At 70.5% G+C, this 110,573-nt stretch carries 112 protein-coding genes, 1 other RNA gene and 2 pseudogenes (2 of these 115 only partly in view); 57 read left to right on the top strand and 58 right to left on the bottom strand.

The features are described from left to right. Positions 1-796, bottom strand: the 5' portion of a protein-coding gene (locus tag C4T42_RS12090; RefSeq protein WP_091978509.1) for an efflux RND transporter periplasmic adaptor subunit. The gene continues 290 nt to the left of window position 1, outside the view; 796 of the gene's 1,086 nt are visible here — the first part of the coding sequence; the start codon lies at positions 794-796; its stop codon lies off the left edge, out of view. Positions 797-985: 189 nt separating this feature from the next. On the opposite strand from C4T42_RS12090, the gene C4T42_RS12085 reads away from it, so the two are divergent. Continuing rightward, positions 986-1,396 carry a group III truncated hemoglobin gene (locus C4T42_RS12085; RefSeq protein ID WP_103985139.1) on the top strand — a complete coding sequence of 137 codons (411 nt, stop codon included), beginning with the start codon at positions 986-988 and terminating at the stop codon, positions 1,394-1,396. 87 nt (positions 1,397-1,483) lie between these two features. Here the strand turns inward: C4T42_RS12085 and C4T42_RS12080 are convergent, their stop codons facing one another. After that, on the bottom strand, positions 1,484-2,707 hold the full coding sequence (locus C4T42_RS12080; protein ID WP_103985138.1) for an MFS transporter: 1,224 nt from the start codon (positions 2,705-2,707) through the stop codon (positions 1,484-1,486). 263 nt (positions 2,708-2,970) lie between these two features. Between C4T42_RS12080 and C4T42_RS12075 the strand changes: the two genes are divergently transcribed. Then, a complete protein-coding gene (locus C4T42_RS12075) occupies positions 2,971-3,633 on the top strand; it encodes a ribonuclease H (RefSeq protein WP_020094902.1) in 663 nt (220 codons plus the stop codon). Between the two features lie 63 nt (positions 3,634-3,696). On the opposite strand, the gene C4T42_RS12070 is transcribed toward C4T42_RS12075, so the two are convergent. After that, positions 3,697-3,990, bottom strand: a complete 294-nt coding sequence (locus C4T42_RS12070; RefSeq protein WP_026605213.1) for a hypothetical protein — start codon at positions 3,988-3,990, stop codon at positions 3,697-3,699. Positions 3,991-4,197: 207 nt separating this feature from the next. On the opposite strand from C4T42_RS12070, the gene C4T42_RS12065 reads away from it, so the two are divergent. Beyond that, positions 4,198-4,734: a DUF2059 domain-containing protein gene (locus C4T42_RS12065; protein ID WP_026605212.1), complete on the top strand. Its 537-nt coding sequence runs from the start codon at positions 4,198-4,200 to the stop codon at positions 4,732-4,734. 629 nt (positions 4,735-5,363) lie between these two features. Here C4T42_RS12065 and C4T42_RS12060 read toward each other — a convergent pair. Next, on the bottom strand, positions 5,364-6,557 hold the full coding sequence (locus C4T42_RS12060; RefSeq protein WP_042672201.1) for an alpha-hydroxy acid oxidase: 1,194 nt from the start codon (positions 6,555-6,557) through the stop codon (positions 5,364-5,366). 510 nt (positions 6,558-7,067) lie between these two features. On the opposite strand from C4T42_RS12060, the gene C4T42_RS12055 reads away from it, so the two are divergent. The 4 genes from C4T42_RS12055 to C4T42_RS12040 all read left to right on the top strand — a co-directional run bounded on the left by C4T42_RS12055 (position 7,068) and on the right by C4T42_RS12040 (position 11,772). Next, the gene (locus tag C4T42_RS12055; RefSeq protein ID WP_103985137.1) at positions 7,068-8,237 is read left to right on the top strand and encodes an ABC transporter substrate-binding protein; all 1,170 of its coding nucleotides are present in this window, start codon (positions 7,068-7,070) and stop codon (positions 8,235-8,237) included. A gap of 63 nt (positions 8,238-8,300) precedes the next feature. Next, a complete protein-coding gene (locus C4T42_RS12050; protein WP_012329745.1) occupies positions 8,301-9,176 on the top strand; it encodes a branched-chain amino acid ABC transporter permease in 876 nt (291 codons plus the stop codon). Continuing rightward, entirely contained in the window at positions 9,173-11,008 is a 1,836-nt protein-coding gene (locus tag C4T42_RS12045) for a branched-chain amino acid ABC transporter ATP-binding protein/permease (RefSeq protein ID WP_020094896.1), read from the top strand. The genes C4T42_RS12050 and C4T42_RS12045 overlap by 4 nt, the downstream gene beginning before the upstream one ends. 8 nt (positions 11,009-11,016) lie before the next feature. Further along, positions 11,017-11,772, top strand: coding sequence for an ABC transporter ATP-binding protein (locus C4T42_RS12040; protein ID WP_020094895.1), 756 nt, complete (start codon positions 11,017-11,019; stop codon positions 11,770-11,772). A gap of 221 nt (positions 11,773-11,993) precedes the next feature. Here the strand turns inward: C4T42_RS12040 and msrA are convergent, their stop codons facing one another. Continuing rightward, the gene (gene msrA, locus C4T42_RS12035) at positions 11,994-12,512 is read right to left on the bottom strand and encodes a peptide-methionine (S)-S-oxide reductase MsrA (RefSeq protein ID WP_026605211.1); all 519 of its coding nucleotides are present in this window, start codon (positions 12,510-12,512) and stop codon (positions 11,994-11,996) included. 162 nt (positions 12,513-12,674) lie between these two features. Beyond that, positions 12,675-12,830, bottom strand: a complete 156-nt coding sequence (locus C4T42_RS31935) for a hypothetical protein (RefSeq protein ID WP_020094893.1) — start codon at positions 12,828-12,830, stop codon at positions 12,675-12,677. 137 nt (positions 12,831-12,967) lie between these two features. On the opposite strand from C4T42_RS31935, the gene ssrA reads away from it, so the two are divergent. Further along, positions 12,968-13,346: a transfer-messenger RNA gene (gene ssrA, locus C4T42_RS12030) on the top strand. Between the two features lie 84 nt (positions 13,347-13,430). Continuing rightward, the gene (locus tag C4T42_RS12025) at positions 13,431-13,724 is read left to right on the top strand and encodes a hypothetical protein (RefSeq protein ID WP_020094892.1); all 294 of its coding nucleotides are present in this window, start codon (positions 13,431-13,433) and stop codon (positions 13,722-13,724) included. A gap of 299 nt (positions 13,725-14,023) precedes the next feature. On the opposite strand, the gene C4T42_RS12020 is transcribed toward C4T42_RS12025, so the two are convergent. Continuing rightward, positions 14,024-14,254, bottom strand: a complete 231-nt coding sequence (locus C4T42_RS12020; protein ID WP_020094891.1) for a hypothetical protein — start codon at positions 14,252-14,254, stop codon at positions 14,024-14,026. Positions 14,255-14,634: 380 nt separating this feature from the next. Between C4T42_RS12020 and C4T42_RS12015 the strand changes: the two genes are divergently transcribed. The 9 genes from C4T42_RS12015 (at position 14,635) to C4T42_RS11980 (ending at position 19,908) form a co-directional block, all read left to right on the top strand. Further along, positions 14,635-15,468, top strand: coding sequence for a cobalamin B12-binding domain-containing protein (locus tag C4T42_RS12015; protein WP_026605210.1), 834 nt, complete (start codon positions 14,635-14,637; stop codon positions 15,466-15,468). 104 nt (positions 15,469-15,572) lie between these two features. Next, positions 15,573-15,794, top strand: a complete 222-nt coding sequence (locus C4T42_RS12010) for a hypothetical protein (RefSeq protein WP_020094889.1) — start codon at positions 15,573-15,575, stop codon at positions 15,792-15,794. 154 nt (positions 15,795-15,948) lie between these two features. Then, positions 15,949-16,638, top strand: a complete 690-nt coding sequence (locus tag C4T42_RS12005) for a hypothetical protein (RefSeq protein WP_103985136.1) — start codon at positions 15,949-15,951, stop codon at positions 16,636-16,638. 229 nt (positions 16,639-16,867) lie between these two features. Further along, entirely contained in the window at positions 16,868-17,287 is a 420-nt protein-coding gene (locus C4T42_RS12000) for a CopG family transcriptional regulator (protein WP_020094887.1), read from the top strand. Positions 17,288-17,359: 72 nt separating this feature from the next. Continuing rightward, a complete protein-coding gene (locus tag C4T42_RS11995; RefSeq protein WP_103985135.1) occupies positions 17,360-18,616 on the top strand; it encodes a PHB depolymerase family esterase in 1,257 nt (418 codons plus the stop codon). Positions 18,617-18,894: 278 nt separating this feature from the next. Next, positions 18,895-19,173, top strand: a complete 279-nt coding sequence (locus C4T42_RS11990) for a hypothetical protein (RefSeq protein ID WP_091681675.1) — start codon at positions 18,895-18,897, stop codon at positions 19,171-19,173. 43 nt (positions 19,174-19,216) lie between these two features. Then, a complete protein-coding gene (locus C4T42_RS32730) occupies positions 19,217-19,348 on the top strand; it encodes a hypothetical protein (protein WP_267965807.1) in 132 nt (43 codons plus the stop codon). 66 nt (positions 19,349-19,414) lie between these two features. Beyond that, the gene (locus C4T42_RS11985) at positions 19,415-19,624 is read left to right on the top strand and encodes a hypothetical protein (RefSeq protein ID WP_020094884.1); all 210 of its coding nucleotides are present in this window, start codon (positions 19,415-19,417) and stop codon (positions 19,622-19,624) included. Positions 19,625-19,635: 11 nt separating this feature from the next. Further along, positions 19,636-19,908: a hypothetical protein gene (locus C4T42_RS11980; protein ID WP_146073997.1), complete on the top strand. Its 273-nt coding sequence runs from the start codon at positions 19,636-19,638 to the stop codon at positions 19,906-19,908. A 73-nt stretch (positions 19,909-19,981) separates the two neighbouring features. Here the strand turns inward: C4T42_RS11980 and C4T42_RS11975 are convergent, their stop codons facing one another. From C4T42_RS11975 to C4T42_RS11945, 7 genes are all read right to left on the bottom strand, one after another. After that, positions 19,982-20,350: a hypothetical protein gene (locus C4T42_RS11975; protein WP_020094882.1), complete on the bottom strand. Its 369-nt coding sequence runs from the start codon at positions 20,348-20,350 to the stop codon at positions 19,982-19,984. 203 nt (positions 20,351-20,553) lie between these two features. Then, positions 20,554-20,898 carry a hypothetical protein gene (locus C4T42_RS11970; protein WP_103985133.1) on the bottom strand — a complete coding sequence of 115 codons (345 nt, stop codon included), beginning with the start codon at positions 20,896-20,898 and terminating at the stop codon, positions 20,554-20,556. Between the two features lie 430 nt (positions 20,899-21,328). After that, the gene (locus tag C4T42_RS11965) at positions 21,329-21,547 is read right to left on the bottom strand and encodes a hypothetical protein (RefSeq protein ID WP_020094880.1); all 219 of its coding nucleotides are present in this window, start codon (positions 21,545-21,547) and stop codon (positions 21,329-21,331) included. A gap of 196 nt (positions 21,548-21,743) precedes the next feature. Beyond that, on the bottom strand, positions 21,744-22,019 hold the full coding sequence (locus tag C4T42_RS11960) for a hypothetical protein (protein ID WP_020094879.1): 276 nt from the start codon (positions 22,017-22,019) through the stop codon (positions 21,744-21,746). A gap of 120 nt (positions 22,020-22,139) precedes the next feature. After that, the gene (locus C4T42_RS11955) at positions 22,140-22,334 is read right to left on the bottom strand and encodes a hypothetical protein (RefSeq protein ID WP_020094878.1); all 195 of its coding nucleotides are present in this window, start codon (positions 22,332-22,334) and stop codon (positions 22,140-22,142) included. Between the two features lie 43 nt (positions 22,335-22,377). Further along, the gene (locus C4T42_RS11950; RefSeq protein ID WP_020094877.1) at positions 22,378-22,731 is read right to left on the bottom strand and encodes a DUF6481 family protein; all 354 of its coding nucleotides are present in this window, start codon (positions 22,729-22,731) and stop codon (positions 22,378-22,380) included. 117 nt (positions 22,732-22,848) lie between these two features. After that, positions 22,849-23,058, bottom strand: coding sequence for a cold-shock protein (locus C4T42_RS11945; RefSeq protein ID WP_012329763.1), 210 nt, complete (start codon positions 23,056-23,058; stop codon positions 22,849-22,851). 77 nt (positions 23,059-23,135) lie between these two features. Between C4T42_RS11945 and C4T42_RS31485 the strand changes: the two genes are divergently transcribed. Then, the gene (locus C4T42_RS31485) at positions 23,136-23,465 is read left to right on the top strand and encodes a hypothetical protein (protein ID WP_146073996.1); all 330 of its coding nucleotides are present in this window, start codon (positions 23,136-23,138) and stop codon (positions 23,463-23,465) included. Positions 23,466-23,608: 143 nt separating this feature from the next. After that, on the top strand, positions 23,609-24,244 hold the full coding sequence (locus tag C4T42_RS11940; RefSeq protein WP_103985132.1) for a class I SAM-dependent methyltransferase: 636 nt from the start codon (positions 23,609-23,611) through the stop codon (positions 24,242-24,244). Between the two features lie 41 nt (positions 24,245-24,285). On the opposite strand, the gene C4T42_RS11935 is transcribed toward C4T42_RS11940, so the two are convergent. Continuing rightward, positions 24,286-25,725 carry a carotenoid oxygenase family protein gene (locus C4T42_RS11935; protein ID WP_103985131.1) on the bottom strand — a complete coding sequence of 480 codons (1,440 nt, stop codon included), beginning with the start codon at positions 25,723-25,725 and terminating at the stop codon, positions 24,286-24,288. Between the two features lie 410 nt (positions 25,726-26,135). On the opposite strand from C4T42_RS11935, the gene C4T42_RS31480 reads away from it, so the two are divergent. Beyond that, a complete protein-coding gene (locus tag C4T42_RS31480; protein ID WP_128083351.1) occupies positions 26,136-26,339 on the top strand; it encodes a hypothetical protein in 204 nt (67 codons plus the stop codon). Positions 26,340-26,698: 359 nt separating this feature from the next. On the opposite strand, the gene chrA is transcribed toward C4T42_RS31480, so the two are convergent. Further along, positions 26,699-27,874: a chromate efflux transporter gene (gene chrA, locus C4T42_RS11930; RefSeq protein ID WP_020094873.1), complete on the bottom strand. Its 1,176-nt coding sequence runs from the start codon at positions 27,872-27,874 to the stop codon at positions 26,699-26,701. A 792-nt stretch (positions 27,875-28,666) separates the two neighbouring features. On the opposite strand from chrA, the gene C4T42_RS11920 reads away from it, so the two are divergent. From C4T42_RS11920 to C4T42_RS11885, 8 genes are all read left to right on the top strand, one after another. Beyond that, positions 28,667-29,116 carry a hypothetical protein gene (locus C4T42_RS11920; protein WP_020094872.1) on the top strand — a complete coding sequence of 150 codons (450 nt, stop codon included), beginning with the start codon at positions 28,667-28,669 and terminating at the stop codon, positions 29,114-29,116. A gap of 86 nt (positions 29,117-29,202) precedes the next feature. Then, entirely contained in the window at positions 29,203-30,930 is a 1,728-nt protein-coding gene (locus C4T42_RS11915) for an efflux RND transporter periplasmic adaptor subunit (RefSeq protein ID WP_103985130.1), read from the top strand. An 11-nt stretch (positions 30,931-30,941) separates the two neighbouring features. Next, positions 30,942-34,091: an efflux RND transporter permease subunit gene (locus C4T42_RS11910; protein WP_103985129.1), complete on the top strand. Its 3,150-nt coding sequence runs from the start codon at positions 30,942-30,944 to the stop codon at positions 34,089-34,091. 60 nt (positions 34,092-34,151) lie between these two features. Then, positions 34,152-34,517, top strand: coding sequence for a hypothetical protein (locus C4T42_RS11905; RefSeq protein ID WP_020094869.1), 366 nt, complete (start codon positions 34,152-34,154; stop codon positions 34,515-34,517). Between the two features lie 22 nt (positions 34,518-34,539). Next, positions 34,540-34,932, top strand: a complete 393-nt coding sequence (locus C4T42_RS11900; RefSeq protein ID WP_020094868.1) for a DUF305 domain-containing protein — start codon at positions 34,540-34,542, stop codon at positions 34,930-34,932. 237 nt (positions 34,933-35,169) lie between these two features. Continuing rightward, positions 35,170-35,727: a MarR family transcriptional regulator gene (locus C4T42_RS11895; RefSeq protein ID WP_026605207.1), complete on the top strand. Its 558-nt coding sequence runs from the start codon at positions 35,170-35,172 to the stop codon at positions 35,725-35,727. Between the two features lie 56 nt (positions 35,728-35,783). Continuing rightward, on the top strand, positions 35,784-36,503 hold the full coding sequence (locus C4T42_RS11890) for a DUF4166 domain-containing protein (RefSeq protein ID WP_083916192.1): 720 nt from the start codon (positions 35,784-35,786) through the stop codon (positions 36,501-36,503). Then, the gene (locus tag C4T42_RS11885; protein ID WP_020094865.1) at positions 36,500-38,326 is read left to right on the top strand and encodes an SDR family oxidoreductase; all 1,827 of its coding nucleotides are present in this window, start codon (positions 36,500-36,502) and stop codon (positions 38,324-38,326) included. The genes C4T42_RS11890 and C4T42_RS11885 overlap by 4 nt, the downstream gene beginning before the upstream one ends. On the opposite strand, the gene C4T42_RS11880 is transcribed toward C4T42_RS11885, so the two are convergent. From C4T42_RS11880 to C4T42_RS11850, 6 genes are all read right to left on the bottom strand, one after another. Beyond that, entirely contained in the window at positions 38,311-39,543 is a 1,233-nt protein-coding gene (locus tag C4T42_RS11880) for a DUF3095 domain-containing protein (RefSeq protein WP_020094864.1), read from the bottom strand. The two genes, C4T42_RS11885 and C4T42_RS11880, sit on opposite strands and share 16 nt — an antisense overlap. Positions 39,544-39,896: 353 nt before the next feature. Continuing rightward, positions 39,897-40,241, bottom strand: coding sequence for a hypothetical protein (locus C4T42_RS11875; RefSeq protein ID WP_020094863.1), 345 nt, complete (start codon positions 40,239-40,241; stop codon positions 39,897-39,899). Positions 40,242-40,460: 219 nt separating this feature from the next. Then, a complete protein-coding gene (locus C4T42_RS11870) occupies positions 40,461-41,357 on the bottom strand; it encodes a class I SAM-dependent methyltransferase (protein ID WP_043712993.1) in 897 nt (298 codons plus the stop codon). 333 nt (positions 41,358-41,690) lie between these two features. Continuing rightward, on the bottom strand, positions 41,691-43,307 hold the full coding sequence (locus C4T42_RS11865) for a GMC family oxidoreductase N-terminal domain-containing protein (protein ID WP_020094861.1): 1,617 nt from the start codon (positions 43,305-43,307) through the stop codon (positions 41,691-41,693). Between the two features lie 511 nt (positions 43,308-43,818). Beyond that, entirely contained in the window at positions 43,819-44,085 is a 267-nt protein-coding gene (locus C4T42_RS11860; protein ID WP_042672249.1) for a hypothetical protein, read from the bottom strand. A gap of 796 nt (positions 44,086-44,881) precedes the next feature. After that, on the bottom strand, positions 44,882-45,265 hold the full coding sequence (locus C4T42_RS11850; RefSeq protein WP_042672250.1) for a hypothetical protein: 384 nt from the start codon (positions 45,263-45,265) through the stop codon (positions 44,882-44,884). Positions 45,266-45,638: 373 nt separating this feature from the next. On the opposite strand from C4T42_RS11850, the gene C4T42_RS11845 reads away from it, so the two are divergent. Next, complete coding sequence (locus C4T42_RS11845) at positions 45,639-46,034, top strand: TIGR02300 family protein (RefSeq protein WP_020094856.1); 396 nt, start codon at positions 45,639-45,641, stop codon at positions 46,032-46,034. 52 nt (positions 46,035-46,086) lie between these two features. On the opposite strand, the gene C4T42_RS11840 is transcribed toward C4T42_RS11845, so the two are convergent. From C4T42_RS11840 to C4T42_RS11830, 3 genes are all read right to left on the bottom strand, one after another. Next, positions 46,087-46,362 (bottom strand): hypothetical protein, encoded by a 276-nt coding sequence (locus C4T42_RS11840; protein ID WP_103985128.1) that lies wholly within the window; start codon positions 46,360-46,362, stop codon positions 46,087-46,089. Positions 46,363-46,449: 87 nt separating this feature from the next. Beyond that, positions 46,450-46,710 (bottom strand): hypothetical protein, encoded by a 261-nt coding sequence (locus C4T42_RS11835; protein WP_020094854.1) that lies wholly within the window; start codon positions 46,708-46,710, stop codon positions 46,450-46,452. 190 nt (positions 46,711-46,900) lie between these two features. Next, positions 46,901-47,581 carry a hypothetical protein gene (locus C4T42_RS11830; protein ID WP_026605205.1) on the bottom strand — a complete coding sequence of 227 codons (681 nt, stop codon included), beginning with the start codon at positions 47,579-47,581 and terminating at the stop codon, positions 46,901-46,903. A gap of 146 nt (positions 47,582-47,727) precedes the next feature. On the opposite strand from C4T42_RS11830, the gene C4T42_RS11825 reads away from it, so the two are divergent. Further along, entirely contained in the window at positions 47,728-47,979 is a 252-nt protein-coding gene (locus C4T42_RS11825; RefSeq protein WP_020094852.1) for a hypothetical protein, read from the top strand. A gap of 37 nt (positions 47,980-48,016) precedes the next feature. Here the strand turns inward: C4T42_RS11825 and C4T42_RS11820 are convergent, their stop codons facing one another. The 5 genes from C4T42_RS11820 to C4T42_RS11800 all read right to left on the bottom strand — a co-directional run bounded on the left by C4T42_RS11820 (position 48,017) and on the right by C4T42_RS11800 (position 51,673). Next, the gene (locus C4T42_RS11820) at positions 48,017-48,226 is read right to left on the bottom strand and encodes a cold-shock protein (RefSeq protein WP_020094851.1); all 210 of its coding nucleotides are present in this window, start codon (positions 48,224-48,226) and stop codon (positions 48,017-48,019) included. 207 nt (positions 48,227-48,433) lie between these two features. Further along, positions 48,434-49,099 carry a 5-formyltetrahydrofolate cyclo-ligase gene (locus C4T42_RS11815; protein ID WP_103985127.1) on the bottom strand — a complete coding sequence of 222 codons (666 nt, stop codon included), beginning with the start codon at positions 49,097-49,099 and terminating at the stop codon, positions 48,434-48,436. A gap of 353 nt (positions 49,100-49,452) precedes the next feature. Next, complete coding sequence (locus C4T42_RS11810) at positions 49,453-50,298, bottom strand: substrate-binding domain-containing protein (protein WP_020094849.1); 846 nt, start codon at positions 50,296-50,298, stop codon at positions 49,453-49,455. After that, on the bottom strand, positions 50,271-50,981 hold the full coding sequence (locus C4T42_RS11805; RefSeq protein ID WP_020094848.1) for an ATP-binding cassette domain-containing protein: 711 nt from the start codon (positions 50,979-50,981) through the stop codon (positions 50,271-50,273). Before C4T42_RS11805 ends, C4T42_RS11810 begins: the two co-directional genes overlap by 28 nt. After that, positions 50,978-51,673: an ABC transporter permease gene (locus C4T42_RS11800; RefSeq protein WP_020094847.1), complete on the bottom strand. Its 696-nt coding sequence runs from the start codon at positions 51,671-51,673 to the stop codon at positions 50,978-50,980. The genes C4T42_RS11805 and C4T42_RS11800 overlap by 4 nt, the downstream gene beginning before the upstream one ends. 224 nt (positions 51,674-51,897) lie before the next feature. On the opposite strand from C4T42_RS11800, the gene C4T42_RS11795 reads away from it, so the two are divergent. The 3 genes from C4T42_RS11795 (at position 51,898) to C4T42_RS11785 (ending at position 55,459) form a co-directional block, all read left to right on the top strand. After that, the gene (locus C4T42_RS11795) at positions 51,898-52,989 is read left to right on the top strand and encodes a molybdopterin-binding protein (protein WP_020094845.1); all 1,092 of its coding nucleotides are present in this window, start codon (positions 51,898-51,900) and stop codon (positions 52,987-52,989) included. Further along, complete coding sequence (locus C4T42_RS11790; RefSeq protein WP_020094844.1) at positions 52,986-54,965, top strand: molybdopterin biosynthesis protein; 1,980 nt, start codon at positions 52,986-52,988, stop codon at positions 54,963-54,965. The genes C4T42_RS11795 and C4T42_RS11790 overlap by 4 nt, the downstream gene beginning before the upstream one ends. Positions 54,966-55,129: 164 nt before the next feature. Continuing rightward, on the top strand, positions 55,130-55,459 hold the full coding sequence (locus C4T42_RS11785; RefSeq protein ID WP_020094843.1) for a winged helix-turn-helix domain-containing protein: 330 nt from the start codon (positions 55,130-55,132) through the stop codon (positions 55,457-55,459). Between the two features lie 267 nt (positions 55,460-55,726). On the opposite strand, the gene fdhF is transcribed toward C4T42_RS11785, so the two are convergent. From fdhF to C4T42_RS11770, 3 genes are all read right to left on the bottom strand, one after another. Then, entirely contained in the window at positions 55,727-58,696 is a 2,970-nt protein-coding gene (gene fdhF / locus C4T42_RS11780; protein WP_103985126.1) for a formate dehydrogenase subunit alpha, read from the bottom strand. A 55-nt stretch (positions 58,697-58,751) separates the two neighbouring features. After that, on the bottom strand, positions 58,752-60,470 hold the full coding sequence (locus tag C4T42_RS11775) for an NAD(P)H-dependent oxidoreductase subunit E (protein WP_020094841.1): 1,719 nt from the start codon (positions 60,468-60,470) through the stop codon (positions 58,752-58,754). Between the two features lie 62 nt (positions 60,471-60,532). Further along, a complete protein-coding gene (locus tag C4T42_RS11770; protein WP_020094840.1) occupies positions 60,533-60,847 on the bottom strand; it encodes a hypothetical protein in 315 nt (104 codons plus the stop codon). A gap of 250 nt (positions 60,848-61,097) precedes the next feature. Between C4T42_RS11770 and mobB the strand changes: the two genes are divergently transcribed. The 3 genes from mobB (at position 61,098) to C4T42_RS11755 (ending at position 63,369) form a co-directional block, all read left to right on the top strand. Beyond that, on the top strand, positions 61,098-61,616 hold the full coding sequence (mobB, locus tag C4T42_RS11765; RefSeq protein WP_042675035.1) for a molybdopterin-guanine dinucleotide biosynthesis protein B: 519 nt from the start codon (positions 61,098-61,100) through the stop codon (positions 61,614-61,616). Between the two features lie 4 nt (positions 61,617-61,620). Beyond that, positions 61,621-62,877 (top strand): gephyrin-like molybdotransferase Glp, encoded by a 1,257-nt coding sequence (glp, locus tag C4T42_RS11760; protein WP_020094838.1) that lies wholly within the window; start codon positions 61,621-61,623, stop codon positions 62,875-62,877. Between the two features lie 138 nt (positions 62,878-63,015). Then, complete coding sequence (locus tag C4T42_RS11755; protein ID WP_020094837.1) at positions 63,016-63,369, top strand: avidin/streptavidin family protein; 354 nt, start codon at positions 63,016-63,018, stop codon at positions 63,367-63,369. Positions 63,370-63,462: 93 nt separating this feature from the next. Here the strand turns inward: C4T42_RS11755 and C4T42_RS11750 are convergent, their stop codons facing one another. The 8 genes from C4T42_RS11750 to C4T42_RS11715 all read right to left on the bottom strand — a co-directional run bounded on the left by C4T42_RS11750 (position 63,463) and on the right by C4T42_RS11715 (position 75,559). Further along, on the bottom strand, positions 63,463-64,674 hold the full coding sequence (locus tag C4T42_RS11750) for an acyl-CoA dehydrogenase family protein (RefSeq protein WP_020094836.1): 1,212 nt from the start codon (positions 64,672-64,674) through the stop codon (positions 63,463-63,465). Between the two features lie 282 nt (positions 64,675-64,956). Then, positions 64,957-67,110, bottom strand: coding sequence for a PAS domain-containing protein (locus tag C4T42_RS11745; protein WP_103985125.1), 2,154 nt, complete (start codon positions 67,108-67,110; stop codon positions 64,957-64,959). Positions 67,111-67,267: 157 nt separating this feature from the next. Then, positions 67,268-68,962, bottom strand: a complete 1,695-nt coding sequence (locus C4T42_RS11740; protein ID WP_020094835.1) for an AMP-binding protein — start codon at positions 68,960-68,962, stop codon at positions 67,268-67,270. 64 nt (positions 68,963-69,026) lie between these two features. Then, positions 69,027-69,941 (bottom strand): hydroxymethylglutaryl-CoA lyase, encoded by a 915-nt coding sequence (locus tag C4T42_RS11735; protein WP_020094834.1) that lies wholly within the window; start codon positions 69,939-69,941, stop codon positions 69,027-69,029. After that, on the bottom strand, positions 69,938-71,956 hold the full coding sequence (locus C4T42_RS11730) for an acetyl/propionyl/methylcrotonyl-CoA carboxylase subunit alpha (protein ID WP_042675034.1): 2,019 nt from the start codon (positions 71,954-71,956) through the stop codon (positions 69,938-69,940). Before C4T42_RS11730 ends, C4T42_RS11735 begins: the two co-directional genes overlap by 4 nt. 10 nt (positions 71,957-71,966) lie before the next feature. Continuing rightward, positions 71,967-72,755 (bottom strand): enoyl-CoA hydratase-related protein, encoded by a 789-nt coding sequence (locus C4T42_RS11725; protein WP_020094832.1) that lies wholly within the window; start codon positions 72,753-72,755, stop codon positions 71,967-71,969. Between the two features lie 10 nt (positions 72,756-72,765). Then, positions 72,766-74,373 carry a carboxyl transferase domain-containing protein gene (locus C4T42_RS11720; protein ID WP_103985124.1) on the bottom strand — a complete coding sequence of 536 codons (1,608 nt, stop codon included), beginning with the start codon at positions 74,371-74,373 and terminating at the stop codon, positions 72,766-72,768. Between the two features lie 16 nt (positions 74,374-74,389). Further along, positions 74,390-75,559, bottom strand: a complete 1,170-nt coding sequence (locus C4T42_RS11715; RefSeq protein ID WP_020094830.1) for an isovaleryl-CoA dehydrogenase — start codon at positions 75,557-75,559, stop codon at positions 74,390-74,392. A 172-nt stretch (positions 75,560-75,731) separates the two neighbouring features. Here C4T42_RS11715 and C4T42_RS11710 point away from each other — a divergent pair, with 172 nt between their 5' ends. Beyond that, entirely contained in the window at positions 75,732-76,334 is a 603-nt protein-coding gene (locus C4T42_RS11710) for a TetR/AcrR family transcriptional regulator (protein WP_020094829.1), read from the top strand. Between the two features lie 30 nt (positions 76,335-76,364). Here C4T42_RS11710 and C4T42_RS11705 read toward each other — a convergent pair whose 3' ends face one another. Then, positions 76,365-76,562, bottom strand: a complete 198-nt coding sequence (locus C4T42_RS11705; protein WP_020094828.1) for a hypothetical protein — start codon at positions 76,560-76,562, stop codon at positions 76,365-76,367. Positions 76,563-76,832: 270 nt separating this feature from the next. On the opposite strand from C4T42_RS11705, the gene C4T42_RS11700 reads away from it, so the two are divergent. Further along, entirely contained in the window at positions 76,833-77,051 is a 219-nt protein-coding gene (locus C4T42_RS11700; RefSeq protein WP_020094827.1) for a hypothetical protein, read from the top strand. A gap of 635 nt (positions 77,052-77,686) precedes the next feature. After that, positions 77,687-78,055, top strand: coding sequence for a response regulator (locus C4T42_RS11695; RefSeq protein WP_020094826.1), 369 nt, complete (start codon positions 77,687-77,689; stop codon positions 78,053-78,055). A 119-nt stretch (positions 78,056-78,174) separates the two neighbouring features. On the opposite strand, the gene C4T42_RS11690 is transcribed toward C4T42_RS11695, so the two are convergent. Both C4T42_RS11690 and C4T42_RS11685 read right to left on the bottom strand, forming a co-directional pair. Further along, complete coding sequence (locus C4T42_RS11690) at positions 78,175-78,381, bottom strand: hypothetical protein (RefSeq protein WP_020094825.1); 207 nt, start codon at positions 78,379-78,381, stop codon at positions 78,175-78,177. 158 nt (positions 78,382-78,539) lie between these two features. Continuing rightward, complete coding sequence (locus tag C4T42_RS11685) at positions 78,540-79,091, bottom strand: PAS domain-containing protein (RefSeq protein ID WP_234083295.1); 552 nt, start codon at positions 79,089-79,091, stop codon at positions 78,540-78,542. Positions 79,092-79,561: 470 nt separating this feature from the next. Between C4T42_RS11685 and C4T42_RS11680 the strand changes: the two genes are divergently transcribed. Together C4T42_RS11680 and C4T42_RS11675 are read left to right on the top strand one after the other, a co-directional pair. After that, on the top strand, positions 79,562-81,436 hold the full coding sequence (locus C4T42_RS11680) for a hypothetical protein (RefSeq protein ID WP_020094823.1): 1,875 nt from the start codon (positions 79,562-79,564) through the stop codon (positions 81,434-81,436). A gap of 18 nt (positions 81,437-81,454) precedes the next feature. Next, positions 81,455-82,414, top strand: a complete 960-nt coding sequence (locus C4T42_RS11675) for a UDP-glucuronic acid decarboxylase family protein (RefSeq protein ID WP_020094822.1) — start codon at positions 81,455-81,457, stop codon at positions 82,412-82,414. Positions 82,415-82,522: 108 nt separating this feature from the next. On the opposite strand, the gene C4T42_RS11670 is transcribed toward C4T42_RS11675, so the two are convergent. Further along, positions 82,523-82,879 carry a helix-turn-helix domain-containing protein gene (locus C4T42_RS11670; protein WP_020094821.1) on the bottom strand — a complete coding sequence of 119 codons (357 nt, stop codon included), beginning with the start codon at positions 82,877-82,879 and terminating at the stop codon, positions 82,523-82,525. 106 nt (positions 82,880-82,985) lie between these two features. On the opposite strand from C4T42_RS11670, the gene C4T42_RS11665 reads away from it, so the two are divergent. Next, complete coding sequence (locus C4T42_RS11665) at positions 82,986-83,732, top strand: glucose 1-dehydrogenase (RefSeq protein ID WP_020094820.1); 747 nt, start codon at positions 82,986-82,988, stop codon at positions 83,730-83,732. 173 nt (positions 83,733-83,905) lie between these two features. After that, positions 83,906-84,415, top strand: coding sequence for a lipocalin-like domain-containing protein (locus C4T42_RS11660; protein WP_042675022.1), 510 nt, complete (start codon positions 83,906-83,908; stop codon positions 84,413-84,415). Positions 84,416-84,560: 145 nt separating this feature from the next. On the opposite strand, the gene C4T42_RS11655 is transcribed toward C4T42_RS11660, so the two are convergent. Continuing rightward, positions 84,561-85,301, bottom strand: a complete 741-nt coding sequence (locus C4T42_RS11655) for an SDR family oxidoreductase (protein WP_103985123.1) — start codon at positions 85,299-85,301, stop codon at positions 84,561-84,563. A gap of 195 nt (positions 85,302-85,496) precedes the next feature. Here C4T42_RS11655 and C4T42_RS11650 point away from each other — a divergent pair, with 195 nt between their 5' ends. Next, a complete protein-coding gene (locus tag C4T42_RS11650; protein WP_042675020.1) occupies positions 85,497-86,072 on the top strand; it encodes a TetR/AcrR family transcriptional regulator in 576 nt (191 codons plus the stop codon). A 49-nt stretch (positions 86,073-86,121) separates the two neighbouring features. Here C4T42_RS11650 and C4T42_RS32405 read toward each other — a convergent pair. Next, positions 86,122-86,655, bottom strand: a pseudogene (locus C4T42_RS32405) (transposase). An 8-nt stretch (positions 86,656-86,663) separates the two neighbouring features. Beyond that, positions 86,664-87,659: a transposase gene (locus C4T42_RS32400; protein WP_244603199.1), complete on the bottom strand. Its 996-nt coding sequence runs from the start codon at positions 87,657-87,659 to the stop codon at positions 86,664-86,666. An 814-nt stretch (positions 87,660-88,473) separates the two neighbouring features. Here C4T42_RS32400 and C4T42_RS11630 point away from each other — a divergent pair. Then, positions 88,474-88,842: a response regulator gene (locus C4T42_RS11630; RefSeq protein WP_081636517.1), complete on the top strand. Its 369-nt coding sequence runs from the start codon at positions 88,474-88,476 to the stop codon at positions 88,840-88,842. Positions 88,843-88,912: 70 nt separating this feature from the next. On the opposite strand, the gene C4T42_RS31475 is transcribed toward C4T42_RS11630, so the two are convergent. Further along, a complete protein-coding gene (locus C4T42_RS31475; RefSeq protein ID WP_145980162.1) occupies positions 88,913-89,203 on the bottom strand; it encodes a hypothetical protein in 291 nt (96 codons plus the stop codon). 200 nt (positions 89,204-89,403) lie between these two features. Here C4T42_RS31475 and C4T42_RS11625 point away from each other — a divergent pair, with 200 nt between their 5' ends. The 3 genes from C4T42_RS11625 (at position 89,404) to C4T42_RS11615 (ending at position 90,557) form a co-directional block, all read left to right on the top strand. Further along, positions 89,404-89,583, top strand: coding sequence for a hypothetical protein (locus C4T42_RS11625; RefSeq protein WP_020094814.1), 180 nt, complete (start codon positions 89,404-89,406; stop codon positions 89,581-89,583). A 17-nt stretch (positions 89,584-89,600) separates the two neighbouring features. After that, complete coding sequence (locus C4T42_RS11620) at positions 89,601-89,855, top strand: hypothetical protein (RefSeq protein WP_244492092.1); 255 nt, start codon at positions 89,601-89,603, stop codon at positions 89,853-89,855. A gap of 312 nt (positions 89,856-90,167) precedes the next feature. Beyond that, entirely contained in the window at positions 90,168-90,557 is a 390-nt protein-coding gene (locus tag C4T42_RS11615; RefSeq protein ID WP_020094812.1) for a hypothetical protein, read from the top strand. Between the two features lie 49 nt (positions 90,558-90,606). Here C4T42_RS11615 and C4T42_RS11610 read toward each other — a convergent pair. From C4T42_RS11610 to C4T42_RS11590, 3 genes and pseudogenes are all read right to left on the bottom strand, one after another. Continuing rightward, a pseudogene (locus C4T42_RS11610) lies at positions 90,607-91,131 on the bottom strand (DUF3280 domain-containing protein). A gap of 424 nt (positions 91,132-91,555) precedes the next feature. Beyond that, positions 91,556-92,907, bottom strand: a protein-coding gene (locus tag C4T42_RS11600; RefSeq protein WP_244603198.1) for an IS3 family transposase whose coding sequence is annotated in 2 segments (ribosomal slippage) — positions 91,556-92,569 and positions 92,572-92,907 — 1,350 coding nt in all. Because the reading frame shifts where the segments join, the coding sequence is not laid out codon by codon here. Positions 92,908-93,770: 863 nt separating this feature from the next. Continuing rightward, on the bottom strand, positions 93,771-94,280 hold the full coding sequence (locus tag C4T42_RS11590) for a metallophosphoesterase (RefSeq protein ID WP_103985119.1): 510 nt from the start codon (positions 94,278-94,280) through the stop codon (positions 93,771-93,773). A 127-nt stretch (positions 94,281-94,407) separates the two neighbouring features. Between C4T42_RS11590 and C4T42_RS11585 the strand changes: the two genes are divergently transcribed. Continuing rightward, on the top strand, positions 94,408-94,653 hold the full coding sequence (locus tag C4T42_RS11585) for a helix-turn-helix transcriptional regulator (protein ID WP_091683480.1): 246 nt from the start codon (positions 94,408-94,410) through the stop codon (positions 94,651-94,653). Between the two features lie 3,048 nt (positions 94,654-97,701). Here the strand turns inward: C4T42_RS11585 and C4T42_RS11580 are convergent. After that, complete coding sequence (locus C4T42_RS11580; RefSeq protein WP_020094541.1) at positions 97,702-98,115, bottom strand: hypothetical protein; 414 nt, start codon at positions 98,113-98,115, stop codon at positions 97,702-97,704. 963 nt (positions 98,116-99,078) lie between these two features. Here C4T42_RS11580 and C4T42_RS11575 point away from each other — a divergent pair. Both C4T42_RS11575 and C4T42_RS11570 read left to right on the top strand, forming a co-directional pair. Then, on the top strand, positions 99,079-100,923 hold the full coding sequence (locus C4T42_RS11575) for a hypothetical protein (protein ID WP_103985151.1): 1,845 nt from the start codon (positions 99,079-99,081) through the stop codon (positions 100,921-100,923). Positions 100,924-101,027: 104 nt separating this feature from the next. Beyond that, the gene (locus C4T42_RS11570; RefSeq protein ID WP_020094539.1) at positions 101,028-101,267 is read left to right on the top strand and encodes a hypothetical protein; all 240 of its coding nucleotides are present in this window, start codon (positions 101,028-101,030) and stop codon (positions 101,265-101,267) included. A gap of 126 nt (positions 101,268-101,393) precedes the next feature. On the opposite strand, the gene C4T42_RS11565 is transcribed toward C4T42_RS11570, so the two are convergent. Both C4T42_RS11565 and C4T42_RS11560 read right to left on the bottom strand, forming a co-directional pair. Then, on the bottom strand, positions 101,394-101,681 hold the full coding sequence (locus C4T42_RS11565; protein WP_049961956.1) for a hypothetical protein: 288 nt from the start codon (positions 101,679-101,681) through the stop codon (positions 101,394-101,396). Between the two features lie 145 nt (positions 101,682-101,826). Beyond that, positions 101,827-103,524: a methyl-accepting chemotaxis protein gene (locus tag C4T42_RS11560; protein WP_026605157.1), complete on the bottom strand. Its 1,698-nt coding sequence runs from the start codon at positions 103,522-103,524 to the stop codon at positions 101,827-101,829. A gap of 688 nt (positions 103,525-104,212) precedes the next feature. Between C4T42_RS11560 and C4T42_RS11555 the strand changes: the two genes are divergently transcribed. The 3 genes from C4T42_RS11555 to C4T42_RS11545 all read left to right on the top strand — a co-directional run bounded on the left by C4T42_RS11555 (position 104,213) and on the right by C4T42_RS11545 (position 106,989). Then, complete coding sequence (locus C4T42_RS11555) at positions 104,213-105,148, top strand: site-specific integrase (protein WP_103985118.1); 936 nt, start codon at positions 104,213-104,215, stop codon at positions 105,146-105,148. A 289-nt stretch (positions 105,149-105,437) separates the two neighbouring features. After that, positions 105,438-106,403, top strand: coding sequence for an alpha/beta hydrolase (locus tag C4T42_RS11550; RefSeq protein WP_181049160.1), 966 nt, complete (start codon positions 105,438-105,440; stop codon positions 106,401-106,403). A gap of 166 nt (positions 106,404-106,569) precedes the next feature. Then, positions 106,570-106,989: a RidA family protein gene (locus tag C4T42_RS11545; RefSeq protein WP_103985149.1), complete on the top strand. Its 420-nt coding sequence runs from the start codon at positions 106,570-106,572 to the stop codon at positions 106,987-106,989. A 41-nt stretch (positions 106,990-107,030) separates the two neighbouring features. Here C4T42_RS11545 and C4T42_RS11540 read toward each other — a convergent pair whose 3' ends face one another. Next, positions 107,031-107,825, bottom strand: coding sequence for an ABC transporter permease (locus C4T42_RS11540; protein ID WP_020094533.1), 795 nt, complete (start codon positions 107,823-107,825; stop codon positions 107,031-107,033). Between the two features lie 106 nt (positions 107,826-107,931). Then, a complete protein-coding gene (locus C4T42_RS11535; protein WP_026605154.1) occupies positions 107,932-108,519 on the bottom strand; it encodes a DUF308 domain-containing protein in 588 nt (195 codons plus the stop codon). Between the two features lie 165 nt (positions 108,520-108,684). Here C4T42_RS11535 and C4T42_RS11530 point away from each other — a divergent pair, with 165 nt between their 5' ends. After that, a complete protein-coding gene (locus tag C4T42_RS11530) occupies positions 108,685-109,584 on the top strand; it encodes an AraC family transcriptional regulator (protein ID WP_026605153.1) in 900 nt (299 codons plus the stop codon). A gap of 51 nt (positions 109,585-109,635) precedes the next feature. Here the strand turns inward: C4T42_RS11530 and uraH are convergent, their stop codons facing one another. Next, positions 109,636-110,001, bottom strand: coding sequence for a hydroxyisourate hydrolase (gene uraH, locus C4T42_RS11525; protein ID WP_020094530.1), 366 nt, complete (start codon positions 109,999-110,001; stop codon positions 109,636-109,638). Between the two features lie 276 nt (positions 110,002-110,277). Here uraH and C4T42_RS11520 point away from each other — a divergent pair, with 276 nt between their 5' ends. Then, positions 110,278-110,573, top strand: partial view of a urate hydroxylase PuuD gene (locus tag C4T42_RS11520; RefSeq protein ID WP_020094529.1) — the start only. The gene runs 964 nt beyond the window's last position; 296 of the gene's 1,260 nt are visible here — the first part of the coding sequence; its start codon is at positions 110,278-110,280; its stop codon lies off the right edge, out of view.

The raw sequence follows: 110,573 nt of genomic DNA, 5'->3' as shown, positions 1-110,573 counted from the left end.
TCGCCCCGAGGGGCGCGGTCTCGCCCCCGCCCGACAGGATGTAGCGGGCGCGGTATGTGCGGGTCGCCGGATCGGCCGTGGCCGACAATTCCCGGAGCTTGGCCGGGTAGGTCGTCTCGCCCTCGGCGTAGAGGGTGGCCGACGCCGTGCCCTTCGCGCGTTGCCGGCTCCCCTCCGGCAGGAACACCTCCGCCTCGCGCGCGCCGTCGCGGGCGAGCTTCACCACCGTCTGCCCGGCGGCGACGACCTGGCCGGGCTCGGTCGGCACCTCCATCACGACCCCGTCGGCATCGGCCTGGAGCTCGGAATAGCCGGCCTGGTTGGCGATCTGGCTCGCCTGCGCCTCGGCGTTGGCGAACTGGGCGATGGCCGCGTCGGCGGCCGCCTTGTTCTGGTCGTAGGTCTGCTTGGAGGTCCACCCGTCGCCGACGAGCTTGCGGCTGCGCTCCTCGTCGGCCCTGGCCTTGATCATCTGCGCGCGGGCCGCCTCGACCGAGGCGCGGGCCGCGTTGAGCGCCAGGGTGAAGTCGGTCCGGTCGAGCCGCATCAGGGGCTGGCCGAGGCGCACGTGGTCGCCCGGGTCGACGAGGCGCTCGAAGATCTTGCCGCCGACCCGGAAGCCGAGGTTGCTCTCGGTGCGCGCCCGGATCACGCCGGTGTAGCGCGCCACCGCCGCCGAGGCGGGCGCGACCGCGACGGTCTGCACCAGCGGCGGCTCCGGCGTGACGGCGGTCTCGGCCGGCGAGCATGCCGCGAGTGCCAAGCCGGCGAACCCGATCACCCATCGCGCGTCCATCACCGAGCTCCGTCGCAGCCGATCGCCCAAAAGAATTATGACCATCATTTATTCTGGCGCGATACCGCGGTCAATGGCGGCCGCGCCCGGCGTCGGCCGAGGACTGACGCGCGCCGTCCCCTCCGGCTCCGATCCGGAGGCCGTCCGATCCCCCTTGAAGAGAGCGGGGTCTGCCGGCATCTCACGATCATGCCCGATGTCGCGCTCGACGAAGCCAGCCTCGCCCGCTTTCTCGATGCCTTCTACGGGCGCGTGCGCGGCGATGCGCTGCTCGGACCCGTCTTCGCGGCCGCGATCCCCGACCCGGACTGGCCGCGGCACATGGAGACCGTCCGGGCGTTCTGGTCCTCGGTCCTCTTCAAGTCAGGCCGGTACAAGGGCAACCCGTTCGGCAAGCATCTCGCGCTGGGCCGCCTCGAGCCCGAGCACTTCGCGCGGTGGCTCGACCTGTTCGGGGAGACGGCCTCCGCCCATTTCCCGCCCGAACCTGCCGCCCTCCTGATCGAGCGCGCGCACCGCATCGGCGACAGCCTGAAGGCGGGCCTGTTCTTCCGGCCAGACGTGCTGCCCGTGCCCGCGGCGGGATCGGCCGCGCCGTGACCCGCGGAGAAGGCGCACGCGTGAGACGCACGCGGAGCCGCGACCGGCGGGACGGCCCGAGATCCCGGGGGGGCGGGTCCGGAGCCCTCAGAGCGCGGCCGGACTCGTGCGCGCCCGACGGCAGTGAATCAGCCACAGCACGATCGCCACGTTGACGGCGTTCCAGGCCAGCCCGTTGACGAACGCCGCACGGTAGGAGCCGGTGGCGTCGAAGATCGCCCCCGTGAGCCAGCCGCCGAGCGCCATGCCGGCCAGCGTCGCCATCAGCACCGCACCGATCCGCGCCCCGGCCTCCTCGGCCGGGAGGTACTCGCGCACGATGATCGCGTAGGCCGGCACGATGCCGCCCTGGAACAGGCCGAACAGAGCCGAGATCACGTAGAGCGAGGTCAGGTCGTCGAACGCGAGGTAGAGCGCGAGCGCCGCCGCCTGCAGCAGCGCACCGGCCAGCAGCGTCGCGAGACCGCCGATCCGGTCGGCGACGAAGCCCGACGCGACCCGGCTGACGATGCCGAAGCCGAGCATCAGCGACAGCATCTGCGCGCCGCGGGCGACGCCGTACCCGAGATCGCTGCAGTACGCCACGATGTGGACCTGCGGCATCGCCATCGCCACGCAGCACGCGGTGCCGGCCACGACGAGGAGGCCCTGCAGCGCCGCGGGCGACAGCGTCGTCACGGCCTGCGGACCGGCCGCGCACGTCGCCGAAGCCCGCGGCGGCCGGCCCCGCATCGCCAGCGCGAGGGGCAGCATGGCGACGAGGCAGAACAGGCCGATTCCGGCCTGCGTCGCGCGCCAGCCGTACGCGTGGACCGCGCGCTCCACCACCGGCGGCCAGAGCGTGCCCGCGAGGTAATTGCCGGACGCGCACAGCGCGACGGCGAGCCCTCGCCGGCGCGAGAACCAGCGCGACACGTCGGCCATCAGCGGTCCGAAGGCGACCGAGCTGCCGAGCGCCCCGACGAGCACGCCGTGCACGAGGGCGAACTGCCAGAGGTTCGTCGCGAGGGCGCTGAGCCCGTAGCCGAGGGCCAGGCAGACGGTGCCGAGGAGCAGCGGGGGCACGATGCCGATGCGGTCCGCGAGCCGGCCCATCAGGAGGCCGCCGACCGCGAAGCCGACCATCGTGAGGGTATAGGGCAGGGCGGCCGCCGCCCGATCGACCCCGAACTCGGCCTGAACGGCGGGCAGCACGACGACGACCGACCACATGCCGACGCCTCCGACCGTGCCGAGCGCCGTCGCCGCGGCGAGCCGACGCCAAGCGCGGCCCGAATCGGCAATCCCATCCTCAGCCATTCCGGCGCACATCGATCTCCGTCCGTGCGGCGCGTTTCACACGAATGCGCCTTCGTCGCCAGCACCGGGCCCGCCCGTCGGCGCGGGCCTTCGGGACACCGCTCGCTTGCCGACGCGCGCCTCACCCGGCGCTGCCGCGGCGCGCGATCGGTGCTAGAGGTGCCGCCGCGCTCGCCGGCGATGCCGGCTCGGGCCGGGGCGACCATCGGTCGGCCGATGTCGGGCCTCGATGGCGCCCGTCCACCGACTACCCGTACGAGAGGGCTGACGCCACGATGCGAACGATCGTTTATGCCGATGGCGGTTGCGACCCGAACCCCGGGCCGGGGGGGTGGGGCGTCGTCATCGCGGCCCCGGACGGCACGATCGAGCTGTGCGGCGGGGAGCCCGGCACCACGACCAACAACCGGATGGAACTGACGGCCGCGATCAAGGGCCTCGAGCATTTCCCCGCCGGGGCCGCGATCGAGATGCGGTGCGACAGCCAGTACGTCGTCAAGTCGGTGACCGAGTGGATGCGCGGCTGGAAGGCGCGGGGCTGGCGCTCGACGACGGGTGACGTGAAGAACGTCGATCTCATGAAGCGCCTCGACGAACTGAACGCGGCGCGGGACGTGAAGTGGACCTGGGTCCGGGGGCATGCCGGCGACCGCCTCAACGAGCGCGCCGACGCGCTCGTCCACAGGGGGCGTCGCGAAGCGAAGCTCGGCAAGCTCGAGTCGCGGAGCAGCGCCGCGCCCGTACCGGCCCCGACCGCCGCACCGGCGCCGTCGAGCCGGGGCGCCGACCTGCGGATCGACCTCGCGCTCGGCCTCCAGGTCGCTCGGGCCGCGAAGGCGGCGGGTGTCACGCCCGACGCACTCGTCGACGATGCGATCCGCTTTTACCTGGAGATCGGGCCGAGCGAGGTCGCACGCCTGCGATCAGGCCGGGCCTAGCGGGCGAGGCCGCGCGCGGCGACGCCGGGTCGCCGTTCCGCGATCTCCGGGACGGGGCTCGGCCTACTCGCAGACCTCGATCCGCCGAATGTGCTCGTACCCGTACGGGTCGATGTACGCGCGGCGCTCGAAGTGGCAGGCGCCGTACGGGTCGGGCGCGGCGTAGACGGGGCGACCCGGGTAGTACCCGCTGTTGGCGGACGCGATGGCGCTCCCGGCCACGACGCCGCCGAGGATGCCCAGCGCCACGGCGCCGCCGACGCCGATGCCGCGCGCCTGAGCGGCCGGCGGGGTGGCGCAGAGTGCCAGAGCGACCAGCGCGGCCGCACCGCCGGTCCGCAGAAACGTTTGACGCATGGTGTCCTCCCATTCCTCGATGCGGACACCATGAGCCCGCGACCGCCGGATCTCGGTGCTGATCGGCACCCCGAGTTCAGGGCCCGCCGCGCGCGACGCGGTGCCGGGCGATCCGGCGCTGTCATCGATCCTGTTCGGAGCTGTGGTAGCTACCCGGACCGGCCGCGCGGCCTTGTGGACCGCGCGGCGCTCGTGAACGGGACCGCCATGCGCTTCTCTGCCCTCGTCGTCGGTTTGTGCCTGACCTCCTTCCCGATCGGTGCGGCACTGGCACAACCGGCCCCGAAGCCCGCGCCCACGACCGCGCCGGATCCGGCCCTGCTGAAGGTTGCCCGGGAGACCGTCGCGCAGATGCAGGGTGATCGCGCCGCGACGCTCGGCTCGATGGCGGCCCCCATGATCGGCATGATGCAGCAGATCGGGATCAAGGAGCCCGACAGGGCGCAGGTGCTGGTGCAGGAGGTCGTCATGCCGACGCTCACGGCGCACTACGACGAGCTGCTCGACATCCAGGCGCGCGGTTTCGCCACCGTGCTGAACAAGGACGAGTTGCAGGCCATCGCCGCCTTCTACGCGACCCCCGCCGGGAAGCGCCTCGCGGCGGCCCAGCCGCAGCTCGCTCAGATCCAGCTCGCGGGCATGCAGCAATGGATCCAGTCGGTGATGCCCGAGATGCAGGGCAAGCTGACGACGGCCATCCAGGCCCACGGCTGGGCGCCGGGCGGACCGGCGAAGCCGCGTTGAGCCTCCCCGGGCCGCGACGTCTTCCGAGCGGAGCGGCGCCCTGCTTCGAAGGCGTCGATAGGCCGGACACGATGCGGGGCGCTGGGACAGCGTACCCGGACGCTCGGTCAGCGCGGCGGGCCTGAACGGTCAGCCGATGGCCCAGAACAGCGGCAGCGCGCCCGCGAGGAACAGGGCCGAGGAGACGAGCACGGCGAGGCGCTCGCGATGGTGCAGGACGAAGGCGTGCGGGCTGGCGAACATGGCTGGGTCGGATCGGTGGTGAGGGCATCACGCTCGCTCCTGAACCTTGACGGATCGAGGGCGCTTCGCGCTGTCCACAGGTGATGGCCGATCTCTGTCGCTGCCGCGCCACATCCTTTTGGATGTGCTCGGGCGCACCTCCCGGACGGCTCTTCTGGCATATTGAATTCAGCAGGCCGTCTTTCCCCCCTCGGCGGCCCGATCCAGCGGCGCAGCGACCCCACGGGTCGCTGCGCCGTTGTCGTTGTGGCTCGGGCGCGGCGCGAGGCCCCCGGCCCGGTGCCGCGCTGGAACGCCTCGGCCGCGGCGACGCGCGATCCGCGAGGGATTCGGATCGAGAACCGCGACACCGTGAAGGTCCGGATCGGACCGGTGGTCGCCCGCCGTCAGGGCCCGATGCGCCGCACGGGCGGCGCACCCTCCCGGGTCTCCTGCGCTGAGGGCGTCCAGAGGATGGACCGGTCGACGGCGCGGATGTCGCGATGGCCGCACAGGGCCATCGTCATGTCGAGTTCCGTGCGGATGATCTCCAGGGAGCGGGCGACGCCGGCCTGGCCGTAGGCGCCGAGCCCGTAGAGGAAGGCGCGGCCGATGAACACGCCCTTCGCGCCCAGGGCGATGGCCTTCAGCACGTCCTGGCCCGAGCGGATCCCGCCGTCCATCAGCACCTCGACGCGCCGGCCGACCGCGTCCGCGATTCCGGGAAGCGCGGCGATGGACGAGGGCGCGCCGTCGAGCTGCCGCCCGCCATGGTTCGAGACGATGAGCGCGTCGGCCCCGGTCGCGGTCGCCCTCTCGGCATCCTCGACGTCCAGGATGCCCTTCAGGATCAGGGGACCCTGCCACCGGTCGCGGATCCGCCGCACGTCGTCCCAGTCCAGGCGCGGGTCGAACTGGTCCGCCGTCCAGGCCGAGATGGAGCGGGTATCCCGCACGCCGTCCACGTGCCCCACGATGTTGCGGAAGGTCCGGCGCTGCGTGCGCAGCATGGACCAGCACCAGCGGGGCTTGGTCAGGAGATCGAGGACCGTGCCCGGCGTCAGCCGCGGCGGGGCCGACAGGCCGTTGCGGATGTCCTTGTGGCGCTGCCCGAGGATCTGGAGGTCCAGCGTTAGGACCAGAGCCGAGCAGCCCGCCGCCTTCGCGCGGTCGATGAGGCGGTCGTTGAAGCTGCGGTCGCGCATGAAGTAGAGCTGAAACCAGAACGGCTTGCTGACGTTCTCCGCGACGTCCTCGATGCTGCAGATGCTCATCGTCGACAGCGTGAACGGCACCCCCGCCGCCTCCGCCGCCCGTGCCGCCAGGATCTCGCCGTCGGCGTGCTGCATGCCCGTGAGACCCGTCGGCGCCAGGGCGACGGGCATCGCGACGGCCTGACCGGCCATCGTCGTGGCGAGGGTACGGTCGGTCATGTCGACCGCGACGCGCTGGCGGAGCTTGATGCCGGCGAACTCGGCCTCGTTCGCGCGGTAGGTCGACTCCGTCCACGAACCGGAATCGCAGTAATCGTAGAACATCCGCGGCACCCGCCGCTTGGCGACCCGCCGCAGATCCTCGACCGTCGTGATGATGGGCGCCATGGGAGGTTCGGCCTCGCGACTGGATGACGGGGCCGGTCGCGGTTGAGGCGGGCTCGCGCCCGCTCGTACGCCGCGCGCTTCAGGCCGCGATGCCCCGTGCTGGAAGCTCGACGGTGCAACGGTTCGCTGGAAAACGGAAGCGCCTCCTCGCCGAATGCGCCGGTCGCATCAGGCCTCTCCCGCGCGTACACCGATCCTATAGCGCCTGTTGCGCTCGCCCGCGCCGCAGAGGAACGCCGGATCTCTGCCTGATAGTACACATTCCGGATCGCGCCTGTTCGGATCTTCGCGTTCCGAGCGCGCGTCAGGACAGAATGAATGCGGGCGGAGCCTCGTCGTCATCGTCTTCTCCTTCGCCGCACCGCAGCGAAAGCGGTCGAGTGACGATCCGAGAGCTTCTTCTCATCGAAGCTGAGCGTCGAAGGTTTGCAGGATAGACATCGGCGCGCGGAATAGGGACCATCGTCGCCAACGCCGGGCCTGAGCATCGGCGGTGGGACGGATACGCCAATGAGGACGACGCGCCGCGTTTTCTTGACGGGGGCCGCATCCGCATCCGCAGTCGCGGGCGGCCTGGCGCCGGGGGTGATCCGCTCGGCCTGCGCTCAGGGCGCCGGGTCGACCGTCCGGATCGGCATGGTGCTCCCGGTGACGGGGCCCGGCGCGGATGCCGGCCGCTACGCGCTCGCCGGGGCCAAGATCGCCCTGGAGACGGTCAACAAGGCCGGCGGCGTGCTCGGCAAGCCCCTGGAGATCGTCACGGAGGACGATCAGACCACCAATCCCGGCGCGGTCTTCGCCTTCTCGAAACTGGCGTCGCAGGGCGACCTCGTCGGCTTCCTCGGCTCGATCCGCTCGACCCAGAACCACGCGATGGCGCCCGACATCCTGAAGACGGGGAAACCCGTCTGTTTCGGCGGCACCGACCCGGTCCTGACGCAGCTCGGCAATCCCTGGCTGTTCCGCTTCCGCCCCAACGACACCTTCTCGGCCCGGGTGATCGCCGAGCACGGCGTCAACGGGCTGGGCAAGAAGAAGTGGGCGATCATCCACTCCACCGACGCCTTCGGCACCAGCGGCGCCAAGGCGCTGACCGAGAGCCTCGCCAAGGGCGGTGCCACGGTCGCCCTCGACCAGGGCTACACCAACCAGAGCCAGGACTTCACGCCGGTCGTGCTGGCGATCCGTCAGTCGGGCGCCGACGTGATCGGCTCGTACTTCACCTTCGAGAACGACATCGGCATCTTCGCCCGGCAGCTGCGCCAGCTCGGCGTCACCGCGCCCTGGGTCGGCTCGCCCTCGATCACCAACGTCACCGCCCTGAAGCTCGCCGGGCCGTCCCTCTACGGCACCTACGGCGTGGCCGACTACGCCGAGGAGTCGGGCGACGCCGCGCGCGCCTACGGCAAGGCCTACCGGGCCGCGATGAAGATCGCGCCCGACAACCAGTCCTCGTGGACCTTCGACGCGGTCACGGTGCTCGCCAAGGCGATCAACGCGGCGGGCAAGACCGATCCGCAGGCCGTCCGCGAGGCGATCCTGGCGGTGCGCGGCCACGAGGGCGCCGAGGGAACCTACAACTTCGACAAGAACGGCGACGGCCTGCACGGCTACAACGTCGTGCGCAACGACAAGGGCAACATCGTCTTCGACCGGCGGATCGACTTCTACCAAGGGTGAGCCGGCCGACGTGTTCGGGGTGCGTGAACGACATCCGGAGGAGGAGGCGAGAGTGCGGACCGCATGGACCTGATCCTGCAGCTCCTCTTCACCGGGATCGGCATCGGCTCCGTCTACGCCCTGGTGGCGCTCGGCTTCGTGCTGATCTTCCGCGCCACCAACGTGGTGAACTTCGCGCAGGGCGAGTTCTCGATGGTGGCGGCCTTCCTGATGGTGGTCTTCGCCGTCGACCTCCAGTGGCCCTACTGGCTCTCCCTTCTCCTGACCCTCGGCGGGATGGCGCTGCTCGGCGCCCTGTTCAATCTCGGCGTCTACTACCCGCTGCGGCACCGCAGCTACCTGCCGGTGATCATCTCGACCATCGGCGCCTCGATCTTCCTGGCGAACACGACGCTCGCCCTCTACGGGCCGCAGCCGCAGGTGCTCCCGCCCGTCTTCGAGACGCAAGGGTTCCTGCTCGGGCCGGTCTTCCTCGACAGCCAGTACCTGCTGATCATCGCGGTGACGGCGGCCCTGGTGGCGTTCCAGTACTGGTTCTTCGAGCACACTCTGGTCGGCAAGAAGCTTCAGGCGACGTCCCAGGACAAGGAGATGGCCGCCCTCCTGGGCATCCCGGTGGCCGGCATGATCATGCTGACCTTCGTGTACAGCGCGGTGCTCGGCGGCATCGCCGGCATCCTGGTGGCGCCGGTGCTGTTCGTGTCGATCCAGATGGGGGCCACGATCGCCCTCAAGGCCTTCGCGGCGACGATCATCGGCGGCTTCGGCGACGTCACCGGGGCGATCATCGGCGGCCTCGCGCTCGGCATCATCGAGACCTTCGGGGCAGCCTACATCTCGGTCCCCTACAAGGACGCCTTCGCGTTCCTGGTGCTGGTGGTGTTCCTGGTCGTGCGCCCGCAGGGCCTGTTCGGCGAGCGCGTGGCGGAGAAGGCATGAGCGGTCGCCCCTCCATCGTCGCCGGCCCGGCCGCAGCGGCTCCGGCGCGCCCGCCGCGCCGCCTGCCCCTCGGGAGCCTCGCCTACGCGGTCCTGGCCGCCGCCCTGGTGACGCTGGCCGCGACGACGCCGCTCAGCGGCTACGCCCTCAACATCCTGATGCAGGCGGCGACCTACGCCATCGCGGTGATCGGGCTCACCGTGGTGCTCGGCCTGTGCGGGCAGATCAACCTCGCCCAGGCCGCCTTCTTCGGGATCGGTGCCTACGCGGTCGGACTCGGCACGGTCGACGGGGGCCTGAATTTCTGGATCTGCCTGATCACCGGCCTCGGTCTCGCGCTGGTTCTGGGCGCCGCGCTCGGCGCCTCCACGCTGCGGCTCGGCGGCCACTACCTCGCCATGGTGACGATCTCGTTCCAGCAGATCCTGACGCTGGTCCTCACCAACTGGATCCCCGTCACGCACGGGCCCGACGGCGTGCCGAACATCCGCCGCCCGGCCCTGTTCGCGGACGGGCAGAGCTACCTCGCCCTGTGCGTGCTCGTGCTGGCCGTCGTCGGCTGGCTCGTCTGGCACATGCCGCGGACGCGGCTCGGGCGCGCCATGCGGGCGGTGCGCGACAACGAGCTCGCGGCGGGGGTCTCGGGCATCGACATCTACCGCACCAAGGTCGCGGCCTTCGCCCTCGGGGCGCTGCTGGCGGGGCTCGGCGGCGGGCTGTTCGCCGGCAGCTTCACCTATATCAGCCCGGACCAGTTCGCCTTCGCCGAGTCGATCGTCTTCCTGACGATGGCGCTGCTCGGCGGCGTCGGCTCGCCGGTGGGCGCCGTGATCGGCACGGCCCTGTTGATCCTGATCCCGGAATGGCTCCGCTTCCTCAAGGAGATCCCCGGGCTCTACCTCGCGATCTACGGGCTCGCGGTGATCCTGATCGTGGTGTTCATGCCCGACGGGATCTGGGGCTTCCTCGGCGACCAGGTCCGGCGCCTGCGCCGCGCCCGCCCGATCCCGCCGCCCGCCGCCGAACTGATTCTGAGCCAGGGCGAGGCGTCCGCCGCGCCGATGCTGGAGGTGTCGGACCTGTCCAAGCACTTCGGCGGCCTCAAGGCCGTGGACGCGGTGAGCTTCACGGTGGCGCGGGGCGGCATCCACGCGCTGATCGGCCCGAACGGTTCCGGCAAGACCACGACGCTGAACGTCCTGTCCGGCCTCTACAGCCCCACGGGGGGCACCGTGCGGCTGGCGGGGCAGGACGTCACGCGCCTGTCCCCGCACCGGCGGGCGGCGGCCGGGATCGGCCGCACCTTCCAGAACATCCGCCTGTTCCGCTCCATGAGCGCCCTGGAGAACGTCGTCATCGGCGCCGAGCGCCCCAACAACCCGCTCGGCGCGCGCGACCGGGCGGGGCTGGAGGCCCGCGCCCGGGCGGCTCTGGCCTTCGTGGGGCTGGAGGGGCGGGCGCAGGAGCCGATCTCCGGCTTCTCGTACGGCCACCAGCGCCTGATCGAGATCGCGCGGGCGCTGGCCGGCAACCCCGTGCTGCTGCTCCTCGACGAGCCCGCCGCGGGGCTCAATTCCAGCGAGAAGAATGCCCTGACGGTGCTCCTGCGCCGGATGGCCGCCAAGGGCCTGACCATCCTGATCATCGACCACGACATGACGCTGGTGAGCGACGTGGCGAGCCACATCACCGTGCTGAACTTCGGCCGCCGCATCGCCGACGGCGTCACGGCGACCGTGCTGCGCGAGCCGGCGGTGATCCAGGCCTATCTCGGCGAGGACGCCGCCGCCGGTCCGGCGGCGAGCCTCAAGACCGACCTCGCCCCGGCCTGACCCCAGCGATGACGACGCCCGCCACGCCACTCCTCGAGATCCGCGACCTGGTCGTCCGCTACGGCGAGATCGAGGCGGTGCGCGGCCTGTCCTTCTCGGTCGGAGCCGGGGAGGTGGTGACGCTGCTGGGGTCCAACGGCGCCGGCAAGTCGACGACCCTCAAGGCGATCTCCGGGCTGGTGCGGCCCGCCGCCGGCACGATCCTGCTGGAGGGGCGGCCGCTGGAGGGCCTGAAGCCCGAGGCGATCGTGCGGCTCGGCGTCGCCCACGTCCCGGAGGGGCGCCGGGTCTTCCCGGGGCTCACGGTGCGCGAGAACATCATGCTGGGCGCGTCCAACCGCGCCGGCCTCGGCAAGCGGGCGCTGCGCGATGAGGTCGAGGCGATGTTCGACCTCTTCCCGGACATCCGCCGGTTCGGCGACGCCCTGGGCTGGACGCTGTCGGGCGGCCAACTCCAGATGGTGGCCCTCGCGCGCGGCCTGATGGCCAAGCCCCGCATCCTGCTCCTCGACGAGCCCTCGCTCGGCCTGGCCCCCGTGATCGTCCAGGCGGTGTTCGCGATCATCGCCGAGGTGCGCCGCCGCGGGACCACCGTGCTGCTGGTGGAGCAGAACGCCCGGATGGGGCTCTCGGTCGCCGATCGGGGCTACGTGCTGGAGACGGGCCGGCTCGTCCTGCAGGGCGCCCCCGACGCCCTCTGGGCCAACGACGAGATCCGGTCGGCCTATCTCGGCGGACGGACGAGGCCCGAACTCGCGGGCTGACCGCACCGGGCCTGGTCGGCGGCTTCGTCGCTCGCGCGGTGCACGCGACCACCGCCGGACGGAGCGGTGTCCGCGACGCGGCGGTCCGGAAGCGGTCGGACGCGCCTCGGCCCGCGAGCCCGCCAGCGTCACGACCGGCGCGTCTCGGCGGCCGCCGGCGGTACCGTCGCGACCGTGAGGCCCGAGACCGCCGACTGTCCGGCGGCCTCGGCCCGATAAGCCTACGCGCTCTGCGTGGCTGGCGCGCGCGCGGGCAGCACCCAGTTGGGCCTGATGAAGTGGCAGGTATATCCGTCGGGACGCCGTTCCAGGTAGTCCTGATGCTCCGGCTCGGCCTCCCAGAACGGGCCGGCCGGCGCCACTTCGGTCACGACCTTGCCCGGCCACAGGCCGGAAGCGTCGACGTCGGCGATGGTCTCCTCGGCGACGCGGCGCTGGCCCTCGTCGGTGTAGAAGATGGCCGAGCGATAGCTCGGGCCCCTGTCGTTGCCCTGGCGGTTCGGCGTCGTCGGGTCGTGGATCTGAAAGAAGAATTCCAGCATGCGCCGGAAACTCGTCCGCGCCGGGTCGTAGATGATCTCGATGGCCTCGGCATGGGTGCCGTGGTTGCGGTAGGTCGCGTTCGGCACGTCGCCGCCCGTGTAGCCGACGCGGGTCGACACGACGCCCTCCTGGCGCCGGATGAGGTCCTGCATGCCCCAGAAGCAACCACCGGCCAGCACCGCCCTCTCGGTTTCCATCGTCGCTCCTCCTGAGCCGTTCCACTGATCGCGCAGATATAGGGATCCCGAGGCGCTCCGCGCTGCGGCCTCGTAGCTTGCCATGCCTGCGATGCCTGCACGAGCACGCGCGGGGTTCCGAGAAGACGTTCGCTGCCGGGCGAACGTCTCCGAAGCGGCCTGTCAGCTCCGCACGAGCGGCTTGTTGACCTTGAAATTCTTCCGTGCCGGCTCGGCCTTGCGGGGATCCGGCTTGTCGGCGAGGAGTCGCTTCACGCGCTCGTTGAAGTCCTCGGGCGTGACGCCCTGCGCTTTGCCGGTCTTGAGTTCGCGTGCCATGTCGGCCTCCGCTTCGTGGCCCAGAGCACGGGATTGCGCGGAGGGATCGCACGCATATGGGCACGCGGCGGCCGCGGCGCCACCGATGTCCGGCCAGGATCGCTGCGTGCACGCGATGGACCGGCGGGCCGGGATGGGTTACGGTGGCTGCGAGGTTGATGACCGGTTCGTAATAACGCTTCAGGACCCGGGGGCGGTACCCGGCGCCTCCACCAGAAGCATCTTGCCCCGGATACCGCGCGGGGACGAGGGCGAGCGTCCGGCGTTGCGGATCGCGCGCTGCCAGGGTGCTTCTGCTGGGGGTGAAACAGGTTCGACTGGGCGGTAAAGGGATCGCGAGTTCTGCCCTGCCTCGGCAGGGTAAGATGCGGCTTTCGGTAAGGACTCGACCGGCTCGGCGCGGGCAACCCTCGTTCCGGGCACCTGACCAAAACTCTAAATGCCAACGACAACGTCGGCATGGAGATGCGCCTCGCGGCGTAATCTTCCGGGGCGTGGGTACGCCTAGCAACAGAACCCGAGGCTTCGGCCTCGGGACCCGCCTTTATCGTCTGCCCGTTGTTCCGTTCGGGGTCGCGTCCGGGCAGATCGGAGACTTGCTTGAACGAGCCCGAACAGGGCAGCGCGGAGGCCGTCTACATCTCGGCCATGGTCGGCGAGATGATGCGGCGCGTCCTGGAGGACGCTCTCGCCGAACTCGCGAGAACCCGCGGTGCGGCCTTCCTGGAGATCTTCGTGGCGCGCGAGCTGGCTCGCTGCGCCGACCTGTTCCGCGAGCGGCCCGGCGACACGCCGGAGACGACGGACATGTTGCGGGCCTGGTTCGTCATGGAGGGCGGTGAGGCGCTGCGCGCCGTGGTCGATCGCGCCAGCGTCGAGGCGGCGCGCGACTGAGGCACTCCGCGGATGTGCCTGCCGCCGGGCGCGGGCCCTTCCAGGCGGTCCGCGCACGGCGACAATCCCCGGCGAACTGCTCGCCATCTTCCTGGGCTAAGCTCCGTCTCGGGAATGTTGAGACCGCGATCACGGCCGAGGACAAGGAAATCGGGGTGACCGCCGGTGAAACCAGCCGAGCGCGGCAGGCCTTCCGTCATCCCTGATCTTGTACCCGCCGCACCGTCGATCAGCGAGAACCCGATCTGCCTCCGCGGCCACGGAGCGCCCGCGCGCCTCGGCGACGGACAGGCTGCAACCTACACATCTGTTGCCGAGAAGCTGGCGCTCGCGCTCATCACGAGCTTGCCCGCTTCGTCGTAGGCTTGAGCGGTGAACGCGTTCACCTCGGTGCGATAGCCCTCATCGCGCAGGATGTCGGTCAGCAGCCGGCGAAGGGTGTCGCGCAGCGCGTCCCGACCGGAAAGTTGCACGCCTTCGTCGTCCTTGACCGTGATGTGATCGGATGTGACGATGAAATATCGCGGCATCGGGCTCTCCGCCGACTGGACATAGCAGCGCGCATCACGCGGTCACCGGCCGCCGAGCCCACAATCGTCTACGCTCGCACAAACGCGGCGCGCGGGCACTCACCTGGATCAATCGCCGCGGCGCGGAACGACCGGCTCTCTCGGTGAAGAGATCGTTCGCTCCGGAGCGCCCTGTCCGCCGTGCCGGATTGACGGGAACCGTCATCCGAGGCGGCAGTTCTGTGCCGGTACCGACCTGTACAGCCCACACCGGTCGCGGCGCGCGTGTGTTCCGTCAGGCTGTAGCCACAATCATCCGTCCGCGATCGGAATTATAGTTCGCTAATCGAGTTGCCTAGTGCCGATACAAAACATATAGTGCCGCGTCGGCGGGGGAGCCAATGCCTGAAATGGCCGGTATCGGTGTCGCGCGCGCCCGCGTCGACCGACGGACTTGGTCCGTTCACGGAGCGGCCAAACGCAACTCGGCCATCATCCAGGCCGGTCTCGCCCGGATCGTCGAGGACGAGATCCTGCCGCGTCTGGCGCTCGCGCATCGGGCGGATCCGCCGTCGCCCGCGTCGACGACGCGATCACCGACGCCTGAGCGCGTCGCCTCTCTCGCTCAAGCGCTGATGGAGGGCGAACCGCACGCCGAGTGGGTGCGCGCGCTCCTGGAAGAGGGCTTGTCGCTGGATGCCCTGCTGCTCGACCTGTTCGCACCCGCGGCGCGGTATCTGGGCGAGCTCTGGGAAGACGATGCCGCCGACTTCCTCGACGTGGCGCTCGCGCTCGGTCGCCTCCAGAACCTGACCCGCGCCCTGTGTGCGGATCTGGAGGGCGTGGACGTGACGGCGAACGGTCGCCGCGTCCTGCTGATGCCCTGTCCCGGTGAGACCCATCTCTTCAGCCTCGCGCTCGTGGCGAGCTTCTTCCGCGAGGCGGGGTGGGACGTGGTCCTGACCAACGGAGCGGACGAGGACCCCGCCAGCTTGGTCCGCGCCGAACAGTTCGATCTGGTCGGCATCTCGCTGTCCTGCGACATCCTCCTGCCGGTGATGGCGGTGTCCGTGGCGAAACTGCGCGCCGCGTCGTGCAACCCGGACCTGCGCGTCATCGTCGGCGGGCCGCTCTTCGTGCGGGAGCCTGCCAGCGCCCGTGTCGTCGGCGCGGACGCCGTCGCCGCGGACGCGCAATCGGCCGTCCGGATCGCGGAGGCCACCCTCGCGCGATGACGCCGTGCGGCCAGGCGCCGGATTCGGCGACTCGCTGCTGCGCGGATCCCTTCTCATCCGGACGGTGTTAGACGTGTCGCGGTTGAGAGGCAGAGATCCAGAATTTGCACGAGTTCGACGAGCAATTGGCGCGTGAATTCGTCCGCGGCCTCGTACAGTCGGCCGTCGCGCGCGGTCTCGATCCGGCCATTCGGCTCGATCAGTTTCGGGCGTTGCAGCAAGCGGTCGTCGCTCTATCGCGAGACGCTGCCGTGGTTCGAACCAGCGAGCAGATCATCCGGGCGATCGACTGCGCTCTCCAGGAACTGACCGCGGTGAGATCGTAGTCTGATCGGACGGTTTCCGCGGCGACGCGCGGGCCAGGGCCGGTCGCGAGCGACCAGCGATGCCGCGTCCGACGGTCCGTTTCGGCGCCCGTCCCTCGGGCCCGCGGTGACGGTTCGTTGCGGACACCCGGCAAGTGCCCTATCGGCCGCGGTGATGCCCGACCGATCCCTCCGCGCCGTCTGGTCCGACAGCCTCATGGCCGAGGTCGGCGCCCGCCTTCCCCTCTTCGACGACCTGTCCCCGGACACGATCCGGCGTCTGTCGGCCGAGGGCTTCGGGCGCGGCCTGCTGACGGCGTCCCTGCGCGCCCGCCTGCGGAAGGCCGGCTTCCCGGATCTCGGTCATCTGGCCCAGTCTTCACCGGTCGCGATCGCCACGATCAGGAAGTTCGGTCCCATCCGCGTCGAGCGCGTCCGGCACTTCATCCTCGACGTGCTGGCGCGCTGGCTTCCGGGCGCGCGGGAGATGCACACACCCGAGGCCACGCGGGCGCGGCGGCTCGGCCGGCTGCGCGGGCTGCCGGCCGGATGCCTGCCCCTCGCGGCGGATCAGATCGCGGCGCTCCGCTTCGCGGACGCATCCTGTGCGGACATCGCCACGTGTTCGCGTCTCGGGCTCCTCCGGACAGGCGCCGTGACATCCGGTGACGTGGACCACGTCGTCGCCACGCTCACCCGCCTCGCTCGGGCGCCCGATCCGGTTCCTCCGCGTCCCCTGGAGGAGGCCCGGGCGGCACCGTCGTGCGACGCCGCGAGCGCGGCGGCCCGTCGCGCCGCCCTGCTGGCGGAGCAGGATCGCGAATGGGACGAGGCCGCACCGATCGCGCGCCGGCCTCAAACCTGACGACCCGTCCGGATCCGGAATCGATTTCTCGCGGCGAGACCTAGCAGGGCCGCGCCCTGCCACGGTTCGATCCGACGCGGCGCTGTTCCTGTCCTCGAGGCAGTTCCGCGCATCCTCGAAGACGTCGCGATCGGCCCCTCCGATTGGAGTCATCACCGGCAACCCTTGCGCCGCCGTATCTCCACACCATCTACAGACCATCCAACCGGATGGCGTATGGATGGATTTCATGGCCGACAAGGTGCACGATCTGCGACCCAGGCTGCCGGACAGCGAGAAGATCACGCTCAACCTCGGTTTCGTCGACCTCGGCCATATCGACCTGATGGTGCGCGACGGCTTCTACGCCAACCGTGCCGATTTCATCCGCACCGCCGTGCGCAATCAGATCGAGCGCCAGGGCGAGGCCGTCAGGCAATCGGTCAGCCGGAAGCAGCTCAGCCTCGGCCTGTCGCACTACACGAAGCAGGCGCTCGAGGCGGCGCGCGACGCGGGCGCGCCGCTGCACATCCAGGTGCTCGGGCTGGCCAGCATCGCCCTCGACGTAACGCCCGAACTGGCGCGCGCCGCCATCGCCTCGGTCGAGGTGCTCGGCGCCTTCCAGGCCAGTCCCGCGGTCAAGGCGGCGCTCGCCGACCGGACGGCCTGACGGCGCCACCTCTCCCCGCCGACGCGGCCGGACCCCGCCGCGCCCGCTTCCCACTCAGCCAGGACCCGTCCGATGGATCACGCCACGAAGACCGCCTTCACGCGCTTCGCGTTCCCAAAGGTCGACCCGGCCCGTGCCGCCCGCGCCGCGGAGGCGATGGCCAGGCTTCAGGAGCGCCAGGCCGCCGCCTTCAGGCTGTGGTCGGGGGCGGCCCGGAGCGCCGCCGAGACGGGTGCGCCGAGCGCGGACGCGGCCGACATCCTCGACATGGTCGCGCCCTCCGCTCCCGGCGAAGCCTGGGTCGCGCCGGAGACGGCCGGAGAACGTCCGGGCCGCCATCCCCACGCCGGATCCGCGGGCAACATCGCCGGCACCGTGATGCGCACCGTCCAGGAGGCGCTGGCGAAGGCCGGCATCGGTGCGGATCGCGACGGGCGGGACGGCGCGACGCCGGCCGCGCCTCGGCTTCCGGAGGGGGCACGCTTCGAGGCCCGCACCTTCACCGGCGCGGCCGGGACCCGAAACTACAAGGTCTACGTACCGAGCGGCTACACCGGCCAGGCTCTGCCCGTCGTGGTGATGCTGCACGGCTGCACGCAGAACCCGGACGACTTCGCCGCAGGCACGCGGATGAACGCGGTCGCGGAGGCGCGCAGCGTCCTGGTGGTCTATCCGGAGCAGCCGCGCTCGGCCAACATGCAGCGGTGCTGGAACTGGTACGAGCCCGGTGACCAGCAGCGGGAGGGCGGCGAGCCCGCCCTGATCGCCGGCATCGTCCGGCAGGTGATCGCGGAGTTCTCGGCCGATGACAGGCGGGTCTACGCGGCGGGCCTGTCGGCGGGCGGGGCCGCCGCCGCGATCCTGGCGATGACCTACCCCGACCTGTTCGCGGCGATCGGCGTCCATTCCGGTCTGGCCTGCGGCTCCGCGCGGGACGTGCCCTCGGCCTTCGCGGCCATGAAGGGGGACGGCGCGCGCGCGACGGGACAACGCCACGCCGTGCCGCTGATCGTGTTCCACGGCGACCGCGACCGCACGGTGCACGCGGCCAACGGCGATCGCGTGGCCGCGCAGGGGCCGTCGGACCCGGAACTCCGCACAGCGGTGACCCAGGGCCGGACACCGGACGGGGTGGACTACACCCGCACCGTCCGTTCGGACGCGTCCGGCCGCGCCATCGTGGAGCAGTGGGTTCTGCACGGAGCCGGGCACGCGTGGTCGGGCGGCAGCCCGGCCGGCTCGTTCACCGACCCGCGCGGACCGGACGCGAGCCAGGAGATGATCCGCTTCTTCCTGGAGCACGCGCGCGCCGCCGGTGCCAGACCCTGAATGTTGCCGGCCGGTCGGCCGCATCGGCCCGGCCGGATCACGGGACAGACCGCTTCGATCGCAACCGGTCGGCGCGCTCGCGCCCGTCCCGATCATCCAACGGGCGCTGGGCGCAGGTCTCGAGCGGGCCCGCCGCGTCGCGCGCCGGGCGGGACGCCCGTCCGGTCAGGGCTATCTTTGTCGGCCGTGAGAGCGCAGAGTGTTGCCATCACCGGATCGGTTGATCCAGGCTCCGGTGGCTGAGGGTCCATGCCCCCGCCTGCAACGGACAGGCGCGCGTGGCAGACCTCATCACGTTTCCCGCCAAGCCGCGCTCACGACACGCGCGCCGCGCCTATCAGGTCCACCGGCTCGCCCCGACCGGTGGCGTGCTCACGACTTGCGTCATCACGGCGCGCAACGACGGCGACGCCAAGCGGCAGGCAGCGGGTCTGATCGCGGGGCATCATGCCGAACTCTGGGCAAGCGACCGCCTCGTTGCCGTCTTCGGCCTGTTCGAGACCCCCGTCGCGACCGCGATCCGGTTGCTTCCAGACCAGCCGACGCCCGAACGGTGAGGACGACGTCGTCGGGGCTGTCACCGTATCCAGGAGCGAGATCATGGCAGCGGAACAGAAGCGCGGAAATCGCGAAGCCAAGAAGCCGAAGAAGTCTGTGCCCAAGACCAACGCGTCGGCGCCCTCCGTCAAGGGCTCCGTCGCGGCGGCCACGAAACCGCCCCGGAAGGTCTGACCTGATGTTCGCGCGTCACGGCCAAGCCGCTTGGTAGAGCCCGGCCAACCCCGGCCGTGCCCGGTGATGCGAAAGCTGACCAGGTTGGTCGTCCGTATGGCGCAGCGACCCGGCCTCCTCGAGAGCGGGCGGCTGATCGATCAGCTCACGGATCTGGAAACCGAGGGCCTGGCCCGGAATATTTCGTGGCGCTCCATCGAGACGATCAGGGCCACTCGATTGAAGCTGCGCGTCGAGGGCCTGATGCCGACGTCGTCTCTGCCGCTCGCTCCCTGATGGATGTGCGCATGACTGATCGTGAGACGTGCTTGGAGGCTCTGGGAGCGCTCATCGTCCGGGCGGACCCGGCCGATCTCGCGGCCGCCCAAGATATCCTGCTGCGACTCGTCCTGCGTGAAGACGGTGCGGAGCGACGCGCGGCGGCCCTCGACGGGCTCCGTGCCGAACTCGCGTGCGCGACGCGGGCGGGCTCCTGCTCGCGCGAGCAGGAAGCCTTTCACACGGTCCTCCTCGCGATGATCGAGCGGACCCGCGACATGGCCGGTGCCACGACGGCGTGACGCGCCGCCGCTGGCCGAGCGACCGCGGAAGCGCGACCCGGTCCTCCGAGGCACGAATGTCCCGCGCCTCCCGTCAGATGCCGATACTCGCCGCCCCGGCCGCGGCCGCCTGCGGAACGGTGGCGCCGTTCCGCAACGCCATCGCTATGGCGATCGACATGGTGTCGATGGCGAGCGCGCGATCCTGCCCGTAATCGTAGGAGCTGTTTCTCCCGGAACTCAGCCGCGCGTAGTAGGCGTCGGGGAATTCCCGATCGATCCGCGTTCTGAGGAGCTGAGCTGCCGCGGCGTAGTTGGCTTCGAAATCCCGGCCCTTGCTCGCCGATGCCCCCTCGAAGGTCCCGGCTTCCTTTCGCTTGGCGATCGCATCGGACCTGCGCTCCTGCGCGCTGCCAAGAAAAAACTGGATCGTTCTGGAGATCAGCCACCGGACGATGGTCATCGGAATCTCCTGAGCGGGCGGCGAATGCGTGCCCGTGCGGATACATAGCACATCGCGTCGCGCCCTGATCTTAAAAACACGACTTCGGAGACAATTAGGAGCCCCGGCCTACCGCCGCGGTATGCCGGGACGGGGGCCGGACGCCGCGCGCCCACCGAGTCGTCGCGCGTCCCGGCACCCGGCCGTGCCCGCACAGCCGACGGTCACGGCGGAGAAATCTGCGGACCCGGATGCACCAGGGTCGTGTCGTGTTCGGTCGCCTGCCACACGGGCCAGGAGCCCTCGCGCACGAACATGGCGAACGCCTCGATCACGTCCGGCCGGTCGAAGGCGTGCACGCCCTCGACTGCACGCCCGACGATGCAGACCGCATCCGCCATATCGGCCGCGGGCGAGCGGATATCCAGTGAGAACATCACGCCCGATCGATCGGGCCTGAGCGCGTCGGGCAGGACGTCGATCTTGCGCCAGAGGCAGTACCACCGGGCACAGGCCTCCGGGCGTTCGCTGTAGATCCCGCAGCCCGTTCCGGTGTTGTGCCGGCACACGATCCCTGCCGGCTTGTCGAGGGCAGGGATCGCCAGAGCACGGCAGCACACCGTGCAGGAACCGCATGACCGGCCGGGGACGGTACGCTCGGGAACGCGCGGGGCATCCCGGCTCGGGACGCCGCGGGCTCGTGCTTCGCTTGCGATCGGTCTGTCCTCGATTGCCGTCGTGCGGCGGCGATGGTGCTGATCTCGGAGAGGCGAGGGGGCTGCGCAACCGTCGGTCGCTGCACAGCCCGCGGAGCCGCATCGCCCTCATACCGTGCCGGCGGCCGCTGTTCACGTCCCCCGTCCGGGATGCCGCTCCGCGATCGGGCCGGACCGAGAGGGCGGCGGGTGCTGCGCGCCAGGAACGGCGTCTTCCCGGCGCGTGCCGGGCGCTTCGACGACGGGCCGTGCCAAGCGGCGCCCGATCCCGCAGGCGGGTGGCTCAGGCGGCCGGGCGCCGCGCGTGCCGCCACGCCGCGATCGCGCTCCGTCTCGCCTCGAAGGCCGTGCGCAACCGCGTGCCCGGTGCGCCCTGACGCTCCGCGCCGAAGCCGTGGAGCAGGACCGCATCGGGTCCGAAGGCGCGACGCATCTCGGCGCGCCAGAGGCGGTCCGCGACGGCGAGCGTCGTCTCAGTTTCCGCGAAGCGTTCGATGTTCATGGCAGACGTCCTCCGCTCACCGCCGCCTGCCACAACGCGCTGTCCTGCCCGGAGGTCCAACGCTGCCGTGACCCCGGTCGCGGCCGCAGATCGGCTCGGGGGATCGGCGCGGCTGGAAGACCTCGTGGGTTACGAGGGTCGCACTTCGGCTTCTCCGCGCGATCCCGCGGTGTGGCCGGGCCAGGGGGCCGTCGTGTCAGAGCGCCCGCGCGAGGCCCGCTTCCAGATCGAGTGCGCTGGCGGTCTGCTGAGAGAGGCGGACGCCCGTCGGCTCGACCTCCGCATCGGCTTTCACCGCGCGGCGCACGATGGCCAGCGCCTCGTCCTCCGAGGTGGTAATCGCGGCGTAGAACATGACCAATCGGCCCGACAGCTCCGCGTCGTCGGGCCGCGTCACCTTGAGGATGAAGGCCGTCTGATTGGGTTCGATCATCGCCGCATCGGCCGGGTGGATGTCCTTCGTCGTCGTCATGGATCGCAAAGGCCTCGATCTCGGCCCATCCGGACGCCTTCCGCCGGGCCGGTGCACCATGGCGGATGCGCGTCACGGGACGCCGCGTCGTCCCCCGCGGGCCCGTCCGCCCGAGACGGTTCAGGCGGGCGTGAGTTCGCCTTCCCGCACGGCGCGCTCGCCGCTCGCGGACTTGATGCGGTAAGTCGGCTCGCCGGAACGGTCGTCCGGCGTCAGGCGGACCACCTCGAAGAGGCCGTCGACGGTGCTCTTACTGCCAGCGTAGCTGATCCCCAGCTGCCGGACATGCTGGCCGATCTTGAACTTGTGAGACATGGGTCGTCCTCCGGAGTGATGGCGCGCGCGGGCTGGGTTCGGCCTAGCGGCGTGCACGCGCCTTGCGGGCCGCGAATCGCGCGTCGCGTGCCGCCTTCTGTTCGGCGGCGCGGGCAACCTGCTGCTCCGCCTTCTCGGCGGCCAGACGGTCGGACTCGGCCTCGGCGCGGGCCTGCGCGGCCTGGACCTCAGCCTCACGCTCGATCTCGGCGGCCAGACGAACGGCTTCCCGTTCGGTCGCCCGCAGGTCCCGGGCCTGGACGACCGCGCGCCGCGCGGCTTGCCGAGCGAGGACGACCGGATCATCGGCCGCCGGGCGTGCCCGGAACCGGGCCAGTGTGGCCTGCCGCGCTCTGGCCGTCTCCGCGAGACGATCGACGAGGTGATCGGTTTTCAAAGGCTTCACGAACTCTCCGTGGGCGCACCGGACGTCATCCCCCGGTGGCGAGACATGGATGAAGCCGCTCCGCGGTAGGAACGGCTTCGAAGCGCGTCACGAGTGGACGCGTGAGACTCAGGCCGCCTGAAGGCTGCCGGCCGACTGCTTGCCGGTCCTCCGGTCGGTCTCCATCTCGTAGGAGACCTTCTGGCCCTCGTTCAGGCCTTGCATGCCGGCGCGCTCGACGGCCGAGATGTGGACGAACACGTCCTTGCCGCCGTCATCCGGTTGGATGAAGCCGAAGCCCTTGGTGTCGTTGAACCATTTAACGGTGCCGATGGTCATAGGTATTCCATGTCAGTGAAGGCAAATAGATAGGGCGGGCGCATGGATCACACGCGCCCGGTCGCCGGATGTCGAAAATGGGAGAGATGCAGAACGCTCGCCCTGTTGAGGCGATACGGCCGGATACCTGGCCAAAAATCGATTTCATATCTGTACGCCATCGACGTGTCGATGACAAGTACATTGAGAAATTGCGCGTTTCACGCCGATTTGTGCGGCGATTATTTATCCTGAAACTTCGCGTGGCGTTTCCCGTGAACGGCTCGGACGAAGCGGCTTGCCGGTTCCCGTGCGGTCCCGCGTTCGGCCGCCTGATCTCCGGCAGTGTCGACGGCCGGTCGCGCGTGATGAGGGGGGCCGCGCCAGCGGGGCGGACAAGCGGCGGCAACGTCGGCTCCGACTCGTGATGCCGTCCGCGCCACGGCGCGGATGCGGCGACGTGGACACCTGGCCGCGGGGCGTCCCGGCTCTCTCTACACGCGCACGCAATCCACGGTTCGCGCGCAGTCTCTCGGAGCCGGCGCGCCGTCAGATCCGGAAGCGCGCTACGATGACCCAGGATCTGCCGGACTTTCCCTCGGAGGCGTTCGCCAAGCACGACCGCGATCCCGATCCCGCCTTCTACGCGCAACCGCGCTTCGTGACCCATATCGATGCCGCCGCGGTCGCGGCGGTCACCGACCTCTACAGGGCGATCGTGCCGGCGGGCGGCGACGTCCTCGACCTGATGTCGAGCTGGGTCAGCCACCTGCCGGACGAGGTCGCGTATGCCAGCGTCACCGGTCACGGCCTGAACGCCGCCGAACTCGTCGCCAACCCGCGCCTGACCCGGCATTTCGTGCAGGACCTCAACGCCGAGCCGCGCCTGCCGCTCGACACTGCCTGCGTCGACGCCGCGCTGATCTGCGTCTCGGTCCAGTATCTCCAGCGCCCCGTCTCCGTCCTGTCCGAGGTCGCGCGCGTGCTGCGCCCCGGTGCCCCGGCGGTGATCAGCTTCTCGAACCGCTGCTTCCCGACCAAGGCCGTGGCCATCTGGAGTGCCCTCGACGGTGGGGGACATGCCCAGCTCGTCGGCCTGTACCTCCAGCGCGCCGGCTTCGCCCGCGTCGAGCGGCGCGTCCTCAAGCCCGCGGGAGGTCCCGGCGACCCCGTGACGGCGGTGGTCGGCTGGACGGCCGCGGCCTGATCGGTCCGGATGCGGCCGTCACCGGGCCCGCACCCGGTCTCTCAGGCCGGCCCGCGCGCCGGGAACCAGTTGCCGTGGAAGCCCGGGGGGATCCGGTGCCCGAGGCGGATCCGGGCGAGGGGAGGGGCGTCGAACGCCCGCGCGTCGAGGACGGTGAAGTCGGTCACGTCGCCGGCGGTGTCGATCACGAGCCCGACGAGCCAGCCCTCGTCCTCATCGGCCCCGGTCCGCGCCGGCACGAAGACGAACTCCCCCGGGACGTGACCGAGACCGAAGTCGTGCACGTGGCGCGCGCCCGTCTCGAGGTCGTGCTTGTAGAGCTGCGTCGCACCGGCGAGCTGCGTGTTGCCGTCGGCCGGCACGCTGACCGTGTAGACGTAGCGGTGGCGCTGCCCGAGGCGCCACTCATCGATGCGGGGGAATTCCTGCGCCGCCGCGTCGATCACGCGCCGCTCGACCCGACCCGTCGACGGGTCGATGATCCAGCGCTCGAGCCGGCCCGGCGCGTCGAGCCCGCCCCCGGCCGAGGCGAACACCGTCCCGTAGGCGACGACATCGAGGATCACCCGCCCGTCCGCGTCGTCGTAGGCGTTGGCGGTGTGGAACACGAAGCAGGGCTCGACGGCGCACCAGACGATGTCGGCGCCGTCGCCCTGACGCGGGAGGAGGCCGACACGGGCCCCGTGGCCGGGGTTCCAGCGGAACGGGAAGCGGTACCCGGCGAGCAGGGCCCGGAACGAGAACGTGACCGGCAGGTCCAGCACGATCACGAAGCGCGCCGTGATCGCGCAATCGTGGATGCAGGGGCCGTGCGCGACCGCGACCGGCACATCGCGCACGACCCGCCCGCTCGGGGCGAGGACGACGTGGCGCACGCTGTCCCAGACGCGGCCGTCATACGCGACGGCGTGCGTCTCGCCGGTCAGCGGGTCGCGGTGCGGGTGCCCGCTGAAGGAGCCGGCCAGCGTCCCGTCGAACGGGTTGTAGCGCTGAGCCTCCAGGGTGGGCGAGAGTTCGACCGGGAAGCTGCCGGCCTCCACCACCGCGAAGATCCGGTCGCCGATCGCGACGACGTTGGTGTTGACGGTGTCGTTGCCGCCCCGCCGCGGCCCGGGCGCCGCGGGCCGCTCGAGCGCCGCGGCGGCCGTGCGCGAGCCGATCCAGCGGTTGCGATACCACAGCGCCCTGCCGCCCTCGAGCGCGAGACCGTGCACCATGCCGTCGCCGAGGAACCAGTCGTGGCCCCGCGTCGCCGCGCGGACGGGGTTCGCCCCCATCTTGAGATAGAGGCCGTCGAGGCCGGGCGGGATCGTCCCGGTGACCGGCAGGTTCTCCAGCGTCAGCTCCGCGCGCATCGGCGCGTGGACACCGACGACGAAGGGATTCGCCGCCCTGGGCAGCCGCAGCCGGTTGCAGGCCGCCACCAGGCCGACGCCGAACTCGGCGGCCGCGCGGAAGGCCGACTGGACTCGATTCGGCATCGGCAGCGCTTCCAGGATGGGGCGGCGGGCAGGAGCGACATCGACGCGAGGCCGTCCGGATCCTCGCCACCGGAGGCCGCCGCACGCGCTTCACGGCGCAGTATAGCCGAAAGCGGTGAGGCGGCGTGCCGCCGGATGCCGCTGCGACCGGAGGCGGCGCGCGTGACGCATGCGGGTGGTCTCGCGACGGTCCGCCTCCGCGCGGTGATCCAGGGTCGCGGACGTTGCCGGCGCGCCTGTTCCCGACCCGAGGCCGGCTCTCGCGATGTCCGCTCCGCGTCGTTCCGACCTGCCGGCCCGCGGGATCGGGCCGGTGGCCGTGCCTCGCCGCGACCCGCGATGAATCGGCATCGTCCGAGGGGCCGGGCTCGCGGCGCGCTGGATCGAACAGCGGCCGGGTGACGTTCCTCATGGCCTACATCGCCCAGACAGGAGGAACGCTCATGCGAATTCGCTATCTGCTGCCGCTCGTCGGCTTGCTCGCGCTCACGGCCTGCAAGGACGAGAAGAAGGCCGAGACCCCCCCGCCGCCTCCGCCTCCCGCCGGCACGGCGCCGGCGAACCCTGCGCCTCCGGCCACGACGACGAACCCGGCTCCCGCCAACAAGCCGTAGCCGAGGCGCCTCGAAGGTGGCGGGCCCTGTGACGCATTCCAGGCCCACAGGGCCCGCCCGTCGCGGCCGGGGCCGCTGCCGCTGCCGCCGGCGATGCCGCCGGTCTGGGCGCGCAGCCGAAGCGAAGCTCCGCGACGGGGACGGGGCAGTTCCGTTCCGCACCGCGATCCGGCGCAGCGTCAGCACCGCCTGCTCCGCGCTCGTCTTCCGACCGCGCCGCATGTCCGGCTCCCTCGGTCGAAGCCGATCCTCCCGCTCGCACCGGCCAGGACGGGTCCAAGTCGGTCGGGTCCAGGTCGGTCGGGTCCAAGTCGGTCGGGTTCAGGTCGGCCGGGTCGATCGGGTCAGGGCGGCTCCGGTCAGAGCGAGGCGAGGGCGACACCGCCCAGGGCCGTGAGCGCGACGACGATCCACGGCGCCACCCGACCGACCGTCAGCAGCACGAACGCCAGCACGGCCACGGCGAAATCGCGCGGGTTGCCGACCGCGCTGCTCCAGACGGGATCGTAGAGCGCGGAACCGAGGATTCCGACCACCGCCGCGTTGGTCCCGCGCATCGCAGCCTGGGCCAGCGGACGCGTCCGGAACGCGTCCCAGTAGGGCAGCGTGCCGTAGACCAGGAGCACGCCCGGCAGGAAGATCGCGACCAACGCGATGGCCGCGCCGACCACGCCGTGAGGCGACGGCCCCGCGACCGCGCCGAGGTAGGCCGCGAACGTGAACAGCGGGCCGGGCACGGCCTGGGCGGCGCCGTACCCGGCGAGGAAGGTGCCGGGGCCGACCCAGCCCGGCGCGACCACCTCGGCCTGCAGCAGCGGCAGCACCACGTGGCCGCCGCCGAACACCAGGGAGCCGGAGCGGTAGAAGGCGTCGAACAGCGCCAGGCCCTGGGATGGCAGGCCGGCGACGAGCAGATGGGGCACGACGAGGAGCAGGGCGAAGGCGACCAGCGCCGCGGCGCCGGCCCGCCGGGACACTGGGACCGCGAGGTGCCCCGCCTGCGCCTGCGGTGCCGCCCGGCAGAGGACGAGCCCGGCGAGGGCACCGAGGGCGATGGCGCCGAGCTGCCCGACCGAGCCCGCGACGAACACCGTGAGGAACAGGGCCGCGACCGCGATGCCGGCGCGCGGCCGGTCCGGTGCCAGGGAGCGGGCCATTCCCCAGACCGCCTGCGCGACGACCGCCACGGCGACGAGCTTGAGACCGTGGATCACGCCGTCGGCGACCGGACCCGACAGGGCCGCGGCGCCGTAGGCGAAGGCCAGGAGCAGCAGGGCCGAGGGCAGCGTGAACCCCGCCCAGGCGGCGAGCCCGCCCAGGAGGCCGCCGCCGCGGAGCACGCCGAGCGAGAACCCGACCTGGCTGGAGGCGGGCCCGGGCAGGAACTGACACAGCGCCACCAGGTCGGCATAGCCGCGCTCGTCCAGCCATCGGCGCCGGGTGACCAGCTCGTCGCGGAAGTAGCCCAGGTGCGCGATGGGGCCGCCGAACGCGGTCAATCCGAGCTTGAGGAAGGCGCGGAAGACCTCTCCCACGGAACCGGGCGCGCGTGCGGACGCGGACTCGGGCCGCCCGGGCTCAGCGGACGATGAGGCGTCGGTCATGGGCGGCCTGGGTCCGGGCGTGTCGCGAAGGGGCGGGCGTGGCTGGCGTCCAACGACCGGCACCGGGCACCTCGGGGTCGAGCAGCGTCCGGATGCCGTCCGGGAAGAACACCGCCGAGCCTAATACCAAGCTTACCACCCGGCCTACCAGCAGGCGCACCAGGATGACCCAACCGGTTTCCGCGGTTCGCAGGCGGCCGTGCCGGGAGCGCGTCCGTCACGTCCTCGCGAACAGGCGGAGCGGGCCAGGGGCGTTCGCGGGACTGATCCGCTCCGCTCGAGGCCGGCGAGGCCGGGCGTGGGACGACCGGCGCAGGATACCATCCCGGCCGGGCGGGATGGCACCGGACGAGTCTCGGTCTTCGATGGGCGCGAAGCTGGGCAAACCTCGGGCCTTGACCTTCCAACGGTGGGAACCCCCATCTCGTCCGGACGCCGTCGGAAGGAGAGCCGCATGGTCCGATTCGAGGTCGGGAAGACGGGGCGCGGCGGCTGCGCCGGGTCCGTGACCCGCGCCGTGCAAGCCGTCGCGCCCGGCGCCCGGATCGAGGTCGACATAGAGGTCGACCTGGCGACGAAGCGCGCCACCGCGGCCTTCTTGCCCGCCGAGCCCCTGCTCGCGGCGGCCCGAGGTGGCGCCGCAGCGACCGGAATCTCACGTCGGCGTCCACGTCCCGGCCGCGGACATGGTCCCGCCGCCAGAACCGGTGTAATCCCGTACCCATGAGCCCGGACCGGCAGATCCTGCGCCTGATGGCGGCGATGATCCTCGCGATCATCGCCTACGTCGCGCCGTCCGCCGCCCAGGCCCACGAGGGCCATGCCCACCACGGCCACCGCGCGGCCGCGGCGCAGCCGAGGGCGGTCGCCCCGGTCGCCGCGTCCGTACCGGTGACGCCCGCCGCCCGGTCGGCGGCGCCGGCATGGTCCAAGGTCGCCCGCGCCACCGTCGCGGCGGCGCGCGTCGAGCCGACCGAGGACGGGTGCTGTCGTCCGGGCCGCGAGACCCGCTGTTGCGGGACGATGGCCTGCTGCGCCACCGGCGTCCTCGGGGGGCCCCCTGGCCTGTCGCCGGACCTGTTCGGCGCCGTCACGCTGGTCCCGGGCGACGTCGCCGGCCGCACCGGCCGCGGCCCCGAGGCCCTGCCCGAGCCCCCACGAACCCGCGCGTGAGATGAGGCGCGCCCGAGGCGCGCGACGCCCGAGGTGCGCCCGCCCGTGGCCGCGCCCGGCATCCCCATCGCGAGGATACCGTTTCCATGTCGACCCGTCTTGCCGCCGCCCTCGGCGCGGTGGCGCTGCTCGCCGCCGTCCCGGCGGGGCCCGCCCGCGCCCACGAGGGCCACGATCACGGCGCCGCCCCGCCCCCCGTCTCGAAGACCATCGCCCCGCGCGGCGAGGCCTTCTCCGACGCCTTCGAGCTGGTCGCCATCCCGCGCGACGGCGCCTTGACCCTGTTCCTCGACCGCTTCCGGACGAACGAGCCGGTGACCGGCGCGATGATCGAGGTCGAGACCCCCGAGGGCCCGAGGACCGCCAGCGCCACGCCCGGGGGCGGCTACACGTTGCCGGCTCCGTGGCTGTCGAGGGCCGGCCGGCACGACCTCGTCGCGACGGTCACCGCCGGCGATGCGGTCGACGTGCTGCCGGTCACGGTGACCGTGCCGGCCGATGCCGGCGCCGCAATTCCCGCCGAGCCGGCCGCGGCACGGGCGGCGCTCGCGCGCGTCTCGGAGGTCGCCCGCGGCGTCCGCCAGCGCCTCGGCGCCGGGGACCCGATCCTGGTCGGCGCGGTCGCCTTCCTGCTCGGCGTCCTCGTCACCGCCCTCGCGCGGGGCCGCCGCGGCGTCCCGACGGCGGCGCTGATCGCCGTCGGCATCACCCTCGTTCTGGGTACCGCCGCCTTCGCGCACGGCGACGACGACCGCGAAGCCCCCGTGCGGGGGGCCGCGCTGACCGGGACGCGCCCGGCCGCGCCGTCCGCGTCGGACCTCGCGCAGCGCCTGCCCGACGGATCCGTCTTCGTTCCGAAGCCCACCCAGCGCCTGCTCGCCCTGCGCACGACGGTGACCGAGCGGGGCAGCTTCCACCGCTCGGTCGAGCTGCCCGGCCGCATCATCCCGGACCCGAACGCCAGCGGCGTCGTGCAGTCCTCGGTCGGCGGTCGCCTGTCGCCTCCGCCCTCGGGACTGTTCCCGCGCCTCGGCACGCGGGTGCGCAAGGGCGAGATCCTGGCCACGGTCACACCGCCGATCCAGGCGGTCGACGTCTCCGACATGCGCCAGACGCAAGGGGATCTCGACCAGCAGATCTCCATCGTCGAGCGCCGGGTCGACCGCTACAGGCGGCTCGCCCTGACCGGCGCCGTGGCCCAGACCCAGCTCGACGACGCCCTGGCCGAGCTCAAGGGCCTGCAGGACCGACGGACGGCCCTCGACAGGATCAGGCGTGAGCCGGAACCGCTCGTCGCGCCGGTCGACGGCGTCGTCGCGCAGGCCGCGGCGGTGGCCGGTCAGATGGCCACACCCGGGCAGATGGTGTTCCAGGTCGTCGATCCGAGCCGCCTCTGGGTCGAGGCTCTGAGCTTCGACGCCCTCGCGGCGGCGCAGGACGCCACGGCACGGCTCGCCGACGGCCGGACCCTCAAGCTCGCCTACCAGGGTTCGGGCCTCGCCGACCGCAACCAGGCCATCCCGGTGCAGTTCGCCGTCCAGGGCGACGCCTCGGGCCTGCGGGTCGGGCAGTTCGTCACCGTGCTCGCCGGGACCGACACCGAGCAGGCCGGGCTGGCGCTGCCGCGCGCGGCGGTCGTGCGCGCGGGGAACGGGCAGGACGTCGTCTACGAGCACACCACCGCCGAGCGCTTCGAGGCGCGGCCGGTCCGCGTCGAGCCCCTCGACGGCGGCCGGGTGCTGGTGGCGGAGGGGGTCGGGCCCGGCAAGCGGGTCGTGACGCAGGGCGCCGAACTCCTCGACCAGGTCCGCTGAGGAATCCGCCGATGTTCACCGTCCTCGTCGGACAATCGGTCCGCAACCGCCTGCTCGTCCTCGCGCTCGCCGCGGTGCTCGTGCTCTACGGCGCCTTCACCGCCACCAAGCTGCCCGTCGACGTCTTCCCCGACCTCAACAAGCCCACCGTCACCATCATGACGGAGGCCGAGGGCTACGCGCCCCAGGAGGTCGAGCAGCTCGTCACCTACCCCATCGAGACCCGGATGAACGGTCTGCCGGGCGTTACCCGGGTGCGCTCGGTCTCCGGCGTGGGATTGTCCATCACCTACGTCGAGTTCGACTGGGGCACGGACATCTACCGGAACCGGCAGCAGGTCGCGGAGCGCCTCGCCCTGGTGCAGGACCAACTGCCCCGGAGCGTGACCCCGGTCATGGGCCCGATCTCCTCGATCATGGGCCAGATCCTGCTGGTGGCGGTCACGGGCGACACCGCGACCCCCATGCAGGTGCGCGAGGTCGCCGACTTCACGATCCGGCCGCGGCTGCTGACCATCCCGGGCGTCGCGCAGGTCATCCCCATCGGCGGCGAGGTGCGCCAGTTCCGGGTCAGCCCGAACCCGGCCGCCATGCGCGCGCTCGCCGTCACGAACGCGCAGCTCGAGGCGGCGCTCGCCCGGTTCGGCACCAACGCCGGCGGCGGCTTCACCGACCAGAACGCGCGCGAGTACCTGATCCGGAACATCGGCCGGACCATGAGCCTCGACGACCTGCGCAGCCTGGTGGTCGCGACGGTCAACGACGCGCCCGTCCACCTGAGGCAGGTCGCCGAGGTCTCCTTCGCCGCGAAGGTCAAGCGCGGCGACGCCGGCTACATGGCGAGGCCCGCGGTCATCGTCTCGGTCGAGAAGCAGCCGGACGTCGACACGGTGCGGCTCACCCGCAGCATCGAGACCGCCCTGAAGGAGATGGGCCCGACCCTGCCGTCCGGCATCAGGGCCGACCGAGTCCTGTTCCGCCAAGCCGACTTCATCGAGACCTCGATCCGCAACGTCGCGCGCGTCCTCGTCGAGGCCGTGCTGGTGGTGGCGGTGGTGCTGTTGGCCTTCCTGCTGAACGTGCGGACGACGGCCATCTCGCTGCTGGCCATCCCGGTCTCGGTGCTGACGACCGCGGCGGTGTTCCACCTGTTCGGGCTGTCCATCAACACGATGACGCTCGGGGGGCTGGCCATCGCCATCGGCGAGCTCGTCGACGACGCGGTGGTGGACGTGGAGAACATCTACCGACGGCTCGGCGACAACCGGCGGGCGGGCAACCCGAGAGGCGTGCTCCAGGTGGTGGTGGAGGCCTCGAACGAGGTTCGCTCGGGCATCGTCTACGCGACGCTCATCATCATCCTGGTGTTCGTGCCGCTCTTCGCCCTTTCGGGCATCGAGGGTCGCCTCTTCGCCCCGCTGGGCGAGGCCTACATCATCTCCATCCTGGCGAGCCTGCTCACCTCCATCACCCTGACCCCGGTGCTGGCGTCCCTGCTGCTGCCCGGCCTGAAGACGCTGGAGGAGCACGACAGCCGACTCCTGAAGCGGCTCAAACGCGGCAACGCCGCCCTGCTGCGGGTCGCGTTCCGGCACCAGGGCCTGCTCGTCGGCACGGTCGCGGTCGCGGTGGTCGCCGCCGGCGTCGCGGCCTGGACCCTGCCGCGGGCCTTCCTGCCGCCGTTCAACGAGGGCTCGTTCACGGTCAACATGACCTTCAACCCGGGCATCTCGCTCGCCGAGAGCAACCGGGTCGGGCTGATCGCCGAGAAGCTGCTGCTCGACATCCCGGGCGTGAGGACGGTGGGCCGCCGGACCGGGCGGGCCGAACTCGACGAGCACGCCGAGGGCGTCCATGCCTCCGAGATCGAGGTGGCCCTCGACGCGGGTGCCGAGCGCCCGAAGGAGGCGCTGGTCGCCGATATCCGCGGGCGCCTCGCGGCCCTGCCGGTCGCCGTCAACGTCGCCCAGCCGATCTCGCACCGGCTCGACCACATGCTCTCGGGCGTGCGCGCCGAGATCGCGCTCAAGGTGTACGGGGAGGATCTCGACGCCCTGCGGCGGGTCGCGAATGCCCTGCGCGACCGGATGGCGGCGATCCCCGGCCTCGCCGACCTGCAGGTGGAGCGCCAGGTCCGCATCCCGCAGCTCGAGGTCCGCGTCGACTACACGCGGGCGGCCCTCTACGGGGTGCAGCCCGCGGCCGTGGTCGAGCAGATCAGCCGCCTCTCGAACGGGCGCGTGGTCTCGACGGTGGTCGACGGCGTGCGCCGCTTCGACGTGGTGCTGCGCCTGTCCGAGGACCGCCGGACCACCGCGGGCCTGGGCGACCTCCTTCTGGAGACGCCCTCGGGCTGGGTGCCGGCGCGCCAGGTGGCCGACATCCGCGAGACGGACGGGCCGAACCAGATCCTGCGCGAGAACGCCCGGCGCCGCATCGTGGTGCAGGCCAACACCGACGGCGGGCGCGACATGGCCACCGTCGTGGCGGCCATCCGCGAGGCGGTGGCGAAGGAGCCGCTGCCACCGGGCTTCTTCACCAGCCTGGAGGGGACCTTCCAGGCGCAGGAGGAGGCCAGCCGGACCATCGCGGTGCTCTCCGCGGTGTCCTTGGCGCTCGTCTTCGCCATCCTGTTCAGCCGCTACAGGTCGGCGGCGCTCGCCCTGATCATCATGGGCAACGTGCCCCTGGCGCTGATCGGCTCGGTGGTCGCCCTGTGGCTGGCCGGGCAGCCGCTGTCGGTGGCGTCGATGATCGGCTTCATCACGCTGACCGGCATCACGGCGCGCAACGGCATCCTGAAGATCAGCCACTACCTGAACCTGTCGCTGCACGAGGGCGTGCCGTTCGGGCCCGACCTCGTGGTGCGCGGCAGCCTGGAGCGGCTCACCCCGGTGCTGATGACGGCGCTCGCCGCCGGCGTCGCGCTGGTGCCGCTGCTCTACGACCCGGCGAGCCCGGGCAAGGAGATCCTGCACCCGGTGGCGGTGACGATCTTCGGCGGCCTCGTCAGCGCGACGCTGCTCGACACCGTCCTGACCCCCGTCCTGTTCCTGCGCTTCGGCCGCGCGCCCCTGGAGCGGCTGCGCGCCCTCCACGCCGACACGCCGGCCCACCCATCCCCGGACGGCGCGCGCCCGCGCCCGGCCGAGGCCTACTGACCCGCACAACCCGACTGACCCGCACAACCCGACTGACCCGCACAACCCAGGAGAACCGGGATGATCCTACCGAGACTGGCCCTGATCGCCGCCCTCCTCGCCGCGTCCGCCGTCTGCGCCCACGAGACCGCCGGCCAGCACGGTGGCCGTGTGACGGATGCCGGCAGGTTCCACGTCGAGCTCGTCGCCAAGGGCGAGGCCGTCGACGTGTTCCTGTCCGACGAGGGCCAGAAGCCGGTCCCGGCCGCCGGTTTCAAGGGCACCGCCATCCTCGTCGTCGGCGGCAAGCCGACCCGCGTGCCGCTCGAGCCCGCCGACGGCAACCGCATGACCGGCAAGGCCGCGACCGCGCTCGGCGCGAGCCCCAAGGGCGCGGTGCAGCTCACCGGCCCGGACGGCGCGACCGCCAGCGGCAAGTTCAACTGACCCCACCGGGAGAGAACGATCCATGACGCACCTCCGCACCCTTCTCGCCGCCGCCCTGCTGTCGACCGGGCTGGCCGGGGCGGCCCTGGCGCAGGGCATGCACGACCACGGCTCCATGTCCGGCAAGGACATGGGCTCGATGAAGCCGAACCCGAAGGACGACGCCTCGACCAAGGCGTTCAAGGCCGCTGACACGGCGATGATGAAGGACATGGACGTCCCCTATACCGGCGATGCCGACGTCGACTTCCGCAGGCACATGATCCCGCACCACAGGGGCGCGGTCGCCATGGCCAAGGTCGCGCTGACGCACGCCAAGGATCCGGCCACCAAGGCGATGGCGCAGAAGATCATCGACGATCAGGAGAAGGAGATCTCCGACATGGAGGCGTGGCTGAAGCGGCACGGCCAGTAGCCGCCCGCGCCGGGACTGGAGACCGGGGCGGTTCCGGCCCGCCCCGATGGAGGTGCCTCACGCGGCGCCGGAGCGGGGCGAGGCGCCCCCGCGCCTGACGCGGGCGCCGTTCCCGGTCAGGCGCGGGACGGGATGCCCGGTCCCGCCCTGGCGGCGCGACCGGGACCCGGCCGAGCGTCGACAGCCCGCGATCCCGGCCGCTTGACAGCGTGTTCGTTCTGGTCTGTTATTTCTGTCATGACAGAAATAACAGACATACCGAGTCCCCTGCCGGCCGCGGTCGAGCGCTTCGTGCTGCACTGGGGCGATCTGGGCGGCCAGTGGGGCGTCAACCGCTCGGTCGCGCAGATCCACGCGCTCCTCTACCTCTCCGAGCGCCCTCTCGCCGCCGAGGACATCGCCGGCATGCTCGGCATCGCGCGGTCGAACGTCTCGAATTCCCTGCGCGAGCTGCTCGGCTGGAACCTGATCCGCCGCGTGCCCGTGATGGGCGAGCGCCGCGACCACTTCGCCGCCGAGACCGACCTCTGGGAGATGGTCACGCGCATCGCCGCCGGCCGCAAGGAGCGCGAGATCGATCCCGCCATCGCGGCCTTGCGCGCCTGCGTCGCCGAAGCGGACGCGGACCCGGCGCTCGGGGCGGTCGCCAAGCGGCGCCTGCGCGCGATGCTCGACTTCACCGAGTCGATGGAGCGCTGGTACGGCCAGATGCTCAACGTGCCCCGGGGCACGCTGGCCAAGCTCATCCGGCTGGGCGGCCGGATCGTGAAGTTCCTGCCGGCCAAGGCTGAGTGACGATCCGAGGGTCGTCTTCAGGGAGCCGAACCGATCGAGGGGCCCAGGTGACCGCGATGGGACATGTCCGTCGAGCCGATGCGGGGCCGTCCCGCGCGTTCTCCCCCGCCCGGTCGCTCACCGAGCCGGGCGACCTTCTGGACCTGCGCTTCCGGGCCCTGATCCCGGAACGCGCATGGGCGAGCCTGTCGCCGGCCGTGCGCCGCCGCTTCGGGAAGCGGCTCGCGCAGGGAGCGAGCGCGGTCTATGTCGGCCACGTCGTCGCGATGGATGTCAGCCGCTTCGGCTGGCTCGTCGCGCAGGCGACGCGGCTGGTCGGCGGCCCGCTGCCTCTGGAACGCCAGACCGGCCGCGCCGGCGTCGTCACCGTCACCGAGGACCCGGATGGCGGCGGTCAGGTCTGGACGCGGCTGTACGCCCGCGCCTCCGGCTTCCCGCAGGTGATCCACTCGGCCAAGCGCTTCGCCGGTCCCACCGGCCTGGAGGAGCATGTCGGCGCCGGCGTCGGCATGAGCCTCACGGTGGCGGTCGAGGACGGGGCGCTGACGTTTCGCAGCCACCGCTACTTCGTCGCCTGCCTGGGGCGCCGCCTGCACCTGCCGGGCTGGCTCACCCCCGGCGCGCTCACCGTCACCCACGCCGATGCCGGCGGTGACGCGACGCCGGGCGCCTTCCGCTTCATCCTCGACATCGCCCACCCCTGGTTCGGGCGGCTGATCCACCAGGAAGCGGTCTTCCAGGACGCCGAGCCGGCGGGGCAGGGAGAGGCGGCGTGAGCACGATCCTGGTCTTCGGCGGGTACGGCGGCTTCGGGGCTCGCCTGTCGCGGCGGCTCGCGGAGGCCGGTCACGACGTGGTCGTCGCCGGCCGCCGCCTGGCGCGGGCCGAGGCGTTCTGCGCGGCCAATCCTCCGTGCCGTCCCCTTCAGGCCGACCGCAACGGTGCCGTCGCGCCGCTGCTGGAACGCGTCCGTCCCGACCTCGTGATCGATGCGGCCGGCCCCTTCCAGGGCAGCGGCTACGCTCTGCCCCGGGCCTGTATCGCCGCGGCGATCCCGTACCTCGATCTCGCGGACGGCCGGGCGTTCGTGACCGGCATCGGCCAGCTCGACGCCGCCGCACGCGCGGCCGGCGTCGCGATCCTCTCCGGTGCATCGAGCGTCCCCGCCCTGTCCGGTGCCGTCGCCCGGCACTTGGCGCAGGGGATGGAGGCGGTCACCGCCGTGGAGATCGCGATCAGCGCCTCGAACCGCGCGACCGCCGGGACGTCGGTCGCCGCGGCCATCCTGAGCTACGTGGGCCGGCCGATCCGGCTCTGGCGCGGACAGCGCTGGTCGGCGGCTGTTGGCTGGCAGGCGTTGCGGCGCGAGCGCTTCGCCCTGTCCGACGGCGCGTCCCTCGGCCGCCGCTGGCTGGCCCTGGCGGACGTCCCGGACCTCGACCTCCTGCCCGATCGGCTTCCCGGCCGGCCGGCGGTCAGCTTCAGGGCCGGGACCGAACTCGCGGTGCAGACGATCGGCCTCTGGTGCGCGAGCTGGCCGGTGCGCTGGGGCTGGATCCCCTCCCTGCAGGGGCTCGCGCGCGGGCTTCTCCTGGCGCAGCGGCTGACCGCGCGCTGGGGCTCGGATCGGTCCGGCATGGTCGTCCGGATGTTCGGCACCGCCGCAGGGCGCCGCGTCGAACGGCGCTGGACCCTCCTGGCGGCCGACGGTCATGGCCCGGAGATCCCGGTGCTGCCGGCGGCGATCCTGGCCGAGCGGATCCTGGACGGTGCGATCGCGCCCGGGGCGCGCGACGCCGGGACCGCGCTCGACCTGTCCGATTTCGAGCCGAGCTTCGCGCGCCTGTCGATCCGCCACGACGTGCGGGAGTCGGGACAGGCCGATGCGCTCTACGCGCGCGTCCTGGGTCCGCGCTTCGCCGAACTCGCGCCGCGCGTCGCGGCCCTGCACGGCGTGCTGCGCGAGGCGGGGGCGCACGGCCGCGCCGTCGTGCGACGGGGCCGCCACCCTGTCGCGCGCGGCCTCGCGGCGCTCCTCGGATTGCCGGTCGCGGGCGCGCACGATCTCCACGTCGGCTTCAGCGAGACGCGCGGGGTGGAGCGCTGGACGCGCGCGTTCTCCGGTCGCCGGTTCACGAGCGCGTTCTCCGAAGAGCGCGGCTGCGTCGTGGAGCGGTTCGGCCCGCTCCGCTTCAGGTTCGACCTCGCGCCCGAGGGCGGCGGCCTGCGCATGGTGCTGCGCGGCTGGTCCGTTGCGCGGCTGCCCCTGCCGCTGGCGCTCGCACCCCGTACCGCCGCCCGCGAGTGGGAGGAGGCGGGGTTGTTCCGCTTCGACGTCTCGATCGTCCTGCCACGCGTGGGGCTGGTGGTGCATTACCGCGGCTGGCTCGACACGGACGATCGCGCGGGCCGTCGATCCGGCTTCGTCCCGGGCGCAGAGCCGGCCGCGCCGCCTCGGAGCGGACATCCGGCACAGGGCCCATCCCGGCCACCCGGCGGGGATCCCGGGCCGGTAACGGCCCTGCCGATCCCGTCATCGCGCGCCCACGCCCCGTCCCGCAGCGGGCACGGTCCCGAGCCGCGTCACGGGCGGGTCTGAGCCGAGGCACCGCCATCGGCCGCGCGACCCTTCAGATTCGCGGCCGCCGCGGCATAGCCGCCACCGGCACCGTCGATGAAATGCATGTGCCCGCTGCCGGGGACCGGAGGGCTGATGCAGGTCAACTGCGCAGCCGATTGGCGCTGCAGGCCGAAATGGCAGATCCCCTGCGCCTCCGCGCCGGCGAGCTCCGCCTCGAGTCGATCGGCGAAGGCGCGGGTGCAATCCAGCGTCATCCGCAGCGCGTCATCGTACTTGCGGAAATCTGTGTTGCCCACGATCTCGCGCCGCAGAACGGCGGGATCGAACGCGCCGACCCGCGCGCCTGTGCGGTAGATCAGGTATTCCGGTATCGATCGCGCCGCGAGGCGGAACTTGGCCCAGAAGCGGCTCCTGCGAGAGCCCGGCATCGCGCGCAGTTCGAGGTCCAGTCCCGCCCACGGTCCGCGCATCTCCGGTCCCGCGTCCTGCATCGGGCGCGCGACCTCGGCGCTGATCTCGAGCCTCTGCAGGAGCTCCTGCACGAGTTGCCGGAAGGCCGGCGCGTCGCCGCTGTGCTGGGGCACGAGCATGAGCGAGAGCATCAGCTCGTGCCGGGGACGGATCTCCTGCCAGCGGCAGGAGAGGCCGGTCAGGTCGGGCTGGGTGCCGGCCTCGGCCGGTGCGATAGCGTGGTCGCCGGCCTTCATGGCCGCCTCTGCCCAGGGCAGCCCACCTCCGCTGAACATGGCATAGGAAACGTGGGCGCTGGGCGCGTAGCGCGCCACGCGCACGTCGAGCGCGCGATCGCGCACGGCCGAGACCGGCACGAGAGCGGTGCGCAGCTCCAGTTGCAGCGCCTCGCGGACCCAGCTGGCCGTCGCCGCCAGCGCGTCTCTCGCGGCGTCCGCGTTGTCCGGGGCGACGGCGAAACTGGCCCCGTCGCCGCCGAAGACGAAGGGGAATTCGCGCCGGCCGAGTGCGTTGGAGACCGCCGTGATGATGGCTGCGCCGGCCGCATTCACCGCCTTGTAGCGGCCAAGCCCGATCTGCTGCCGAGAACCGACGACATCGGCCACGCCGAGCCACCAATCCGCGGGCAGGGGCCGGTAGAGGCCTGGATCCATGAGGCTGGAGAAGGCGGTGAACCGGGGCAGGCTGTCGTAGAAATCCGGGGCCGCGCGGCGTGTCGCCGGTTCGCGTTCCTGACCTGCACCCATCGATGTCCCCACCGCCATCGCCCTGCTCCTCGGCGCAGCGCCAGGGCGCCGTGACGCGCCCGGATCGCGTCACCGATACCATCCTCGGTGAGACAACCCTCACCACGCCCACGTGCCGCCCTCAAGCGAGGGCGGCACGTGAGGTCCGAATTCGCGGCCGCTACGAGCTGTCGCTCGATCCGCGGCCGATGCGGCTCGGATCACGAGAGTCGGGCGGCATCCCCGGGACGGATGGGGCTGGGGTCGCCGTCACGGATCCCGTCGTCGGAGCGAGGGGTTGCGGGATGGAGTCGGTCAGCCGGCCGCCGCCGCGCGTGCAGCGGCGGCCGATCGCGTGACGGAAACGCGATCCGTCGAAGATGGTCGCTCAGCTAGCCGCACACGCGCTCATGGCCGAAGAAGACAGGATTGTAGATCGCGCGGCAGTCGCCGAAGTTCGGGCCGAGGAAGGAGCTGTTCGCGGGATAGCCCCAGCTGAACCCGCCGAAGCGCCGACGGAATCCACGGTGGTAGAAATGGCGATGGTGACCGAACCCGCCGTGCCTGAAGCCTCCGTGCCCGAACCCGCGATGGCCGAAGCCTCCGTGATGGCCGAAGCCTCCGTGTCCGAAACCGCCACGGCCAAACCCGCGGGCGTCGGCACTGGCGGCACCACCGGCCAATGTCGCGGCCGCGAGACCCGCCACCATCAACATCTTCGTCGAGATCATCTTCATCGTGCGTCTCCCTGTTGGGGTGAAGGCACTCTGCCGCCGACCGATGGCCGGTCGCTGTGATCCCGGTCACAGAAGCCCGGACGCGGGGCTCGACGCGGGATCCCTCGCGGGGGCTCGGGTGCGGGCTTCGACCGAACCTCGACCGGTCGGGACGACCGCGAACTCGGACGCCGCGGCGGGCAGGCGGCCCGCGCCGTTGGCCGCGCGCGTGCGATCGCTCTACGCGCGCTGCCCCATCACGAGCGTGACCGGCTGGCCCGCGAAAGTCTCGACCGCGGTGAAGGCGCGTGCGCGAAGTTCAGCCTCCATGGCCGCGCCTTCCCACAGATGTCCGCCGCTGCGGGCCAGCCGCAGGGCAGCGAGCGCGGCGGCCGTGGGATCCGCCGGCGGAGCGTAGAGTCCGACCACCAGATACCCCCGCGGCTCGAGCGCAGCCGTGAGCCGATCGAGCGCTGCTCGGGCCGCGTCCCGGGAGAGGAAGGGTGCCGGAAGCCACGTCAGCGAGTAGCCTGCCGAATCGTCGAACCGCGTCACATCCTGCAGACGGAGTTCGATACGGCCGTGAAAGGGGCTCGCCGCCACGTTCGCGCGCGCCAAGGCCAGGGCCGGCTCCCAGATGTCCAGGCCGACGACCCGCAGCGAGGGCCAGCGTGCCGCGGCCTCCAGCGCGATGCCGCCCACGCCGGTGCCGACATCCAGGAAGCGCCCGGTGAGTGCGGCCGCGAGCGACGGGCGCTCGGTCGACAAGGCCGCCAGGCGCCGCACGACGCTGCGCGACGCCTGGCCTTGAGCCTGCAACATCGCGGGATCGCGAACCTGCCAGACCGGCGGCCGCTCCGGGTGATCCAGCAGATCCCGCGCCTCCTCGAGCGCGTGGGTGACGGATGCCAGGAGCGCGGACACCTGCTCGGGTTCGAGCTCACCGAGGCCGCCCGGGATGACGGCGGCGACCACATCGCGCAGTCGGCGCGCCACCTCGGGATCGACCGCCCTCGCGCCTTCCCGCGCGCCTTCCTTCGCGTCTTGCCGCAATCGCAGGGCCGCACCGACCGCGGCCAGGCCTCGCGCCGCGTTTCCCATCGCGCGCAGCGTGTGTTCAATCGTGTCGATAGCCATCCGCGACCGCCGAAGTGATGATCGCCACGACGCGTCGTGGCACCCGAACAGGACGGCCCGGCATCCTCGGAAAGAGGCCGGGCAAGGATCCGCGGTGTCTTTCCCGGCCGTGAGCCCGTGGATCTTCCGCCCGGGCGCTCCTCGACAGCGGCTCAGGGGACCTCAGCGCTTCCGGCCGTCACACGCGGCCTGATCGGACCGTCCGCGACGCGCGGTGCGTCGCGATTCCGGGGACGGGCTCGACGCCCGGCTCGGCCGGTGCGATGTCCGCGCGACGGGGCGTCCTGAGCGAGCCCTCCGGTCCGCCGATCGTGCTCGCTGCGGCGACGGGCGTTACAGGCCGTGCGCGCGCTTCAGCATCTCGGCGGCCCGTTCACCGATCACCGCGCACGGCGCCTGGGTGTTGCCGGTGGTCACGCGGGGCAGGATCGAGGCGTCGGCGACCCGCAGGCCGTCGATGCCGTAGACCCGGAGCGCACCGTCCACGACCGCCAGCGCGTCGCGGCCCATCCGGGCGGTGCAGCTCTGGTGCCAGTAGGTGACGGCGGCATCGCGGATGTAGTCCGCCATCGCCGCGCCGGACAGCGGACCCGGCATGGCCTCCGCGCGCACGTACGGGCGGAACGCCGGCGCGTTGCCGAGGGCGCGGCAGAGATCGACGCAGGCCGCGGCCGCCGTCACGTCGGCCGGGTGGGACAGGAAGTTCGCCTCGATGACCGGCGGCGTCGCCATGTCGGCGCTCCGCAGCCGCAGGCGGCCGCGGCTGGCGGGCTGCGCGAGGCCGGCGAACATCGTCCAGCCTTGGGCCGGAACGCCGCGCGCCGCGGTCTGCTCGCTCGGAACCGGAAACTCGACCTGGCAGAACAGCAGGTCCGGCGCCGAGAGGCCGGGCCGGCTCGTCCAGTACAGGGTCGCCTCGCTGCCGCTGTTCCGCGGCGCGATCGGGTCGGCATATTCCCAGGTGCAGCCGAAGGACACGTGGTCCTGAAGGTTCTGTCCGACGCCGGGCAGGTGCTGCGCCGACGGGATGCCGAGCGCCCCGAGCTCGTCCCGGTCGCCGATCCCCGAGAGCATCAGCACCTTGGGTGTGTGGATCGCCCCCATCGACAGGACCGTCTCGGCACGCGCGCCGACCGTCCGGACCGCGCCCGCGTGGACGAACTCGACCCCCGTGGCGCGGCGGCCGTCGAAGGTCACGCGGCGGACGAGCGCGTCCGTGAGGACGGTCAGGTTGGGGCGGTCGAGCCAGGGATGGACGTAGGCGCGGAACAGCGAGACGCGCCGGCCGTCGCGGACCAGCATGTCGGTGATCGCCGCGCCGCCGGGCCCCTCCATCATGCGCCCGTTGGGGTTGTCGAAGGTCGGGATGCCGAGGTCCCGCGCGGCGTCGAGCAGGGCGTGGGCCACGGGGCTGGGATCGGAGGCGGGCTGCACCCAGACCGGACCGCCGCTTCCGCGATGCGCCGGATCGGAGGCGCCGCGCCAGTTCTCGATGCGCCGGTAGATGTCGAGGACGCTCTCGTAGCCCCAGGCCGCGTCGCCGGCCTCGGCGGCGAAGGCGTCCCAGTCGCACCGGTGGCCGCGCGCCCAGACCATCACGTTGACGCTGGAGCCGCCGCCGAGGCCCTTGCCCATCGCCATGGAGAGCGTGCGTCCGTTCAGGTGGGCATTCGGCTCCGCGCGAAAGCCCCAGTCCCGCGCCCCGCCGAGATTGGTCGGCCAGAGGGCGGGATCGAGCACGGCCTCGGCGTCGTCCGAGCCGCCCGCCTCGAGCAGGAGCACCTGCACCTCGGGGTTCTCCGCCAGCCGCCGCGCGACGACCGACCCGGAGGCGCCCGCGCCGCAGACGACGAAGTCGTAGGCCGGTTTCAGGTCGGCGGTCAGCCGGGCCTGGTTCTCCCCCGCCCGCCGCGCGAAATCGGCCCGGTCGAGGGCGTCTGAAGTGCTCATGATCTGGAAGGTCTCACCTGTAGCAGCGGATCGGAATGATCTCGGTCAATCGAGGATCGGGCAGAAAACTCCGACGCTCACGTCTCCGCGCTCCAGCAATCGCCTCGTCGGGATTGCCGGAACATCAGTGGCGCCGCGATCGGGCTGCCGCGCGAAGCGGCGCGCGCCCCGCGTTCGACGCGCGGATCGATAACGCAATGCTTCTGTTACAGGTGGATTTCGGCGCGTGACCGCGCGCGTTACATGGGACACGGTTTCTCGTCCGCGCCACAAGCCGGCGAGCGGGCAGGTCGGATCGGCGGATCGAGCGGCAGGACACGCGAAAGCGGCGAGGCTCGCACCCCGCCGCTCGCGTCAGTCTCGTTGTCCGTTACCGGGTGGCCGCCGGCATCCTGCCGGGTTCACAGGCCCATCAGCACGCCGGCCGAGCCGACGACGGTCATCATGAGGCCGCCCAGGAAGGCGCCGATCATCGCGTAGGAGAAGGCCTTCAGCATCGTGTCCCCCGACCTCAGCAGCGGTTGCCGCCGGCGGTCTGGCCGTACTGCTTGACCGGGAAGTTCTGCTGGTTGGCATTGCCCTCCGCGGCCGAGCTCTGCGGGCAGGTCCAGGGGTCGCGGTCGTAGCGGCCGCCGAACGGGGCGCCGAACGAGCCCGTGGTTTCGACATCGTAGGGCGTGGAGCCAGTCCAGGCAGGACGATCGTAGGCCATGGCGGACGAGATCGGAGCTACGGCGAGCATGAGAGCGGTGACGGTAGCGGCGATACGGGTCTTCATAGGCTAATTCTTGCTCCTTTACGCAGTACAGTCCGAGACTTACGGTCCATTTCATCTTGCGTGACACTGATATGGGGGCGATTGTCTCGGAGCGACGTGCCGCTGCGCACGCGGCGTCCGGGATTAATCGCGCTGGCGGCGCAGCTGTGACCGCGCGTGACCAGGCTGTCTCTGCCGCCGGCGTCGCGGCCGCCCGGCAGACTGCGCTCACGAAGGCCCGCTCATTGAACCAGACGCGCGCTTCAGGTCTTCCCTCCATGCCGAGGCGATCCATCTCCGCCGAGGCATGGAGGAGCTCTATGCGCATTCTCGTTCTCGCCGCGCTCGCAGGTGTCGGCCTCGGCGTCCTGGCTGTCCCCGCCTCGGCCGTTCCCGCGGGCCCCGCGACCGGCCTCTCGTCGCCGTCCGACATGCTCACCGACGTCCGGATGAGGCGCCATCACGTGCGGCGACATTCGATGTCGCGGGTCCAGCGGCGCTATCCGGGTGCGAGCTTCGTCCGGAACAAGACCCCCGGCTCTGCGGGCGGCAGCAGCCGGGGTAACGGCGTTACCGGCAGCTACGCCGCGCCCAGCGGACGGTAGGCCCCCACGCTCGCGCAACGCGGCCCGCCCGGCCGGCCGCGGCGGGCCCCGCGCGCGCCATCGCCGTCACCGGATTCCTGCGCGCGCGCGGGACCGGGGGCGGCAGACGGCGCAGGCGGGATGAACCCCCACGGCCGGCGATCCCGCCGGCTTCCGGTTCGAGCCGGCGCCCTGCGCCCGCGCGGGCGAATGGTGGCGGATGCGTCGGGCTCTCAGCGCGCCAGTCTCGCGGGGAGCACCGTCGGCGCCGGGCTCGACGCGTTCGACGCCGCGAACGACGCGACGAATCCGGCGAGGGAGCGCACATTGTCCGGCTGCCGCGGATCCCGAGCAACCGCGGCTGCCTCGCGTTCCAGTCGAAGGTTACAGGCCTTTGTCGGAAGTCCGATATCCGGCGTGCAGGCGTCGTGGCGGGCGCAGGCTGCGTCGAGGGCGTCGATAGGCGGCAGAGGCGCGTTGTTGCCGGGGCCGCAGTAGTTGCCGTGGATGAGGAACTTCGGCCCGCCGTTGGCGGCCGGCTGTGCCAGGGACGGCGTGGCCCACGCGGCGGCGAGGCAGACGGGGGCGACGAGGCCTATGACGGTGCGAGTCAACATGGTGGAGACCCTCCAGCACCTGCGCCGCACAAGTCCCATCGGCGATGACGGTGCGAGACACGATTAAGCACCACACATCACGGCGCGACGTGCTCCGGAGCACCACCCCTATTTGGATGACGTCCTACCCGCATCGCGGACATCGCGGTCGCTGCGTCACCGCAGCGTCCGCGACATCGCCCGGCATCACGGAGGTCGGGCCCCGCCGCACTTTCCCCCTCTGCCTCCTCTGCCGATCGCGTGTCGGCACCTCTGTCGTGCAGACACGCCTCGCTCGGCGCGAAGAGGCGGGGCATCGGGCTGCTGACTGTGGTAGACATCACCGCATGCTCGCTGGCGATCCAGCGTCTCACGGCCTTCAGGGAGAGTCTCAGTGGCGCGTCCGGACCTCGGCACGAAGCGTATCTGCCCGACGACGGGGAAGAAGTTCTACGATCTCGGCAAGAATCCCGTGATCTCGCCCTACTCGGGCGAGGTCGTGCCGATCGCTGCCGCGACATCGTATTCCAGGGGGAGCGCTCCCGTCGTCGCGCGCAAAGAGGCGCCGAGCGACGAAGAGGACGAGACGGAGGGCCCCGAACTCGTCTCGCTGGACGAGGTCGAGGCCGAGGAGGCCGAGAAGGACACGGACAGCAACGCTGAGGATGACGACGCGCTCGACATCGAGGACGACGGGGAGCAGGTCGACGACGACAACCTCGTCGTCGATGAGGACGATGACGACACCAGCGATCTCGTCGAGGTCAACGACGACGATGACGACCAGTAAACCCGCACGCCGCCGCCGGTCGTCCGGCGGACGGGCGCGGGTGGCCGCAATCTCAGTCGCTGTTTGATCGGGTGGTGGGGCGGCTCATGAGCAGGGCCGCCCGCACCGCCATGCGGCGCGACGGCTCGTCGGACTCGGTGTCGACCACGATCGCGGGCGCGGAGGGGTGGGCCGCGACGGCCGCCGCGAGATCGAGCACGTGGTCCGGACCGATGGCGTGATCCTGGTTGGTCGGTTCTGCCAGGTAGGCGTCGACGGCGGCGCCGACATCCTCGATGGCGATACGCTCGGCGGTCACCAGATCCCAGAGCGTGGCCTCAGCTGACATCCGCGGCGTATCGCACCTCGCGCGAGAGCATGCAACAATGTAACAACGGCTGGCTCGCGGCGCCGGCAGGCCAGCGCGTCCGCGGGATCAGGGCCCGTCGCGCAGGGGACCGATGCAGGCCGCAACCGGGTGGCCGGCCGGCGCGAAGTGATCCAGGAGCCGGTCCCCGGACCACAGCTCGGCCAACAATCCCTCGGCCAGCCTGTCGGCCTGATGCCTGGCCTCCGCGTCGTCGCGGGCTCGGATGAGGACCGTGCCGCGGTCGCTGCCGTCCGCGCCGAACCGGTGCAACCGGTAGGCCGAGCCGGAGCCTCGGCGTTTTCCGGGGAAATCGATGAGGTCGGCCATCGCGGGCTCACGGCTCCGTAGGAGGGGGCACGCGTCCCCCAAGCCGCCGGAACCTGAAGTCTGGCCGATCCGGCGACAGATCGAGTGTAAGAGGGCCGGGACGCGAAGGATAGAGTGCGACGGACGCCCGCTCGCTGCCGAGGCAAGGCCATCAGGGCCGGAACGCGGCCCAATCAACGTTCAGGAAGGGTCAGACCGTCGGGCCGGCGGAGGTCGCGATCCACACCACGTGCCGCGGGCCGCTGCGCCCGTTCGCGTGGGGGCGAACCTCTTCGACGGCGAAACCCGAGCGCTGGAGGCGCGCCTTGAACTTGCGGTCGGGATTGGCCGACCAGACGCCGAGCACGCCGCCCGGCCGCAGCGCCCGCCGCGCCGATTCCAACCCGTGCTTGCCATAGAGGCGATCGTTCTCCGGGCGCACGAACCCTTCCGGTCCGTTGTCGACATCGAGCAGGATCGCGTCCCAGGCGGCCGGGCCGCACCGGATCAGGTGGTCGACATCGGCTTCGCGCAGATCGACGCGGGCGTCGTCGAGGCAGCCGGCGAAGACGCCCGCGAGCGGTCCGCGCGCCCAAGCCGCGACCGTCGGTACCAACTCGGCGACCGTGACTCGCGCCTCGGGCTCAAGGTTGCGCAGGGCCGCGCGCAGGGTGAACCCCATTCCGAGGCCGCCGACGAGCACCCGCGCCGCGCCCCGCCCGCGCACCCGGCCGCAAGCGAGGATCGCCAGCGCCTCCTCGGAGGCCCCGCGGGTGCTGTTCATCAGCTCGATCGTGTCGGCGACGATGGAGAACTCGTGGCCCCGCTGCATCAGGTGCAACGGGCTCCCGCCGGGAACGAGGCCGGTGTCGATGTGCCTCCAAGATGTCACAGGCGTCCCTCTGTGGGCCGGCGCCATGGATATTCCGGCAAACGGGAAGGATGGGTTATGAGACGCGCTCCTGACCGCGCGTCGCGCCTGCAAGACGCAGGGGCCGCGACGGCGTTCGCCTCGTCCGAGAAGCCGGCATATCCCTCATGGCCAAGCGTACCAAGTCTCTGCCGAAGGTGCAGGGGTTCGTGCTGTTCGACGTCACCTACGCCGACGGCAGCCGCGCCTCGAATCGGCGCGTGCCAGCCGAGATCCTGGGCGGCCTCGACGGCGACGAGCCGGCACGCACTCTCATCACCGAGCAGGAAGAGGAGATCGCCCGCAAGTCGGGGAGACCGATGCGGGAGATCGAGAGCCTGACGCGGTCTCCTGCCCCGAGTTCGAAGCCCGATCTGTGACGAGCGGCCCCGATACAGGCCACTCGTCGCGCGGTGCTCAGCCAGCCTTCAGGTTGGCGGCGCTCTCCTTGCCGCTGCGGCGGTCCGCCTCGACGTCATAGGAGATCTTCTGACCCTCGTTGAGGGAGCGAAGGCCCGCACGCTCGACGGCCGAGATGTGAACGAACACGTCCTTGCCGCCATCGTCGGGCTGGATGAAACCGTAGCCCTTGGTCTCGTTGAACCACTTCACGGTGCCTGTAGCCATGGCTGTATCCTGGTCGTCACCGGCTCGCCAACGTGGCGGGCCGTGACGCCTGAACGAGCCGCCGCGGCCGCCTGTTCCAAGGGCCCCCCCGATCAGGAGCCTCGGTTGAGACCCCCGCGCCCTCATCCGCCGACCTCAGGCCGAACGGTCCTGGGCCAGGCCCTGCCGAGCCGGCCAGCGCGGACACCGGCCCGCTCCGCGGCGCGATCAGGGTCGCTCCGTGCGGGGCCAGACGCCGCCTTCCGTCACGATGATGTCCATGGGGACGTCGTGCGCCTGCGGGTGGATCGTCGCGAGCCGCGCGAACTCGAAGCCGACGCCGATGACCCGCGGCTTCGTCGACCTGGACGCGATGGTCCGGTCATAGAAGCCGCCGCCGTATCCCAGGCGGTACCCTGCCTGATCGAAGCCGACGAGCGGCGCGATCAGGACGTCCGGGTCGACAATCTCGCCCTCTGCGGGAACGGGTATGTTCCAGACGCCGCGGATCATGCGCTCGCCCGGCGACCAGACCCGGAACTGGAGCGGGCGCGCCTTCTCGACGACGACCGGAAGCGCCAGTCGCGCCCCGCTTCCGCGCAGCTCCGTCAGGAGGGATCTGGCGTCGAACTCGCCCCTGAAGGGCCAGTAGAGACCGATCGATAGGCCCGATGCCGAAGGTAGAGCGGCTCGGAGACCCTGCTCGATCCGCTCGCTCCGGGCGGCGCGGTCCTGGGCGGAGATGCCGACCCGCCGCGCGATGAGCGCGGCGCGGGTCTCCTTTCGCCATTGCCGCATGCTCGGCCAGTCGGATGCGGCGCTCTCAGGACCGCAGGGTTCGGAAGGCCGAGGCTCCGCCGCCGGGCCGACGAAGTCGGGGCCGAGCTCGTGCATGAAGCAGGGTGGAGAGCTGTACGCGCCGAACGCGGAGTGTTCGGGCGCCGCGGGTTCCGGGGGCGTCTCAGGCCGCTCGGTTGAATGCCCGACCACGATGATCTCCCTCGCGACGGTGGACCCGCACAGTCCTGGGTGACCTCGGCCAAACGCGCGCTCGGCACCTCCGGTTCGGTGAAGCGGATCGCGACGTCCCGCGCCGCCCCGACCCGGCCGACCATCGTCCCTGGCCGGTCTCCGAGCCGCACGATGGCGAATGCCGGCGAGATCCGCCGCCCACCCTCGCGGATGCCCGGGACGGGCAGGCGCGCGCGTCGACGGCGATCCGGCGCTTCGACCCGGGGATCCCGGGTTCAGCGCGTCACGGGCGCGCCGGCGCTCGGGAAGAACAGCTGCTCGCCGCCGACCTTGTAGCCCGCGATCGCCTGCTGCCCCTCCGGTGAGACGAGCCAGTCGATGAAGGCCTGTCCCTGCTTCGCCTTCACGCCGGGGTGCCTGTCGGGATCCACCAGCATCGCGCCGTAGGGGTTGAACAGGCTCCGGTCCCCCTGAACCAGGATGACCAGGTCGGCGCGGTTCTTGAACGCGAGCCAGGTCCCCCGGTCGGCGAGGATGTAGGCGCCGAGGGCCGAGGCCGTGTTGAGCGCGGGGCCCATGCCCTGGCCGACATCCCGGTACCAGGGGCCGCGCACGGCCGCGAGATCGACGCCCGCCTCCTTCCAGCTGCGCAGCTCGGCGCTGTGAGTGCCCGAGCGGTCCCCGCGCGACACGAACGCCACCTTGCTGGCCGCGAGCTTGGCGAAGGCCTCGCGCACGCCCAGGCCGCGCACGCCGGCCGGATCGGAGGCCGGGCCGATCAGCACGAAATCGTTGTACATCACGTCGTACCGCCGCTTCGCGAAGCCCTCGGCGAGGAACTTGTCCTCGGCCGGACGGTCGTGGACCAGGACCACGTCGGCATCGCCGCGGCGCGCCGCGTCGAGCGCCTGTCCCGTGCCCAGGGCGACGACCTTCACGTCGATCCCGGACGCCTCCCGGAAGAGCGGGAGGATGTGCTTGAACAGGCCGGACTGCTCGGTCGAGGTCGTCGAGGCGACGACGATCGACACCGGTTCGGCCTCGGCCGGCGGCAGGAGGGCAGCCGCGCTCAGGAGCGCGGCCAGTCCCAGGGTCAGGAGGCGGCGACGAAAGGCGTCCACGGCAATTCCCCAGCGAGGTAGGCCCGCGCCTCGGACGTCCGGGGCGAGAACAGGATCTGTCGGGCGGGACCATGCTCGACGGCGCGGCCCGAGGCCAGCACGATCACCGCGTCGGCGAGGCGCGCCACCTGCCCGAGATTGTGTGAGACGAGCACGACCGTGGTGCCCGCCCGCGCCATCGCGGACACCAATCCCTCGACGATCTCGGTCGAGGCCGGGTCGAGGTTCGCGGTCGGCTCGTCGAGGAGGAGCAGGTCGGGGCCGACCGCCCAGGCACGGGCCAGCGCCAGCCGCTGCTGCTCGCCGCCGGAGAGCCGCGTCGCGGGATCGCGGGCGCGCTCGGAGAGGCGGACGCGGGCGAGCGCCTCCTCCACCCGCGCGGCCCGCGCAGGACGGGGCAGGTCTCCGAGAGCCAGCGCGACGTTCGCGGCCGCGGTCGCGCGGATCAGCGCCGGCCGCTGGAACACGAAGGCCCGCCGGTGCGGGCCGACCTGCACCGTGCCGCCGTCGGGCCGCAGGAGCCCGTCGACGACCCTCAGGGTGACGCTCTTGCCCGCCCCGTTCGGGCCGATGACGGCCGTGACGCTGCCCGTAGCGACCTCCAGGCAGAGACGGTCGAGCACCGTCCGACCGTCGAGGACCAGGGTCACGTCCTCGAGGCGGATGGCCGGTGTCGCGCTCATCCGTACACCCGCGCGGCGTGCCGGCGGAGCAGGGCCACGGCGACGTTCACCACCAGAACGAGGCCGATCAGCACGAGGCCGAGCGCCAGGGCGAGGCTGAGATCGCCCTTCTGGGTCTCCAGGGAGATCGCCGTCGTCATCGTGCGGGTATACCCGTCGATGTTCCCGCCGACGACGAGGACCGCGCCGATCTCCGAGATCGCCCGGCCGAACGCGGCGAGCGCGGCGGTCACGAGGGAGAAGCGCACGTCGTAGATCATCGCCGCGGCCTGACGCGGTGCGGAGAGCCCGAGGGAGCGCAGCTGCTCCCCGAGATGCACCCGGGCGTCGGCGACGACCTGCTGCGTCAGTGCGGCGACGAGCGGGGTCGCGAGCGTCGCCTGCGCGGCGATCATCGCGGCGGGGGTGAACAGCAGGCCGAGCGGTCCGAGCGGACCGGAGCGGGACAGGACGAGGTAGAGCGCGAGGCCGACGAGCACCGGCGGCAGCCCCATGAAGGCGTTGAGCAGGCCGACCGCGGCGCCGCGTCCGGGGAAGCGGGCGACGGCCAGGAACGCACCCAGGGGTATGCCGAGCACGAGACCGATGCCGACGGCGGTGAGGCTGACACGCAGCGACAGCCACGCGATCGCCAGCACGTCCCGATCCAGGCTGAACAGGCGGGAGAGGATGTCCTGGAGCGTCTGCATCATGCCCCCGGGCCGGTCCTCGGGAATCGGACGAGGCGGATGGCGAGATCAGCCGTCGAGGCCGACCTCGTGACGCAGGTTCGGCGGAATGGACCTGTCATGCCTGTCAGGGGAGCGCGTGCGGATAGGCGGCGAGCATATCGCCCGGGGCGACCATTGTCGTGTCGGCGGGTCGGCCGCCGCGCCGGCCCTTGATCATCGAACCCGGATGGCGCATCGCCGCCACGATGATCCGGAATGCGTCCTCGGCGCTGATCCCGCTTCGGGAGGCGGCGATCCTGCTCAGCGGCGCGGCGGCTCCCGTCGAACCCGCGACCGTCCCGCTCGCAGCGGCGCTCGGACGCGTCGCCGCGCGAGCGGTCGTCGCGCACGCTGCCGTGCCCACGGGCCCGACGGCGATGCGGGACGGCTTCGCGGTCGCGGCCGCCGCGGTGGGCGGCGCGTCGGCCTACGCGCCGATCTTCCCGGCGCGACCGCCACCCTGGGTCGAGGCGGGACAGCCGCTGCCGTCGGGCACCGATGCCGTCCTGCCCCCGGAGGGATTCGCGGACGGCATGGTCGTCGCGGACATCGCCCCGCGGGAGGGCGTGCGCGGAGCGGGGGAGGACGTCGCCGCCAACGCGCGGCTGATCGAGGCCGGCACCCGGATCGAGCCCCTTCACCTGCTCGTCCTGGAGGCGGCCGGCCTGGAGGCGGTCGACGTCCGTCAGCCGCGCTTGCGCGTCGTCACCGCCGGGACGTCCAGCCTCGATACCGTGTCGCCCCTGCTCGGGCGTCTGATCGCGCGGGCGGGCGGGGCGACCGAGGCGGTTCGCGCCCGGGGGGGCGAGGAGATCGCCGAGGCGATCCGCGGCGGCACGGCGGACGCGGTGCTGGTGGTCGGGGGCAGCGGTTTCGGCCGCTCGGACCACAGCGCGGCGGCCCTCGCCCGCGCCGGAGACGTCCGCGCGCACGGCATCGCCCTGCGGCCCGGGGAGACCACCGCGGTCGGCTCCGCGGCCGGCAGGCCGGTCCTCCTGGTGCCCGGGCCTCCCGAGGCGGCGCTCGCCGCGTTCCTGGCCCTCGGCCGTCCGCTCATCGCGCGGCTCGCCGGCGCGCGGGAGCGCTCGCCGCGGCGGCACGTCCTCCTCCGGAAGATCGTCTCGTCGATCGGTCTGTCCGAGGTCGTCTTCGTCCGGAGCGGGTCGGACGGCGTGGAGCCGCTGGGCGGAGCCGGCCTTCCGCTCGGTCGGTTGGTGCAGGCGGACGGCATCGTCGTGGTCGAGCCGGAGAGCGAAGGCTTCCGGGCCGGCGAGGAGGTAGAGGTTTGGGCCCTGTGAGCGCCGACGCGGACCGTGACGGGGCGGCGGATTTCGTCGCGCGCCTCGCCGCGGCCTCGAGCCAGGAGCAGTTTCTCCGGGTGATGAGCCGGGACGACGCGCTCGCGCGGTTCCGGGCGGCGGTCCCGCACGCGCGCCTGCCGTCCGAGACGGTGTCGTTGGACGACGCGCTCGGGCGCGTTCTGGCCCGCGACGTCGCCTCGCCCATGGACGTCCCGCCCTTCGACCGGTCCCTGGTCGACGGTTTCGCCCTGCGCGCGACCGACACGGAAGGCGCCGGGCCGGCGAGCCCGCGGCGTCTCACGCTGAACCGCGAGATCCTCGCCTGCGGCGTCGCGCCGACCGTCGTCGTCCAGCCGGGTACGGCGACGCCGATCGCCACCGGCGGCGTGATCCCCCGCGGCGCCGACGCGGTGGTGATGGTCGAGCACACGGAGTTCGACGCCCGGAGCCTTACCGTCGATGTCCTGACCGCGGTGCGGCCGGCGCAGTTCGTGGGCTATGCCGGGGCCGACATGGCCCGCGGCGAGACGGTGCTGCGCGCGGGAACGCGGATCACCGCCCGCGAGATCGGCATGCTGGCGGCGTGCGGCCTGGCGGCCGTCGACGTCACAGGACGCCCGCGGGTCGCAATCCTGTCCACGGGGGACGAGCTGGTCGCACCGGGCGAGCCCCTGCCCGAGGGCGCGATCTACGATTCGAACGGCGCGATCATCGCGGCCGCGGTGACCGAGAACGGCGGGGAGCCGGTCCGGCTCGGGATCGTGCGCGACGAGGCTTCCGTCCTCGAGGCCGCCCTCCGGTCCGCCCTCCGGGACAGCGACCTCGTCGTGCTCTCGGGCGGCACGTCCAAAGGCGCCGGCGACGTGTCGCACCGGGTGCTGTCCCGCCTCGGCGAGCCGGGAATCCTGTTCCACGGCGTGGCCCTGAAGCCCGGGAAGCCGCTCTGCGTGGCGGTGGCGCAGGGAAAGCCGGTCATCGTCCTGCCGGGGTTCCCCACCTCCGCGATGTTCACCTTCCACGACTTCGTCGTGCCGTACGTGCGGGCGCTCGCCGGGTTGCCGCCGCGCGAGGACGAGACGATCGCGGCGCAAGTGTCCCAGCGGGTGCCCTCCGAACTCGGCCGCACCGAGTTCGTGATGACCTCCCTCGCCCACGGTCGCGAGGGGACGATCGCCCTGCCGCTGCCGAAGGGCTCGGGTTCGGTCACCGCCTTCTCGCAGGCGGACGGCTTCTTCGCGGTTCCGGCCGCGCGCGCCGGCGTCGAGGCGGGGGAGGGCGTCGCCGTGGTCCGCCTGGGCGCCGGCGTGCGGGCGCCGGACCTGACGATCGTCGGCAGCCACTGCATCGGCCTGGACCGGGTGGTCGGCCTGCTCGGCGAGCGAGGGTACCGCGCCCGCACCATCTGGGTCGGGTCGGCCGGCGGCCTCGCCGCCCTGCGGCGCGGCGAGTGCGATGTCGCCGCCATGCACCTCTTCGATCCCGAGACGGGCCGGTACAATGCCCCGTTCCTCACCGAGGGCCTGTCCCTCGCGCCCGGGTGGTGCCGCCTCCAGGGCGTCGTGTTCCGCCGCGGCGACGCCCGGTTCGAAGGGCGCGACGCCGCGGACGCGGTCGCCGCGGCGCTCGCCGACCCCGACGCCGTGATGGTCAACCGCAACGCCGGATCGGGCACGCGCCTGCTCGTGGACGGGCTGCTGAACGGTGCCCGGCCGGCGGGGTTCTGGAACCAGCCGCGCTCGCACAACGCCGTCGCCGCGGCGGTCTCGCAGGGCAGGGCGGACTGGGGCGTGGCCATCGCGAGCGTCGCGGATGCCTACGGGCTGGGCTTCCGCCCGCTGACGGAGGAGGCCTACGACCTCGCGTATCGCGCGGACGCGCGGGAGATGCCGGCGCTCGCGGCCTTCCTGAGCCTGCTGGGCGAGCCCGAGACGGCCGCCGCGCTGCGCGCTCTGGGCTTCACGCCCGCCGCGTGAGCCGCGTGACGTGCGCACCGTTGGCCGGCCTCGACGGAACGGGACGGACGATCCTGTCGCCCGCCGGGATGATCGACGCGACCGTTTCGCGTAGGGACGCCTGCGAGGCGCTGGGGCCTCCGGCGAAGCGGCGGTGTGCGTTGGGCGAGGACACGAGCATCAGTTTGCGGATCGAGCTGGGCTCGGACACCCTGCTGGGACCGGGCAAGGCCGCCCTCTTGAGCGGCATCCGCGACACCGGCTCCATCGCCGCCGCGGGGCGCCGGATGGGCATGAGCTACAAGCGAGCCTGGTACCTCATCGACACGTTGAACAAGGCGTTCCAGGAGCCGCTCGTCTCCGCGAGCAAGGGCGGCCGCCGGGGCGGCGGGGCGGTCCTGACCAGCACGGGCGACGCCATCCTCGACAGCTACCTGCGCATGGAGCGGCTCGCCTCGGAGGCCGTGGCGGGCGAACTCGACCTTCTCGCCTCGCTGATGAAGGCCGATTCGTAGGAGCGAGGCCGCGCAGAGGTGGGCCTCCGTGGGAAGCGGTCTCTCGACGGTCGGGCGTCGGCTTCGGTCTGTGCAGCCCGCTGCGTCATCGCGAGCGCAGCGAAGCGACCCAGGGCCGCGTGATATCTGTCAGCGTCGCGCCGACTGGATTGCTCCGCTCCGCTCGCAAGGACGGCACCGGGCTGATCAATTGGAAACAGGATCAGCCCGATGTCCGCCGCCAGGGTCCGGCGGCACGCCTGGGCGCGCCGCCGGAGATCACGCCGCCTACTCGGCGGCCATGGCCGTGTGGACGGCGGAGGCCCGGGCCGCGCAGAACTTGAACTCCGGGATCTTGCCCATCGGGTCGAGCGCCGGGTTCGTCAGCAGGTTGGCCGCGGCCTCGGCGTAGCAGAACGGCATGAAGATCATGCCGACCGGCACGTCGCGGTCGGAGCGCACCTTCAGGTGGACCGCGCCGCGGCGCGTCTCCAGCTTCATCGTGTCGCCGGGCTCCAGCCCGAGCCGGTAGAGCTCCTTCGGGGCCATGAAGGCGACCGCCTCGGGCTCCAGCGCGTCGAGGACGCCGGCGCGCCGGGTCATCGATCCGGTGTGCCAGTGCTCGAGCACGCGGCCGGTCGACAAGACCATCGGGTAGTCCTCGTCCGGCAGCTCGTCCGGGGGCACCACGGCGGCCGGGACGATCTTCGCGCGCCCGCTCTCGGTGGGGAAGCCGGCGTAGAAGATGATCTCGTTGCCGGGCTGGTCCGGCGCGTCGACCGGGTAGGTCACGGCGCCCTCGCGCTCCAGGCGCTCCCAGGTGATGTTGTTGAACGACGGCATCACCATGGCCATGTCGCGGAAGATGTCGGCCGGGCCGCCGTAGTTCCAGGGCAGGCCGAGGCGCTTCCCCAGTTCCTGGATGATCCACCAATCCTGCCGCGCGTCGCCCGGCGGGGACACCACCGGCTGCGAGATCTGCACGCGACGGTCGGTGTTGGTGAAGGTGCCCGCCTTCTCGGCGAAGGCGGAGGCCGGCAGCACCACGTCGGCGTGGAAGGCGGTCTCCGTCAGGAACAGGTCCTGCACGACGAGGTGGTCGAGCATCGCCAGGGCGTGCCGGGCGTGGTTCAGGTCCGGGTCGGACATCGCGGGGTTCTCGCCCTCGACGAACATGCCCTTGATCTCGCCGGCGTGGATCGCCCGCATGATCTCGACGACGGTGAGGCCCTTCTGCGGGTCGAGCTTCTGACCCCAGAACTCCTCGAACATCTCCCGCACCGCGGCCTTCTCGACCGACTGGTAGTCCGGGTAGACCATCGGGATCAGGCCGGCATCGGACGCGCCCTGGACGTTGTTCTGGCCGCGCAGCGGATGCAGGCCGGTGCCGGGGCGCCCGATCTGCCCCGTGACGAGGGCGAGCGCGATCAGGCAGCGCGAGTTGTCCGTGCCGTGGACGTGCTGGCTGATGCCCATGCCCCAGAAGATGATCGAGGACTTGGCCCGGGCGTAGAGCCGGGCGACCTCGCGCAGGGTCTCCGCGTCGATGCCGCAGACCGAGGCCATCTTCTCCGGCGTGAACTCGACGATCTTCTCCTTGAGCGCCTCGAAGTTCTCGGTGTAGCCGGCGATGTACTGCTCGTCGTAGAGCCGCTCCTCGATGATCACGTTGAGCATCGCGTTGAGCATCGCGACGTCCGAGCCGGGCTTGAACGCGAGGTGCTTGTAGGCGTGCCGCGACAGCACCTGCCGGCGCGGGTCCATGACGATCAGCTTGGCGCCGCGCTGCTTCACGGCGTTCTTGAGGAAGGTCGCCGCCACCGGGTGGTTCACGGTCGGGTTGGCGCCGATCACGATGATGACCTCGGCGTCGAGCGCCGCCGAGAACGGCGCCGACACGGCGCCCGAGTTCAGGCCCTCCATGAGGGCGGCGACCGACGAGGCGTGGCACAGCCGGGTGCAGTGGTCGACGTTGTTCGAGCCGAACCCGAGCCGCACCAGCTTCTGGAAGAGGTAGGCCTCCTCGTTCGAGCCCTTCGCGGAGCCGAAGCCGGCGAGCGCCTTGCGGCCATGGGTGTCGCGGACCGTCCTGAGGCCGCCGGCGGCGCGGTCGAGCGCCTCCTCCCAGGTCGCCTCGCGGAAGTGCGTCCACGGGTTGGCCGGGTCGACCTGGTCGTTGGCGTCCTTCGGGACGTTGTCCAGGCGGATCAGCGGCGCCGTCAGGCGGTGGGGGTGGTGGACGTAGTCGAAGCCGAAGCGGCCCTTCACGCAGAGCCGGTTGTGGTTGGCCGGGCCGTTCACGCCCTCGGCGTAGACGATCCTCTCGTCCTTCACCTTGTAGGAGACCTGGCAGCCGACGCCGCAATAGGGGCACAGCGAGGTCACCTCGCGGTCGGGATAGACCGTCCGGGTGTTGTGCTCGGCGTCGAGGTAGGCGGACGGCATCAGCGCGCCGGTCGGGCAGGCCTGGACGCACTCGCCGCAGGCCACGCAGGTCGATCCGCCCATCGGGTCGTCGAAGTCGAACACCACCTTCGCGTCGGCCGAGCGGTAGGCCATGCCGATCACGTCGTTGACCTGGACCTCGCGGCAGGCGCGGACGCAGAGGTTGCACTGGATGCAGGCGTCGAGATTGACGCTCATGGCCGGGTGGCTGAAGTCGCCGGTCCAGCGCTCGGCCGCGGGGAAGCGGCTCTCGGACACGTCGAGGAAGTCGGCCTGCACCCAGAAGTGCGATGTCGGGTCGTGCGAGGTCGCGCGCTCGGGCTGGTCGGCCACGAGCAGCTCGAGCACCATAGCGCGGGCCTTGGTGGCGCGCTCGGTCGCGGACTTGACCTTCATGCCCACGGCCGGCGTGCGCTTGCACGAGGCGGCCAGCACGCGCTCGCCCTCGATCTCGACCATGCAGGCGCGGCAATTGCCGTCCGGGCGGTAGCCCGGCTCGGGCTTGTGGCAGAGGTGCGGGATGTGGGTGCCGAGGCGCTTGGCGACGGCCCAGATCGTCTCGCCGGGGGCGGCCTCGACCTGCTGGCCGTCGAATTCGAACGCGATGGTCGAGGGGGCGGTCGGCCGCTCCTTGAGATCGTGCAAGCCCGACGGCTCCGGGGCCGCCTGGCCGCCCGCCTTCGCCCCTTCCGAGTAGGAGCCGCCGGCTCCCGGCTTCGGGCCCGGCGCGGGGCCGCCCGCATCCTGCAGCCCGTCGGCCCGGATCTCGGGCTTCTCGGTCTTGTCGCCGCGCTGTTCGGGGGCGTTGCTCATGCGGCCGCTCCTGGCTCGGACATCGGGATAGAATTCGCCGGTACCATCGGTTGCCTCACTCGGCAGCCGCGGCGCGCGGGGCGGGGAACAGGTCCGGGAAGTACTTGATGACGCTGCTGAGCGGGTTCGAGGCGGCCTGGCCGAGGCCGCAGATCGAGGCGTCCCGCATGCACTGGGACAATTCGCCCAGGAGCTCGGTGTCCCAGACGCCCTGCTCCATCAGGATGCGGGCCTTCTGGGTCCCCGAACGGCAGGGGGTGCACTGCCCGCAGCTCTCGTCCTCGAAGAACTTCATCAGGTTCAACGCGGCGCCGCGCACATCGTCCCGGTCGGACAGGATCACGACGGCGGCGGAGCCGATGAAGCAGCCGTACTTCTCCAGCGTCCCGAAATCGAGCGGGATGTCGTTCATCGACGCCGGCAGGATGCCGCCCGACGCGCCGCCCGGCAGGTAGGCCGCGAAGGTGTGGCCCTCCGCCATGCCGCCGCAATACTCGTCGATCAGTTCCTGGATGGTGAGGCCGGACGGGGCGAGCTTCACCCCCGGCTCCTTCACGCGCCCCGAGACCGAGTAGGAGCGCAGGCCGACGCGGTCGTTGCGGCCGTGGCTCTTCCACCAGTCGCCGCCCCGCTCGATCAGGTCGCGGACCCAGAACAGCGTCTCGATGTTGTTGATCAGCGTCGGACGGTTGAACAGGCCGACCTGGAACGGGAACGGCGGCTTGTGCCGCGGCAGCCCGCGCTTGCCTTCGAGGGACTCGATCAGCGAGGATTCCTCGCCGCAGATATAGGCGCCGGCGCCGCGGCGCAGGTCTATGCGCGGGCCGCCCGCGGGGAGCTTCGCGATCTCGCGCGTCAGGATCTCGCGGGAGATGGGATACTCGTCGCGCAGGTAGATGTAGACCTCCGGCGCCTCGACGACGTGGGCGCCGATCAGCATGCCCTCGAGGAAGCGGTGCGGGTCGGTGTTGAGGTAGAGCTGGTCCTTGAAGGTGCCCGGCTCGCCCTCGTCCCCGTTGACCGCCATCAGCCGGGGCCCGGGCTCGCCGCGCACCGAGCGCCACTTGCGCCCCGTCGGGAAGCCCGCGCCGCCGAGGCCGCGCAGGCCGCCGTCGTCGAGCACCTTCAGGACGTCGTCGACCGGAAGGTCCCCGCTGCGGAGCCGGTCGAGGGTCGCGTACCCGCCGGCGGCCCGATAGGCCTCGTAGTCGACGTAGTCCGGGATATGGGCGTGCGTGTCGCCGGCCTCGACCGCGGCCCGCACGGAGGCGAGGTCGGCCTTGTGCAGGAAGTTGTGCCCGACCTCGACGGCGGGCGCGTGGTCGCACAGGCCGACGCAGGGCGCGCGCACGACGCGGACGGCGTCGGAGGCGAGTTCCCGCTGGAGCGTCTCCAGCAGCTCGTCGGCGCCGAACATCGCGCAGGTGATGCTGTCGCAGACCCGGACGGTCAGCCGCGGGATCGAGGCGTCACCCTCCTTCACGACGTCGAAATGCGCGTAGAAGGTCGCGGTCTCGAACACCTCGGCGAAGGCCAGGGCCATCTCGTCGGCGAGCGCCGCCAGGTGCTCGGCGCTGATCTGGCCGTAGGTGTCCTGGATCAGGTGCAGGTGCTCGATGAGCAGGTCGCGCTGGCGCGAGCGGGAGCCGAGAAGCTCCTCGATCTCGACCTTCGCCCGCGGCTCGACCTGGCGCCCCTTGGGGACGCTGCGCGCCTTGTTCCGCCCCCGGCCGGGATGCGAGAAAGTCCTGACTGTCCCCGGTGCCTCACTCATGCGGTATCTGATTTCCAACTGCTGGGACGGGTGGTCGCGGTGTCCTGAGGGCCGGTCGGAGGTTACTGGCCGCCGAAGGCCCGGAGCGGCTGGCCGGCCTCGGACCGCGGCTTCATCGTGGCCGTGCCCGTCGCCTCGTCCAGGGACGTGACCCTGGGTCCGACGACGGAGCGCAGCTCGGTCTCGAACGCGTCGAGGGCGTCGTTCAGGCGGTCCATCAGGGAGCCCGGCGCGTCTCCGGCCGGCGACGCGGCCGCCTGGGCGAGCGCGTCGCGGACCCGGCCGGCGAGCTCCTGCGTGAGCGGCGGCTTCGCGTCGGCGCAGTAGGCGTCCGTCACGATGGCGGCCCAGTCCGCCGCGGAGGATGCGTCGCCCATGCTCAGGCCTGCGCGATCGAGGGACGGTTGAAGTCGTGCATGGCGTGCCCGTTCGGGTCCGTTGGCGTGGCGCTCGCTCGTGGCATACCAAATGGCAGCCGTTATAGCGGAGGTGTTATATCGTTTTTGAAGTCGTTTCAATTTGCGTGACGCCGGGGTCACGCGTCCCGGCGGTGCGGCCGACGCTTGCCCTGAGCCCTCGCGCGGGGCAGTGGGAACGGCACGAGAGGGGCTGTCAGCGGTGTCCGGCATGCGCGTAATCGGACTCGCCGGGTGGAGCGGGGCCGGCAAGACCAGCCTGCTGGTCCGGGCCATCCCCCTGCTCGTCGCCCGCGGGGTGCGGGTGGCGACCATCAAGCACGCCCATCACGACTTCGACACGGACTGGCCTGGGAAGGATTCCTACGAGCACCGCAGGGCGGGCGCGAGCGAGGTTCTGATCTCGTCGGGCCGCCGCTGGGCCCAGGTCCACGAGCTGCGCGACGAGCAGGAGGCGAGCCTCGGCCAGCTCCTGCGGCGGATCAGCCCGTGCGACCTCGTCGTCGTGGAAGGGTACAAGCGGGAGCCAATCCCCAAGATCGAGGTCCATCGCGCCGAGAACGGCCGCCCGCCCCTCCATCCGCTGGACACCACCATCGTGGGCATCGCGAGCGACGTCGCGTTTCCGGCCTCGGGCATTCCCGTCGTAGATCTGAACGACGCGGCGGCGGTGACGGGGCTGATGCTCGACGTGGCCGTTCCCTTCGAAGACGTCCTCGGGAGGCTCTAGCCGGATGGCCCAGCTCAGCGACGACTGCTTCGCGTTCGGCGGTCCTCTGATGACCATCGAGGACGCGCACGCGCTGTTCGGCGAGCGGCTCGCAGCGATCGTCGGCACCGAGGACGTTCCCGTCCCGGACGCCGACGGGCGCGTCCTGGCCGAGGATTGCGTCGCGCCCATCGACGTCCCGCCGTTCCCCAACTCGGCCGTCGACGGTTACGCGGTCCGTTTCGCGGACCTGCGCGCCTCCGATGCGACGATCCTGCCGGTCGGCGCGGTCGTCGCGGCCGGCGCCTCCCCCGAAGGCGTGTCGGTGGCGGGCTCGGCCGCCCGGATCTTCACCGGGGCCCCGATGCCGGCGGGGGCCGACACCGTCTTCATGCAGGAGGACGTCCAGGTCCTGCCCGACGGCCGGGTGTCCCTGCCGCTCGGGCTGAAGCGGGGCGCCAACAGCCGCGACGCCGGCGAGGACGCGGCGAAGGGCTCGACGATCATCGCGGCCGGCCGGCGTCTCCGGCCGCAGGACCTGGCCCTGGCGACCGCGGTCGGCCTGCGCACGCTGAAGGTCCGCCGCACCCTGCGGGTCGGCGTGTTCTCGACGGGCAACGAACTCGTCGAGCCCGGGTCGCCCCTGGGGCCGGGCGCGATCTACGACTCGAACCGCGTCCTGCTGCTCGCTCTTCTCCGGCGGATGGGCGTCGCGGCGCGCGACCTCGGCGTCATCCGCGACGACCCGGCGGCCCTCGCGGCCAGGCTCTCGGCGGCGGCCGCCGAGCACGACGTGATCCTGACTTCGGGCGGCGTGTCGACCGGCGACGAGGATCACGTGAAGACCGCCGTCGAGAGCATCGGGCGCCTCGTGTTCTGGCGGCTGGGGATCAAGCCGGGACGGCCGGTCGCGATGGGCATGATCGACGGCAAGCCGTTCCTGGGCCTGCCGGGCAACCCGGTGGCTGTCTACGTCACCCTGCTGTTCGTGGTGCGGCCGCTCCTCGCCCGGCTCGCCGGCGAGGCCTACGCGCCGTCGCGCGGATTCACCGTCAGGGCGGCCTTTCCCTATCGGAAGCGCGCGGGCCGCAGGGAGTTCGTCCGGGTCAGCCTCGCCCGGGACGCCGACGGCGCCTGGGAGGCCCGGAAGTTCCAGCGCGACGGCGCGGGCATGCTGTCATCGCTCACCGAATCCGACGGCCTCGTGGAGCTGGAGGATGACCGGACCGAGGTCGTGCCGGGCGACGCCGTGCGGTTCCACCCGCACGGGGCCCTCTGGTAGCGGGGCCGCGCTCAGGGCCTCACGAGACGCGGACCGCGCCCCAGCATTGCCGGGCTCGCGCATCCGTTATATCAAATCTGCTATATCGCTTGTGATGGGCCGTGCGAGCGGCCGCTCGATCGGCGGGCTTGAGCAACGATGTTCGATGGTGTCTGGCGGAGCCAAGCCGGCGCGGAACTCCGCCTCCTCCAGATGGGCGAGGCGGTCTCCGGGACCTACACCGCCGCCGATCCCGGCTTCGCGCAGACGCATCGAAGCCGCATCCTCGTCGGCACGGCCGAGGGCGACATCATCGGCTTCGTGACCAGCACGTCGTCGCCCCAGGAGATCACGGCCTGGACCGGGCGCCTCGTCCGGACCGACGAGAAGACGGCCGAGGCGATCCACGCGGTCTTCCACGCCGTCGAACGGTCCTCGCAGCCGAAGGCCGTGGCCGATCACGTCGCGCTCGAGACGACCATCTTCTCGAAGGTCGAGAACGCCTGTTCGTGAAGCCAGGGTCGCGTCCCTCCTCGATGGGGTCCCGAGGAACGGGGGCGACCGTGGCGCGAGGAGCGGTCGGCGCATGCGTGATCGGCGACGGCTCTAGATGAACGGCGCGTCGGCTTCGAGGCCCAGAAGGATGCGGCCGGTCGGCACGAGCAGCCGGTCCTGATAATGCATGTGCTGGCAGGCCGCGTAGACATCGCGGAGCTGGCGCGCGAACGGCAGGTCTTCGAGGACGGCGGAACTGCCGGCCGCCTCGTACATGCTCGTGACCACCTGCTTCCCGACATGGCCCGCGTACCAGCAGGCCCGCCGAAGCTTGGCCTGCCACGCGAGCGTTATCGGACGGCCGTTCTCGGCTTCCCACCAGAATTCGGAGACCGTGTCCCGGGCGAAGGCGCGCGCGGCTTCGAGGCTCGTCTCGGCACGCGCGATCGCGACCTGGACATCCTCGCGAAGTCTCAGGGGCACCTTGCCGCCATGCGGCGTCTTCGTCTGCGCGAGATCGATGAACGCGTCGATCGAGGCCCGGGCGATCCCGAGCGGAACACCGATGGCGGCGATCGCGGCCGCCGATGCCATGGGCAGCATGTAGAGGGGCCTTCTGTCGCGAGGCATCATGAGGCTCGCGCCGTCGATGGTCTGCGCGTTCGGCACCCAGATGTCGGTGCACGCGACGTCGTGACTCCCGCTGGCCCGGAGCCCCCCGGCATTCCAGTTGCCGACGACCTCGACATCCTTCGAGGCGATGAAGACGCCGCGCAGCGACGGCCGCCCGTTCTCGTCGAGCTTCGGCCGCTCGCCCTCGATCTCCACACACATCAATGCGGACACGGAACTGTAGCGGCAGAAGCTCGCCCAGGACCAGCGTCCGTTGATCCGCCAGCCGGATCCATGGCGAACCGCTGTTCCCGTCGGCTGGCCGCTCCCGCTGCCCGCGAACTTCCTGCCGGCAGGGATGAGCGAACGCATCACGTCCGCGTCGATCAGGTCGGCGAAGCGTGACGCGCCCCCGGACGAGATCGCGGCGCACCAGGCGACCGAACCGTCGAGTTCCGCCAGAGCTTCGATCGCCGCCAGGACGCTCAGCGGATGCGCTTCAGGACCGCCCAGGCCCCGCGGAAGCCAGAGCTGCGCGAGACCGGCGTCGATGAGCGCCTCTGCGACCGGCTCCGGCAGGTCCGGGCCGACAGCGAGGGCCGACCGGTGCTCCGCGATGAGGGGCCGAAGCGCCGCGACGGTCGCGAGAAACGCCGCGTCCGGATCTCCGGCTCGCGCGGCAGGGCGGATCGAGGGGGCGACACCGTTCATTCTCAGACCTCATGACTGTCCGAGATGCATAGTAAGTTCGGTGATCGGCCGCTTTCGTGTCTGTCGGAAGAGTTTTTGGTTACGATCGTAACTGGGGCGCCGTCAGACGATATTATCTGCCGGTCGGGACGCGGTAGATCGCGCTGTAACGGTTGTCGTTGAATTTTCTCGCGCTGGATCCGAGATGATGATGCTCGAATGCTTCGGGTGGACGGTCTCGTGATCGCGGAAGCCGCTGACCAACGTTGACGGATCGCGCGCGCATCGCGGCCTTCGCGCAACCTAGGACACCGGCATCTCGATGCGGCAGCGCACGCCGTCGCGGTCCAGCGCGTACTCGACCGTGGCGCCCAGGGCATATGCCAGCGCCTCCTGGATCAACTCGGTCCCGTAGCCGCGGCGGGTGACGCGCGCCGCCTGCGCGGGCAGGCCGCTCTCGATCCAGCACAGGGCCAGTCGGCGGCGCTCGCGCCGGTCGCGCACGATCTCCCAGGTGACGCTGAGATGGCCGGTCCCGGTCTTGAGCCCCCCGTGCTTGACCGCGTTGGTCGTCAGCTCGTGGACGGCGAGGGCGAAGTTCTGCACCTGTCGCGCGGTCAGGTGCACCTCGGGGCCGGCGACGGTCATGCGGTCGGTCGCGCCGTCGACGTAGGCGGCCAGCTCGGCGCGCACCAGCGCGCCCACCTCGACCGAGTCGCTGCCGTACTGGCTGAGCAGGCCCTGCGCGCGGCTGAGCGCCTGCAGCCGCGCCTCGAACGCCTCGACCGAGCTGCCCTGCCGCAGTGTCTTGCCCGCCACGGCGCTGACGACGCCGAGGAGGTTGCGCGTGCGGTGCTGCAGCTCGTTGATCAGCACTTCCTGGCGCGCCAGCAGCCTGTGGTGGTCCGTGACGTCAATGTTCACCCCCGACCACTTGCGGATCGACCCGTCGGGGTTCGTGATCGGCACCGCGCGGACGTTCGACCACCGCCAGGACGCGCTCGGGGCGTGCCACAGGCGATACTCGTGATCGACCGCCGTCCGCGTCGCGACGGCCTGCCGCCACTTCGCTTCCGTGAGCGCCCGGTCGTCCGCGTGGATCGCGTGGATCCAGCCGCGCCCGAGCCACTCGTCCGGGCGCTGCCCGGTGAACGCGCGCCAGCCCGGGCTGTCGACCTCGATGAGGCCCTCGGCCGAGGCCTCCCAGCTGAACTGACCGAACCCCTCGACCAGCCCGCGGAACCGCTCCTCGCTCGCGCGCAGATCGTCCTCCACCCGCTTGCGCGCGGTCACGTCGCTGGCGGCGCCGAACCATTCGCGGATCTCGCCGTCATCGTCGAGCAGCGGCACGGCCCGGGACAGCGCCCAGCCCAGGCTCCCGTCCGCCTGCCGGACGGGGTGCTCCAGCTCGAACATCGTCTTGGATCGGATCGCCCGCTGGATGGCCTCGCGCAGGCGCGGCTGGTCGGCCGGATCGATGTAGGCGCTCAGCCAGTCGTCGTTCGGGGTGACGGTGTCGGCCAGGAAGCCGCGGCCCTCCAGGACCCGCAGCTCGCTCCAGTCCGGGCTCATGCGGTAGATGACGTCCGAGCTGGCCGTGACGAGGGCGCGGAACCGCTCCTCGCTCGCGCGCAGCCGATCCTCGGCGCGCTTGCGCTGGAGGATGTCCTTGAACAGGACCGCCACCTGCCGCCGTTCCGGCGCCCCGATCGGGAAGGCGTAGACCTCGTACCAGCGCCCGAGCGCGTCGGCGCGGTCCTCGAAGCGTTCCGCCTTGCCGGTTCGGACGATCCGGCCGTAGGTCTCGAACCAGTGCGGCTCGAGGTCGGGCGCCAGCGCCCGGACCGTCCGGCCGACCGCGTCGCGGAGCCCGGTCTGCTGCTCGAAGGCCGCGTTCACGGACAGGAAGCGGTAGTCGACCGCCCGCCCGGCCGCGTCGAGCAGGACCTCGATGGTGCAGAAGCCCTCGTCGATGGCGTCGAAGAGGTGGCGGTACCGGGCCTCGCTCGTCCGCAGCTTGGCCTCGGCGCGCAGGCGCTCACCGATCTCGAAGCCGGTCATGTGGACGGCCATGACCTTCCCGTCGGCGTCGCGCACGGGCACGAGGAGCGCGTCGAAGACGTCCTCCGCGGCGCCCTCGCCGCGGGTGTCCAGCGGCTGCCCGGCCACCTGCACGGCCTCGCCCGCGAAAGCGCGCGCGTAGAAGTCCGCGACCGTCGCCCACCCCTCCGGGAACGTGCGCGCGAGCGGCCGGCCGAGACCCTCGGGGTGCCGGGCGCCGTAGAGCCGGGCGGCGGCGTCGTTGTAGATCAGGAGGCGCTCGGGCCCGCAGACGAGGGACGCGACCAGCGGGCTGGCGAGCACCTGCTCGACCATCACCTTGAGGCGCTCCGGCCAGCGGGCGGGCGGCCCCAGCGGCGTCCGCTCCCAGCCGAAGTCGCGGATGCGCGCGGCCATCTCGCCGTCGCCCTGTGGCCATGCCGACACTGATACGCCGCCTCGGTGATGTCGCGCGCCAGCATGTCCGCTCGCGGCGCGCGCAGCAACGTTCAAGCCCGATTGGACGACGAAATCTTCGTTCCGCCGGGCGATGACAGCATTCGCGGGGACCGGCTCAGGCCGTCTCGGATCGCGCGAGGCCCAGCTGCTCCTCCACGCACCGACGCATCACGAATTTCTGGATCTTTCCGGAGACCGTCATCGGGAAGGCGTCGACGAACTGGATGTATTTCGGGATCTTCTGATGCGCGATCTGCCCCGCGCAGAACGCGCGCACTGCCGGCTCCGACAGGGTCTCGCCGTCGCGCAGCCGGATCCAGGCGCACAGCTCCTCCCCGTATTTCGGGTCGGAGACCCCGAAGACCTGGACGTCCTGGATCTGCGGATGCCGGAAGAGGAACTCCTCGATCTCGCGCGGATAGATGTTCTCGCCACCGCGTATGACCATGTCTTTGATCCGGCCGACGATGTTGCAGTACCCCTCCGCGTCCAGCGTCGCGAGGTCGCCGGTGTGCATCCATCCGGCGGCGTCGAGAACCTCCGCGGTCCGCTCCGCGTCCGCCCAGTAGCCGAGCATGACCGAGTAGCCGCGCGTGCACAGCTCGCCGCGCTCGCCCCGCGGGGTCACGCGTCCCTCGGGATCCACGATCTTGACCTCGAGATGCGGGTGGATCCGGCCGACGGTCGTGACGCGCCGCTCCAGCGGGTCGTCGCTCGAGCTCTGGAAGCTCACCGGGCTGGTCTCGGTCATGCCGTACGCGATGGTGACATCCCGCATGTTCATTTCCTCCACGACCCGGCGCATCACCGCGATCGGGCACGGCGCGCCCGCCATGATCCCGGTCCGCAGGGAGCGGAGATCGAAGCGCGCGAACTCGGGATGGTCGAGCTCGGCGATGAACATGGTCGGCACGCCGTAGAGCGCGGTGCAGCGCTCGGCCTGCACGGTCTCCAGTGTCGCGCGCGGATCGAAGCCCTCGCCCGGAAAGACCATGGCGCAGCCGTGGGTCAGGGCCGCGAGATTGCCCATCACCATGCCGAAGCAATGGTAGAGCGGCACCGGGATGCAGATCCGATCCTGGGCGGTCAGCCGCATCGCGCGGCCGACGAAGTGGCCGTTGTTGAGGATGTTGTGGTGGGTCAGCGTGACGCCCTTCGGGGCGCCCGTCGTGCCGCTGGTGAACTGGATGTTGGCCGCGTCGTCGAACTGCATCGCGTCGGCGAGGTCGCGCAGGGCGCCGGTGCCGGCCGCGTCGCCCCGGGCCGCGACCGCGTCGAACGGGACCGTCCCCGGGGCCGGCGGTCCGCCGATCTGGATCACCGTGCGCAGGTGCGGCAGGCGGGCGGCAGACAGCCGGCCCGGCCCGGAGGCGGCGAGTTCGGGGGCCAGGGTGCCGAGCATCCCGAGATAATCGCTGGTCTTGAACGCCGTCGCCGTCACCAGGGCGGTGCAGCCGACATTGTTGAGCGCGAATTCCAGCTCCGACAGCCGGTAGGCCGGGTTGATCGTCACCAGGATCAGCCCCGCACGGGCGGCGGCGAACTGGGTCAGCACCCACTCGGCGCGGTTGAGCGACCAGATCCCGATGCGGTCGCCGGGCCGGAGGCCGAGGGCGAGCAGGCCGGCCGCGAAGGCGTCGGCTTGGTCCCTCAGCTCGCGCCAGGTCCATCGGACGCCCTGGGCGTGCGCGACCAGCGCCAGGTGATCCGGCCACGCCGCGGCGGCGCGATCCAGGGCCTGGCCGATGGTCAGGCCGAGCAGGGGCTCGCCGATCGCCCCGTGGACATAGCTCACCGCCCGGTCGCTCATGTCGTCCTCCCTCGTTCCTCCGAACGCGCGCGCCGCCGCGGCGCTGTCCGAGGCCGCCCGTCGATCAGGGTGTCGGCGGCGGCGCGGCGGCCAGCGCGCGGGCGACCTTCGAGGCCGGCTCCCGGCCGAGCTGGGACGCGATCGACCGCCCGGCCGCGGCGAGGGCATCGAGATCGATCCCGGTCTCGATGCCCATGCCGCGCAGCATGTAAACGACGTCCTCGGTGGCGACGTTGCCGGCGGCCCCCGGCGCGTAGGGGCAGCCCCCGAGGCCCGCCACCGCGGCGTCCACGGCCGACACGCCGAGTTCGAGGCAGGCGAGGATGTTGGCCAGGGCCTGCCCGTAGGTGTCGTGGAAGTGCAGGGCGATCGCCTGCAGCGGCACGTCGGCGGCCACCCGCTCGACCAGCCGCCGGGCCGCGCGCGGCGTCCCGGTCCCGATCGTGTCGCCGAGGGCGATCTCGTGGCAGCCCATCGCGTGGAGGGACGCAGCGACGCGGGCGACCGCCACCGGCGCGACGTCGCCCTCGTAGGGGCAGCCCAGGACGCAGGAGACGTAGCCCCGCACCCGCAGGTCGTTCGCGCGCGCCGCCTCCAGCACCGGGGCGAAGCGGTCGAGGGTCTCGGCGATCGAGCCGTTGACGTTGCGCCGGGAGAAGCTCTCGGAGGCGGCGGCGAACACCGCGATGTCCCGGACGCCGGAGGCGAGGGCCCGCTCCAGGCCCTGCAGGTTCGGGACCAGAACGGAATAGCCGACCTCGGGCCGGGGGCGCAGCCGCGCCAGAACCTCCGCGGTCTCGGCCATCTGCGGCACCCATCGGGGCGACACGAAGCTGCCGGCCTCGATGCGGGTCAGCCCGGCCTCGGCCAGGGCCTCGATCAGCGCCACCCTGGCGGCGATCGGCACCGGCGCGGGCTCGTTCTGGAGCCCGTCGCGCGGCCCGACCTCGATCACCTGCACCCGGGCCGGATAGCTCATGCGGGCCGCTCCTCCGCCGCGAAGGTGACGATCTCGGTGCCCTCCTCGACCATGTCGTCGACGGCGTGGCGGGTCTCGGCGACGGTGCCGGCCTGCGGCGCGCGGAGGGTGATCTCCATCTTCATCGCCTCGATCACCGCGAGCGGCGCGCCCTTCTCAACGGCATCACCGGGCCGCACCCAGAGCTGGGTCAGGCGGCCCGGCACGGGCGCCGTCACCCGGTCGCTGCCGGACGCCTCGGTCCGGGGCGGGGCGAGGGGATCGACGTGGACCAGCGTCGCGTTCCGGCCGCCGACGATCACCGTCAGCTCCGCGCCGCGGCGGACCGTGCGCAGCCGGCGCCAGACGCCGTCCAGCATCAGCCGCTCGCCCTCGGCGTCCTCGGCGAGCGCCGCCAGGACGGTGCCGCCCGGCAGGTCGAGGCGGGCGCTGCCGTCGGGGAGGGGGCATGCCCGCAGGGTGACGGGCGGCGCGTCGCCGTGGCGGAACTGCAGCTCCTGGTAGCCCGCCCCGTTCATCCGCCACGCATCCGGATCGGCCCAGGGCGACCACGGGTCGCCGCTCGCCAGCGCCTGCGCCGCGACGGCCGCGCGCCGGTCGCGCAGGACGGTCAGGGCGGCGGCGGCCCAGAGCGCGGGATCGATTGCACCGGTCGCGAGCGGCGCCAGCAGGTCGTCGGCGTGGCGGGCGATGAAGCCGGTGTCGAGGTCGGCCGAGCGGTAGGCGGGGTGGCCGGCGACGGCGCGCAGGAGATCCAGATTGGTCGTCACGCCGACCACCTCGTAGGCGGCGAGGGCGGTTGCGAGCTGCCGGATCGCGGCCGCACGGTCCTCGCCCCAGACGACCAGCTTGGCGATCATCGGGTCGTAATCCGGGGTGATCCGGTCGCCCTGCACGATGCCGGTCTCGACCCGCACCCGCCCCGGCACCTCCGGCGGCTGGCGCAGGTGGGCGAGGGTGCCGACCGCCGGCAGGAAATCGCGCGCCGGATCCTCGGCGTAGACCCGCGCCTCGATGGCGTGGCCGCGCAGGGCCAGATCCGGGGCGCCGAGCGGCAGCCGCTCGCCCGCGGCCACGCGCAGTTGCCACTCCACCAGGTCGAGGCCGGTGACCATCTCGGTCACCGGGTGCTCGACCTGGAGCCGGGTGTTCATCTCCATGAAGTAGAAGGTCTCGCCCTCGGCGATGAACTCCACCGTGCCGGCGCCGACATAGCCGACCGCCCGCGCCGCCGCGACCGCGGCCTCGCCCATCCGCGCGCGCCGGACCGGATCCATCCCCGGGGCGGGCGCCTCCTCGATCACCTTCTGGTGGCGGCGCTGGATCGAGCAGTCGCGCTCGAACAGCGAGACGGTGTTGCCGTGGCTGTCGGCGAAGACCTGGATCTCGATGTGCCGGGGGCGGGTCAGGTACGCCTCGATCAGCACCCGGTCGTCGCCGAAGGACGCCCGCGCCTCGCGCTGCGCGCCGGCGAGCGCGGCCTCGAACGCCGCGGCGGCCTCGACGACGCGCATGCCCTTGCCGCCGCCGCCGGCCGAGGCCTTGATCAAGACCGGGTAGCCGATCCGGGCGGCCGCCTCCTTCAGCGCTGGGACATCCTGCGCGGCGCCGTGATAGCCCGGCACCAGCGGGACCCCGGCGCGCTCCATCAGCGCCTTGGCCTTGGCCTTGGAGCCCATGGCGCGGATCGCCGCCGGGGGCGGGCCGACGAACACGAGGCCGGCCCCGGCGCAGGCGCCGGCGAAGTCCGCGTTCTCCGACAGGAAGCCGTAGCCCGGATGGATCGCCTCCGCCCCGGCGCGCCGGGCGACGTCGAGGATCCGCTCGGCCACGAGGTAGCTCGCGCGCGCCGGGGCGGGCCCGATCGGCCACGCCTCGTCGGCCATCCGGGTGTGTCGGGCGCCGGCATCCGCCTCCGAATAGACCGCGACCGTGCCGATGCCGAGGCGCCGGGCGGTGGCGATCACCCGGCAGGCGATCTCCCCGCGGTTGGCGATGAGGATCTTGCCGAACATGGCCGCCCCCTCAGTCCCGCCGCCACGGGGCTAAGCGCTTGTCGAGGAAGGCGGCGATGCCCGCCTGCCCCTCGTCCGAGGCCCGGCGCCGGGCGATGCGCCGGCCCGTCTCGCGCCCCAGGTCGGCGTCCACCGGCCCCCCCTCGCACAGGAAGACGAGGTCCTTGGCCTCGGCCTGCGCGCCCGGGGCACCCCGGAGGATGTCGCGCAGCACCTCCGCGCCGGCCGCCTCCAGCCGGTCGTCGGGCACCACCTCGTGCACGAGGCCGATCGCCCGGGCGCGCTCGGCGGAGAAGACCTCCGCGGTCTGGAACAGGCGCCGGGCCCAGCGCGGGCCGATCGCGTTGACCACGTAGGGGCCGATCGTCGCCGGGATCAGGCCGAGCCGCACCTCGCTCAGGCAGAACCGCGCGCTCTCGGCCGCGATGGCGATATCGCAGCAGGCGGCGAGCCCGACGCCGCCGCCGTAGGCCGCCCCGTGCACGAGGGCGAGCGTCGGCTTCGGCAGCCGGTCGAGACTGTGCATCAGCCCCGCGAGCCCGGCGGCGTCGGCGAGGTTGCTGTCGAAGGACTGGCCGGCGATCCGGCGCATCCAGGCGAGGTCGGCGCCCGCCGAGAAGCTCTGGCCCGCGCCCGCCAGGACGACCGCCCGGATCCCGGCAGCGGCGCCCAGCCGGTGCAGGGACGCGGTGAGGGCGGCGATCAGGCCGTCGTCGAAGGCGTTGTGCTGCTCCGGACGGTTGAGCGTCAGGGTGGCGACCCCGCGTTCGTCGACCGTCTCCAGCAAGGTGCCGCTCATCCCGCGCCTCCTACATCCGGAACAGGCCGAAGCGGGTCTCGGGAATCGGCGCGTTGAGGCTCGCCGAGAGACCGAGCGCCAGGACGCGGCGCGTGTCGGCCGGGTCGATCACCCCGTCGTCCCAGAGCCGGGCGCTGGAATAGTAGGGGTGGCCCTGCTCCTCGTACTGCGCCCGGATCGGCGCCTTGAACGCCGCCTCGTCCTCCGCCGACCACGTGCCGCCGCGGCCCTCGACACAGTCGCGCCGGACCGTGGCCAGGACCGAGGCGGCCTGCTCGCCACCCATCACGCCGATCCTCGCGTTCGGCCACATCCAGAGGAAGCGCGGCCCGTAGGCCCGCCCGCACATGCCGTAATTGCCGGCCCCGAAGCTGCCGCCGATCAGGACGGTGAATTTCGGCACCGCCGCGGTCGCGACGGCGGTGACCATCTTGGCCCCGTCCTTGGCGATGCCGCCGGCCTCGTAGCGCCGGCCGACCATGAAGCCGGTGATGTTCTGGAGGAACACCAGGGGCACGCCGCGCTGGGCGCAGAGCTCGACGAAGTGGGCGCCCTTCAGGGCACTCTCCGAGAACAGGATGCCGTTGTTGGCGACGATCCCCACCGGGTAGCCCCAGATATGGGCGAAGCCGCAGACCAGGGTCTGGCCGTAGAGGTGCTTGAACTCGTCGAAGTCGCTGCTGTCCACCAGCCGGGCGATGACCTCGCGCACGTCGTAGGGCGTCCGGCGGTCGGCCGGCACCGCCGCGTAGATCTCCTCGGCGGCGTAGCGCGGCGGCTCGGGCTGCCGCGGCGCGAGCGCGGGGCGCTTCACCGCGTTCAGGTTGGCCACGATGCGGCGGGCGATGCCGAGGGCGTGGGCGTCGGTCTCCGCCATGTGGTCGGTCACGCCCGAGATCCGGGCGTGCACGTCGGAACCGCCGAGCTCCTCGGCGCTGACCACCTCGCCGGTCGCGGCCTTCACCAGCGGCGGCCCGCCGAGGAAGATCGTGCCCTGGCCGCGGACGATGATCGACTCGTCGCACAGCGCCGGCACGTAGGCGCCGCCGGCGGTGCAGGAGCCCATCACCACGGCGATCTGGGCGATGCCCTGCGCCGACATCGTCGCCTGGTTGTAGAAGATGCGGCCGAAATGGTCCCGGCCCGGGAAGACCTCGTCCTGGCTGGGCAGATGCGCGCCGCCGCTGTCGACGAGGTAGAGGCAGGGCAGCCGGTTCTGCTGCGCGATCTCCTGCGCCCGGAGGTGCTTCTGCACCGTCATCGGGAAGTAGGTGCCGCCCTTCACGGTCGCGTCGTTGGCGACGATCACGCACTCGCGCCCCGCGACGCGGCCGATGCCGGTGACGATCCCGGCCGAGGGGACCTCGCCGCCGTAGAGGCCGTGCCCGGCGAGCTGGCCGATTTCCAGGAAGGGCGAGAACGGGTCGATCAGCGCCCGGATCCGGTCCCGGGGCAGGAGCTTGCCGCGGGCGCGATGGCGCTCCCGCGCGGCCTCCCCGCCGCCGAGCCGGACGCGGTCGGCGGTCGCGCGCAGGTCCGCCACCAGGGCGCGCATGGCCTCGGCATTGGCGCGGGCCTCGGGCGCGCGCGGATCCAGAGCGGATTCGATCACCGGCATGGGGCCCGCTCCCCGCTCAGGCCGTCTCGGCGAACAATTCGCGGCCGATCAGCATCCGCCGGATCTCGCTCGTGCCGGCGCCGATCTCGTAGAGCTTGGCGTCGCGCAGCAGGCGGCCGGTCGGATAGTCGTTGATGTAGCCGTTGCCGCCGAGCGCCTGGATCGCGTCGAGGGCTACCGCGGTCGCGCGCTCGGCCGCGAACAGGATCGCGCCCGCGGCGTCCCGGCGCGTCGCCCGCCCGCGGTCGCAGGCCCGCGCCACCGCGTAGACGTAGGCCCGGGCGGCGTTCGTCGCCGTGTACATGTCGGCGATCTTGCCCTGCATGAGCTGGAACTCGCCGATCGGCCGACCGAACTGCCGGCGCTCGTGGAGGTAGGGCAGGACGACGTCGAGGCAGGCGCGCATGATGCCGAGCGGCCCGGCGGCCAGCACGGCGCGCTCGTAGTCGAGGCCCGACATCAGCACGCCGACGCCGCGCCCGACCGCGCCCAGGACGTTCTCCTCCGGTATCTCGCAGTCCTGGAACAGCAGCTCGCAGGTGTTCGAGCCGCGCATGCCGAGCTTGTCGAGCTTCTGCGCGGTGGAGAAGCCGGGAAAATCCTTCTCGACCAGGAACGCCGTGATCCCCCGCGGACCGGCCTCGGGATCCGTCTTGGCGTAGACCACCAGGACGTTGGCGTCGGGACCGTTGGTGATCCACATCTTGGTGCCGTTCAGGACGTAGCGGTCGCCGCGCCTGTCGGCCCGCAGCCGCATGGAGACGACGTCGCTGCCGGAGCCCGGCTCGGACATCGCGAGCGCGCCGACATGCTCGCCCGCGATCAGCTTCGGCAGGTAGCGCCGCTTCTGCGCCTCGGTGCCGTTGCGGCGGATCTGGTTCACGCAGAGGTTGGAATGCGCGCCGTAGGACAGCCCGACCGAGGCCGAGGCCCGGCTGATCTCCTCCATGGCCACGGCGTGCTCGAGGTAGCCCATGCCGGCGCCGCCATAGGTCTCCTCGACGGTGACGCCCAGAACGCCGAGGGCGCCGAGCTTGCGCCAGAGGTCCGCGGGAAACGCGTTGCTGGCATCGATCGCCGCCGCGCGGGGGGCGATCTCGGCGCGCGCGAAGCGCTCCACCTCGGCGCGCAGGGCGTCGGCCGTCTCGCCCAGGCCGAAGTCGAAATCCTGCAGGCCGATGGGCATCGCGCGTCTCCTCGCCTGAGAATCGGGCACTCGCCTCTTTGAAACGAACGTACGTTCGTTAAGCGAGGCTGGCAAGGCGATTTACGAACGGTTGTTCGTTAGCCTATAGCGAGGATCGGCGTGAGCATTCCCCGGTGTCTGTTGCGCTCTGAACTTTCTTCGGAGTGTCTTCGTGGGTCGCACCGCCGGATCGAACGGGCCGCGCACGGCCGCCGCCATCCGCCGGGCCGGGCTTCGGCTCATCTATCGCCACGGCTACGAGGCGATGACCCTGCGCGCCCTGGCCGCCGAGGTCGGGATCCAGGCGGCCTCGCTCTACAACCACATCCGCAGCAAGCAGGATCTGCTGTTCGACATCGTCCGCGACCACATGGAGACGCTGCTGGCGCGGACCGACGCGGCGCTGGCGACGGCGACCGGCACCCCGACGGACCGTCTCCGCGCCTTCGTGGCGCACCATGTCACGTACCATCTCGAGAAGAAGCAGGAAGTCTTCATCGCGAATTTCGAGCTGCGCTCGCTCGACCCGCCGCATTACGCGGCGATCGTCGCCCTGCGCCGGGCCTACGAAGACCGATTGGTCGCGCTGCTCGAGCGGGGATCGGAGGCGGGGGAGCTGGACGTCCGGGATGCGCGGGTCGCCGGCTACGCAATCCTCGGGATGCTCACCAGCGCCTGCACGTGGTACCGGCCCGACGGCCGGATGACCAAGGCGGAGATCGTCGCCCTGCACACCGACATGGCGCTGCGGGGTTGCGTCAGGCGTCAGCCATAGACCCCGTCGCGCCGGGGAACGGCGGTCGCCTCAGATCAGGCCGCCCGGCGGTGCGGCGGTGAGAGTCCTGCCGGCCCGCGTGACGAGCTTGGCGAAGGCCAGCGCCGCCGCCGAGGCCTGGGCTTCCGAGGGGAAGGTGCGGTCCGATGTCAGGACCGGCATCTGCGTCGTATCGAGGAGGACCCAGGTCCACAGACGGGTGTCGGTCGCGCGGATCTCGAAATGCATGGCGAACTCGTCGGGCAATGGCACATGCCCGCACAATGCGCCGCGAAAAGGCCTGACGCGTTAAGAGCTTGACTGGCGCAACAACCTGCGTCGGCGCGCACCGGCCTTGCCCCCGACATCCTCGCAGATCACAGGCGGGAACCTGCGCCGCCCAGGGCGGATCTCGCCACGGTCGGCCCCGACTTGGCATGCCAGCTTGGCTTTATCCGGCCATTCGATGCTACCCTCGCGCGGTCGGCATGCCGTGCCGACGGCGTGAGCAGGAGCGACATGGTAGAGCGGTACCATTTCCGCCTGAGGGGGCCGGACGAGGTCATCGAGGACGAGGAGGGCGTGCTGGCAAACTCGATCGAGATCGCCGTGGCCGAGGCGACGCAGCTGATCGCCGAGATGCACGCACGGGGCGAGTTGCCCGATCCCGACGAGCGCTGGTGCGTGGAGATCCACACCACCGACGGTGTCGTGCTTCGTTCCCTTCAGCTGTACTGAGCGCTGGGCGCGGGGCGCGGGAGCTTGCGCAGGATCAGGCGGATGTGTTCGCGGAGGGTGATCGCCTCAGGCGGCGGACCGGCACCCGGAGGCTCGACCGCTATCTCCGGACCACCCAGCACCGAGGCGTACATCGAGCTCTCCACGCTTTTCGCGAGCAGTAACCATCAGCCGTAGCAAACCGTTGCAAGCATCATAAGTCAGGTTTCGCCCTACAGGACGCGGCCGCTTCTACGTCGACAGGGGCACCCGGCTCGATGGGCGACTTTCGGATATGAAGTCTCTCGCAGACGAGGCACATATTTCGGCGGCCGCGAGGCCGGCTGAGTCAGGTATTCGCCTGGACAGGTCGGCGCGGCACTGGAGGCGCGTGCCGCATCGGTCGAGGACGAGGCTGCGGCGGCACACGCTAATCTCGGCGACGGCGCCGGAAGCCCGGCAAGCGCGGCGATGACTTGCCGGATCGGTGACCGAAGCGTCCGGCTGGGGTCGCGCAGGGTTGGCCTCGTGCGCCGCGTACGCGGTCGGGAGGTCGACAGCGCCGCCGGCGAGCCGGATTTGTCGAAAGGGTCGCAGGCGTCGGAAAATCCCCGGCCACGCTGAAACAGGCGACCCGGCGATGCAGTTGCCGCTGCATGTCAGGACCTCGCCCCATCGCCGTCCTCGCCGAGGACGAAGAGTTCAGCCGCCTCGTCGCGGCCGACATGCTGACGGCGTTGGGGTTCGAGGTGCTGGAGGCGGAACACGCCCAGGGCGCGCTCCAGCATCTGGAGGCATGTGACGGGGCCGTCCTGCTCTACACCGACATCAACATGCCCGGCACGATGGACGGCCGCGCGCTCGCGCACGCCGTCCGGGCACGCTGGCCGGAGACCCGGATCATCGTCTGCTCGGGCTGCGATCCGCGCGAGGCGACCGCGCTGCCCGAGGAGGCCCATTTCATCGCCAAGCCCTGTGGGGAGAAACTGGTGCGCAAGGCGCTCAAGGCCCTGCACCTGCACTAGGGCCGCTCCCGACCGGGTCGGGCGAGGGGGCATGTCGCGGCTGTCTCGACCGGCGACACCTGTCCTCCAGCCGTCGCAGCACGGTCGAGAACGGCCCGCGCTGCGCTGTCTGGGCGGCCTCAGCTCGCGAGGAAGGCGGCCAGCCCGGCCAATCCCGAGAGGGAAGCGCGGCTTTCCTCCAGGCACCGCGCGTTCAGGTCCGCGGCCAAACCGTCGAGCTTGGCCTGGAGCAGGCCGATGCTGGCCGGGGACAGGTTGCCGGGGAGCAGGACGATCACGTCGCCTTCGTCGAGGTGTATCGTCTCGCGGATCGCAGCATCAGCCATCGGAGCCTCCACCGGGAATACTGATCTCTCGGCCTGTCGGTAAGCTCTCACGGGCCGAGGCCGCCGACCGTGCTCCGGCGCACGCCCTCGAACACTGACTCGCATCCGTGGCGATCCGGGGAGATCCGCGCCGGCGTCCCGCGGACAGGACCGTCCGGCTACGCCCGAGCGCGCCGCGCCAGCGCTCGCCCGACCTCGAAGAGCGCCAGATCCGACACCTGTTGCAGCCGCTGGTGGCCCATCGCGACGATCGCCGCGCGCGCCTGCAGGAGGTGATCGACCGCGATGATCATTGGGTCGTCCGCCGGCAGATCGCCCGCCGCGCTCGGAAGGAAGGGGCCGCGGTGGCTGTCCGTGGTGTCGATGATGATGCCGCGACCGCGCATCCGTCCCGCCGGATCGGGCGTGAGGCTGCCACGGTCGAGAACCCATCGAACCTCGCCGCCGTCCGTGAGGACGCGGTACTCGGCCGAGACGGGGCCGCCGGTCCGGCGCACCCGGGCGATGCGCGCGAAGACCCAGTCGCGATCGTCCGGATGGGTGCATCGAAGGGCGATCTCGATGGGCAGCGGGCGCCCGGCCAGGGTCGCATCCCCGGCGAGCAGCGCCGCCGTCCCCTCGTCGAGGAGGGATTGTCCCGCCGACACGTCCGCTGTCCAGGCGCCGACATAGCCGGCCGCGCGCAATGCAAGATCAGCCGTAGTCTGCAACAGCCTGGCCTCCTCCGGCGCAAATCGGTTCGCACAAACCCGATCTCTGGTAGCGATATACCAAAATCGATAATCGGTACCAGTATCATACCGCCCGTACCGGAAATTTGGCAACTTCTAGTATCTGCGTGACCCGCAGATATACAACTCTCTGCAGCAGATCGTGTCGGCCAGGATCGGCGCGACGCGCGGCAAGAACTCCTCGGCGCCGCCGCAACAATGTGTCAGTGCTCCCGGCGACCCGACAGCGCCGTCATCGATCGAAGCGCGCCGCGGCACCCCGCTCTGCTATGTCGGCGGGACAGGTGATCGCGGGCCGCCTTCACCCCGTCGACGGGACGCGGGTCCACTGCGGGCGCGTCGGGCGCATCCGATCGGATCGGCCTGTTCCGGGGGCGCGCCCAAGGGCCTCCTTGTGGCAACGCCCGAACTTCGACAAACCCGGACGGAGCTATCGAGGACGGGCGCCCATGATCATCCGCCACACCCGCAGGCTGCAGCGATCGGGCGAGGCGGTCGCGAGCCGCGATGGTCGGCTCGTCGCGCCTGCCCCGACGGAGCCCGACTGGGATGTCCTGGGTCTGATCGATCTCGGCGGGCGCGTCACAGTGGTCGCGCTCCTGGGTCCGAACGACGCGCGCGCGTTCCGATTCCTGAACCCGGACGGCACACCGCTGGCGTCCTGCGCTGCGGACTTCCTCGCCGCGCCGTGGGACGGCGCCGGCCCGCTCGACTGGCAGGCCGAGGCGCTCCACACCGACGACGGCGACGCGTCGAACACGCGGGCCATGATCGAGGATCTCCACCTCCTGATCGAAGCCCTCGCACGCGCGGCTGCCGCGAGCCCGGAGCACGCTGTCCGGGTCGTCACGGGCGGCGGTTCCGATCCGCGGGCGCAGGCGATGCACGCGGCGCTGGCACGCCTCAACGCCGCACCGGCGGGGGCTCCGCCCCACCTGCCCGAACTGGTGACGAAGGCGATCGTCGCGCGCGGCGGCCAGGAGACGGCCCATCCGGACGGCGGCGATCTGCGCTTCTCGATCTACCTGCCCATGCCGGGCTTCCGCTTTGTCGGCTACGCGGCGGACCGGAACGAGACGCTGTGCACGCTGATCGGCAAGAACTCGCGCCTCGCGTCGGCCCTGCTGGACGTTCGCGCGAACACGGCCTACGCCCGGCCGAACCTGGGAAGCGTCGGGTTCGACGCCGCGACCCTGGTGCAGGTGCGGTTGTGGCGGCAGTACCTCCTGCCGGCGCTGATCGACGGCGCGGCGCGGTCGACGCGCGTCGGGGTGGTCTTCGAGCACGCGCACATCAGTCACGCCATCTGGAACGAGCTGGCCGCGGTCGACGACGTGCTGTCGCTCGGTCGCGCGCCGGCGGTGTTCCTGTTCGCGAGCTGCAACGAGCCGATCTCTCCGGTCGACGCCGTCTTCCCGGAGCTCGCCGGGCAGGTGTATCGCGGGATCGAAGGCCCGCTGCCCCTGCTGCAGGCTGCCGTCGCCGGCGCGGCCACCTTCCTGCCCTTCCGGTCCTACCGCGTGAGCCAGCGATTGGCCGATCGTCTCGCGGCCCTGGCGCGGAGCGCGGAACCCGCTCTCGATGCCCGCCTGACGGACGCGGCGCGCCGGGCCACGATCGTCCTGATCGGGCTGCGTCTGGAGAACCGCCAGTGGGTCCGGCAGCTCGACGGCTACGTGGCGCTGATCCGACGCCTCGGCCGGAGGCGCGGCGAGAGGTTCCTCGTCATCGTCGACGGGCACAACACGCTCGCGGGCGCGGAGGGCGGCTACGTCGAGAGCTACTGCGAGAGCCTCGTGCCCGCGGAAGGGAGCGTGCCATCCATCGTCCGGAAGGAGCTCGAGCTGATCGGGGCGCTGCGCGCACGGGTCGCCGACGTCTCCAACGTGGAGTTGATGCCGCTCGTGCCCTGCTCGATGGGGGCGAGCCTCGTGGCCGCGCTCCACACCGACCTGTTCGTGACGCATTTCGGGGCCGGGCTCGCCAAGTATAAGTGGGTCGCCAACGCGCCCGGATGCGTCATATCGAGCCGATCCGTGCTCAGCGGGAAGGACGATCTGCGCATCTACGACACCGAGATCTTTCGCGAGAACGTGTCGGCCTGTCACTACTTTCCCGCCGAGCGGGTGACGGACCTCGACACCTCGACCAACGCCCTACATGTCCCCGGCAGCCGGGAGCGCGAGGATTTCGATCTCGACCTCGAAGAGTTCGCCAGCTTCGTCGAGCAGAACCTGCCGAAGCGGCGCGCCGCGCGACCGCACTGGCTGAGACGGCTCACCCTCTTCAGGACCCGCGCCGCCACCGACGCGGCCAGGCTCTGAGCGCCGGGAGCATCACGGATGAGCGATCGGATCCTGATCACCGGCGGCGGCGGCTTCATCGGCTCGCACCTCAGCGAGCGCCTGCTGGAGCAGGGCCACGAGGTGCTCTGCGTCGACAATTTCTTCACGGGCCGGAAGAGCAATATCGCCCACCTGTTCGACAATCCGCGCTTCGAGCTCATACGGCACGACGTCACGCACCCGCTCTTCGTCGAGGTGGATCGGATCTACAATCTCGCCTGCCCGGCATCCCCGATCCACTACCAGTTCGACCCGGTCCAGACGACCAAGACCAGCGTCATGGGGGCGATCAACATGCTGGGGCTGGCGAAGCGGCTCCGCGTGCCGATCCTCCAGGCCTCGACCTCGGAGGTTTACGGGGATCCGCTCGTGCACCCGCAGCCCGAGGGCTACTGGGGGAACGTCAATCCCCTCGGCCCGCGCTCCTGCTACGACGAGGGCAAGCGCTGCGCCGAGACCCTGTTCTTCGACTATCACCGACAGCACCGCGTCCCGATCAAGGTGGTGCGAATCTTCAACACCTACGGCCCGCGCATGCATCCCAGCGACGGCCGGGTCGTCTCCAACTTCGTCGTCCAGGCCCTGCGCGGCGCGCCGATCACGATCTTCGGCGAAGGGCATCAAACCCGCTCGTTCTGCTACGTCGACGACTTGGTCCTGGGGCTGCAGGCGATGATGGCCACCGACGCGGAGATCACCGGCCCCGTCAATCTGGGAAACTCGGACGAGTTCACCATCCGGCAGCTCGCCGAACTCGTCGTCGACTTGTCGGGCTCGCGCTCGAAGCTCGTGCACGCCCCGCTGCCGGTGGACGACCCGCGCCAGAGGCGGCCCGACATCGCCCTGGCCGCGCAACTCCTCGACTGGCGCCCGACCGTGCCGTTGCGGGACGGGCTCATGAGAACCATCGCGTATTTCGAGACGCTGCTGGCCTCGGAGCCGATCGGGCCGCGCTGATCCGGCGCGCGTGTCTCGGCGGGATCGGTCCTGACCGACCGTCGGCCGCTCCGGGCGAGCGGCCGTGCGCGCTCGGGGCGCCCGCGGCGGCCGACCCGGGCCGGGCCCCTATCGCGGTCCGGCAGCCTCTGCGGCGGGGCCGGCCTCCGCCGCGTAGGCGTTGATGATGCCCATCAGCAGGCCGGGAAAGCGCGCCTCCACCTCGGCCCAGCGGGAATGGTTGCGCACCTCGACGCCGTGACGCTCGCTGCGGATCAACCCGGCCTCGCGCAGGACCTTGAAGTGGTTGGACAACGAGGATTTCGGGATGACGCGGTCCCCGAGCGCCGACACGGCCGAGCAGGCCTCGACGCATCCCGCCCGCATGATCCTGGCGAAGATGGCCGCGCGGCTCGGGTCGGCGAGGGCGTGCAGGATGGCCTCGGGTCGCACGTCCTCGATGGCGGGGTGAAACAGCGGTCTCATCTTTCGTCCATATGGGGTCTTGAACGACGCTCCGTTAGTTCCGAAGTTCCGAACTATGGGACTCAGGACGCCATCCCGCGGCCGACCCATATCGGAGATAGGACACATGTCGAAGCTTGCGGGCAAGGTCGCCGTCGTGACCGGGGCATCGAAGGGCATCGGTGCGGGGATCGCCAAGGCGCTGGCGCGGGACGGCGCCGCCGTGGTGGTGAACTACGCGTCCAGCAGGGCAGGGGCCGACGCCGTCGTGGCCGCGATCACGTCCGCCGGCGGCAGGGCCGTCGCGGCCCAGGGCGACGTGTCCAGAGCGTCCGAGGCGCAGGATGTGATCGAGGCCGCGATCCGCGCGTTCGGGCGGCTCGACGTGCTGGTCAACAATTCCGGCGTCTATGAGTTCGCGGCGATCGAGGAGGTCACCGAGGAACACTACCGCCGCCAGTTCGACGTCAACGTGCTCGGCGTCCTGCTGGCGACGCGGGCGGCCGCGAAGCATCTCGGCGAGGGCGGGAGCATCGTGAACGTCTCCTCGGCGATCACGCACGTCCACACGCCGGCGGCGGCGGTCTACGCGGGGACCAAGGGGGCGGTGAACGCCATATCGGGGGTGCTCGCCAACGAGCTGGCCCCGCGCAAGATCCGCGTGAACGTCGTCAGCCCGGGCTACGTGGTGACCGAGGGCACGCACGCGGCCGGGATCTCCGGCTCGGAGATGGAGGCCGGGATGGTCGCGCAGACGCCCCTCGGCCGGGCCGGCGAGCCGGACGACATCGCCACCGTCGTGGCCTTCCTCGCCTCCGACGACGCGCGCTGGCTCACCGGCGAGAACATCACGGCCAGCGGCGGCATCCGCTGATCCACGATGCTGCCCCTGCGCGCGTGTCGGTGCCCGACCGCGTGCCGGGGCAGCGTCGCGGAGACAACGACGCGACGACGACGGCGCCTTCGTCCACGGGGGCGGCTAGGGTGGAGCGCCGCGCCGTCCATGTCGGTCGCGGTGCCTGCCGCAGGCAGAAGGGGAGGGGAGGGATGATCCGATCGAGATGGGGACTGGCCGTGCTCGCGGCGGCGCTCGTGACAGCGCTCGCGGCGGCATCGACCGCCAGAGCCGAGCCCGCCAACCAAGTGCTGGGGACGTGGCGCATGGTGTCCGCGCGGCTCGATCCGGAGGGGCGCAACGCGCCGGCCTACGGCGCGCGCCCGAGCGGGCTGCTGGTGTTCACGCGCGACATGCACTTCGTCGAGGTGCTCACGGACGCCGACATTCCCCGGTTCGCCTCGAGCGCGCGTGGTCAGGGGACCGCGGAGGAGAACCGGGCGGCCATGGCCGGCAGCATCGGGTTCTTCGGCACCTACACGGTGGACGCCGACGGCGCGTTCAGCGGCAACCGCGTCGAGGGCTCGACCTTCCCGAACTGGGTCGGCGACGTGCGCACGACCGAGCAGCTTCGCCTGACCGTCGAGGGGGACCGGCTGAGCGAGAGCTTCCGGCGCCCGGACGGTACGCGGATCGCCATCACGTGGGAGCGCGTCCGCTGAGCCGAAGCCGTGCGCGCGACCCGGGGCTTCGGCCCGGGAGGGCCGCGCAGTAGGGCCGCGCAGGAGGGCCGCCCCGACCGGGGGCGGGGCGGCCATCGGCGGATCGACGCGACGGAGCCCGCGTCCGGCGATCCGCCGCGGAGGTTCACGCGTTGGCGCCGCCGTCGACCGTGAGGGTGGTGCCGGTGATCTGGCGCGCGGCCGGGCTCGCCAGGAAGGCCACCGCGGCCGCGATATCGTCCGGCGTTCCGTAATGGCCGAGGGCGGTCATCGCCCGCTGCATGTCCGCCTGCGCCCCGTCGGACGGGTTCATGTCGGTGTCGGTCGATCCCGGCTGCACGAGGTTCACCGTGACGGCGCGCGGCCCGAGTTCGCGCGCCAGACCCCGCGTGAACGAGAGCAGGGCGGATTTCGACATGGAGTAGACCGTCACCCCGGGGAACGGGACCCGCTCCCCGAGGCAGGAGCCGATGGAGATGATCCGGCCGCCCTCCTTCAGGTGCGGGATGGCCGCCTGCGACGCCAGCACGACGGAGCGGACGTTGACGTCCAGGATGGCGTCGATGTCGGCGAGGCTCATCTCCGCGACGGGGCCGCCGCGGGCGATGCCGGCGTTGTTGACGACGATGTCGAGCCCGCCGAGGCTCTCGGCCGCCTCGTCGACCGAGCGCTTCACCGCCGCGGCGTCGGCGCTGTCGGCCTGGATGGCGCGCCCGCGGCGGCCCTTCGCCTCGATGGCGCGGACGATCTCGGCCGCCCGCTCGGCGGACCGCTCGTACGTGATGGCGACGTCCGCGCCCCGGTCCGCGAGCGCCAGGGCGATGGCCGCACCGATGCCGCGTGATGCGCCCGTCACCAGGGCGCGCTTGCCTGCCAGCTCACTCACGTCCGCCTCTTTCTGTAATGAACAACACAGAAATGGCTAGATGCGTTGCCGGCCCGGGTCAAGCGGTTTATATAACGATCGATGCAAAAATCCGCTTCGATCCAGGCAGGGGACCGGGCAGGGGACCGGGCCGCGCCCGCCCGCGGTCGCGGCCGGCCCCGCGCCTTCGACCGGGAGGCGGCGCTCGATCAGGCGATGCAGCTGTTCTGGCGCCGCGGCTTCGCCGCGACATCCATCTCGGATCTCACCGCGGCCATGGGGATCGGGTCGCCGAGCCTCTACGCGGCGTTCGGCTCGAAGGAGGCGCTCTACGCCGAGGCGCTGCGCCACTACGGCGACCGGTACGGCGGGATGGTCTGGGCCAACTTCGACGCTGCCGCATCGGCGCGCGGGGCCGTCGAAGCGCTCCTGATGGATTCGGCCGCCGCGCTCACCGGCGCCTGCGGCCGCATCGAGCCGCTCGGCTGCATGGTGACGCTCTCGGCTGCCGGCAGCGAGGGACAGGCGGAGCTCGGCGCGTTGCTGCGCGCGGCCCGCGCCGAGGGACGCCGACGGGTCGCGGAGCGGCTCGCGCGCGCGGTCGCGGCGGGCGAGATCGGCGCCGACGTCGACGTCGCCGCACTGACCCGCTTCGTGCTCACGGTGCAGAACGGCATGTCGCTCCAGGCCCGCGACGGCGCGACCCGAGAGGAGCTCGAGGCCGTCGCCCGGCTGACGATGGCGGGGTGGGACGCGCGCGTCGGGGGTGAGGGCGATCGACCCCTCCGGTGACGTGTGTGGATGCTGGGCTTGCCTCGAGAAAGATACTGCTGGCGAATTCCTACGCGGCCGTTGGCCGAGCCATGAGGCGTGCGAATGCAGAGCGTCGGGTTCGGCCAGCGGGCGTGTCGCCAATCCAGGCGGCAAGGCGGCCGAGATTGATCGCCTTCGCCGTCAGCTGGTGCTGCAAATGCGTCCTGGCCAGACCGAGATAGCGACTGCGACGCAGGCCCATCGTCCGTACGCCACGTGAGAGCGTGCCTTCGATGCCAGCGCGCCGTCGCCGGTCAACTGCGAAGGCCGACGAGGTCTCTCGCGCCCGCGCCGCGACGAGCGCATCGTGTTACTCACGTGAGCGCGGGGTCAGCAGACGGCGCTGCGAGCGGGTGCAGCGAGGCTTCAAGCTGCAGGCTTGGCAGTGCTGTGCCGCGAAGCGAATCCGTATGACCGTGCGACCGAGGTTGTAATTTGGATGCCAGCTCCGGCTGTCATGTCCCGCCGGACAGGTCGCGATCTGTCGATCCCAGTCGAGATGGAAGTCTTCGATGGTGAAGGCGCCCTCGGTGCGCGCCTGCCACTGGTTGTCCTTCGGCACCGGTCCGGTCAGGGCGACGTCGTGATCTCGCGCGGCGGCCACGAGGCCGTCGGCGTCGATATAGGCAGCATCGACGAGATGGCGCGCCGGAAGCAGATCCTGCGTCGCCAGCGCCGCGTGCAGCGGGTCGAGCACCGCCCGGTCCACGCCGGGGCCGGTGTCGTCGCGACGTGGACGATCAGCGGTGGCTGGGCGTCGTCGCAGGTCTCGGTCAGATGGACGGTGTCACCGATCCATGTGGTCGCGCGCTTCTTGGCGTCGTGCACGTCCGGATCGTAGGGCGAGGCGACCATCGCCAGGGCGGGCGGAATGCCCTCGGCCTCCGTCCGCCAGCGGATCCGCCCGTCTCCCTCCGATCCTTCAGCGGGTGGTTCGGTGACGTGGAAATTCTGCAGCCAGACGCGGCGAAGGACCACCATGGCGGGGACGTTGCGCAGCCAGCCCGGTGCAGCCTTGGTGTCGACGGCTGCAAGCAGCCGGTGCCCGTCGTCACCGATCGTCCCCGCGCAGGCGCGGCGCGCCGTCTCGCCCTGCGGGATATGGAAGTCGCCGATGGAACGGCCGTAGCGCTCTATCCAACTCGGATCCGTATAGGCGCGCAGCCAGTCCGGTGCGACGACAGCCAGGGCGTTCAGCGCGGCCCGCAAGGTCTCGATGGCGCAGCCGAGGCGGTTGAGGCTGCGGAAAGCACCGAGGACGTGGGTCGCGTCTGTGCGCTGGCGGCCACGCTTGGCCAAGAGGCCGCGCTCGCGGCAGAGGGTGAGCAGGGTGTCGAACAACAGGGCCTCGGCTTCGCCGGCCACGAGGCGGGAGCGGAATTCACTCAGGACCGAGGCGTCGAAACCGGGATCGGTCAGGTCGAGGCCGAGCAGGTAAATCCAGTCGATGCGAGCCCGTACAGCATCGGCCGCACGGCGGTCGGACGGGTTCTCGGAGAACTGCAGCAGCGTGATCAGCGCCAGCCGCCAGGGGCAGGCCGCGGGCTGTCCGACGCGTGCGAACAAGCCAGCGAACTGGATAGCCGGTCAGCCGCTCGAACAGGATGCGCTGTGCCTCGACACCACGGGCAGGCTCGCTCACCACCATCAGAACCCCGCAGTAGTCCACCCGCAGGGTGCCGTGCTCCGGATGCACCGCGAACAGCTCAGGTGCCGTCTAGCCGAGCCGGTGGGCCTCGGCACCGAACTTCTCGCAGAAGGCTATGGCGTTCGTTCGGAGCGCCACCCATCGAGCCGGTAGGAGATACCGGCACGGCGAGGCATGCTCGGACAGATCCTTAAGCGCGCTGCGCCACAGGGCGGCGGCGTCGGGGAGCATGGTGGGTGCCAAACTGGAAGCCATCCCACGGGCTACGGCAAGCTTGACTGCCGGGCTATGCGGCCAGAAGCGGGGTTGCCCAACGTGGATTGGGACGGCTCAGGCGCGCTCCTTGCCCTCTGATCGCTCCGCTTCCTGGCGCGCTACGCTGAGGACCCGGCGACGCCCCTGTGTGTCCGGTATCGAGGACCAAAGGCGCACAAGAGTCAGCAGAGCTCCTGCCTCGCCCTCTGCTGGCGCCCGGAGAAACGCCTCAACTGGGACGTTAAGCTCTCGGGCGAGCTGTTTCAGCGTCGCGATGGTGCGAGCGGAGCGACTGGGAATGGCCATGCTTGATAACGCATGGCCCACCGCAGCATTCCAAGCTGCACACAAAATTTAGAAGAGGCATCAGTGTCGGCCTATATCTGGGCTCACGACGCTGAAGCTGTTCCCAGCGACAGTCCTAAATAAATCTGCGGCTAAGCTGCAACGCGCGTCGAATGGGCGCATTCCCGATCTATGTCAGGATCGCGCCCCCTCGCCGTGCTCGCCGACGATGACGAATTCACCCGTCTCGTCACTGCTGACATATTGTCTGCGATGGGTTTCGAAGTGCTCGAAGCCGAGCATGCTCAGGGCGCAATCCAGCACATGGAGGCGCACGCAGATGTCGCACTCCTTTACACCGACGTGAACATGCCCGGTGCGATGGACGGCTGTGATCTTGCCCATGCTGCTGGCAAGCGATGGCCTGAGACGAAGATAATCGTCTGCTCAGGGTGCAGTCGCGAGGAAGCAGCACTCTTGCCGAACGCCGCCCATTTCATTGCGAAACCGTGCGGAGAAAGGCTGGTGCGTAGGGCGCTGCAGGCTCTGCGATTACATTGAGACGGGGCACCTTAGAAAGGCACAGATCACCCGTCTGACACGGCTATAGCCACCCTTCAAGCGCAGTCCGTCACGGCTGCTTATCTGCGACATATCGATCAACGAAGGCGCCGCTCAGAAAGGCGAGCATGCCTTGTACCTCTAGAACTCGGATGCGTTGGCCTCGTGCGGCCGCCAATAGGTCCTGTTGCGCAACAGGGTCGTTCGAATGCGAAGCACAACGGACCACCTCATCGGCCAGTTGGTCGAGTGACGTTGCGCAGATCGACAAGGCGACGATCAACTCGGTCACGGCATCAGGTGACGGAACCGGAAGCCCCTCACCATCACCATCTGCTCTGGAGAAAACGCGCCGGTCCACGTGCAATCCTTCGCTGCTTCGCTGGACCGCATCATGATCCATATCGGTTGCGTACAACCTAGATCAATGGCGCGCGATTTTGGCGTCAGCCCGCGCGATCGTGAGGATGGTGTGCACCGTCGCTTACTCTCGTTCGGCAAGCGGCCTCGGAACGAGCGGTGGCAACGGCGCTTTACCATACGCCGAAGCTTGAGGGTCCGATGATGAAGGTGTTCCAGATCCGTCAGGCCACGACGGGTGCAATCCTCTGGACCGGCTCGGCGTCCGACCCGATCGCCGCTCTCGACGCCATGGCCCACGAGGCCGGGTACTACGACCACGGTGACATCCCTGATCACCTGCGGGCCGGTGGCCTGTCCGCGGAAGAGATCCGCGTCTGACGGCGTAGAGCATGCCGGTGGATGAGCCGCTCACCTGCGAGGTGAAGGTCGACGGGTTATGGCAAGCCGTCAGCTTGAACGAAGCCGCGGTCGCCCACTCTGCCGCGCTGAAGCGCTGCCCCGCCTGTCACGGCCGGGTGATGATCCTGGGCACCTACAGCAGGCCTGATGTTCGCCGGTCGATGTCCCATCGGAAATCGCACGGGGGCTGTCCGCTAAAGCCGGACACCGACACCGGCACGCCGTCGCCGCATCCGCAGGCGCTCACCTGAGGTGGGTAGGACTCGTCCATTGATATGACGATAGAAGTCCGCCCTGGTGTTCCAGGTGCGGGCTTGATGCGACTGCGCCGACGAGGCCGCACCGCAAGACCGTACATCCGGGTCTCGGTGCTGCTCTGCCGACGCTCAACCCCCCAGCCGGTCGCTGGTAGCGACCTCGGCCGTTATGGTTAACAGAAGGTTGCCGAAGCACCTTGGCTTTCGGCCGCAGCGGGATCTGGGTAGCCGCTGAAACTATCGAGCCGACACATCCGTTCTGCGGTGGCGCAGCCGTCTCCGGCGGCGCGATCTCCGGAGCAGTCTGTGGCACGTACCCCGACCCTGATCCTCGCTGCTGGCCTGACGGCAGGCGCCTTCCTCCCAGCGGATGCCGCGACGAAGAAGGTGCAGGTACCGAACCAGTTCGATGGCTCCTGGACCATCGTTGCGACCACGACTGAGGGCCCCTGCTCGGCCAGCACGAGCTACAAGGTGCAGATCAAGGATAGCGACGCGTCGATCCCCGGGGAGGAAGTCGACATCGATGGCGGTGTCTCGGCGGCCGGTGCCGTACAAGCCACAATCACCCAAGCCTCGAACAAGGTGCCGATCGCCGGCAATCTGACCGCGAAGGGCAGCGGCAGCGGCACTTGGCGCACGTCTGGCGGCTTGGTCGAGTGCAGCGGTAGCTGGAGCGCGAAGCGGGCAAGTTGAAGCGCCGCGTCGCCCAATCTAATCACAGGGTGATGCTGGGTTTAGGTCCCTAGTTGTGCGTGGCTTGGCTAGCGCTGCTCTCGGTGCCGGGCGGCGGCAGCCTGTTCTTCACGAGGTACTTCGCGCCGTGATCAAATGAGGTGTCGTTGTCGCCTCGGATGTCGACGCTGTAGGCCCGCTCAGGCGTCTTCGACCGTAGGTCCTTCACGTAGTTGTTGATGTTGAGGATCAGGTTGGAGACCTTCTAGATCTCTCCCGTGATCGCCACTTCCGCGCCGAGCTTGTGGGCGAAGTCATTGGCGCAGCCGCCGCACGCTCGAAGATCCGCCTTGGCGACATCGGCCTTCACGGGAGCGGTCGAAACGATCTCGTAGCGGCCGGTATCCTTGAGCTGCTGGCGGAGCAGGTCGCTGATCGGGCCGAGGCGCGCCACGTCAGCTTTTGTAGGGCCCTGGGCTCCCAGGTTGGCGAGCTGAAAGTTGAAGACGGCAGCCTTCGGCGGCTCGGCATGCGCGACCGGCGCGAAGCACGACATCGCGACGGCGATCGGCATCCATCGGGCGTAGAGCTTCATGGGTGTTCCTTCCCTGATTGATCAGGCAACCCACGAGCGCTCGCCCTGTCACCGAGCGGCCTGCGCCAGTTGGCAATCTCAGTCCGTCCAAGCAGAAATTGGACGGACCGGCACTCCCCATCGTTCTACATCCTGGCACGTCGGCCGGGAGCCGCAGCATCCTGCTCGAGCAGCCGAGGGATGACGGGCTCAGAGGCGAGGGGCGGTAGCGGCCCATCGTCCAGCCGCACCTGGTCGTGCCTCCGCTGCCAGTCCACGCAGTGGGTTATGCCGCTGATCTCGATCGCGCCCATCGAGAACGCGAGAGCGCCAGTGCCAATGACGGCGCCCACAGCACCGAGCAGGAGCCCTTCTGTCTGTCGTCAAATGATTTGAGACGGTTCGGGGCGCTCAGGAACGGAGGCTCTGGTCCATCTGGGAGAGGTTAGGCAGCCTGTGCGTGATGGCGCAAGCGGCGATCGGCGAGGGTCTGACGCTTGATCTGTGCGCGCTCGCGCAAGATGTCCTCGCCGCGGCCGAAGTAGACGTCGGCAGGGGTGAGGTTGTCGAGGCTCTCGTGAGCCCGGAGATGGGTGTAGTGCTCGACGAAGGCGGTCACACGCGCCTCCAGTTCGCCGGGCTGGTAGGCGTGTTCGAGCAGGATGCGGTTCTTGAGCGTCTGGTGCCAGCGCTCGATCTTGCCCTGGGTCTGAGGATGACGAGGCGCGCCGCGGATGTGTGTCATCCCGCGGCTGCCGAGCCAGTCGGCCAGATCGGTCGCGACGTAGCTCGACCCGTTGTCGGTCAGCAGCCTCGGGCGATGCACGACCTGCACCTGATCGAGGCCAGCGGCGGTCAGCGCCAAGTCGAGCGTGGCGATGACGTCACTGGCCTGCATCGTCGTGCACAGCTTCCACGCCACGATGTAGCGCGAGAAGTCGTCGAGCACCGTCGACAGGTAGTACCAGCCCCAGCCCACCACCTTCAGGTAAGTGAAGTCCGTCTGCCAAAGCTGGTTTGGCGCGGTGGTCTTGTCGCAGAACTCGTCGGCGGCCTTGACGACGATGTAGGCCGGGCTGGTGATCAGGTCATGAGCTTTGAGCAGACGGTAGACGGTCGCCTCGGAGACGAAGTAGCGCCGCTCGTCGGTGAAGCGCACCGCCAGCTCGCGCGGGCTGAGTTCCGGCTCCTCCAGCGCGAGAGCGACGATCTGATCGCGGACCTCGGTCGGCAGACGGTTCCACACCCGGCTGGGCCGCGAGGGGCGGTCGGCCAGAGCTTCTGGGCCGCCGCGGCTGTAGGCGTCGTACCAGCGGTAGAACGTCGAGCGGGTGATGTCGAGCTTGTCCAGGGTGGCGCGCACCGGCAGGTGGGACTGCTCGACCAGCCGGATGATCTCCAGCTTCTCGGAGGCCGGGTACCTCATGCCTCGTCGCCCCCAGCCTCGCTCATGCTTTTTTTGAGCAGGCGGTTCTCCAGGACGAGGTCGGCCACGACCTCCTTCAGCGCGCCTGCCTCACGGCGCAGGTCCTTGACCTCGTCGGTGGTCGCGGCCCGAGCCGTGTCACCGGCCAGCCGCTTCTTGCCGGCTTCCAAGAACTCCTTGGACCAGCCGTAGTACATCGAACTGGCGATGCCCTCGCGCCGGCACAGCTCGGCGATGCTGTCCTCACCACGCAGGCCTTCCAGCACGATGCGGATCTTCTCTTCGGCCGAGAACTGCCGGCGTGTGGCTCGACGGATATCCTTGATCACGGCTTCTGCCGGCCTTCGTGCCGGCCCGGACGTCTGTTTCATCTTCGCTCCTGGGGGCTACGATGAACCAGCCATCCTCCGTTCGTGAAGGCCCTCAATCTGTCTCAGGAGTGCTGACGGCGGACATGATGGCTTCGAAGGATGGTGAGCCGGCCGAGCAATCTTCTGGCTTCGCCGTACACCTCGATGACCGCCGCCAAGCTTATTACGCGACTGGCGGTAGACTGGACGGAAGCAGCCTGGGGCATTCGGCTCTCGTTATGTCGCGCGTGCATGCAACAGGGTAGGGGGCTTCACTTATCCTCCCCTAACCCTGAGCATCGGCTGATGGCATAGGCCTGGGACGTGTCCATGGATCGCAAGGATGGCATAACCGCGAGACTGCTCCGGAATGGCGGCAATCAGGCGCTTCGCATCTCTCGAGGGTCCGAGCTTTCCGGCACCAACGTGCGCACCTGCAGATTGCCGAACGGAAGTCTCGAAATCGAGTCTATGACCAAGACGAGCTGCTGGCGGCCTTCAAGGATAAGTCATCCGTCTCGGCGCAGGATTGAGTGTCCCCCGTCCACGAGCTTCCTATTGAGGCGGTAGACAAAGAGCAATTCCTGTTCGACACCAACATCATCTCCGAGATCGTGAAGTTGGGAAGGGACAGCGTCGTTCTCGGTATGTTAACCCAGACCGGCACGGCCCTGGGCGGATTGACGCCCCGAGCCTTCGCCGATCAATTCTATATTCCATAATACTGTTGTAGCGCGGTATAAAATTGAGGAAAATCTCTTCAATTATGAAGAATCGATGATATGTGTCTGATTGACAAATATTTTTCATTATTTATCTTGGATATTTTTGCTATAGATGATTTATTTATTCGAGACGAATTGGGGTGTTTCGTCGGATCTGCACTAGCTTGTATCTGCGTTTGATTTCACCACGATTTCGTCGAGAGATGCAGGTTTGAAATCCCAGGCATCCACTCCGACGTCGTAGGATCCCGGCAAGTTCGGCAGGCGACCATGGCTGTGGCCATGTAGGCACAGAGATCCACGATGCGATTTATTCCAAGCGCGCAGCGCATAGTGGAACATGACGAGCATTTGTCCAGAAATGTGGATTTCGGCGTAGTCTTGGATCGAAGACCATGGCAGCAAAAGGTTGCTTTTACGATCATGATTGCCTCGAATAAGATGGATTGATCTGCCTCTCAGTCGCCTAAAGATTTCTGCTTGCTGGTTGGGCCCGCAGCGGTGGGCGAAATCGCCGAGATGCCAGACTTCGTCACGCATCCCCACGACGGAATTCCAACGCTCCACCATCGCTTCGTCCATCTCTCCCGCATCCGCGAATGGTCGTCCGCAGAAACGAATGATGTTTGCGTGGCCGAAATGGTGATCTGCCGTGAACCATATGGTCATCACTGCCTCCCGACACTTCGCCGGCGGAACTGCCGTCGGCACCGCCGACGAAGAAAATCAGATTTTCTGATAATGCGCCATCTGGTCTAGCTGGGCTGTCGGCTTCCCAAATTCTGCCGACGGGCCGATGCCCAAGACCCTAAGAACCGCACGTCACCGAAGACTGATCGAACTTTTGGTCGAGGCTCGAGAGCGAGCGGGCCTCACCCAGCACCAACTCGCCGAGCGGCTTGGTCGATATCAGTCTGTCGTCGCAGCTATCGAGGGCGGCGGACGGAGGATCGACCTCGTCGAGTTTTTGGAGATTGCGGACGCGTTGGAACTCGACCCCGTGCAGGTGGTCGTGGCCGTGCGCGCGATGCCACCCCGGTAGAAAGCAACGTCGGCTTTCGGTGAGGCCACGCCAGCAAGGGAGGGACCGGATGGGGGCCTTCGAAGCAGTCAATCGTAGGTCGCGCCTGCAAGGCACCCGTCTGCCTCTGACAGCATAAGGGGGGATCTGAGTGGCATCCACGAAGCCTTCGAACAGGTTCGACTGCCGATGTGGATCGATGGCGGCAAAGGGCTACTCGGCCCAGCCGGGTCGATCGGGCAAAACGGTGGAGCTGCGGAACGAGGCGTCGGTTCAGGTGGGCTGAGTGATCGCCTCGCTCAATCTTGTCTGGGCTTCACATCGTTGAAATGTCTATGCCTCGCTGATGCTGCTCTGTAATCGGCGGGGGTATGTCGCTTCGGGACCATCAGTTTTCTTGCCGGCAACCATGGCCTCGGTCGGTCAGTAGATTGACCAGGGATGGCTTCCGAGGAACCAATTCGTTGCCGAGGCCGAATGTCGCTGATATTGCGCCGAACAGCTTCCGACCCCGCGTCGCAATTAAAAGGCGAGCGGAGCACACGTACTGCCGATGCGAAGTTTCCTTGGCTGCGCAGTCCATTAGGCGCCGGGTTGCCGCGCGGAGTCGATGCCGAAGGTATGTCTTGGAGCCGGCATGAAATGAGGTTTCGAGGAGCGCACGCTTTGGCGTCAATGCGGGGACGAACAACTATGCTTCTACCCGGATCTCAAGTCTTAAACGGGGGAGATAAGCCGCTATGGGTAGCTCGAAAAAGAGACGAATTATTGCAGAGAGGCGCTATGCGCCCGATCGGAGACAACAGGCTGTTGCTTGTGGTAACAATAATATGTTTCGACACGGCGTACGAGGCCGCGACATTTGTCTCTGGCGGCGCGTCGATTTCAGCGCGCCTGATTTGGACCCCTATGGATCCTTAAGGCCTGTGTCCGGTTGCGCCAAATGGATCTCAATTATCCGGTTAATGCGAGAAATTGCCGTGGGTCAGCGCCCAACCGCGAAAGATCTTGCCAATGCACCTACCATCTCTGCTTGTTGGGTGTCGCCGAAAGACACCAAATTGCTGCGCGGCTACGTTTACGGTCACCCAGAGATGACTGCCGGAAGTTTGCATTCATTGCGACCCATCGTGATATCTCCCGATGACAAATGGGCTTGGGCTGATTCCATTTTTTGGCATCTTAAAACCAATCGCTAACAGAGCAGGTGTACATAACATTCCAAGTGGCCTCATTGTTGTAATATCTTATGCATCCAAGCTGCGTTGATTTCGGCTACGTGTCGATATTCCCACACGCCTTTGTATCGGCCTTACTTCTATATGGTGCGCATTCAAAGCAGCGTGGTGGCGTGAGGGCAGGGTGGTGCAAAGAACATGCGGACACCAAGTTTTGCTCTCTGACCGATCACCGACTATGATCATGATGAAAGGGTCTCTGCCCTTCCTAGGCTATGGGATCGGATGGTTAATAGATCTTAGCCGAAACAGTCGATCCTATGCGTCATGTTCCATAAGATATCTTATGCGAATTCGAAATTCGTCCTTCCATCATGCTTGGAGCCGGACCAAAGGCAGGGTCATGTGGTGGAATTGGCCGGAAATTTGTGCCCGATGTGCCTACGAAAGTGCGAAAGCTATGCTTTGCACGGAGCCCATGTTGCAGAATGATCTTGGGAGGGGCATCAGGCGCCCTTCCCTGCCTATTCCGCCATCTTAAACGCGCTTCCGTCTACACTTTCACTCTTGAACGAAACGGAAGAAAGTAATTTATATCTAGATCTATTTCAAAGTCGACTTGCTTCTCGATCCAGACGAAGAAGTAATTGTGCTGCATGTCTTACTGCGCCAGCTTCGACCCAGTATCTTATGGTCTTGACAGGTGCCGCCGGACGTGACTCCAAGGTCGCGACGTGGCTTCGAGCGCGTAGTGTAAAGCTCGTTCGATCTAATTGATCTATACCTTCGTAACGGCTTGGCCATAAGTGCATCGCATCAGTCGAGCGGATCCGTTCAATGAGGTCGGACATTGTTGAACCAGCGGGTGCGATGTCGCGTACGCATCCCCGCGTACCGTGGACGTCGAAAATTACCTCGTTCCGGAGCTGTCCGCTTCTGACATCGGCGACACGTCCGGCTGGCCAAGATAGACCAGCTCTGCCCAGTGGCATGATGTGAGGCAATCGGGCCGTTCGACGGTTTATGGGGGACATACGCGCTTCGTTGACCAATCGGTACTCCCAGGGCCCCCTATGGAGTCGGTCGTGCACGATCTGCCCGTCGCCTCTCCATCCCAGAACGATTAGGTCCTCACCGGCTTGGACCTCGAGCGTTTGTTGCAATGCGCTAGCCTGGTTCCAAAGCGTCTGCGTGTTCCAAAAGCCTTGGCGACGACGAAGGGTGCCGGGCTCCGCGATCCGGTGCGTGACGACGAAACCGCAGCGTATGGCCTGACAGACGCGCACGGATGGTTCAGGGGATATATCGGTGCCGTCCTGCGACAAAATTCCTAGAGCGGCCTCGCGTATCACGTGCCTGAGCAGGGGAACTTCGATGGGCAGGTAGTCGGGTTCTTTGGTCTGCATGGGGCCCTCGGAAGTTGGACCCTTCTTCACATCACCCGAGTTTTGCTTTCAGTCAAATGCGTGCTCCGCAGACGCTGTTGAGGGCGCGCTGCGATCACGCTGGGGTAGCTGAAGTCAGCAAAGCCTATACCAAGCAGACCTGCACCGCCCGTGGCAGCATCGGCGATCCGGAAGGTGGAGTGGTACTCGCGGTCAGGCGATGGTCGTACTATAAATTTGGTGAGTAGCATGAGGGCGACCAGAGGCGGGGCCGAACATCGCCCTTCACAATCCTCAACGTGATCGTGAGGGACGGAGCGCCATGGCAAATCGCTTGACCGGCAAGTCAGTCGCTCAGTCAGCTCGGCCCAAAATACCGGTCAGGTCAATCCGACTCAATTGATTTGCGATGATGTAATTCGCATAGCAAAAATTCTGGAATGCGGCGATTAATTCTGCATCATCGGCACTTATACTACGATATGCTGCCCCGAGTCATCACGAAGTCATCGCGAAGGACGGCTGCAGCCCGCGACCAGGGCGGCGAGACCGCTCCGGGCGCCGGCCAGAGGGATCCGCTGCGTGTCGCCAGAGAGCGTCACGCGAAGGGTCTTGCCGGACAGGATCCGCACCCAGTCTTGCGTCAACGTTGTCGTGGTCTGGAGCACGATCTGGTCGTCGAGTTCCAGCTGTTTCGCCCGCATCGGCAGCGAGAGCGTGCCGCCCTCTGAGGCGAACTCGACCTCGGCCCGGGTGCCGTCCCGAGCGCGGTCTCTGTCGTCGTAGTAGTCGACACTCAGCTGTCCGCCCCGCGTGTCGCAGGTGAGCGCGAGGCCCTGCGCGCCGCTGTCCGGAATCTCGTAGGCAAGATGGACGCGACCGTCCCCTTCCCGCTTCTGCCAGCGCATCTCCTGCGCCATCGCAGGGACTCCAAGACAAGACCCTAGAATTGCCACGGTAAGAAAAGTGATCTCACGGCGCATGGCCTTCGATGTCCTCACGCTTCGTCCATGGAGTTGCTGCATGATGGGTGGATTCTGTTCCGCGCGTGTATCCGGCCGGTGGCGCGTGCTCGATGATGCTGCGTGCCAGGCCGGAAGGCCGTGGAAGCCCCCGGCGCTGTCGGGCGGCCTGTCGTCGCCCGACATGTGACCGTCTTCGTCGACGCCGGGTCGAGCGCCAGCCCTTGTCCGCATGGTCGAAGGCGTGTGCCTCGGGCGATCCGGGGGCCGCCGTCGATCGCGCGGAGCGCCAGAGCCGTCACGATCGCGTCCGGGAATACGCCGAACCCGTCTTCATTCCTCTCACACGCGCCCTGCGGCCGTACGGCTGCGCGCCGGCGTTGCCTCACGGTGGCGCTCCCTCTGTCATGCGAACCGCAGCCAGCAGAACAGAGCCACGGTGCCCAAACCTGTCCGATGGCATCGTCGGAGCCGGTGGCCCTGTCCAGAGGACTAGCTCATCGCCGCGCCGTGACGTTCGCTGCAGCGCGGGGTACCATGCGAGGGCGCTAGACATGGACAAGCCCCGTGCTCTTCCGGCGCAACACCGGCCGGACCCGGAGCCGACGGCACGGATGCTGCCGGCGCGCTGCGCGAGATGGATGAAGTCTTTGGGAAAGCGTCCGGGACGCGTCGGCAGGATCTCGACAACGGTGCAGGACCGGCTCGACCGCCCGCCCCTCGATCCGTGCGAGGCACGGGGAGATACGGGTCACAGCGCCCTCCCCTCTCCGCGGCCATCGGGCGTCCCCGGAGGGCGGCGTGCCCGTCGACCGAACCTTCCGGCGCTGACGAGGATCGTGCATGCCCCGTTTGGCGATCACCGGCACTGAGCAGCGATACAACACGGTCGCGGCCGTCGAAGACGGCGGGCGGTGGCGCATGATCCTGCCTTTTCCGCAGGACTCGATCCGGGCCGCCGCCCTGGTCGGCGCTGCGGGACTGGTCTGCCTGTCCGATGACGGGGAACTCTGCCTGATCGACTGGCGGGCGGGCCGGGATCGCGTGCGGCGCCGCCTGCCGGGCGAGGGACCCTTCAATCACAAGCTGTTCGTCACCCGCGATGCCGACCGGATCGCGGTCTATCGGAGCCATGGTCCGAAGAACGACGAGCAGTACTTCGACGACATCGTCGTCCTGCGGGCGTCGGATCTCGAGATCCTGCAGCACGGGCGCGGACTCGTCTGGCATGCCGATGGCCCTGTCGGGTCCCTGTCGCCCGAGGAGGCCTATCCGCCGCGCCCGGACGGGCCGACCATCCTGACCATTCACGGCGACCTGTTCGAGGATCCCGGAGGGCGACTGGCCTTCATCGGCTTCCGGTGCGGGCCGGGCGGGTCGGCCTACGGGCTGTGTCGGCTCGAACGGGCCGGCGCGACGCTGCGCTACGACCCGCTGCCGGACGCGGTGAAGCCCTACTGGTTCAGCCCCAGCGGCCGCTACGCCGTTACGCCGCACTCCGATCCCGCGCGCGGGGGCCCACCGGAGGCAGCGGCCGATACGGGGGACGCCGGCCCTCCCCGCCTCGGACAGGCCGTCGAACTCTGGACGACCGGGCCCGTCGCCCGCGCGGCGACGCTCGTCGCGCGGCCCGGCTCCGAGCCTCCGCGCGCGATCACCGAGGTGGCCTGGGAGCCCGACGAGCGGGCGTTCTGGATCAAGTCGGGGTATTTCTGGGATCGGACCACGGACTTCCAGCGCATCGGCCTGGACGGCACGCGCTCGCCCGTCTTCTCCTTCGCGCGCTACGACGGCGCGAAGGCCGTCTCCGCCTTCGCCGACGTGGCGGATGCGGAGCGGGTCGAGATCCGCTTCTTCAGCGACTCCGTCTACATCCCGCGCGCTCGATGCGCCGACGCGGCGCCCGCCCGGACGATCACCCCGGAGGAGGACGGCTATCGGCCCCGGCCGTCGGCAGGCCCGAGCGCGTCGGCGGTCCGGTGCTTCCTGGCGCGCTCGCAACCGGTGGTCACCGTCGCGGCGTTCTCGGCCGCCGCCATCGCCGAAGCCCTGGACGCGCTCACCGGCCGGATCCGAGCGGATCTGGGGGGACTCCTGCGGGGCGACGTGCTCGCGTTGACCTTCGAGGTCGGCGGGCGGGCGATGACGGAATCGGCCTTCTTCGCGCGCATCGCCCGCGAGCGCGTTGCCGTGGTCCCGGCGCTGCGCGCACTCCTCACGACTTATCTCGCGGTCCAGCCGGGGGTGGTGGAGGCCAGGAAGCTGTATCGCCAGCTCTGGGGGCCCGAGGACGATCAGGGTGCGCTGGCACCGGCCATGCAGGCGCTGCTCCACCTCGATCCGACGGCCCACGACGTCTTCCGCGACTACCTCGCCCAGCGCGACGGGGAGCACGAGGTCTACTCCACCGACGTGATGATGAGGACCTACATCGCCGAGGCGGGCTGGCGCGACCGGGCCATGATCCGGTTCGGCGTCTATTTCGCGCTGATCCGGTACAGGGATGGCCTGATCACCCTGAGTGGCGGATTCCTGGAGGAGTACGGCGTCCTCGATGCCGCCGAGGGCCTGCTGGAGCCCGCCGACTTCGCCGCGCTCATCCTCGAGGAACTCGACGGGTTCGCGGCGCGCCCCGATCTCGACTGTCGCCTCGGGAGGGACGACCTCTACCGCGAGCTCCGCGCGAGCCTCGCGACCACCGCTTACGGGCGGACGGTCCTGACGGCGCTCGCGGCCCGATCCGCCGCGTCGTCCCGCCTCGCGTGAACGACCCGCGCGCATCGCGCGGCGGTCCAGCCTCCGCGGGGCTGCCGGCCGAACCGACCTGTCCCCACTGACGTCCGGGCCGACAACCGATACGGTGGCGGGCGATGTACAAGCTCCCGCCCGGCAGCCTCTACCGGCTCCGCACCCTCGCGCAGACCGGCGCCCGCTTCTATCAGGTCAGCGGCTACATGCGGCGCATGGAGGTCCTGGGACTGGTTCTCGCGACGGGTCGGACGGATCCGGACGCGAAGACCGTCGAGTACCGCATCACCGAAGCCGGCCGAGCCGAACTCGAGGAGCGTCACGGTCCGGCCTGGCCCGGCTCGGCCGAGGACGAGGCCTGACGCGCGGCGACGGCGCGACCCGAGCGCGATGGCCGGTGTCGCAGCCGCCGCGCGGCGCGAGCGGTTCAGGGAGAGGCCGCCGGCAACGGGGCCGTGACCGGGGCCGTGCCGGCGGATCGTCGACGGCTATCGGCTGCTGCCACCGCTGCCGCCCTGCGGCGACGGGCGCTCCGGCTGGTTGGCGTTGCCCGCGGCTGAGGAGCTGTTGGAACGCGTGTCGGCGGCTTGCCCGGTCGGCGACCCCGTCACCGCGCCCGGCGCGCCGGTCGCGCCCGATTGAGGCGTGACGACGCCCGAGGAGGTCGGCGGCGCGCCCGGCGCGGTGGCCGGCGCCTGCGCGTAGGCCGTCCCGGCGAGGACGGCCGCCAGCGGCGCAGCGGCCGAGAGAGTACGCAAGAGAGTACGGTGTTTCATCGGGACCTCAATCATGGATTAAAGTCTTCAACGCCGGATGCGGGAAGAAGGTTCAGGGCGGACGAGAGCCGCCTTCGCGGATCTCGGTCCTGAAACGGCCCCGTCCGGCGATGAGCCGGACGGGGGCTCGCGGGTCGCCCCCGGATCAGGCGGCTCGGACGGTGGCCATGAAGCGCCCCACCTCGGCAGCGAGATGCTCGGATTGGCGCGACAGCTCGGAAGCCGCTCCCAGAACCTGGCTCGCCGCCGCGCCCGTCTCCTCGGCCGCGCCGGCCACGCCGGCGATGTTGCTGGTCACTTCGCCGGTGCCCATCGCGGCCTGGCTGACGTTGCGGACGATCTCCTGCGTCGCCGCGCCCTGCTGCTCCACGGCCGCGGCGATCGAGGTGGCCACGTGGCTGATCTCCTGGATCCGCACGGTGATCGACCCGATGGCCGATACGGCCTGACCGGTGGAGGCCTGAACCCGGGCGATCTGCCCGGTGATCTCCTCGGTGGCCTTGGCGGTCTGCTCGGCCAGAGCCTTCACCTCCGTTGCCACGACCGCGAAGCCGCGGCCGGCGGCACCCGCGCGGGCCGCCTCGATGGTGGCATTCAGGGCGAGCAGGTTGGTCTGTCCCGCGATGGTCGAGATCATGCCGACGACGTCGCCGATGCGCGCGACCGACGCGCTCAGTTCCTGCACCAGCGCGCCGGTCTGGTCGGCCTCGTTGACCGCCACCCGCGCCATGTCGGCGGAGCCGTCGACCTGCCGGCCGATCTCCTGAACCGAGGAGCCGAGTTCCTCGGCGGCGGCGGCGACCGTGTTGACGTTGCTGGCGGCTTCCTCGGCCGCGGCCGCCACGGTGGTCGACCGGCTGGCCGTCTCGGTGGCCGTCGCCGTCATCGTCTGCGCCGTGGCCTGGAGTTCGGTGGCCGAGGACGAGACCATGCCGATGATCCCGCCGACCGCGCGCTCGAAACCGTCGGCGAGCTCGACCATCGTCCGCTTGCGTTCGACGGCCGCCGCCGCGTCGGCAATGCGCCGGATCTCGGCCTGCTCGGCGGCCTTCTGCGCCACCATGGCCTTGATGCCCTCGACCGCCTTGCCGACGGCACCGATCTCGTCGCCGCGGGCGGCCTCCTCGATCTCGGCGTCGACCTCGCCCCTGGCCATCCGCTGCAGCACGCCGACGAGGCTGGCCAGCGGCCGGTTGATCCCGAACAGCACGATCCCGCCGAGGATCCCGAATGCGACGAGAAGGCCCGACGCGGCGATGACCGTGAGCGTCAGCTTGATCTGCTCGGCGACGGCGACGGCGTGGTCCCTGGAGGCTCTGAGCTCCCTGGCGTTCGTCTCGGTCCGCATCTGGACGCCTTCCAGCACTTTGGCCCGCGCGGGGCGGCCCTCGTCGACCGAGATCGTCCGGGCCCCTTCGGCATCGTTCTTCATGCCCAGGGCGATGGCGCGGTCGGCCGCCGCGAAATACGCGCCCATATCGACCTTGATGGCTGCGTTCGCCGAATGCCGAGCCGGGGTGTCCGCGAGGGCGATGAGGCGGTCGATCGCCTCGTAGGCGAGCGTCCGCTCGCGCTGGAAGTGCTGACGCTCGGCAGCCATCGTGGCCGGATCGGTCTGTATGATGATGTTCTTCTCAGAGATCGTCGCGTTGCTCATGGCCAGCGCCATCTGCAGCGCTGTGACGGCGCGAACGGCGGCCACGTCGACGATCTGCTGGGTGTTCTTCTCGAGCTCGTCGATCGCCGACCGCGCGAAGAAGACGATGCCGATGGCGGTCGCGAGCAGCAGGGCGGCCGGTATCGCGATCTTGGTGCCCAATCGCAAATTGCGAAACCGACCCATGACATCCCCTCCAGTGTTCAGGATCGCAGAGAGCTCCGCAGCTTGCTCAATGCGGAAGGCGTTGAGCCAAGATGCGGGTGCGAAACTAAATGCAGGTTAAAGATCGCGGTCTTCTTGCCAGGGATATCCAATAGTGATTTGAGGTTGCGCGCTCGGCGTCAGAGCGTGATCAATAAAAACCGCGCTCGTCCGGGATTAAAATTCCGCGGCGTGCTTTACAACCGCTGGATGAACTTCCGTCGAGCGCGTGACCGCAATCACGGACACCTTCCCGCGGCGGTGTTCCAACGTCGCGACCCGGGCGCAGCGACGCTGCCGGGGGGTGACCATCCGGACGAACCGGAGAAGCACTGCCGGCGGGCCGGGCGGCTGGCTCGGACCGTTGGCGGACCGTCTGCCCGGATGCGGAGGCGAGGTGGCGCCACCCCCGACCCGATCACACGGTTCCGCCGGACGCTCCGACTCGCCGCGGCGGGTGATGCCGGCCCGCAGATCCGCGCGATCGCGCGCCGTTCCCGACCTGCCGCGGAGCGCGGATATCCTGTCCGCTCGTGGACCGTTCGCGAGGCACGCAGCCCACCCTCCTCCGCGAGCGGGGAGGCCCGGGCCGCGCCGCATCGGCCAGCGTCTGATAACCCTTTCTTATCAGACGTAGCGTCACGCTCAGGCGCGACCGAGGGAGAGAGCCATGACGCTGCCCGCCACGCTTGCCGCCCGCGCCCGCGCCTTCGCCGACGAGGCGCTCTCGGAGAATTCCCGTCGGGCCTACCGCGCCGACTGGCAGCACTACGCGCGCTGGTGCGGCGGCCACGATCTCGCGCCCCTCCCCGCGGGTCCAGATCAGGTGGCGAGCTACCTCACCTCCATGGCCGAGACCCACAAGCGCGCGACGATCGAGCGTCGGCTCGTCACGATCGGTCAGGCGCACAAGCTCCAGGGGTTGCCGTGGATCCCGGCCCATCCGGCCGTCCGGGCGGCGCTGCGCGGGATGTTCCGGCGCTACGGCAGGCCGAAGAAGCAGGCCGCCGCGCTCGGCGTGCCCGAAACGCTCCGGATCGTCGCCGCCTGCGAAGGGACGGTGGCCGCGCTCCGGGACCGCGCCCTGTTCCTGTTGAGCTTCGCCGGCGCGTTCCGGCGCTCCGAGGTCGCGCGGATCCGCCACGAAGATCTCGCGTTCCGGGACGGCGCCGTCGATGTCTTCCTGCCGCATTCGAAAGGTGATCAGGACGGCGAGGGCACGGTCGTGACCGTCCTGGCGGGCGGGAGCCCCGCGACCTGTCCGATTGCCGCGCTCCGGCGCTGGCTGCAGGCGGCGCCGGCCGACGGCTACGTCTTCCGGGCCGTCCGGGCGGACGGCACCGTGATGGACGACGGGCTGCATCCGGACTCGGTGGGCCGCATCGTTCAGAAGCGCGCGGCGGAAGCCGGCCTCGTCGCCGGACCGCGCGAGCGCATCTCCGCCCACGGGTTCCGCGCGGGCTTCATCACCGAGGCGTACAGGCGCGGATCGCGCGACGAGGAGATCATGGCGCATTCCCGCCACCGGGATCTCAAGACGATGCGGGGCTACGTCCGCCGGGCCAAGCTCGCCGACGCGCATCCGGGCCGCAACCTCGGCCTCTAGCGCCGGGGCGGCGCTTCGGGCCTTCGGGAAGCCCGCGGTCGCCGCCGCGGCGGCCGTCGACCGTTTCACGGCAGGGAATGGTGAATTGCGACGACTCGCTGTTCCGGAGCGCGCCGCGTCCCTGCATCATGGTCGCGCCGTCGGGTTCGCCCGTCCGGGCCGCGGCCCGGCCAGGCCGATCGCCGTCCCGCACGACGGTCGCGCCGTCCGACCCGGCGGTGACGATCCCGACGCATGCCGTCCCGCCAGGATGAGGCGCGCCATGACGCGACACACGCACGGAGACGAGATGACGGCGCGCGGACCGGCCCGCGCGACGCGGCGGCGTGTGCTCGCCGGCGGCGTGCTGGCGACGGGCGCGGCGGCGTCGGGCACCGTGCGGGCGGAGGTCCACCCCGCGCGGGCCGGAGAGGTCCGCCACGGCACGGTCCGGGCCGACGGCGTAGACGTCTTCTACCGGGAGGCCGGTCGCCCCGACGCCCCGGTCATCCTGCTGCTGCACGGCTTCGCCAACTCGTCCTTCTACTTCCGGCACCTCATGCCGAGGCTGGCCGATCGCTTCCGCCTGATCGCGCCAGACCTGCCCTCCTTCGGGTTCACGCATGTCCCGGAGGATCGCGCCTACGTCTACGACTTCGCGTCGCTGTCGCGCACGACGGAGGCGTTCGTCGGCGCGCTCGGCCTCGACCGCTACATCCTCTACACGTTCGATTACGGGGCGCCGGTCGGATGGGATCTGGCGCTCGCCCATCCCGACCGCGTCGCCGGCATCGTGTCCCAGAACGGCAACGCCTATCTCGACGGGCTCGGCGACGCGGCCTGGGCGCCGCTGCGGGCCTACTGGGCCGCGCCGAACGCGGCCGCCGTCGCGGCGATCCGCGCCCGCATGACCCTCGACGGCGTCAGGGCCGCCTACGTCCAGGGTGTGCCCGACCCGTCCCGCATCGAGCCCGAGGCCTACACGCTCGACGCGGCCATCCTGGCGCGGCCGGGCAATGCCGACCGGCAAGTCACGCTCAAGCTCGACTACAAGCGCAATCTCGAGCGTTACCCGCTGATCCAGGCCTTCTTCCGCGCCCGCCGCCCGAAGCTCCTCGCCGTCTGGGGGCGCAACGACGCGTTCTTCATCCCGCCCGGAGCCGAGGCGTTCCGGCGCGACATCCCGGAGGCCCGCGTCACCTTCCTCGACACCGGGCACTTCGCCCTGGAGACGGACGGCGACGCGATCGCGGAGGAGATCCGGCGCTTCTTCTGACCCTCTCCACCGGGCATGGCGCGGATCGGATCGGACCGCCGCATCCGACACTATCCCCGGCCTGATCGTGACCCTACGGTCGCGGACCTGGATCACGGAGATCGGGCGGGTCGCGCCCGTCGCAAGGGAGATCGCGGTGCCGCAACCCCAGTCCGCCTCGTCGGCCATGCTGTTCCACATGGTCTCCGGAGGGCCGCAGCCGGTCGCCCCCTTCAGCCACGCGGTCGAGGTCGACGGCTTCGTCTTCGTCACGGGTCAGATGCCCGACACGCCGGACGGGCCCGGCGTCCTGCCCGACGGGATCGAGGCGCAGACCCGGAACGTGATGGCCAATCTCGCGACGGTCCTGGCCGGCCTCGGCCTGGGCCTCGAGAACGTCGTCGTCGCGCGCGCGTTCCTGACCGAGTTCAAGCGCGACTACGCCGCCTTCAACGCCACCTACAAATCCTTCTTCCCGCCCGACCGGCTGCCGGCCCGCACCTGCGTGGGCACGACGGGGCTCGCCTACGACGCCCTGGTCGAGATCGACCTGATCGCCCACCGCGGCGGCGCGACGTCGCCGTCGTCGGACGCGCGATCGGGCTGAGCCGCGTCCTCCGCGCCCGGGCCGATCGGACGCGTCCCCGCTCAGCCTCGCAGCTGGCCGCCGCCGCGCACGACCAGGCCCAGGCCGACACACGCCGCGGTCAGGCCGAACACGACGACGTAGAGATGGTCGACCTGCAGTCCGGCAGCCGGGTAGTAGGCCGACCTCATCCATTCCGCGACCTGCAGGGCCGGATTGAACTTGGCCCAGTAGTACAGCCGTTCCGGCAAGTAGCTCGGCAGGAAGAGGACGCCGCTGGACACGTAGAGGATGATGCTGAACAGGGCGTAGCCGATCAGCCATCCGGGGAAGAAGCCGATGATCGCGACGTTGATCGTGCCGATCCCGATCCCGAGCGCGATCGCGGCGAGGTAGCCGCCCACCGCCGTCAGCGGGTCCGCCGGGACCGGGTTCGTGCCGAGCGCGACCAGGACACCGCTCACGACCAGCAGGGCCAGGAAGCCGGTGACGATCTCGACGAGCACGCGGGAGAACACCAGGTCGAACAGCCTGACCTGCGGGTAGTAGGTCAGCGGCCGGTTGACGATCACGGACTTCATGACTTCGCGCGAGATGTACTGGAAGACGAGCACGGGCACGGCGCCCGTCGCGAAGAACAGGGCCCTGTCGTCGCCGAGCGGCGCGGGCAGCTTCTGAACCGTGTAGATCGTGATCAGCACGAAGACGTGCACGCACGGCCAGAGAACGACGACCCCGTAGCCCCACATCGACGCGCCGAAGCGGGTGCGCATGTCGCGCAGCATCAGCGCGTGCAGGACGTGGAGGTAGGCCTCGACCGCGTTCCTCCGCGGCTTCACGCTCGTTCGCGCGCCCATGGACCATGGCCTCTGCTGTCCGACGGCGGTCGGGAGGGGACGACGGTGCGGATGTCCGGGGGCCGGGGCGATGATCGAGGTCGGATCCGCCCGGCCGCATCGGCGCCTAGGCGGCGCGCGCCCGCGACGCGTCCCGCAGGCGCGTCACCGTCAGCCAGGCCGCGGAGACGAGGAAGTAGAAGGCGCCGAACGCCGCGTAGGGCGCGACATCCACGATCCCGGGGACCGCGGCGCCGGCCGCCTGCCGGATGAAGAAGCCGCCGGCGAGCGCCGATTGCGCGCCGCTCAGGACCATGGCCCACTGGGCGCCGGCCCGCCAGCGGCGCGCGCCGGTGAGAAGCTGGAGCAGTCCCGAGAGGATGGCCCAGGCGCCGAACACCGCGAGCACCGCGTTCGGGCCCCGTCCGAGGGCGACCGCGACCGCGACCGCGATCGCGGTCGCCGCGCTGATCGCCGCGTTGAGGGCCTGGCTGGGACTGCCCGCGAGGCCGCCGTTGCGCCGGGCGTCGGCCAGGTTGGCGAGCGCGTCCCAGGCGGGATAGGCGACCAAGAGCGTCGCGGCGACCGCCGGCATGCCTCTCCCGAGGCCGAGCGCGGCGGCCACCCAGGCGGCGGCGACGCCGGCACGCACGAAGTAGTAGGCGGTGAGCCAGGGCAAGGCAGGACCGCGATCGCGCTGCGGGTCGGTTCTCATCGTCGGCTCCTTCGTGTACTGAGCGCGGCTCGACGGACCGGATCTATTCGTGAACAAGGCAGATGGACACGATATATGCCGATTTATAGCTTCGTAGATCCGGACGCGCCGAGCGAATACGCGCTTCGATGGGCCCACGTTTAGGATCGGGAGCCGGGGCCAGCCATGTCGGAAACGCTGGAAAACTTGACCGATCTTCCGGAGGGCGGGCCGCGCAGCGCCGCGTCCGGCGACCTGCTGTCCCACGTGCTCGCGCAGATCCGCCTCACCGGGGACCGCGTCGAGTCCCGGCCGGTCGCGCCGGGCGAGCGCCTGGATCTGGATGCCGGCGCAGGCCACGTCCTCGTGGTGATCGCGGGCGCCCTCATCCTCGAAGGCGACGGCGAGTCCCTCGCGGTCGGCCCCGGCGACCTGCTGTTCCTGCCCCGCGGCCTCGGAACCGGGCGGTTGGTCGCCGCCGAGGGCGCGGACGTCGTCGCCTGCCGGTTCTGGTTCGATCCCTACACGCTCCGCAGCATGATCGCGCTCCTGCCGAAGCAGATCTGCATCCGGCGCGAGGAGGGCGCCGGATGGCTCGACGGCCTCGTGCATTTCCTGCTGGTCGAGACGACCGACGCCGAACCCGGCGCGGCCCTGATGATCTCGCGCATCATCGACCTCGCGGTCATCCGCACGCTGCGGACCTGGGTTCATCTCGGCCGGACGTCGGGGTGGCTGGCCGGCCTGGCCGATCCCCGCATCGCCCGCGCCCTCAAGGTCATGCACGAGAGGCCGCTGCAGCGCTGGAGCGTGGAGGCCCTGTCGGACGTCGCCGGCATGTCGCGGTCGAGCTTCTGCGAGCGGTTCAACGCGCTCGTCGGTCGCTCACCCCTGCGCTACCAGAACGAGTGGCGCCTGAACCTCGCGCGGGACATGCTCGCCGCGGGCGACGCCCGCGTCGGCGAGATCGGCCTGCGCGTCGGATACGAGTCGGAGGCGGCGTTCAGCCGGGCCTACAAGGCGCTGTTCGGCCACTCGCCCCGGGAGGCGACCGGTCGCGCCGCCGGGGCGCGGTCGGAAAGCTGAGTTCCGGCGCTCCGGCAGGCTCCGCCCGGGCCGATGCCGGCCGATCCCGTGTCAGCTCCCGCGATAGGTGGAGTAGCTCCACGGCGTGATGAGCAGCGGGACGTGATACTTGGCGTCCGGGTCCGAGACGCAGAAGCGCACCGGCACGCGGTCGAGGAACGGCCGCTCGGCGCCGGCACCCGTCCCGGCGAAATAGGCGCCAACGGCGAAGACGAGCTCGTAGGTCCCGGGCGTCAGGGCGTCGCCCGCGAGCAGGGGGGCGTCGGTCCGTCCGTCGCCGTTGGTCGTGGCCGACGCGACGGTCTCCCCGGTGCCGTCCCCGCTGCCGTCCCCGGCGAGGCGCCGGAGCTCGACGGTGACCCCGGCCGCCGGCTTGCCGGCGGCCGTGTCGAGGACGTGTGTCGAAAGATGGCCCATCGGCGTCCTCCCGGACGGAAAGGCCCGCGCCCGCGGCCCGAGGCGGGCGAAGGTCTGTCGGGCCGAAGGAGACGGTGGAGACGAGCACGGGGCGGGGGGCTCGGACAACCCGGAAAGCGCCCGGCATTTTCCGAACGATTTTGAAGGTCCTTGGCGCCGCGGCGGGTCGCTGCCGGCCGCGGTTCGGGGCACACCCGGGGTCGCGGCTCGGGCCGAACCACGAGCCGACATCGAGGCCGAACCCGGCCCCACGACAGATCGCGGAGGATCCGTCCCATGTATCCGATCCTGCACGAATGGGGCGGGTTCCTCATTCGATGGACCCACGTCGTCGCCGCGATCGCCTGGATCGGCGCGTCGTTCTACTTCATGCATCTCGACGCCAGCTTGCGCGCCATTCCGGCAATCCCGACCGGCAAGGGCGGCGAGGCCTGGGAGGTGCACGGCGGCGGCTTCTACCAGGTGCGCAAGTATCTCGTCGCGCCCGACCGGATGCCGGAGCACCTGATCTGGCACAAATGGCAATCCTACGCGACCTGGCTGTCGGGCTTCTCGCTGCTGTGCTGGGTCTA

Origin of the sequence: Methylobacterium sp. 190mf, assembly GCF_900107945.1 — a bacterium.
Lineage (GTDB): Bacteria > Pseudomonadota > Alphaproteobacteria > Rhizobiales > Beijerinckiaceae > Methylobacterium.
The sequence above is the reverse complement of the archived record's forward strand: the minus strand, read 5'-3'. Positions and strand labels throughout refer to the sequence as shown.

Bases quoted from the DNA above. Each gene is read 5' to 3' on its own strand.
- C4T42_RS11895 (WP_026605207.1), top strand. From the start codon at position 35,170: ATGACAGAAATAACAGACATACCGAGTCCCCTGCCGGCCGCGGTCGAG.
- C4T42_RS31485 (WP_146073996.1), top strand. From the start codon at position 23,136: ATGGGAGAGATGCAGAACGCTCGCCCTGTTGAGGCGATACGGCCGGAT.
- C4T42_RS11630 (WP_081636517.1), top strand. From the start codon at position 88,474: ATGTCAGGATCGCGCCCCCTCGCCGTGCTCGCCGACGATGACGAATTC.
- C4T42_RS11850 (WP_042672250.1), bottom strand. From the start codon at position 45,265: ATGTTGACTCGCACCGTCATAGGCCTCGTCGCCCCCGTCTGCCTCGCC.
- C4T42_RS12080 (WP_103985138.1), bottom strand. From the start codon at position 2,707: ATGTGCGCCGGAATGGCTGAGGATGGGATTGCCGATTCGGGCCGCGCT.
- C4T42_RS11920 (WP_020094872.1), top strand. From the start codon at position 28,667: ATGAGCCCGGACCGGCAGATCCTGCGCCTGATGGCGGCGATGATCCTC.
- C4T42_RS11965 (WP_020094880.1), bottom strand. From the start codon at position 21,547: ATGAACATCGAACGCTTCGCGGAAACTGAGACGACGCTCGCCGTCGCG.
- C4T42_RS11720 (WP_103985124.1), bottom strand. From the start codon at position 74,373: ATGCCGGTGATCGAATCCGCTCTGGATCCGCGCGCGCCCGAGGCCCGC.
- C4T42_RS11995 (WP_103985135.1), top strand. From the start codon at position 17,360: ATGGATCACGCCACGAAGACCGCCTTCACGCGCTTCGCGTTCCCAAAG.
- C4T42_RS11820 (WP_020094851.1), bottom strand. From the start codon at position 48,226: ATGGCTACAGGCACCGTGAAGTGGTTCAACGAGACCAAGGGCTACGGT.
- C4T42_RS11800 (WP_020094847.1), bottom strand. From the start codon at position 51,673: ATGATGCAGACGCTCCAGGACATCCTCTCCCGCCTGTTCAGCCTGGAT.
- C4T42_RS11690 (WP_020094825.1), bottom strand. From the start codon at position 78,381: ATGGCTGATGCTGCGATCCGCGAGACGATACACCTCGACGAAGGCGAC.
- C4T42_RS11880 (WP_020094864.1), bottom strand. From the start codon at position 39,543: ATGGCGGTGGGGACATCGATGGGTGCAGGTCAGGAACGCGAACCGGCG.
- C4T42_RS11735 (WP_020094834.1), bottom strand. From the start codon at position 69,941: ATGAGCTATCCGGCCCGGGTGCAGGTGATCGAGGTCGGGCCGCGCGAC.
- C4T42_RS11535 (WP_026605154.1), bottom strand. From the start codon at position 108,519: ATGAGAACCGACCCGCAGCGCGATCGCGGTCCTGCCTTGCCCTGGCTC.
- C4T42_RS11905 (WP_020094869.1), top strand. From the start codon at position 34,152: ATGATCCTACCGAGACTGGCCCTGATCGCCGCCCTCCTCGCCGCGTCC.
- C4T42_RS11805 (WP_020094848.1), bottom strand. From the start codon at position 50,981: ATGAGCGCGACACCGGCCATCCGCCTCGAGGACGTGACCCTGGTCCTC.
- C4T42_RS31935 (WP_020094893.1), bottom strand. From the start codon at position 12,830: ATGGCACGCGAACTCAAGACCGGCAAAGCGCAGGGCGTCACGCCCGAG.
- C4T42_RS11660 (WP_042675022.1), top strand. From the start codon at position 83,906: ATGATCCGATCGAGATGGGGACTGGCCGTGCTCGCGGCGGCGCTCGTG.
- C4T42_RS11545 (WP_103985149.1), top strand. From the start codon at position 106,570: ATGCTGTTCCACATGGTCTCCGGAGGGCCGCAGCCGGTCGCCCCCTTC.
- C4T42_RS11940 (WP_103985132.1), top strand. From the start codon at position 23,609: ATGACCCAGGATCTGCCGGACTTTCCCTCGGAGGCGTTCGCCAAGCAC.
- C4T42_RS12060 (WP_042672201.1), bottom strand. From the start codon at position 6,557: ATGGCGCCCATCATCACGACGGTCGAGGATCTGCGGCGGGTCGCCAAG.
- C4T42_RS11875 (WP_020094863.1), bottom strand. From the start codon at position 40,241: ATGAAGATGATCTCGACGAAGATGTTGATGGTGGCGGGTCTCGCGGCC.
- C4T42_RS11755 (WP_020094837.1), top strand. From the start codon at position 63,016: ATGTTCGATGGTGTCTGGCGGAGCCAAGCCGGCGCGGAACTCCGCCTC.
- C4T42_RS11910 (WP_103985129.1), top strand. From the start codon at position 30,942: ATGTTCACCGTCCTCGTCGGACAATCGGTCCGCAACCGCCTGCTCGTC.
- C4T42_RS11565 (WP_049961956.1), bottom strand. From the start codon at position 101,681: ATGAAACACCGTACTCTCTTGCGTACTCTCTCGGCCGCTGCGCCGCTG.
- C4T42_RS11575 (WP_103985151.1), top strand. From the start codon at position 99,079: ATGATCCTGCCTTTTCCGCAGGACTCGATCCGGGCCGCCGCCCTGGTC.
- C4T42_RS11570 (WP_020094539.1), top strand. From the start codon at position 101,028: ATGTACAAGCTCCCGCCCGGCAGCCTCTACCGGCTCCGCACCCTCGCG.
- C4T42_RS12020 (WP_020094891.1), bottom strand. From the start codon at position 14,254: ATGCCGCGATATTTCATCGTCACATCCGATCACATCACGGTCAAGGAC.
- C4T42_RS12040 (WP_020094895.1), top strand. From the start codon at position 11,017: ATGACGACGCCCGCCACGCCACTCCTCGAGATCCGCGACCTGGTCGTC.
- C4T42_RS12065 (WP_026605212.1), top strand. From the start codon at position 4,198: ATGCGCTTCTCTGCCCTCGTCGTCGGTTTGTGCCTGACCTCCTTCCCG.
- C4T42_RS11705 (WP_020094828.1), bottom strand. From the start codon at position 76,562: ATGCATTTCGAGATCCGCGCGACCGACACCCGTCTGTGGACCTGGGTC.
- C4T42_RS11540 (WP_020094533.1), bottom strand. From the start codon at position 107,825: ATGGGCGCGCGAACGAGCGTGAAGCCGCGGAGGAACGCGGTCGAGGCC.
- C4T42_RS11935 (WP_103985131.1), bottom strand. From the start codon at position 25,725: ATGCCGAATCGAGTCCAGTCGGCCTTCCGCGCGGCCGCCGAGTTCGGC.
- C4T42_RS11890 (WP_083916192.1), top strand. From the start codon at position 35,784: ATGGGACATGTCCGTCGAGCCGATGCGGGGCCGTCCCGCGCGTTCTCC.
- C4T42_RS11695 (WP_020094826.1), top strand. From the start codon at position 77,687: ATGTCAGGACCTCGCCCCATCGCCGTCCTCGCCGAGGACGAAGAGTTC.
- C4T42_RS11960 (WP_020094879.1), bottom strand. From the start codon at position 22,019: ATGACGACGACGAAGGACATCCACCCGGCCGATGCGGCGATGATCGAA.
- C4T42_RS11835 (WP_020094854.1), bottom strand. From the start codon at position 46,710: ATGGCCGACCTCATCGATTTCCCCGGAAAACGCCGAGGCTCCGGCTCG.
- C4T42_RS12015 (WP_026605210.1), top strand. From the start codon at position 14,635: ATGCCTGAAATGGCCGGTATCGGTGTCGCGCGCGCCCGCGTCGACCGA.
- C4T42_RS11725 (WP_020094832.1), bottom strand. From the start codon at position 72,755: ATGAGCGGCACCTTGCTGGAGACGGTCGACGAACGCGGGGTCGCCACC.
- C4T42_RS12000 (WP_020094887.1), top strand. From the start codon at position 16,868: ATGGCCGACAAGGTGCACGATCTGCGACCCAGGCTGCCGGACAGCGAG.
- mobB (WP_042675035.1), top strand. From the start codon at position 61,098: ATGCGCGTAATCGGACTCGCCGGGTGGAGCGGGGCCGGCAAGACCAGC.
- C4T42_RS12050 (WP_012329745.1), top strand. From the start codon at position 8,301: ATGGACCTGATCCTGCAGCTCCTCTTCACCGGGATCGGCATCGGCTCC.
- C4T42_RS11675 (WP_020094822.1), top strand. From the start codon at position 81,455: ATGAGCGATCGGATCCTGATCACCGGCGGCGGCGGCTTCATCGGCTCG.
- uraH (WP_020094530.1), bottom strand. From the start codon at position 110,001: ATGGGCCATCTTTCGACACACGTCCTCGACACGGCCGCCGGCAAGCCG.
- C4T42_RS12055 (WP_103985137.1), top strand. From the start codon at position 7,068: ATGAGGACGACGCGCCGCGTTTTCTTGACGGGGGCCGCATCCGCATCC.
- C4T42_RS11975 (WP_020094882.1), bottom strand. From the start codon at position 20,350: ATGACCATCGTCCGGTGGCTGATCTCCAGAACGATCCAGTTTTTTCTT.
- C4T42_RS11585 (WP_091683480.1), top strand. From the start codon at position 94,408: ATGCCCAAGACCCTAAGAACCGCACGTCACCGAAGACTGATCGAACTT.
- C4T42_RS11955 (WP_020094878.1), bottom strand. From the start codon at position 22,334: ATGTCTCACAAGTTCAAGATCGGCCAGCATGTCCGGCAGCTGGGGATC.
- C4T42_RS11795 (WP_020094845.1), top strand. From the start codon at position 51,898: ATGATCCGGAATGCGTCCTCGGCGCTGATCCCGCTTCGGGAGGCGGCG.
- C4T42_RS11680 (WP_020094823.1), top strand. From the start codon at position 79,562: ATGATCATCCGCCACACCCGCAGGCTGCAGCGATCGGGCGAGGCGGTC.
- C4T42_RS32730 (WP_267965807.1), top strand. From the start codon at position 19,217: ATGGCAGCGGAACAGAAGCGCGGAAATCGCGAAGCCAAGAAGCCGAAG.
- C4T42_RS11865 (WP_020094861.1), bottom strand. From the start codon at position 43,307: ATGAGCACTTCAGACGCCCTCGACCGGGCCGATTTCGCGCGGCGGGCG.
- C4T42_RS11530 (WP_026605153.1), top strand. From the start codon at position 108,685: ATGTCGGAAACGCTGGAAAACTTGACCGATCTTCCGGAGGGCGGGCCG.
- C4T42_RS11715 (WP_020094830.1), bottom strand. From the start codon at position 75,559: ATGCCCATCGGCCTGCAGGATTTCGACTTCGGCCTGGGCGAGACGGCC.
- C4T42_RS11670 (WP_020094821.1), bottom strand. From the start codon at position 82,879: ATGAGACCGCTGTTTCACCCCGCCATCGAGGACGTGCGACCCGAGGCC.
- C4T42_RS11625 (WP_020094814.1), top strand. From the start codon at position 89,404: ATGATGAAGGTGTTCCAGATCCGTCAGGCCACGACGGGTGCAATCCTC.
- C4T42_RS12070 (WP_026605213.1), bottom strand. From the start codon at position 3,990: ATGCGTCAAACGTTTCTGCGGACCGGCGGTGCGGCCGCGCTGGTCGCT.
- C4T42_RS31480 (WP_128083351.1), top strand. From the start codon at position 26,136: ATGGCCTACATCGCCCAGACAGGAGGAACGCTCATGCGAATTCGCTAT.
- C4T42_RS11580 (WP_020094541.1), bottom strand. From the start codon at position 98,115: ATGGCGCAGGAGATGCGCTGGCAGAAGCGGGAAGGGGACGGTCGCGTC.
- msrA (WP_026605211.1), bottom strand. From the start codon at position 12,512: ATGGAAACCGAGAGGGCGGTGCTGGCCGGTGGTTGCTTCTGGGGCATG.
- C4T42_RS11770 (WP_020094840.1), bottom strand. From the start codon at position 60,847: ATGGGCGACGCATCCTCCGCGGCGGACTGGGCCGCCATCGTGACGGAC.
- C4T42_RS11700 (WP_020094827.1), top strand. From the start codon at position 76,833: ATGGTAGAGCGGTACCATTTCCGCCTGAGGGGGCCGGACGAGGTCATC.
- C4T42_RS11650 (WP_042675020.1), top strand. From the start codon at position 85,497: ATGCAGCTGTTCTGGCGCCGCGGCTTCGCCGCGACATCCATCTCGGAT.
- C4T42_RS12075 (WP_020094902.1), top strand. From the start codon at position 2,971: ATGCGAACGATCGTTTATGCCGATGGCGGTTGCGACCCGAACCCCGGG.
- C4T42_RS11825 (WP_020094852.1), top strand. From the start codon at position 47,728: ATGGCCAAGCGTACCAAGTCTCTGCCGAAGGTGCAGGGGTTCGTGCTG.
- C4T42_RS11730 (WP_042675034.1), bottom strand. From the start codon at position 71,956: ATGTTCGGCAAGATCCTCATCGCCAACCGCGGGGAGATCGCCTGCCGG.
- C4T42_RS11740 (WP_020094835.1), bottom strand. From the start codon at position 68,962: ATGAGCGACCGGGCGGTGAGCTATGTCCACGGGGCGATCGGCGAGCCC.
- fdhF (WP_103985126.1), bottom strand. From the start codon at position 58,696: ATGAGCAACGCCCCCGAACAGCGCGGCGACAAGACCGAGAAGCCCGAG.
- C4T42_RS11985 (WP_020094884.1), top strand. From the start codon at position 19,415: ATGCGAAAGCTGACCAGGTTGGTCGTCCGTATGGCGCAGCGACCCGGC.
- C4T42_RS11870 (WP_043712993.1), bottom strand. From the start codon at position 41,357: ATGGCTATCGACACGATTGAACACACGCTGCGCGCGATGGGAAACGCG.
- C4T42_RS11980 (WP_146073997.1), top strand. From the start codon at position 19,636: ATGACTGATCGTGAGACGTGCTTGGAGGCTCTGGGAGCGCTCATCGTC.
- C4T42_RS12005 (WP_103985136.1), top strand. From the start codon at position 15,949: ATGCCCGACCGATCCCTCCGCGCCGTCTGGTCCGACAGCCTCATGGCC.
- C4T42_RS11915 (WP_103985130.1), top strand. From the start codon at position 29,203: ATGTCGACCCGTCTTGCCGCCGCCCTCGGCGCGGTGGCGCTGCTCGCC.
- C4T42_RS11840 (WP_103985128.1), bottom strand. From the start codon at position 46,362: ATGTCAGCTGAGGCCACGCTCTGGGATCTGGTGACCGCCGAGCGTATC.
- C4T42_RS11945 (WP_012329763.1), bottom strand. From the start codon at position 23,058: ATGACCATCGGCACCGTTAAATGGTTCAACGACACCAAGGGCTTCGGC.
- C4T42_RS11745 (WP_103985125.1), bottom strand. From the start codon at position 67,110: ATGGCCGCGCGCATCCGCGACTTCGGCTGGGAGCGGACGCCGCTGGGG.
- C4T42_RS11665 (WP_020094820.1), top strand. From the start codon at position 82,986: ATGTCGAAGCTTGCGGGCAAGGTCGCCGTCGTGACCGGGGCATCGAAG.
- C4T42_RS12085 (WP_103985139.1), top strand. From the start codon at position 986: ATGCCCGATGTCGCGCTCGACGAAGCCAGCCTCGCCCGCTTTCTCGAT.
- C4T42_RS11815 (WP_103985127.1), bottom strand. From the start codon at position 49,099: ATGCACGAGCTCGGCCCCGACTTCGTCGGCCCGGCGGCGGAGCCTCGG.
- C4T42_RS11775 (WP_020094841.1), bottom strand. From the start codon at position 60,470: ATGAGTGAGGCACCGGGGACAGTCAGGACTTTCTCGCATCCCGGCCGG.
- C4T42_RS11550 (WP_181049160.1), top strand. From the start codon at position 105,438: ATGACGGCGCGCGGACCGGCCCGCGCGACGCGGCGGCGTGTGCTCGCC.
- C4T42_RS12045 (WP_020094896.1), top strand. From the start codon at position 9,173: ATGAGCGGTCGCCCCTCCATCGTCGCCGGCCCGGCCGCAGCGGCTCCG.
- C4T42_RS11590 (WP_103985119.1), bottom strand. From the start codon at position 94,280: ATGACCATATGGTTCACGGCAGATCACCATTTCGGCCACGCAAACATC.
- C4T42_RS11560 (WP_026605157.1), bottom strand. From the start codon at position 103,524: ATGGGTCGGTTTCGCAATTTGCGATTGGGCACCAAGATCGCGATACCG.
- C4T42_RS11555 (WP_103985118.1), top strand. From the start codon at position 104,213: ATGACGCTGCCCGCCACGCTTGCCGCCCGCGCCCGCGCCTTCGCCGAC.
- C4T42_RS11860 (WP_042672249.1), bottom strand. From the start codon at position 44,085: ATGAAGACCCGTATCGCCGCTACCGTCACCGCTCTCATGCTCGCCGTA.
- C4T42_RS11900 (WP_020094868.1), top strand. From the start codon at position 34,540: ATGACGCACCTCCGCACCCTTCTCGCCGCCGCCCTGCTGTCGACCGGG.
- C4T42_RS11750 (WP_020094836.1), bottom strand. From the start codon at position 64,674: ATGAACGGTGTCGCCCCCTCGATCCGCCCTGCCGCGCGAGCCGGAGAT.
- glp (WP_020094838.1), top strand. From the start codon at position 61,621: ATGGCCCAGCTCAGCGACGACTGCTTCGCGTTCGGCGGTCCTCTGATG.